Below are 84,332 nucleotides of genomic sequence, written 5' to 3'. Positions count from 1 at the left end.
GGGGGGGGGGGGGGGGGGGGGGCGGGCGGGGGGGGGGGGCGGCGGGCCGGCGGGGGGGGGGGGGGGGGGGGGGGGGCGGGGGGGCCCCCCCCCCCCCGCCCCCTGGTCTTTCACCTGAGGGTCACTCAGGAACCGGTGGGGGTCACGAGTTGACCTGCGTCGTGACCAGGTTGGAGAAGGTGGTCAGGCGGGTGTAGACACCCGGGTAACCGGCCTGGGCGCAGCCTTCGCCCCAGGAAGTGATGCCTGCCAGGACGCCCCCGACGAGCAGGGGGCCGCCGCTGTCGCCCTGGCAGGTGTCCACGCCGCCGGAGGTGTAGCCGGCGCACACCATGTCGCTCTGCACGAAGTCGGAGCCGTAGGCGCTGCCGCAACTCGCGTCGGACACGGTCGGAACGGTCGCGGTGCGCAGCTGGTTGGAGGAGCTGCCGCCGGAGGAGGTGGTGCCCCAGCCGAGGATCCGGGCGGTGGTGCCGGCCGCGTACACCGAGGTCTGGCTGGCGGAGACGTACTTGGCCGGGGTGTACGGCATCGACGTCGACAGCGTCAGCACGGCCACGTCGTCGCCGTTGGTGGCGTCGCTGTAGCTCGGGTGGATCCATATTTTGCTGACTCTGCTGACCGTGCCGTTGGTGCCGTTGCGGTACGTGCGGCCGCCGACGACACGGACGCTGCTGGTGGTCTCGCCGACCATGCAGTGCGCGGCGGTGACGACCTTCGTCGGCGAGACCAGCGTGCCGCCGCAGAACTGGCTCTGCGAGGCGTCCGTGATCTGCATGACGAACGGGTACGCGGTCGTCGTGGTCGTGGTGCCGCCGACGATCGGCTGGGGCGCGGCCACGGCCGTGGGGGCGGCGAGCAGCGCGGTGGTGGCGGCGGCAGCGGTCGCCGCGGCGACGGCGGCGGCCTTCTTGGCGGCGTTGAGCCCGAACATGCGTCTCCTTGGGGAGTTGCCGGTGGGGGGTCGCGCGGGTGGGTGGAGCACGGGGACCCTGACGCCGTTGTTCGGATCTCCGTGTGCCCGGCGAGCGGCACGCCCCCAAGCTAGGGCTCGGCGAGGAGGGCTCCCAATGAGGGAACCCCCTAAGGGAGTTGGGCAGGGAAAACCCTCGGTGCGGCGCGGTAAACCCTGGTCGGGTCAGGTGCTGCGGCGGCCCGCGGCCAGCCGGACGATGTCCACCCGCGAGCGGATGCCCAGCTTGCGGTAGACCCGGGTCAGCGTCGCCTCGACGGTCTTGACGCTGATGAACAGGCGGCCGGCGATCTCCCGGTTGGTCGCGCCCTCCATCACGAGCGAGGCGACCTGACGCTCCATCGAGGCGAGCCCCTCCAGCGCGTCGAGCGCCACCGGCGGCGCGGTTGAGGCCGGTTCCACCGCAGCGGGCCCGGCCGTGACGGCCGCGTCGACCTGCCGCAGCCAGGGCAGTGCCCGGCAGCGCCGGAACAGCCGGGCGGCCTCGTCGTACGAGGCCGCGCCGGGCAGGGCGGGGCCGCCCGGGCGCGGGTGGGCGGCGGCCTGGGCGCGCAGCCGGGCCAGCGCGAACGCGGCGCGGGCCTCCTCCAGGCCGTAGCCGAGCCGGCCCAGCCGGTCCTGCACGGACGCCAGCCGCACCACGGCCGCCTCGTGCTCGCCGCGCGCGGCCCGGACCAGCGCCTCGGCCCGGTCGAGCACGGCCAGCACGCTCTGCCGGCCCAGCCGCAGCGCGTGCACCCGGGCCGTGTCGATGACGTCCTGCGCCTCGCCCGGCTCGCCGATGCGGACCAGGGCCTCGGCGAGGTCGCCGTGCCAGCGGCCGCGCGCCGGGTCGTTGATGCCGAGGCCCTGCTCCAGCTCCCGCACCCGGCGCAGCGAACGGACCGCGCCCGCCGGGTCCCCGGCCACCGACTGGGCGTAGCCCAGAGCCGCCAGGGCCCGGGAGAGATACATCTGGTCGCCGTCGACCTCGGCGTGGTCGGCCGCCTCGCGGGCCAGGGCCAGCGCCCGGTCGACGTCCCCTGCGGACGCCTCCGCCAGGGAGGTCAGCATCGCGGAGGCGCCCTCGCCGATCCCGGAGTCCCGGGCCAGCCGCAGGCTCTCGCGGGCGAGGTCCAGGGCCCGGCCGCAGTGCCCGGAGCGCAGCTCGGTGTCGGCCAGGAAGCGCAGGAAGTGCACCTCGCTCTCGACCATGCCGCGCCGCCGCACCTCGCGCAGCAGCGCCGTGATCGTCGTGCGCGCCTCGGGCAGCTGGTCGCTCATGATCAGCCAGCGGAACCGCGCCGAGCCGGCGCCGTTGTGATGGCAGGCCACGTACGGGTCCTGGGGCTCCTTCAGGGCCCGCTTGACCGTCGCGGGGGCGTCCGGGTGGCCCATCAGCGTCTCGGTGGAGGCCTGGAAGGACAGCGCCATCAGCTCCGTGCGCCGGTCCGCGCCGCGTGCGGCCAGGTCCGCCGCGTGCGCCGCCTCCTGCCGGGCCTCGGCGAAGTCGCCCTCGACGACCAGGCCGCGCCAGGCGAGCTGGTAGTGGACCAGGGCGAGCAGCCGCGGGTCGTCGCCCGCGTCGGCCAGCGCCTGCGGGAAGACCGCGTCGACCTCGCCGAGCGCCTGCCCGGCCGCCTCGATCACGACCATCCACGCCCGCACCCGCTCGGCCGGCACGGTGGCCCGGGTCAGCACGTCCCGGGCGATGTCCCGGGCCAGATCGGCCTCCCCGGCCGTGATCGCGTCCTCCGCGGCCTGCAGCCGCCGCTCGTCCGGCCCGGGGACGCTGTCCGGCGGGGTGTGGCGGGCCGCGAGCAGCCCGAGCGAGGCGGCCACGGACGGGGCCCCGCGGTCCCGGGCGAGCGCTCCGGCCTCGGCGAGCCGGGCCGCCACCTCCGGGTCGGTGCCGGTGCTCGCCAGGGCCAGGTGCCGGGCCCGCTCGATCGGGTCCGAGGCCGCCGTGGACAGTGCCGCGTGCACGGCCCTGCGCTCCTGCGCGGGGGCCTCCGCGTACAGCGCCGCCGAGATCAGCGGGTGCGCGAACCGCAGGGCCGGGGCCTCCGGGTCCGTGACCAGCAGACCCAGCGCCGCCGCCTGGGCCGTCTCGGCCTCGGCGTGCTCCCGCCCGGCCGCGTGCAGCAGCGCCAGGGTGGGACGGGCACCCGCGCTGGCCACCAGCAGGGTGCGGCGGGCCTCGGCCGACAGCATCTCCAGGCGGCTCAGCACCAGCGCCCGCAGCGAGGTGGGCACCGGCAGCGGCTCGCCGGGCCGGGGCCGGGCCGGGCTCTCGGCCAGGGCGCGGCCGAGCTCCAGCGCGAAGAGGGGGTTGCCGCCGCTGGTGCGGTGGATGTCGCGGACCGTGGAGCGGGACAGGGGCGTGTAGCCGCGGTGGTCCAGCAGCGCGGAGACCTGCGCGCGGGTGAGCGGGCCCAGCCGGACGGCGAGGGTGTCGGGCGGGGACGCGCGTAGATGGCGGTCGTACTCCTCGCCCTCGGTCCGCACCGCGGACAGCATCTGCACGGGCGTGTCGCCGAGCCGGCGGGCGGCGAAGCCGAGCAGTTCGGCGCTGGCCGCGTCCAGCCACTGCAGGTCGTCGGCGACGACCAGCACCGGGCCCTTGAGGGCCAGGGCCCGCAGCGCCGACAGCACGGCGAGACGCAGCGCGAGCCCGTCGCGCTGCAGGGTGGACTCGCCGCGGCCGGTGAGCGCCGACTCCAGGGCCGTGCGCTGGGCGGCGGGCAGGTGCCCGGAGACCTCGTCGAGGACCAGGCCGAACAGATCGGCCAGGGCCAGGAAGGGCAGGTGGGATTCGGACTCCGTGGCCGAGCAGCGCAACACGGTCCGGTCCGGACCGCCGTAATCCGCCGCCAGCGCGCGCAGGACCGTCGACTTTCCTATTCCGGCCGGGCCGTGCAGCAGCACACTGCCCCCTCGGCCGAGCTGGTCGCGGGCCGAGGCGAACAGCTCCTCCCGGCCGATGACCAGGTCGGGGCGGCTCCTGGGAGGCTCCTGGAAGTCCCGTCGAGCGGTCACCTCTGTCCTCCCTGTGTCGTGTCCTGGCCAATATTAGGCAACAGCTCTTTGAATTTCGGACGGACGGTGTGGTGAGGGAAATAACAACCCGTGTCGACGGACGAATTCACCGGCCTGCCGAATGCGCCGGAACACCGCACCCGGCGCTCCGTCGGCGCGCCGTCGGCCCGTCGAACGGCCGGGCCGGTGGAAAACACCACAAACCTACGGCAACCAGCCGGCCCGGCGGGCGGCGACCACGGCCTCGCCCCGGGTCCGGGCCCGCAGCTTGCGCATGGCCGATCTGAGATACCCCTTGACGGTCTCGGCCGTCACCCCCAGCCGCTCCGCGGCGACCGCGTTCGTGGCCCCCGCGGCGACACACGCCAGCACGTCCACCTCCCGGGGCGCGAGCCGCACCCGCGGAGCGTCCCCGGACGCCCCGGAGTCGGCCGCCAGCAGCGCGCACGCGCCGAGCAACTCGGCCCGCAGCTGCGGATCCGCGATCCGCGGCGCCAGCGCCCGCAGGGCCGCGTGCGCCTCGCGCACCTGCTCCCAGCCCGCGCCCGCCCCGCCGCCGGCGGCGAGCGTGCGTGCCTCGTCCCGCACGACCAGCGCCCGCTCCACGTCCCGCGCCGCCTCCACGGCCGCGTCCAGCATCCGCCCGCCCAGCGGCCGGGCCGTGCGCAGCGCCCCGTACAGCACCCCGCGCACCCGGTGCCGCACCACCACCGGCACGGCCAGCACCGAACGCAGGCCCTCCGCGGCCACCGGCGCGTCGTACTCGTGGCTGATCTGCCGCGAGGCGGAGTAGTCCGTCACCACGCACGGCCGTGACAGCGCCACCGTCTTGCCGCCCAGGCCCGTCCCGGACGTCACCACCAGCGACCGCAGGGCGTGCGTCGCCGTGCCGCTGAGTTCGCTGATGCGCATCTGCCCGCCGGCCTCCAGCAGGCCGCCGAAGGCCACCGGGAGACCGGTGGCGCGCCGCAGGCGCAGCAGCGCGTCCCGTACCTCGACCGCGTCGGACGCGTCTGCCGTCACCTGTTCGCCCCTTCACCACGACGCCCGAGCGGGCGCTCCCCCCGTTCGGGGGTAGTGAGACCTGCATCACGGATTACACGATGGCTCAGAGCCGCCCGGCAATGGTCCGGCACCGAGGAGGACGCATGACATCGGCGACGGAGCTGTTCCGCAGCGCGCGGGATTTCCTGCTGGAACACCGCGAGGACTACGCCACCGCCTACGAGGGCTTCCGCTGGCCCCGTCCGGAGTCCTTCAACTGGGCCCTGGACTGGTTCGACGAGATCGCCGACGGCAACGCCCGCACCGCCCTGCACATCGTCGAGGAGGACGGCCGCGAGACGCAGCTGTCCTTCGGCGAGCTGTCCGTGCGCTCGGCCCGGTTCGCCACCTGGCTGCGCGCCCGGGGCGTGCGCGCCGAGGACCGCGTCCTCGTCATGCTCGGCAACCAGGCCGAACTGTGGATCACCGCCCTCGCGGCGATGAAGCTGCGCGCGGTCGTCATCCCGGCCACCCCGCTGCTCGGCCCCGCCGACCTGCGCGACCGCGTCGAGCGCGGCCGGGTCCGGCACGTCGTCGCCCGTCCCGAGGACACCGCGAAGTTCGCCGAGGTCCCCGGCTCCTACACCCGCATCGCCGCCGGGGCGGCCGGTGCCGTGCCGGCCGGCTGGCTGCCGCTGGACGACGCCTACGGCGCCTCCGCCGACTTCACGCCCGACGGCCCCACCCGGTCCGACGACCCGCTGATGCTCTACTTCACCTCCGGCACCACCGCACGGCCCAAGCTGGTCGAGCACACCCACACCTCGTACCCGATCGGCCACCTGGCGACCATGTACTGGATCGGCCTGAAGCCGGGCGACGTGCACCTGAACATCTCCTCCCCGGGCTGGGCCAAGCACGCCTGGTCCAACCTGTTCGCCCCCTGGAACGCCGAGGCGACCGTCTTCCTGCACAACTACACGCGCTTCGACGCCGCCCGGCTCATGGCCGAGATGGACCGGGCCGGCGTCACCACGTTCTGCGCCCCGCCGACCGTGTGGCGCATGCTCATCCAGGCCGACCTCACCCAGCTGCGCACCCCGCCCCGCGAGGTCGTCGCCGCCGGCGAACCGCTCAACCCGGAGGTCATCGAGCAGGTCCGCCGCTCCTGGGGCGTCACCATCCGGGACGGCTTCGGCCAGACCGAGACGGCCGTCCAGGTCGCCAACAGCCCCGGCCAGCCGCTCAAGACGGGCTCGATGGGCCGGCCGAGCCCCGGCTACCGCGTCGAGCTCCTCGACCCGGTCTCGGGCGCGCCCGGCGCCACCGAGGGCGAGATCGCGCTCGACCTGTCGGAGCGCCCGGTCGGCCTGATGACCGGCTACCACGGCGACGCGGACCGCACGGCGGAGGCGATGGCCGGGGGTTACTACCGCACGGGCGACATCGCCTCGCGAGACGCGGAGGGCTACCTGACCTACATCGGCCGCAGCGACGACGTCTTCAAGGCCTCCGACTACAAGATCAGCCCCTTCGAGCTGGAGAGCGCGCTGCTGGAGCACGAGGCGGTGGCCGAGGCGGCGGTGGTGCCCGCGCCGGACGAGGTGCGGCTGTCGGTGCCGAAGGCGTACGTGGTCCTGGCGGACGGCTGGGAGCCCGGACCCGACACGGCGAAGGTGCTGTTCGAGCACTCCCGCGAGACCCTCGCCCCCTACAAGCGCATCCGGCGCCTGGAGTTCGCCGACCTGCCCAAGACCGTCTCCGGCAAGATCCGCCGGATCGCACTGCGCGAGGCCACGGCGGCCGGCTCGGACGCCGAGTACCGCGAGGAGGACTTCCGGTGAACTCCTACAGCCACGGCACCGGCGGCACGGCGCTGCTCGGCGACACCATCGGGGCGAACCTGGACCGGGCCGTGGCCGCCTGGCCGGACCGCGAGGCCCTGGTGGACGTGCCGTCCGGCCGGCGCTGGACCTACGCGCGCTTCGGCGCGGACGTCGACCGCCTCGCCTCGGCGCTGCTGGCGTCCGGGGTCGCCGAGGGCGACCGGGTCGGCATCTGGGCGGTCAACTGCCCCGAGTGGGTGCTCGTCCAGTACGCCACCGCCCGCATCGGCGCGATCATGGTGAACATCAACCCGGCCTACCGCACCCACGAGGTCGAGTACGTCCTGAAGCAGGCCGGGGTGTCCGTGCTGTTCGCCTCGCAGAGCCACAAGACGAGCGACTACCGGGCGATGGTCGACCAGGTGCGGGGCCGCTGCCCCGGGCTGCGCGAGGTCGTGTACTTCGGCGACCCGGGCTGGGAGAGCCTGCTGGCCCGGGCGACAGCCGACCCGGCGTTCCCGGAGCTGTCCTGCGACGACCCCATCAACATCCAGTACACCTCGGGCACCACGGGTTTCCCCAAGGGCGCCACCCTCTCCCACCACAACATCCTCAACAACGGTTACTTCGTGGGGGAGTTGATCGCCTACTCCGAGCAGGACCGGATCTGCGTCCCGGTGCCCTTCTACCACTGCTTCGGCATGGTCATGGGCAACCTCGCCGCCACCTCGCACGGCGCCTGCATCGTCATCCCGGCCCCCTCCTTCGACCCCGCGGCGACCCTGGACGCGGTCCAGCAGGAGCGCTGCACCTCCCTCTACGGCGTCCCGACCATGTTCATCGCCGAGCTGAACCTCCCCGGCTTCGCCTCCTGGGACCTCTCCTCCCTGCGCACCGGCATCATGGCGGGCTCGCCCTGCCCGGTGGAGGTGATGAAGCGGGTCGTGGCCGAGATGCACATGGCGGAGGTCGCCATCTGCTACGGCATGACCGAGACCTCCCCGGTCTCCCTGCAGACCCGGCGCGAGGACGACCTGGAGCACCGCACGGGCACGGTCGGCCGGGTCCTGCCGCATCTGGAGGTCAAGGTCGTCGACCCGGCGACCGGCGTGACACAACCCCGGGGCACGGCGGGCGAGTTGTGCACGCGCGGCTACAGCGTGATGCTTGGCTACTGGGACGAGCCGGAGAAGACCGCGGAGGCGATCGACGCCGGGCGCTGGATGCACACCGGCGACCTCGCCGTGATGCGCGAGGACGGCTACGTCGAGATCGTCGGCCGCATCAAGGACATGATCATCCGCGGCGGGGAGAACATCTACCCCCGCGAGATCGAGGAGTTCCTCTACGCCCACCCCAAGGTCCAGGACGTCCAGGTCGTGGGCGTCCCGCACGAGCACTACGGCGAGGAGGTGCTGGCCTGCGTCATCGCCCGCGACCCGGACGACCCGCCGACCCTGGAGGAACTGCGGGACTTCTGCGCGGGACGGCTCGCGCACTACAAGGTCCCGAGCCGGCTGCAGGTGCTGGACTCCTTCCCGATGACGGTGTCCGGGAAGGTGCGGAAGGTGGAACTGCGCGAGCGCTACACCGGCTGAACGGCCGCCGGGGCGTTCGGTCCTGCGGGCGCGGGCCCGTAAGATCGGCGCCCTTGGGGGGTGACACATGGTCAAGCGGCGGCCCGGTACGACGCCCACGCTGGAACAGGTGGCCGCGCTCGCCGGCGTCGGACGGGGCACGGTCTCGCGCGTCATCAACAACGAGGCGGGCGTCCGCGAGTCCACCCGCCGCGCCGTGCAGCAGGCCATCGCCGAACTCGGCTACGTGCCGAACCTGGCGGCGCGGTCGCTGGCCGGCCGGCGGGCCGACGCCGTGGCGCTGGTGATGACGGAACGCGACTGGCGGCTGTTCGGCGAGCCGTTCTTCTCGGAGACGGTCACGGCCGTCGGCGACGCGCTCGCCGAGACGTCCGTGCAACTGCTGCTCACCCTGGTCCGCACCGACGCGGAACGACAGCGGTTCGTCGAGTACGCGCGCGGCGGCCGGGTCGACGGCGTGCTGCTGATGTCGGTACGCGCCGAGGACCGGCTGCCGGACATGCTCGCCGACGCGGGCCTGCCCACGGTCCTGCTGGGCCGCCGCTCCGGTGACGAGCAGATCACCTACGTCGACGCCGACAACGTCGGCGGCGCCCGCGAGGCGGTGGCCCACCTGCTGAACGGCGGCCGGCGGGCGATCGCGGCGATCACCGGGCCGCTGGACATGTACGTGGCCCGCTGCCGGCTGCGCGGCTACCGGCAGGCCCTGGAGCAGGCGGGCCTGCCCGCGCCCGCCTCCTTCACCGTCGAGGGCGACTTCACCGAGGCGAGCGGACGCCGGGCCATGGCCGAACTCCTGGAGCGCCACCCGGAGGTGGACGCGGTCCTCGCCGCCTCCGACACCATGGCCTCGGGAGCCCTGGCCGTGCTGCGCGCGGCGGGGCGCCGGGTGCCCGACGACGTGGCGGTCGTCGGGTTCGACGACTTCGAGCTCGCCCGGCACACCGATCCGCCGCTGACCACCGTCCGCCAGCCGCTGGAGCAGATCGGGCGGACCATGGTGAGGCTGCTGCTGGAGGAGATGGAGCAGCCGGAAGTGGCGTGGCGGCACGTGATTCTGCGGACCCAGCTGGTGGTGCGCGAGTCGGCGTGAGGCCGCCGCGGCCACCCGGGAGCGCTCCCAACTCCAGCGCCCCGCTGGGCTGTTGAACCGGATCACCGCTCCACCGCGCTGACCTGCGACTTCGAAATACATTCGACGGATTCCCGTCTAACGGGTTGTCAGGGACATGGACGGGCTCCTACAGTCGCGACCGAAACCGGTGAGGTGGGAGCGCTCCCATCAGTGGGGAGGTGGGAGCGCTCCCGAACCCCGAGCCGCAGCACCTCCGTCGAATCCGGTTCTCACGGAGAGAGGCCCCCCGCATGCGATCGTCACCGCACCGCCTCCGCACCGTCCGCGCCCTGTGGGGCGCGTTGCTCACCGCGCTCGCCACCGTGGCGGCGCTCCTCGCCGCCACCGCGCCCGCCCAGGCGGACACGGTCGTCTGCGAGCCCTTCGGATCGACCGTGATCCAGGGCCGCTACGTCGTCCAGAACAACCGCTGGGGCTCCAGCGCCCCGCAGTGCGTCACCGCGACCGACACCGGCTTCCGGGTCACCCAGGCCGACGGCTCCGTGCCCACCAACGGCGCGCCGAAGTCGTATCCCTCGGTCTTCAACGGCTGCCACTACACCAACTGTTCGCCGGGCACCAACCTGCCCGCGCAGATCAGCACCGTCTCCAGCGCGCCCAGCAGCATCTCCTACGGCTACGTCTCCGGCGCCGTGTACAACGCCTCGTACGACATCTGGCTGGACCCGACGCCCCGCACCGACGGCGTCAACCGCACCGAGATCATGATCTGGTTCAACCGGGTCGGCCCGATCCAGCCGATCGGCTCCCAGGTCGGCACGGCGTTCGTCGGGGGACGCAGCTGGGAGGTGTGGACCGGCAGCAACGGGTCCAACGACGTGATCTCCTTCGTCGCCCCGTCGGCGATCTCCAGCTGGAGCTTCGACGTCATGGACTTCGTCGACCAGGCCGTGGCCCGGGGCATGGCGCAGAGCAACTGGTACCTGACCAGCATCCAGGCCGGCTTCGAGCCGTGGCAGAACGGCGCCGGGCTCGCCGTGAACTCCTTCTCGTCCACCGTCAACACCGGCGGCCAGGACCCGGGCGGCCCCGGCCAGCCCGCGACCGCCTGCCAGGTGGCGTACGACGCCAATGTCTGGCAGGGCGGCTTCACGGCCGACGTCACCGTGAAGAACACCGGCTCGGCCCCGGTCGACGGCTGGAAGCTCGGCTTCACGCTGCCGTCCGGGCAGCGGGTTTCGAGCGCCTGGAACGCGACCCTGTCCGGGACCAGCGGGGCCGTCACGGCGAGCCCCGTCGCGCACAACGCGCGGATCGCGGCCGGCGGCACCCAGTCCTTCGGCTTCCAGGGCACCCACAGCGGCTCCTTCGCCGAGCCGTCCGGCTTCACCCTGAACGGCACCGCCTGCTCCGTCGCCTGACCCGCGGCGCACCGACCCGCTCCGGGCTCCGTCCTGCGCCGAACGGGCGGACCCCGGAGCGTTCCACCCGCCGTCGTCGACGGCACGCCGCGTGATACGGCGCCCCCGGGGCCGTACCGCGCACGTGCCGGGACGAGGCCGCGGCCGGGGCCGGGGCCGGGGCCGGGGGACGGACCGCGGCCGGCACCGCCCCCGCCCTTGCGACCCGCGCCCCGGCCCCTTCCCCGCGACCCGTCTCACCCCCGCACCCCGGCCCCTTCCCCGCGACCCGTCTCACCGCCGCCCCTCCGGCCCGCATCCGGAAAGGCTCCGCCATGACCCCGCCGCTCCCCGAAGCCCCCACCCGCCGGCCCGACCGCCGCTCCACCCGCCGTCCGGCGCTCGTCGCCGCCCTGTGTGCCGCGGCGCTCGCCGTGACCGGGCTCACCGCCGCCGCGCCGCCCGAGCGGGACACCGAGGGGGCCGCCGCCGCGCTGCCGTACCAGGACCCGGCCCTGCCCGTGCCGCAGCGGGTCGAGGACCTGCTGGGCCGGATGACGCTGGACGACAAGCTCGGCCAGATGACCCAGATCGAGAAGGACGCGCTCGTCCCGCAGTCCGACCTCGCCACCTACCGCATCGGCTCGGTGCTCTCCGGCGGCGACTCCACGGTCAGCCCCAACAACGCGCAGACCTGGGCCGACGCGTACGACTCCCTTCAGCGCACGGCGCTGACCACCCCGCTCGGCATCCCGATGATCTACGGCATCGACGCGGTGCACGGCCACAACGCGGTGCGCGGCGCCACGCTCTTCCCGCACAACATCGGCCTCGGCGCCACCCGCGACCCGGCCCTCGTGCAGCGCGTCGGGCGCGCGGTCGCCGAGGAGGTCGCCGGCACCGGCATCGACTGGTCCTTCGCGCCCTGTCTGTGCGTGGCCCGCAACGACCGATGGGGCCGCACCTACGAGTCGTTCGGCGAGACACCCGAACTGCCCACCGCCATGACGTCGTTCATCACCGGCCTCCAGGGCGACACCCTGGGCGGCGACCCGGCCTCCGTGCTCGCCACCGCCAAGCACTACCTGGGCGACGGCGGCACCACCGGGGGAGTCGACCAGGGCAACACCCAGCTCACGGAGGCCGAGCTGCGGGCCGTGCACCTGCCGCCGTTCAAGGAGGCGGTCAAGCGCGGCGTGGGCTCGGTGATGCTCTCCTACAGCAGCTGGAACGGGGTGCGCTCGCACGCCCACAAGTACCTGGTCACCGACGTGCTCAAGGGTGAACTGGGCTTCACCGGCTTCGTGGTGTCCGACTGGGCCGCCGTCGACCAGCTCGACGGGCAGAGCGGGTTCACCGGCGCGGAGATCGCCACCGCCGTGAACGCGGGCGTCGACATGGTGATGGTTCCGCACGACTACAAGAAGTTCCTGAGCCTGCTGCGCGGCGAGGTCACCGCGGGCCGGATCTCCCAGGCCCGGATCGACGACGCCAACCGGCGCATCCTGACGAAGAAGTTCCAGCTCGGGCTGTTCGAGCGGCCGTTGACCGACCGCTCGTACACCTCCACGGTCGGCTCGGCCGCCCACCGCACCCTCGCCCGGCAGGCGGTGCGCGCCTCACAGGTGCTGCTGAAGAACGACGGCGGGATCCTGCCGCTGCCGAAGACCGGCAAGCTGTTCGTCGCCGGGAAGTCCGCCGACGACATCGGCAACCAGAGCGGCGGCTGGACCCTGGGCTGGCAGGGCCGCAGCGGTCCCGTCACCGAGGGCACCACCGTCCTCCAGGGCATCCGCGCGGCCGTCACCGACCCGTCCCGGGTCACCTACGACCGCTACGGCAACGGCATCGACGGCGGCTACACGGCAGCAGTGGCCGTCGTCGGCGAGACCCCGTACGCCGAGATGCGCGGCGACCGGCCGGACGGCATGGGTCTCGACCAAGAGGACCTCCAGACCCTGGCCCGGCTGAAGGCGAGCGGGGTGCCGGTGGTGGTGGTGCTGGTCTCCGGCCGTCCGCTGGACATCGCCGCGCAACTGCCGGACTGGAAGGCCCTGCTGGCGGCCTGGCTGCCCGGCACCGAGGGCGGCGGGGTGGCGGACGTGCTGTTCGGCGACCACGCGCCGACCGGCAAGCTGCCCATGACCTGGATGCGCAGCGCCTCCCAGCAGCCCGTCAACGACGGCGACGGCAAGAGCCCGCTCTTCCCCTACGGGCACGGCCTGACCTACGGCACGAACCCCGGCCCCGACCCGGATCCCGACCCCACCCCGGCCAAGGCCTGCACCGCCACCCACAAGCTGGTCAACTCCTGGCCGGGCGGCCACCAGGCGGAGGTCACCGTCAAGAACACCGGCACCGGACCGATCACGGGCTGGACGGTCGACTGGGAGCTGGGCGGCGCGACCGTCACCAGCCTCTGGAACGGCACCCACACGATCGCGAACGGCCGGATCACGGTCCGCGGCACCGGCTCGGGCGGCGCCCTCGCCGCAGGCGCCACCACCTCGTTCGGTTACACGGCGAACGGCACCGCGGGCACCCCCGCCCCGCGTTGCACTCCCGCCTGACCCGACCCACGGTTCTCCCCACCGGTTGATCCCGCGGACGTCCCCACACCCCCTCACCCGCACCCCCGCACCGAGGAGAGCACATGACAGACCGGAACAGACGCGACGCGGACACCCGCCCGCTCCGGCCGCGCCGCAGGCGCGCGGCGGCGCTCGCCACCGCCCTGGCCACCCTGCTGCTGGGGGCGGCGGCGCAGGTGTCGGCACCGGAGGCGGCCGCAGCGGAGGCCCATGTCGACAACCCGTTCGCGGGCGCCTCGTTCTACGTCAACCCGGACTACGCCCGCCTGGTCGACGGTTCCATCGCCCAGACCACCGACGCGACGCTCAAGGCCAGGATGGAGAAGGTCAAGAGCTATCCGACGGCCGTCTGGCTGGACCGGATCGCCGCCATCCACGGCGGTGAGGCCAACGCGGGCCGCAAGAGCCTCGCCGACCACCTGGACCTGGCGCTCGCCCAGAAGAAGCCCGGCCAGCCGCTCGTCGCCACCTTCGTCGTGTACGACCTGCCGGGCCGCGACTGCTCCGCCCTCGCCTCCAACGGCGAACTGCCGCTCACCGCGGCCGGGCTGGCCCGCTACAAGAGCGAGTACATCGACGAGATCGCCGAGGTCTTCGCCGATCCCAAGTACCAGGACATCCGCATCACCACCGTGATCGAGCCGGACGGCCTGCCGAACCTGGTCACCAACCTCAACGACCCCGAGTGCGCCCAGGCCAAGAGCAGCGGCATCCAGGTCGAGGCGATCCGCTACGCCCTGAACAAGCTGCACGCCGTACCGAACGTGTACACCTACCTGGACTTCGCGCACTCCGGGTGGCTCGGCTGGGACAACAACCTCGCCCAGACCACCCAGCTGTACACGGACGTCGTCAAGGGCACCACGGCGGGTCTCGGCAGCGTCGACGGCCTCATCACCAACGTCGCCAACTACACGCCGCTCGCCGAACCGTTCCTGACCGACCCGAACAAGACGGTCGGCGGCAACCAGATCCGGTCCGGCAAGTACTACGAGTGGAACCCGAACTTCGACGAGTCGGACTTCACCAAGGCCGTGCACGCCGCGCTGGTGGCACAGGGCTGGCCCGCCTCCACCGGCATGGTCGTCGACACCTCCCGCAACGGCTGGGGAGGCGCGGCGCGGCCGACCGCCGAGTCCACCAGCACGGTCCTCGACACCTACATCAGCCAGTCCAAGGTGGACCGGCGGACCCACCGCGGCCTGTGGTGCAACGTCAACGGTGCCGGTCTCGGCCAGCCCCCGCAGGCCTCGCCCGCCGGGTACCCGGACTCGCACCTCGACGCCTTCCTGTGGATCAAGCCGCCGGGGGAGTCGGACGGGGCCAGCAAGGACATCCCGAACGACGAGGGCAAGCGTCCGGACCCGATGTGCAACCCGGACTACACGGCGCCCAACGCGGGCGGCAACCCGACCGGCGCCATGCCGGACGCGCCGCTCGCCGGCCACTGGTTCCACAACCAGTTCTCGATGCTGGTGCGCAACGCGTACCCGGCCGTGCCGACGGACGGCGGCGGTGAGCCCGACCCGGCCGACACCACCGCTCCCACCGCGCCGGCCGGTCTGAGGTCGACCGCGAAGACCGCGACCAGTGTCTCCCTCGCGTGGACGGCGGCCACCGACAACGTGGGCGTCACCGGTTACGACGTGTACCGCGACGGCACCAGGGTCAACGCCTCGACGGTCACCGGCACCACGTTCACCGACAGCGGGCTGACCGCGGCCACGGCGTACAGCTACACCGTCCGGGCCCGCGACGCCGCCGGGAACGTCTCCGCCGCCTCCACCGCGCTGAGCGTCACCACGGAGACGGGCGGCGGCGGGCCCGACCCGGCCGGCGGTCTCAAGGTCACCTACAAGAACAACGACGCCTCGGCCACGGACAACGGCATCCGCCCCGGCCTGAGGATCGCCAACACCGGCAGCGCCTCCGTGGACCTGACCAAGGTCTCCGCCCGCTACTACTTCACCCGTGACGGCGGCTCGTCCACCGTGAACGCGTTCTGCGACTACGCCGCCGTCGGCTGCTCCAACCTCAGCCTGCGGGTGGTGGCCTTGAGCACCCCGGTCGCGGGCGCCGACGCCTACCTGGAGATCGGCTTCAAGAGCGGCACCCTGGCCGCCGGCAAGGACACCGGCGATCTCCAGCTGCGCCTGGCCAAGTCCGACTGGTCCGCGTTCGACGAGTCCGACGACCACAGCCGGGCCACCGCCGCTTCCTACACCGACGCCCCGAGGATCCCCGCCTACCTGAACGGCGCCCTGGCCTGGGGCGCCCCGCCGGCCTGACCCGCCCCGAACCCCCGGGGAGACAACCGAACCCACCATCCCCACAGGAGAGAACATGGCTCGAAGCACCAGACGCCCCCTGTCCTTACTGGCGGTCCTGGTCACCCTGCTCAGCGGGCTCGGTCTGGCCCTGATCGGCCAGAACAGCGCGCAGGCGCACGGCGTGACGATGACGCCCGGCTCGCGGACCTACCTCTGCTGGCTGGACGCCAAGACCAGCACCGGCTCACTGGACCCGACGAACCCCGCGTGCAAGGCCGCGCTCGCCGAGAGCGGCGCGTCGTCGCTGTACAACTGGTTCGCCGTGCTCGACTCCAACGCGGGCGGACGCGGCGCGGGCTACGTCCCGGACGGCAAGCTGTGCAGCGCCGGCGACCGTTCCCCGTACAACTTCACCGGCTACAACGCCGCCCGCGCCGACTGGCCCCGCACGCACCTGACCTCCGGGGCGACGATCCGCATCAAGCACAGCAACTGGGCGGCGCACCCCGGTGACTTCCGGGTGTACGTCTCCAAGCCCGGCTATTCGCCCACCAAGCCGCTGGGCTGGGGCGACCTGGAGCTGATCCAGACCGTCACCAACCCGCCGCAGTCCGGCTCGGTGGGCAGCGAGTCCGGCCACTACTACTGGGACCTGAAGCTGCCCTCGGGCCGCTCGGGTGACGCGATGATGTTCATCCAGTGGGTGCGCTCGGACAGCCAGGAGAACTTCTTCTCCTGCTCCGACATCGTCTTCGACGGCGGCAACGGAGAGGTGACCGGCATCCGCGGCTCGGGCGGCACCCCGGACCCGACGCCCACGCCGACCCCGACGCCCACCGACCCGCACACCGGGTGCATGGCCATCTACAAGGTGACCAACTCCTGGGGCGGCGGCTTCCAGGGGTCCGTCGAGGTGATGAACCACAACACCGCCGCGCGTGACGGCTGGGCGGTGCGCTGGCAACCCGGTGACGGGACCAGGATCAGCCAGGTCTGGAACGGCAGCCTGAGCACGGGCACCGACGGCACGGTCACGGTCCGGCACGTGGACCACAACCGCACCATCCCGCCGGACGGCACCGTGACGTTCGGCTTCACCGCCACGTCGACCGGGAACAACCTGCCGGTCGGCTCGATCACCTGCGTCAACCCGTAACACCGCGCACACCGGCGCCGGCTCCCGCACCGTGGGGGGCCGGCGCCGCTCTTTGTCCTCGTGCTCAGGCGGCGAACGCCTCGGCGGGTTCGTTCACCGGCTGCGGGGTGCCGGTCAGATCGAGCACGAACAGCGGCACGCCCAGCGCGTCGGCGCGGGCGCGGGCCTCGTCGCCGTACCCGGCGAGGGAGAAGTAGACGCAGGCCGCGGACTCCGTCATCGCGGTCAGCCACAGGCACTCCACGTCCCGCGCGTCCGCCGGGCGCACGGTCGGATCCACCTGCGCCAGCACCCCCGGGGCGGCGAGCCCTATGCCGGAGGGCGGGCGCCGGTCGGCACGCCGCACCTCCCGGTGGCCGAGCCAGCGCAGATAGAGGGCGGCGGCGGTGACGGCGTCCCGGGCGGTGCGGATGGTCACCGGCTGGAAGGCGGGACGCACCGGCGGCGGGGCGCCGGAGGGGGACGCGCCCGGAGACTCGCCCGGGGCGCTGCGCGCGTCCGAAACCGGCAGCCGCAGCACGGTGCCGCAGGGGCACCCCAGTTCCGGGCGGGGCCATGCGGAGGGACGGTCGCAGGCGGCGCAGCGCACGGTCACCCACTCCTCGTCCCAGGACCGGTGGGTGACGGCGGCCGGCCGCGCACGCCGGTCGAGCGGTGGCGCGACGGGCGCTCCGCAGGCGCACGGATAGGACGGCACGGCGAACAGCTGGGCGCGCCCACAGGCCGGACAGCGCACCGACACGCTCTCGGACATGCCCCCATCGTCCCCCCGCGGGCCCCCGCTTGTCCGTCGGTCCGCCCATCGCCCCGGACGTCTCTTGACGGCTTCTCCGCACCCCCCTACATTGCTTCCAGATAGTAGAAGTTAGTTTCCACAATACGGAAGGTGCTCGCGGCGGGGCGCGACGGGAGTGCATGTCCGACAGCGAACCAGGAGTAGTCCCATGGCTCGTATGACCGCTGCCCGCGCGGCAGTCGAGATCCTCAGGCGCGAGGGCGTCACCGACGCGTTCGGTGTCCCGGGCGCGGCGATCAACCCCTTCTACGCGGCGCTCAAGGCCTCCGGCGGCATCGCCCACACCCTCGCCCGGCACGTCGAGGGCGCCTCCCACATGGCCGAGGGCTACACCCGCACCCACCCGGGCAACATCGGCGTCTGCATCGGCACCTCAGGACCGGCCGGCACCGACATGATCACGGGCCTGTACTCCGCGATCGGCGACTCCATTCCGATCCTGTGCATCACGGGCCAGGCCCCGACCGCCGTGATCCACAAAGAGGACTTCCAGGCCGTCGACATCGCCTCCATCGCCAGGCCGGTCACCAAGATGGCCGTGACCGTGCTGGAGGCCGCGCAGGTCCCGGGCGTCTTCCAGCAGGCGTTCCACCTGATGCGCTCCGGCCGCCCCGGCCCGGTCCTCATCGACCTGCCGATCGACGTGCAGCTGACGGAGATCGAGTTCGACCCGGAGACGTACGAGCCGCTGCCGGTCTACAAGCCCGCGGCCACCCGCGCCCAGGTCGAGAAGGCCCTCGGGATGCTGAACGCCGCCGAGCGGCCGCTGATCGTCGCCGGCGGCGGTGTCGTCAACGCCGACGCCTGTGAACTGCTCGTCGAGTTCGCCGAGTTGACCGGCACACCCGTCGTGCCCACGCTGATGGGCTGGGGCGTCCTGCCCGACGACCACGAGCTGAACGCCGGCATGGTCGGCCTGCAGACCTCGCACCGCTACGGCAACGCGACCTTCCTCCAGTCCGACTTCGTCCTCGGCATCGGCAACCGCTGGGCCAACCGCCACACCGGCAGGCTGGACGTCTACACGGCCGGGCGCACCTTCGTCCACGTCGACGTCGAGCCGACCCAGATCGGCCGGATCTTCGCCCCGGACTACGGCATCGCCTCCGACGCCCGGGCGGCCCTGGAGCTGTTCGTCGAGGTGGCCGGGGAGCTGAAGGCGGCGGGCGGACTGCCCGACCGCTCGGACTGGGCCGCGTCCGCGCAGGAGAGGAAGGCGACCCTGCAGCGCCGTACGCACTTCGACGACATCCCGATCAAGCCGCAGCGCGTCTACGAGGAGATGAACAAGGCCTTCGGCCCGGAGACGCGGTACGTGTCCACCATCGGCCTCTCGCAGATCGCCGGCGCGCAGATGCTCCACGTCTACCGGCCCCGGCACTGGATCAACTGCGGTCAGGCGGGCCCGCTCGGGTGGACCATCCCGGCCGCGCTCGGTGTCGCCAAGGCCGACCCGGAGGCGACCGTCGTCGCGCTCTCCGGCGACTACGACTTCCAGTTCATGATCGAGGAACTGGCCGTCGGCGCGCAGCACCGCATCCCGTACGTCCACGTCCTCGTGAACAACTCCTACTTGGGGCTGATCCGCCAGGCGCAGCGGGCCTTCGACATCGACTTCCAGGTCAAGCTGGAGTTCGAGAACATCAACGCGCCCGAGCTGGGCGTCTACGGCGTCGACCACGTCAAGGTGGCCGAGGGCCTCGGCTGCAAGGCGATCCGGGTGACCGACCCGGCCGAGCTGGGCGCCGCCTTCGAGCAGGCCAGGAAGCTCGCCGCGCAGTACCGGGTCCCGGTCGTCGTCGAGGCGATCCTGGAGCGCGTCACCAACATCTCCATGTCCACGACCAACGACATCGGCAACGTCGTGGAGTTCGAGGAGATCGCCACCGAGCCGGGCCACGCCCCGACCTCGATCAGGACGCTGAAGGTCTGACCCCGGCGGGGCAGGGGCGGTCCGTCCGGCAGGGCGGGCCGCCCCTCACGCATGCCCGGAACCCGAGGATCACTCCCCGCCTCCGCCTCCGCCGCCCCCGCCGCAGGAGGAGTAGCCCCCGTAGCCGCCGCCCGTGCCGCGCGGTGAGCGCTTCAGGAGCGGGTCGCCGCCCACCTCGACGCGGTGGACGAGGCCCGCCCGCAGCGCGAACCGGGGCACCAGCAGGCGCAGGGCCGGCTCGCCGTGCAGGGCGACGGCCAGCAGCCGGTCACGGTGGGTCGGACCGCGCCTGCCCGCCGGCAGCGGGTGGGTGCGCCGCAGCTCCCGGACGTGGCGCCGGGCGGCGCGCGTCGGGCCGAGCAGCGGGTAGCGCAGCAGGCCCGCCTCCGCGAGCGGGCCCCGTGTGCCGTGAATGTGCCCGGCCCCGGGGGCCGTCGAAGCCCCCGGGGCCGGGTTCAGAGGTTCATTTGAGGGTGTCGTACGCGGGTACGGCCGGTGCCGTACCCGCTCAGGTGCCGGGGTGCTCGGAGAGTCCCGGCCAGTCGTCCGGACCGCCGCCCTGCCACTCGACGAGGTCGTTCTCCTCGACGTCGGTCACGTAGAGGTCGGCCAGCCGCAGGATCTCCGCCACGTCGTCCACGTGCGTGGCGATCCCCAAGGGCTCGTCGCCCAGCGTGACTCGCCGTGAGCCGTCCAGGGCGGGGGCGTGGACCACGACGTGCGGATGCTCGGTCGGATGTGCCATGTCTTCAGGCTGCTGCCCCGAGGGCGGTCGCGCACCCCGGGGCGGTCTGGCCGTCCGACGGCGCGAGGCTGGGCGCGACAGGACGTTCGCGCCGCCGGACGGGGCCTGGAGGGGAGAGGAGGAGCGGATACCGGGACCGCGGCGGGTGCGACGGAGCGCGGAGCGGACTTCCCTCAGGTCGAGAAGCCGCACCGGCCCCTTCACCACCGCACTGGCTCGCAACCGCCGCGGTCCGCACCCTGACCGTGTCCGTGCCCGGGGCGGCCACCCCTCATCCGGGCCACCGCGGGCGGCCGGACACGGTCAGGGAGTTCAGTCCTCGCGCAGGGCGCGGACCGCCTCCTCCACGCGCCTGCCGTACTCGGGGTCGGCGGCGTGGAAGTGCGCGAGGTTCTCGTCGATCACGTCGTCGCGGGAGACCCGGGACAGGCCGCCGGCGATGTTCGCGACCAGGCGGGACCGCTCCTCGGCGGACATCAGCCGGTACAGCTCGCCCGCCTGGAGGAAGTCGTCGTCCTTGGTGTGCCGGGGCGCCGCGTGGGTGCCCGTGTGGCCGTTCACCGCGAGCGGGGCCGACAGCGGCCGGCCGGTCTCGACCGGGCCGTCGTAGGAGTTCGGCTCGTAGTTCTTCGCGTAGCGGCCCTGGGGGTTGGCGGCCATCAGGCCGTCCCGGCCGTAGTTCTGCGCGGTCGTGGCGCGGGGCGCGTTGACGGCCAGCTGCGTGTGGTTGACGCCCAGGCGGTAGCGGTGGGCGTCCGCGTAGGCGAACAGCCGGCCCTGGAGCATCTTGTCGGGCGAGGGGCCGATGCCCGGCACGAAGTTGTTCGGGGAGAACGCGGCCTGCTCGACCTCGGCGAAGACGTTGTCCGGGTTGCGGTCCAGCACCAGCCGGCCCACGCGCCGCAGCGGGTGGTCGGCGTGCGGCCAGACCTTGGTCAGGTCGAACGGGTTGAAGCGGTACTCCGCCGCCTCGGCCGCCGGCATGATCTGGACGTAGAGCGTCCAGGACGGGTGCACACCCCGCTCGATGGCCTGGAGCAGGTCGGTCTGGTGCGAGTTCGGGTCCCTGCCCGCGAGCTCGGCGGCCTGCTCGCTGCTCAGGCAGCGGATGCCCTGGTTCGTCTTGAAGTGGTACTTGACGAAGAAGGCCTCACCGCGGGCGTTGGTCCACTGGTAGGTGTGCGAGCCGTAGCCGTTCATGTGCCGGTACGAGGCCGGGATGCCGCGGTCGCCCATCAGCCAGGTCACCTGGTGCGTGGCCTCGGGGGAGTGGGCCCAGAAGTCCCAGACGTTGTCCGGCTCCTGACGGCCCGTGAAGGGGTCGCGCTTCTGCGAGTGGATGAAGTCCGGGAACTTGATCGGGTCCTTGATGAAGAAGACCGGTGTGTTGTTCCCGACGAGGTCGTAGTTGCCCTCGCGCGTGTAGAACTTGACGGCGAATCCGCGCGGGTCGCGCACGGCGTCCGCGCCGCCGAGGCTGTCGGCCACGGTCGAGAAGCGCAGGAACACCTCGGTGCGCCGGCCCACCTCACCGAGGAAGTCGGCGTGGGTGAAGTCCGTGACGTCGTCGGTCACTTCGAAGTGCCCGTAGGCGCCCGAGCCGCGGGCGTGCACCACGCGCTCCGGGATGCGCTCGCGGTTGAAGCGCGCGAGCTTCTCCAGCAGGTGCTGGTCCTGGAGCAGGAGCGGTCCGCCGGCGCCGGCGGTGGCGGAGTTCTGGTTGTCGGCGACGGGGGCGCCGGACTCGGTGGTGAGCACGCGCTGCGACATCGTGACCTTCCGTACGAGAGGGCAGCGGAAAAGTGTTTCCGCTTTGTGGAGCCTAGGGTCGGGTGATCGGAGCGTCAACAGTTTGTTGAAGCGGTGGGCATGGCTGGTTCCGGGCGGCGCCGCCCCTCTGGGCGCGACAGGACAGGTGTCAGGGGCGGCGCCGCCCGGGATCGTGGGGCCCCCGGGTGCGCGAGGGCCGGCGGGAGGTCAGATCCGGGCGCCGGAGAGCCGCTCCACGGCCCGCAGCAGCGCCGAGTGGTCCAGGCCGCCGTCGCCCTGCGCGCGCAGGGACGCGACCAGCTGGGCGACCACCGCGCCGACGGGCAGGGCCGCGCCGACGGTGCGGGCGGCGTCCGTGACGATGCCCATGTCCTTGTGGTGCAGGTCGATCCGGAAGCCCGGCTTGAAGTCCCGGTCGAGGAAGTTGTCCTTCTTGCGGGTCAGCACGGTCGAGCCGGCGAGGCCGCCGCCCAGGACGTCGAGGGCGGCCTTCAGGTCCACGCCGGACTTCTCCAGGAAGACCACGGCCTCGGCGCACGCCTGGATGTTCACGGCGACGATCAGCTGGTTGGCGGCCTTCACGGTCTGGCCGGAGCCGTGCGGACCGCACAGCACGATGGTCTTGCCGAGCGCCTCGAGGATCGGCTTCGCGGCGTCGAAGTCGGCCTGCTCGCCGCCGACCATGATGGACAGCACGGCCTCGATCGCACCGGCCTCACCGCCGGACACCGGGGCGTCCAGCACGCGGATGCCCTTGTCCCGCGCCGCCTTCGCCAGGTCGACCGAGGTCTGCGGCGTGATCGAGGACATGTCGATCAGCAGCGCCCCGGACCTCGCGTTCTCCAGGATGCCGGCGGGGCCGTAGGCGATGGCCTCGACCTGCGGGGAGGCGGGCACCATCGTGATGACGACGTCGGCGTCCCGTACGGCCTCGGCGATCGAGCCGGCGGCCGTGCCCCCGGCGGCGGACAGGCGGTCCAGCTTGTCCTGCTCCAGCGTGTAGCCGGTGACCCGGTAACCCGCCTTGATCAGGTTCTCGGACATCGGGGAGCCCATGATGCCGAGGCCGATCCAGGCGATCGTGGGAAGGGTGTTGCTCATGATGGTGGGTGCCTTTCGGTACGGGGGTCAGCGGGGCAGCCAGTCGAAGGCCTCGGCGCTCGGGCGGTCGCCCGGCTTGTACTCCAGGCCCACCCAGCCGTCGTAGCCCGCCTTCCTCAGCTGGTCGAGGAGGTCCTCGAGGGGCAGCGAGCCGGTGCCCGGCGCGCCCCGGCCCGGGTTGTCGGCGATCTGCACGTGGCCGGTCCGCGACGCGTACCGCTCGATCACCGACGGGAGGTCCTCGCCGTTCATGGACAGGTGGTAGAGGTCCATCAGGAACCGGGCGTTGCCCAGTCCCGTCGCCTCGTTGACCCGGTCCACGACGGCCACGGCGGCCGGGGCGGACACCAGCGGGTACCGCGGGGACTCCGGCGCGTTCAGTGCCTCGACCAGCAGGACCGCGCCGATCCGGTCGGCGGCCCGGGCCGCGAGGACCAGGTTCTCCAGCGCGAGCGCGTCCTGTTCGGCCGGGTCCGCGCCCTCGACGCGGTTGCCGTACAGGGCGTTGAGGGCCGTGCATCCGAGCGAGGCGGCGAAGCCGGCGGCCACGTCGATGTTGGCGCGGAACCGCTCCGACTCCGCGCCGGGGACCGACAGGGCGCCGCGGTCGGGGCCCGGCAGCTGCCCGGCGTAGAAGTTCAGCCCGGTGAGCCGGACGCCCGCGTCCTCGATCGCCCGCTTCAGGGCGTCGAGCTCGGACTGCCCGGGGGTGGGCGTGTCGGTCCAGGGCCACCACAGCTCGACCGCCGTGAAGCCGGCCGCGGCGGCGGCCGCGGGGCGCTCCAGGAGCGGGAGTTCCGTGAAGAGGATCGACAGGTTGACGTTGAAGCGCTGGTCTGCGAATCCCATCGGGCCGCGCTCCCTTCCGCTGTATTTCGTATTGTGGAAGTTGCTTTCTGCTTAACGGAAGAGTGCCGTCGGGTCTCCCCGCTTGTCAAGGGGGAGGGGGCGGGGCCGCCGCCCGACCGCCCCCGCCCCTGTCGTCCGGCCCGGCGCGACATGCCCCGCCCGTCCCCGCGTCGGCTAGGGTCGCCTCGTGGCGGGCCCGGCGTGCCCGCCGGTCGCCGCCGCGCCGGGTCCGGCGCGGGCGAGCCGGCCACGGCGCGGGACACGAAGGCCAGGGGGCACTATGCGTTTGAGGGTGGAGTTCACGACCGAGCCCTTCGACCTGGACGAGGCGCCCGCGCACGCGCTGGTCGCCCGCGAGGTCGTCGAGGCCGCCGAACTGGACGCCGTGGACGTCGGCCCGTTCGGCAACACCGCGCAGGGCGGTGCCGACGCGGTGCTCACCGCCGTGGACGCCCTGCTGCGCAGGACCCTGGAGGCCGGCGCCACCCGCATCTCCCTCCAGATCAACGTGGTCGAGGAGGGCGAGGCATGACCGGCACGGGGGGCGAGCCGTTCATTGCGGCCGTCAAGCCCCTGGTCGACGCCATGGGCGGCGAGATGCTGCCCCCCGACGAGGCCGGTCCCGACGACGTCGTGCTGTCCTGGGAGGGCCGGGACGCCGTCGCCGTACGGCTGCCGCAGCTGGCCGACTCCCTCGATCACATCCTGGCCGCCATGGAGCGCCGCAAGGGCATGCCGCTGGCCGATCTGGACCGCAAGGCCAAGCAGGAGGTCGTGCGCGTACTGGAGGCGCGCGGCGCCTTCTCCGTGCGGCACGGCGTGGAGACGGTGGCCAGCGCCCTGGGGGTCAGCCGCTTCACCGTCTACAACTACCTCAACCGCGAGAAGGGGGCCTGACCGGCCCGTTCCGGGCGCATCGCCCGTCCTTCGGTTTCCGCGCCGTTTCCCCGCCGCGAATTTTCAACAAACTGTTGACGCGCTGTCGCGGGAGGGCGTTAGCTAACGGCACGCCCGTTCAGCACGACGGCCGCATCCGGCCACGGAGGCTCCCGTGACTTCCACTTCCACGCCGCCGGGCCTGGCCCGGTTCAACACCCTGGAGGAGCACGCGGCCCGCGCCGCGCTCCACGAGGCGTGCGCCTCCACCACGTGGGCGGAGCGTCTGCTCGCCGCCCGCCCCTACGCCGGCTGCGAGGACCTGTACGCCGCGAGCGACGCCGCCACGGCGGACCTGACGGCCGCGGACCTCGACGAGGCGATGGCCGGCCACCCGCCCATCGGCCGGCCCAAGCCCGGCGACCCGACCTCGGCCCGTGAACAGCGCGGCATGGCCGGCGCCTCCGACGAGCTCAAGGCGGAGATGCTGGAACTGAACCTCGCCTACCAGGAGAAGTTCGGCCATGTCTTCCTGATCTGCGCCACCGGCCGCACCGGCGAGCAGATGCGCGACGCGGTCAGGGAACGGATCGGCAACACACCGGAGCGGGAGCGGGAGATCGTCCGCACCGAACTGGGGAAGATCAACCGCATCCGGCTCGCCCGACTCGTCGAAGAGGACTGACCGCACCATGAGCACCCCCGCCACCGCGTCCGTGTCCACGCACATCCTGGACACCAGCGTCGGCCGCCCGGCCGAGGGCGTCGCCGTCCACCTCTCCGCCCGCCCGGGGCGCACGGCCCCCTGGCAGGCGCTCGGTGGCTCCGCGACCGACGCGGACGGCCGGTGCAAGGACCTGCCGGCCCTGCCGGAGGGAACGACCCACGTACGGCTCGACTTCGCGGTGGAGCCGTACTTCGAACAATCCGCGAAGAAGCAAGCCGATGCGCAGCAGGACGCCCCCGCGAATCGGGACAGCGGCGCCGGTGTGTTCTTCCCGGAGGTGGCGATCACGTTCGCCGTCGTCCCGGGCGAGCACTACCACGTACCGCTGCTGCTCACCCCGTTCGGCTACTCCGTATACCGAGGGAGCTAGCTAAATGACCGTCAATTCCCGCCCCGGCCGCCCTGTCCTGCTCGGACAGAACCAGTACGGCAAGGCCGAGAACCGAGTCGTGAAGATCACGCGGGACGGCGCCACCCACCACATCAAGGACCTGAACGTGTCCGTGGCGCTGAGCGGCGACATGGACGAGGTCCACTACTCGGGCTCGAACGCCAACGTCCTGCCGACCGACACCACCAAGAACACGGTGTTCGCCTTCGCCAAGGAACACGGCATCGAGTCCGCCGAGCAGTTCGGCATCCACCTCGCCCGGCACTTCGTCACCAGCCAGGAGCCGATCCACCGGGCGCGGATCCGCATCGAGGAGTACGCCTGGGAGCGGATCGAGGCCTCCGACGCCAACTCGCAGTTCATCGGCGCCGACGAGGTCAAGCACTCCTTCGTCCGCAAGGGCCAGGAGACCCGGCTCACCCAGATCACCTACGACGGTGAGCGGTGGGAGGTCATCTCGGGCCTGAAGGACCTGGTCGTGATGAACTCGACCAACTCCGAGTTCTGGGGTTACGTCAAGGACAAGTACACGACCCTGAAGGAGGCCTACGACCGCATCCTGGCCACCGAGGTCTCCGGTCGCTGGCGCTTCAACTGGACCGACGACGAAGAGCGCATGCCGAACTGGGAGAAGTCCTACGAGCAGGTGAAGAAGCACATGCTCCAGGCCTTCGCCGAGACCTACTCGCTCTCGCTGCAGCAGACGCTGTACCAGATGGGCGCGCGGATCATCAACCACCGCAGCGAGATCGACGAGGTCCGCTTCTCGCTGCCGAACAAGCACCACTTCCTGGTCGACCTGGAGCCGTTCGGACTGAAGAACGACAACGAGGTCTACTACGCCGCCGACCGGCCCTACGGCCTGATCGAGGCGACGATCCTCCGCGAGGGCTGCGAACCGCGCATCCCGGTGGATCTCACCAACCTCTGACGTTCCCTTTTTCGGCACCCGTGGCCGGGGGAACCCGTCTCCCGGCCACGGCACTCAAACTCCCGGGGTCCTGCCGTGCCCTCTCCACATCAGCGCAAAGGACGAACCATGGCAGCAGACCGGCGCATCGTCATCGAGAACTGTGCGATCGCGACCGTCGACGGACACGACACCGAGTACGCCTCCGGACACGTCGTCATCGCCGGCAACCGCATCGAATCCCTCGGCGCGGGCCCCGCCCCCGAGGGCCTCCGGGACGTGGCCCGCCGCATCGACGCCTCCGGCCACCTCGTGACCCCCGGCCTGGTCAACACCCACCACCACTTCTACCAGTGGATCACCCGCGGCCTGGCCACCGACCACAACCTCTTCGACTGGCTCGTCGCGCTCTACCCCACCTGGGCGCGCATCGACGAGCCGATGGTCCGCGCGGCCGCCCAGGGCTCGCTGGCGATGATGGCCCGCGGCGGCGTCACCACCGCCATGGACCACCACTACGTCTTCCCGCGGGGCTCGGGGGACCTCTCCGGCGCGATCATCGGCGCCGCCCGCGACATGGGCGTCCGCTTCACCCTCGCCCGCGGCTCCATGGACCGCAGCGAGAAGGACGGCGGCCTGCCCCCGGACTTCGCCGTGGAGACCCTCGACGGCGCCCTGGCCGCGACCGAGGAGACCGTACGGCAGCACCACGACGCCTCCTTCGACGCCATGACCCAGGTCGCGGTCGCGCCCTGCTCGCCCTTCTCCGTCTCCACCGAACTGCTGCGCGACGGCGCTCAGCTGGCCCGCCGCCTGGGCGTCCGGCTGCACACCCACGGCTCGGAGACCGTGGAGGAGGAGAAGTTCTGCCACGAGCTGTTCGGCATGGGCCCGACCGACTACTTCGAGTCCACCGGCTGGCTCGGGGAGGACGTGTGGATGGCGCACTGCGTCCACATGAACGACGCCGACATCGCCGCCTTCGCCCGCACCCGGACCGGCGTCGCGCACTGCCCCTCCTCCAACGCCCGCCTCGCGGCCGGCATCGCCCGCGTCCCCGACCTGCTCGCCGCCGGCGTCCCGGTCGGGCTCGGTGTCGACGGCACCGCCTCCAACGAGTCCGGCGAACTCCACACCGAGCTGCGCAACGCCCTGCTCGTCAACCGTCTCGGCGGCCACAAGGAGGCCGCCCTCAACGCCCGCCAGGCGCTGCGCCTGGGCACCTTCGGCGGAGCCCAGGTCCTCGGCCGGGCGGCGGAGATCGGCTCCCTGGAGCCCGGCAAGCTCGCCGACCTGGTCCTGTGGCGCATGGACACCCTCGCCCACGCCTCCATCGCCGACCCGGTGACCGCGCTGGTCCTCGGCGCGGCGGCCCCGGTCACCGCCTCCTTCGTGAACGGCCGGCAGATCGTCGAGGACGGCCGCCTGCTCACGGCCGACGAGGACGCCATCGCCCGCGCCACGCGCGACGAGGCCCGGCGCCTGGCGAGGATCGCCGCCGGCGCCTGACCACCCGGATACTCCGGCCGGGAGGGACGGCTCCCGGCCGGTGGCCGCGGACCCGAGCGGGGCTCGCGGCGGCTGTCTCCGGAGGCGTGCGCCCACGCGAGCGCCTCCGGAGACGGCATTACCGTCCGCCGGTCCCTCCCCCAAGCTCTCGGCTTCGCTCGAGCAGGGAGGTACCCCCATGACCACCCGCACCACCTCCCTGACACCCACGGCGGCCTTCGCGCCGCCGTGTAACCGACCGGAGGGACGCCGCCGTGGCCGACCACCCCGTTGACGAAAAACTCCCCGCGCTCAAGATGGCGACGACCGGCCTGCAGCACGTGGCCGCCATGTACGCCGGAGTCGTCGCCCCGCCCCTGATCGTCGGCGCGGCCATCGGCCTCTCCGCCACCGACCTGACCTTCCTCACCGGCGCCTGCCTGTTCACCGCGGGCCTCGCCACCTTCCTGCAGACCCTCGGCATCTGGAAGATCGGCGCCCGGCTGCCGTTCGTCAACGGCGTCACCTTCGCCGGTGTCGCCCCGATGACCGCGATCGCCGCCTCCACCGAGGACAGGTCCGACGCCCTGCCGATCATCTTCGGCGCGGTCATCGTCGCCGGACTCCTGGGCTTCCTCGCCGCCCCCGTCTTCTGCAAGGCGATCCGCTTCTTCCCGCCGGTCGTCACCGGCACCGTGATCACCCTCATCGGCATATCGCTGCTGCCCGTCGCCTTCGGCTGGGCGCAGGGACCGAACCCGGCCGCCGGCGACTTCGGCTCCGCGACGAACCTCGGCCTCGCGGGCGTGACCCTGCTGATCGTGCTGCTGCTGCGCCGCTTCACCCGCGGCTTCGTCAAGCAGATCGCCGTTCTGCTGGGCCTGGTCGCCGGCACGCTGATCGCCATCCCGTTCGGCGTCACGGACTTCGGCCCGGTCGCGGACGCGGACATCGTCGGCTTCCCGACCCCGTTCCACTTCGGCGCCCCGCAGTTCCAGCTCGCCGCGATCATCTCGATGTGCGTGGTGATGGTGGTGTCGATGACCGAGTCGACCGCGGACATGCTGGCCCTCGGCGAGATCGTCGACCGCCCCGCCGACGAGCGGACCATCGCCGCCGGCCTGCGCGCCGACACCCTCGGCTCGGCGATCAGCCCTCTGTTCAACGGCTTCATGTGCAGCGCCTTCGCGCAGAACATCGGCCTGGTCGCGATGACGAGGATCCGCAGCCGGTACGTCGTCGCCGCGGGCGGCGGTTTCCTGGTGCTGATGGGCCTGTGCCCGATGGCCGCCTCACTGATCGCCGTCGTACCGCGCCCGGTGCTCGGCGGGGCGGGCGTGGTCCTGTTCGGCTCGGTCGCCGCCAGCGGCATCCAGACCCTGGTGCGGGCCGGCCTGGACAAGGACAACAACGTCCTGATCGTGGCCGTCTCCCTGGCCGTCGGCATCATCCCCATCACGGCGCCCGAGTTCTACCACGCCTTCCCCGAGACGGCCCGGATCGTCCTGGACTCGGGCATCTCCACCGGCTGCGTGGCGGCGGTGCTGCTGAACCTGGTCTTCAACCACCTGGGCAGGAGCGGCCGGGACGCCCACGACGTGACCCACCCGATGGAGGCGGGGGAGGAGCTCACGGGCGCGCCCAAGGCGGCGACCGCCTCCTGAGCCCCTGACCCTCGTGCCGGCTTCCGGCCCCGGTCGGCTCACCGCCGACCGGGGCGGGCCGCCGGGCGCGGCCGGCTCAGAGCCCGAACAGGCCCGGGTCCGACGCCAGCTCGCGGAAGACCCCGGCGGGATCGGCGACCAGCCTGCGCTCGGCGAGGTCGAGGATCCCGCCGACCGCGGAGATCTCGGCGGCCACCGTGCCGTCGGCCTTCACCACGGTCTGCTCGATCCGGAACGTCTTGCCGTCGCCCCAGATGAAGGCGCAGGTCACCTCCGCCTCGTCGCCGGCGAGCAGCTCCCGCTTGTAGCGGATCGTCGTCTCCAGGGCGACCGGGCCGACGCCGCTGCCGATGAGGGCGGACTGGCTGATCCCGGCCGCCCGGAGCAGCGACCAGCGGGCGTGCTCCGCGTAGTTCAGGTAGACGGCCTGGTTGAGGTGTCCCTGCACGTCCGTCTCGTATCCACGGACGGTCACAGGGACGGAAAACGGCTCGCTCACGGCTTTCCCTTCTCGCGCCGGACGTCCCGCACGGGAGTCTCGTGCACTGCGCAACGATCCGTCGATCTTGGCATGTCCCTCACGCCCGGCGCGGTGAAGCCAGCAGATACCGGCCGCCGGTGCGCGGCTCGCGGTGCTCGCTCACCTGCCAGCCTGCCCCTTCCAGGGTGGCCGCACAGGTCCGCAGCGCCTCGCCGTCCGGCTCGTACACGGCGACCGCCTCCGGCTGCGGTGTCTCGCGCACCCGGTAGCCCACGGCGTCCGGGCCGGCCGGGTGGTGGCCCGCCGCCTCCAGCGCGAGCGCGGCGGCCCGCACCAGATGCGTGCGCTCCCAGCCGCACGGCCGGTCCACCGATCCGTCCGGGTTGGTCATCCGGCGCAGCTCCAGCAGCCCCTGCCAGGCGCTGTGCACCTCACGGCGCCGGTCGGGCCCGGGCGGCGGGGGGTCCGGCTCGCCGCCGGTGCGTGCCGCGAACACCCCGGTCGGGGCGGGGCCCGGGGCCTGCGCGGACCCGGCGGGCTCGGGCGGCCGGGTGATGCCCTGGCGTATCCGGTGGCCCTCCGGCGTCAGGAAGCAGTCGTGCGGCGGGCGGGGGTGGCGGAAGGCGAGGCCCCGTCCGACCAGCGCGGCGAGCTGGGCCGGCGTGCCCCGCAGCCGTCCGGTCACGGGGTCGGCGGCGTCGATGACACGCCGCTGCGCCGGGGTCGGAGGTCGGGTCACGGCATGCTCCTCTCGGGCCGGTGCGGCACGGTCCACCTGCTCGAAGGCTACGACCCGCCACCGACAACCGCCGCTACTGGCGATAGCCGCCGAGGAACCGCCCGATCCGCCCGATCGCCGCCTCCAGGTCGTCGGCGTGGGGCAGCGTGAGGATGCGGAAGTGGTCCGGCGTCGGCCAGTTGAAACCGGTGCCCTGAACCACCTGGATCTTCTCCCGCAGCAGCAGGTCGAGGACGAACTTCTCGTCGTCGTGGATCCGGTGCACCTTGGGGTCCAGGCGCGGGAAGGCGTACAGGGCGCCCTTGGGCTTCACGCAGCTCACGCCGGGAATCTCGTTGAGCTTCCGCCAGGCCGTGTCCCGCTGCTCCAGCAGCCGCCCGCCCGGCCGGGTCAGCTCGCCGATCGACTGCCGGCCGCCGAGGGCGGCCTGGATGGCGTACTGGGCGGGGGCGTTGGCGCACAGCCGCATGGAGGCCAGCATGGTCAGGCCCTCCAGGTAGTCCCGGGCGTGCTGCCTGGGGCCCGTGACCACCAGCCAGCCGGAGCGGAAGCCGGCCACGCGGTAGGTCTTGGACAGGCCGCAGAAGGTGAGGACCACCAGGTCCGGGGCGAGCGCGGCGGCCGGGTGGTGCACCGCGTCGTCGTAGAGGATCCGGTCGTAGATCTCGTCGGCGAAGACCATCAGGCGGTGGCGGCGGGCGAGGTCGAGGATGCCCTCGACGATCTCCCTCGGGTAGACCGCCCCGGTGGGGTTGTTCGGGTTGATGATCACGACCGCCTTCGTCCGGTCGGTGATCTTCGCGGCCATGTCGTCGAGGTCCGGGTACCAGTCGGCCTGCTCGTCGCAGAGGTAGTGGACCGCCTTGCCGCCGGCGAGGGTCGTCACGGCCGTCCAGAGGGGGAAGTCCGGCGCGGGGATGAGGACTTCGTCGCCGTCCTCGACGAGGGCCTGGACGGCCATCGACACCAGCTCGGACACGCCGTTGCCCAGGAAGACGTCGTCGACGCCGACCTCCAGGCCGAGCGTCTGGTAGCGCTGGGCGACCGCGCGGCGGGCGGAGAGGATGCCGCGCGAGTCGGTGTAGCCGTGCGCCTGCGGCAGCATCCGGATCATGTCCTGGAGGATCTCCTCCGGCGCCTCGAACCCGAAGAGCGCGGGGTTGCCGGTGTTCAGGCGCAGCACGCTGTGGCCCGCCTCCTCCAGCGCGTCGGCCTGCTCGATCACCGGGCCGCGGATCTCGTAACAGACCTCGCTGAGCTTGCTCGACTGCCGGAACTCCATGCGCCGCTTCCCCTCTGCCGAACCGTGTTGCTTGGTTTTACCAAGTGGGAGCTTGGAAAGTCCAACAACTTGTCTAGACTGCGTCGCATGCCACCTCGCCGAAGCTACGACCAGTACTGCTCCGCCGCCCGCGCGCTCGACGTCGTCGGCGACCGCTGGACCCTGCTGATCGTCCGCGAACTGCTCGCCGGTCCCCGCCGCTACACGGACCTGCACGCGGACCTGCCCGGCGTCAGCACGGACGTACTCGCCTCCCGGCTGAGGGACATGGAGCGCGACGGCCTCGCGACCCGGCGCCGGCTCCCGCCGCCCGGCGCGGCCAGCGTCTACGAACTCACCGCGCGCGGACGGGAGTTGCTGCCCGTGCTGCAGGCGCTGGGGGAGTGGGGGCAGGACGAGCTCGGCGAGCGCCGCCCGACGGACGCCGTGCGGGCGCACTGGTTCGCGCTCCCCCTGCTGCGCCTGCTGGACGGGGAGGGACTCGTCGAAGTCCGCCTGGAGGAAGGGCGGTTCCATCTGCACGCCGGCGCCGGGGAGGGGCCCGTGTACGGCGACGGACCCGCCCCCGGGGAGCCCGACGCCCTGCTGGTCCTGGACACCGCCACGTGCACGGCGCTGAGCCGCGGGGAGCTGGACCTGGCCCGGGCGGTGCGGGAGGGCCGGATCGAGGTGACCGGCGCGGGCGCCCTGGCGAAGGCCCTCCGCGAGGCGGGTCAGGAGGCCCGCGCGCAGCGGGCCTCCTGAGGGGCCGTCAGACGCTCGGCGGCACCCGGGACGGACGTCCCGGACCCCGGGTGAGCGCGTACCCGGCGACTCCCGCCAGCGCGGCCAGGACACCGCCCAGCGCGGTCCACACCCACCGGTCCGACCACCAGCCGGACGTCCAGCCGTCCTCGGGTTCGAGCCCGGCCAGCACCGCGGCGTCCCCGCTCCCGCCGCTGTCGTCCCCGGGCCTCGTCGCGATCCCCGGCACCAGCGGCTCGGCCAGCCGGCCGTCCACGGCGGCCGCGCCGCCGACGTCCTCGGAGTCCACCCGGACCCGGGTGCCGACCGGCTGGCCGAGGTCGGCGGTGGCGACACCGGTGGCGGTCAGCCGCACGTAGTACGTGCCGGGCAGCGGGTCGTTCGCCCACGGCTCCGACCAGCCGCGGACCGTGCGCAGCGCGCAGGCCAGTTCGACGGAGGCCGCGTCGGCCGCCACGGTGCGCGTCTGCGCCCCGTACCGGCAGGCCTGGCGGCGGCGCAGACCGTCGTAGACGTCGACCTGCCAGGTCTGGGAGGCGTGCGCCTCCGGCAGCTTCACCGTGGCCCTGACCGTGGGGCGCTGCCCGGTGTCCGCCGGGAACGACCAGTACAGGTAGTCCCCGGTGGAGCCGCTCGCGGTGGCCTCCTGCCCCTGCTCGATCTCCGTCGCCGTACGGAACGCCGTACCGGCTCGCGTGGGGGCCGCCGAGCCGTCCTGCGCAGGGCTCGGCGAGGCGTCCGCCGCGGCCGGCGCGGCCACGGCCCCCAGGATCAGCAACGCGGCGCTCAAGGCGCCCACCATGCGCATCAGTTGGTCCTCCAGACCGCGACCCGCCAGCGCGACAGCCAGCCCCAGACGAGACCGGCCAGGAAGCCGGTCAGGATCAGCACACCCAGCAGCCACCAGCCGCGGCCGAGCCCGAAGGCGGCCACGTCGGCCGCCTGCGCCGGACCGTCCACCACGTCGACGGTCAGCTCCAGCGGCAGACCGGGCGTTCGCCGCACGTTGGAGGCCGCCGAGAAGGAGTGCGAGACCGTCAGGCAGACGGTCTCGGCGGGAGCGTCCTCCCCCTCGCCCGCGGCCTTCGGATGGCGCAGACCCGTCGAGATCACGTCCGTCCGGCCGGTGCCCGCCGCCTCGCCGCGCACGATCTCGCGGCCCGTGACCGTGACGGCCCGCAGCAGCACGCCGTAGCCGGGGTCCACGGCCCGGTCGGCCGCCACGCTCACCGAGGCGCGCAGCTCCTTGCCCGGCGGGAGGTCCACCCGGTACCAGCGCTGCTGCCCGAACCCCACGCGGTCCGTGTACAGGCCCGACGTCAGCGACGGAGCCCCGGCACACCGGTCCGCGCCCCGCACCGCCACCGGCGTCACCACCGGCTCGGCCGCCCGGTCCACCAACTCGTTGACCCGATCGGTCAGTTCGTCCTGGTGCTCGACGGAGGTGTAGGTGCCGCCGGTGGCCTCGGCGATACAGCTCAGCTGCCGGCTCATCTTGGCGGTCGGCACCAGGCCCAGGGTGTCGATGGTCAGGCCGATGCCCTCGGCGGCGATCTCGCGGGCGACCTCGCACGGGTCGAGCGGGGCGCAGGTGTCCTCGCCGTCGCTGATCAGCACGATGCGCTTGGAGCCGTCGCCGCCGTCCAGGTCGTCGGCCGCCTTCAGCAGGGCCGGTCCGATCGGCGTCCAGCCGGTCGGGGTGAGCGTGGCGACGGCCGTCTTCGCCTCGGTGCGGTCGAGCGGCCCGACCGGATAGAGCTGCGCGGTGTCCTTGCAGCCCGTCCTGCGGTCGTCCCCGGGGTAGTTCGCGCCGAGGGTGCGGATGCCCAGCTCGACCTCCTCGGGCGTCGCGTCCAGCACCTCGTTGAACGCCTGCTTCGCGGCGGCCATCCGCGACCGGCCGTCGATGTCCCGCGCCCGCATCGAGCCGCTCACGTCGAGGACGAGGTCGACCTTGGGCGCGTCCCGGCCCGTGGGTTCACCGGCGGCCGCCCCGGCCGGGAGGGCGATCCCGGCGGTCAGGGCGGCGAGCAGGGCGCAGGCGCCCGCCGCCAGCCGTGTACGTGTGATCATCGGCGGATCCTATTGATCACCGCGGCCGAGCTCCAAAACGGCCCTCAGCGCAGCGGGTTGGGCAGCTCCGCCCACTGGTCCCCGGGCGTCTGCGGCGAGAGCCGCATCAGCGTCAGCGCCTTGGCGGGCAGGGGCTCCGCCCGCAGGGCCGTGAGGTCCGCCCCGTCGGGAAGGTCCCGCAGGGCCGTCTCCAGCGCCGCCGCGAGCGCCTCGCCCGACCCGGCCGTCCCGGCCAGCGCGCCCGCCACCAGGGAACCGAACAGCTTGCGGCGGAGCGTGCGTTCGTCGTCCGTGACCATGCGGGCGGGCAGCTCGGGCACCGCGATGCCGTGCCGGGCCAGGCGGGCCGGGCTGACCCGGATGTCGGCCAGGTCGCGGTAGACCAGCCGCAGCGGATCGCCGTCCGGACCCAGGACCACCAGGAGGTTCTGGCCGTGCGCCTCCAGGGCCACGCCCAGCTCCAGCAGCCGCAGGCCGGCCGTGAGGGCGAGCCGGGCGAACCCGGCCAGCCAGGCGGCGGAGCGGGGCAGTTCGGTGGTGGCGAGGGCCGCCACCGGCAGCACCCGCTCGCCGCCGCCCGCGTACGTCTGCGGCGACTGGCGCAGCAGGGCCGCGAAGTCCGGCGAGCCGGCCGCCGCCGCGCCCAGCGTGCGGGTGACGTGCAGCAGTCCGTCGGTGCGCGCGGCCGGGAGCTCGGCGAAGTCCGACAGCAGCGCGGAGGCGGCCACCGAGGGCAGCGAGATGTCCCGCACCGAGGACGTCAGCCGGGCGCTCAGCGAGGTCTTGACGTGCGGTCCGCCCGGCAGTGCGAGGGTCCGCAGGGACATCAGCGGATGCCCGGCACGCCGCTCCTCGCAGGACCGCTTCAGCACGTGCGCCGCCTGCCACGGATGCACCGGCAGCACCACGTGCCCCCCGTCGCGCAGCTCGTCGGGCCACGCCCCCGTCACCAGGCACTCCGCCGCCCGCACCGGCACCAGGCCCAGCTCCACCACCGGCCGGTGCTCGGGCCCGTAGGCCAGCTGCTCGGCGACCGAGAAGCCGGGCCGGGAGCGGCAGGTCGGGTGGAACGGATGCCCGTCGACGATCCGCTGCTCCCACTCCCAGTCGCGCTCCGGCCACCCCCGGGTACCCTCCTCCTGCCCCGCGCGCGACAGCGCCAACGAGGCCACGCTGTGCCCGAGTTCGGCCGCGAAGGACCCGGAGTGCGGCACGCCGAGGTCCGTCATCAGCCGCGCCGGATCGCCGTACTCCGTCCCGCCGAGCCGCACGGCGGTGACGTACGCCCCGGTCGCGTACGGATCCGGGAGCGGACCGTGCAGCCGGCGGCCGTCGGACAGGGTCAGGACCAGCCCGTCCCGGCCCCGCCGCACACCGCTCACCCAGGGCAGTGGATCATGGGTCAGACCGCGCCACAGGCGGGACAGCACGGCCGCCCGGGCGCCGGGCAGTTCGGCCTCGTAGCGCGGCAGGAGACCGGGCCGCACGACGGACAGCTCGTCGGCGACCTCGGTCTCGGCGCTGGGGGGACGGTGCACGGGCGGACTCCTCGGGTACGAATAGGGCGTCACAGCGGAACGGCGACGACCGGCATACTGATCATCTCCGCCCGGAACGCCGGAAGGACCACAGGGACGAGTGGAACGCGTGGACCTCATGCCCCCGCCCGCCGACGACGACTCGGCCCACGGTGACGACCCGGCCACCGGCGCCCTCGCCGACGCCGTCGCCGCCGTTCCCCTGCTCAACTGCCTGCTGCGCGAGATCGCCCGGCCGGTGCGCGAGGAGGGCGGACACCGTGTGTACCGCCTGCCGGGCCAGGACCGCCTGTTGCGCGTGCGCGGTACCCGGCGGCCCGCCGAGCCGGAGGTCGAGGTGGCGGGCGCCTGGCAGCGCCTCGGCCACACCGGCCTGGTCGATCTGGTCGCCGAGGAGCTGCGCCGGCACACCGGCCTGGCCAACGCCGAGCTGCCCGCCGAGATGATCCGCAGCCGGGACACCGTGGCCGCGCTGCTCACCGCCCGCGCCGCGGCCACCCCGCCCGAGGACCTCCACCAGCGGTCCGAGCAGTGCCTGCTCACCGGTCACACCCACCACCCGGCCCCCAAGACCCGTGGCACCGGCCCCGCCGCCGCCTGGCTGCCGTACGCGCCCGAGGCGTACACCCGCTTCCCCCTGGTCCTGCTCGGGGTGCGGGAGGACACCGTCGTCGAGGACGGCGACACCGCGGCCCTCGACGCCCTCGGCACCGCCCCGCCCGGCTACCGGCTGCTCCCCGCCCACCCCTGGCAACTCGACCTGGCCGCCCGGGAGCTGGCCCCCGCCTTCGCGGACGGCAGACTCCTCCGGCTCGGCACGACGTCCTTCACCACCTGGCCGACGGCCGCCGTCCGCACCGTGTACGCCCCGGAGCGCGACCTGTTCCTGAAGTTCAGCCTGGACGTGCGCATCACCAACGACATCCGCCGGCTGTGGCGCCACGACCTGCTCGCCCTGCGCCGGACCGACAGCGCCGCGGGCGCGGCCTTCGCGGCGTACGACGGCCCGCCCGGCTGGCTCGGCGACCGCGGGTACCGCACCGCCGGCTTCGCCTTCGAGGCCCTGGCCGTCCTGGTCCGCGACGGCTTCGCCGGCCGACTCGTGCCCGGAGCGACCCCGCTGCTCGCGGCCGGTCTGGTGGAGGGCTTCGACGGCAACCCGCTCGACCGCGTCACCGACCCGGGCACCTGGTGGGAGGCCTACCTGTCGCACGCGGTGCCCCCGGCCCTGGCCGCCTTCGCCGGGCACGGCGTCGTCGTCGAGGCCCATCTGCAGAACACGCTGGTCGCCGTGGACGCCGACGGCATGCCCGTGCAGGTGCTGTACCGGGACGCCGAGGGCGTGAAGCTGCTGGCGGACGTGGCGCGCGCGGCCGGCTGGGAGCGGCTGGTGTACTGCCTGGTCGTCAACCACCTCACCGAGATCGCCGGTGCCCTCACCGAACGATGGCCCGGTTTCGACCCCTGGCCCGCCGCCCGCCGCGAGCTCGCCCGGCACGACCTGCCGGAGATCCCCGCCCTGCTCGCCTCCCCGACGCTGCCCGCCAAGACGAACCTGCTGCTGCGCTGGACAGGCGCGGACGGCGCCGACGCCCGCTACCTGCCGCTGCCCCACCCGCTCGGGCGGCCCGCCGGCCGCCCCGGCGCCATGGAATGATGACCGGCGACAAAGGCGACGGCGGACGAGGAAGCCGGTGTGAATCCGGCGCGGTCCCGCCACTGTGATCGGCGAGCCGGTCCCGACAGGCCACTGCCCGCAGCCGGGTGGGAAGGCCGGGACCGGCGGCGACCCGAGAGCCAGGAGACTCACGCGGTCGCCTCCTCGACGGACCACCGGGGCGGATCTCCCCGGAGAGAGGGCAGGTGCGGCATGCCCGCGACGCCGGCCGGCGACCCCCAGGACGAGACCCGCGGCGGCGGCCCTGCGCCGTGCCGCGTCGTGGTGTGCCGCGACTGCTGCTGCGGCAGCCCCAAGGTGACCGGCGTCGACCACGCCGCCCAGACCGAGCGTCTGCGCGCGGCGGCGCCGGTGCGGATCTCCGACTGCCTGGACGTCTGCGACCAGGCCAACGTCGTCGTCGTGCAGCCGTCCGCCGCGGGCCGGGCCGCCGGCGCCCGCCCGGTCTGGCTCGGCCTGGTCAACGACCCGGCCGCCACCGAGGACGTCGTCTCCTGGGTGCGGGCCGGCGGCCCGGGCGTCGCCCCGCTGCCCGACATCCTCGGCCTGTACGTCTTCAGCCCGCGGGCGCGACGGGACGGGGACCGCCCCTGACACGGCCTCAGGCCGCCCGCCGGCTCCGGACCAGCAGCCACAGGAAGTACGGCGTGCCGATCACGGCCGTCATCAGGCCGGCGCCCAGCTGGGCCGGGGCGATCACGGTCCGGCCCAGCAGGTCGGCCGCCCCGACGAGCGCGGCGCCGAGCAGCACGGCGACCGGCACCACCCGGACGTGCCGTCGGCCCACCAGGGCCCGGGCCGCGTGCGGGGCGACCAGGCCCACGAAGCCGATGGTGCCGGCCGAGGCCACGGCGGTCGCCGCGAGCAGCACGCCCACCACCAGGAAGCCGAGCCGGGCCCGGGGCAGCCCGAGGCCCAGCAGACGCGGGGTGTCCCCGTCCAGCGAGACGAGGTCCAGCTCGGTGCGCCGGGCGACCGCGACGGCCAGTCCCAGGACCAGCACGAGCGCCACGGGCACCACGTCCGCCGTGGTGCGCCCGTACGTCGAACCGGACAGCCAGGTCAGCGCCTTCGTGGCGTTGAACGGGTCGGTGAGCACGATGAGCAGGCTGATCAGCGCCGTCGACCCGGCGGCCACGCCGATGCCGACCAGGACCAGCCGGTTCTGCTGGTAGCCGCCCCGGGCGGCGAGCCCGAAGACGAGGGCGGAGGCCAGCGCCGCCCCGGCGAACGCGGCCCCGGCGACGCCCCAGGAACCGGCGGCGGGCACCGTGGTCACGAGCAGCACGGCCCCGAGCGCGGCGCCGCCCGACACGCCCAGCACCCCGGGCTCGGCCAGCGGATTGCGGGTCACGGCCTGCACCAGCGTGCCGGCCAGGGCGAGCGCGGCGCCCGCGCACAACGCCGCGAGCACGCGCGGCACTCGGGTGTCCAGGACGAAGGAGACGGTCCGCCCGGCCCGGCCCTGCGCCCAGTTGGCGACGTCGCCGAGCAGGAGTTTGCTGTCGCCCAGCAGGACGCCGGCGAGGGCGACCGCGACGGTCACGGCGGCCAGGGCGGCCACCGTGGCAAGGAACGCCGTCCGGCCGGGGATGCGCATCCGGTCGGGAGCCTCCACCCCGGCGGTGTCCCGCAGCCGCAGGGCCGTCACCACGAGGAACACGGCCCCGACCAGGCTGGTGACGATGCCGGTGGGTACGCCGACCGCCGTGTCCGCGGGGATCAGGGCCCGCAGCAGCACGTCTGAGCCGAGCACCAGCGCGGCCCCGGCCAGTCCGGCCGCGGGCAGTACCGCCCGGGCGCGGACGAAGCCGCGGAACCGGCGCGAGAGCGGCCGGACCAGGGCGGGCGCGCAGAGCCCGACGTAGCCGAGCGGGCCGGTGAGGGTGACGGCCGCCGCGGACAGCAGCGCCGCCAGCACCACCACCGTGACGCGGGTGGCGTGCACCGGCACGCCCAGTCCGCGCGCCGCGTCGTCGCCGAGGGCGAGCGCGTCGACCCGCCGGGCGACCAGCAGCAGCCCGGCGAGCCCCACCAGGGCGACGGGCAGCATCTGCACGACGCCGTCGAAGCCGTTCTGGCCGATGCTGCCCTGGTTCCACTGGTAGAGGCCCTCCGTCTGCTGCGGGAACAGCAGCAGCAACCCCTCCGTGAGGGAGTTCAGGCCCAGCGCGAGCGCGGTGCCGGCCAGGACCAGGCGTACGGTGCCCGTGCCGAGGCCGGACAGGGCGAGGACCACGGCCGCGGCCACCAGCCCGCCCGCGAAGGCCACGCCCGAGGAGGCGAGCAGCGGCAGGGACACTCCGGTCGCGCCGACCAGCCCGAGCGCCAGGTACGAACCGGCGTTCACCGCGAGGGTGTCGGGCGAGGCGAGCACGTTGCGGCTGACGGCCTGCAGGACGGCGCCCGCGATACCGAGGACGACACCGACCAGGATCCCGGCGGCCATGCGCGGCAGCCGGGAGGCGATCACCACGGACGCGTCGGCCGGATCGGCCTGCCCGGTCAGGGCCTTGAACACCTGCGCCGGTCCGACGGCGGCGGTGCCCTGGGTGATGTCGACGACCGCGAGGGCGGCGACGAGGAGGACGAGCCCGGCCGTCACCGCGGCCGCGCCCGTCCGGGTCGCGGCCGCCGGGAGACGGACGGCGGGGGGCGCTTCGGTGACGGCCATGGGGCGTTACTTCGTCAGCGCGCCGACGAGGGCGTCGATGTACGCCTCCATCGAGCCGGGACCGCCGAACATCCAGATGCCGTCGGGCAGCCGGTGCACGTCGCCCGCCTTCACGAACGGCAGGGAGGTCCACACGGCGTTCTTCTTCAGCTGTCCGGCGAACGGGTTGCTGGCCTTGTCGCCGTCGTTGCCGATGTAGGCGAAGGCGGTGTCCTTCGGCAGGCCGGTCAGGCCCTCCACGTCGGTGGTGCCCAGACCGTAGGCCGGGTCGCCCTTGACCTTCCAGGCGTTCTTCAGGCCGAGTTCCTCGTTGACGGAACCGATGAGGGAGCTGCTCGTGTACGGGCGGATGGAGACCTGGTTGGACGTCACGTACCCGTCGGCGAAGGCGACAGGGCTGCCGTCGAGCTGGGCGTCGGCGAGGGTCTTGCGGCCCGCGGCGACCTTGGCGTCGAAGCTCTTGCGGGCGGCCTCGGCCTTGTCGGTGGTGCCGGTGGCCTTCGCGATCAGGTCGAGGTTCTTGAACATCTGCCCGATCTGGTCGGCGGCGTCGGCCGGCTTGATCTCCAGCACCGGGGCGATCTTCCGCAGCTGCTTCACGGCCGCGTCCGGCAGGTCGGAGCTGGCCACGATCAGGTCGGGGGAGAGCGAGGCGATGGTGTCCATGCTCGGCTCGCCGCGGGTGCCGATGTCCTTGGGCTCGTTCTTCAGCGGGACGGCAGTGTCCCAGGTCTTGTAGCCCTTGACGTCGGCGACGCCCACCGGGTCGACGCCGAGGGTGAGGAGGCTCTCGACCTCGTTCCACTCGGTGGCGACGACCTTCTTCGCCGGGCCGTCCAGCTGCACCTTCGCGCCGGTGGCGTCGGTGAGGCTGATGGCCTCGGACTTCTTGTCCGTGCTGTCCGCGGCCGGCTCGGTGGTGCCGCAGGCGGCGAGGGTGAGCGCCGCGGCGGTGGTGGTGGCCGCGGTGAGAAGGAGGCGTCTCATGAGGTGGTGCCGAGCCTTTCGCTTCGGGTGGTGCGGGTGTGGTGGCGGCCGATCGGACGGGTCCGCAGCCGGCCGGTGAGGGGGTCGGTGTCGACGTCGATCCGGATGCCGTAGACGGCGGTGAGGCGCTCCGGTGTCAGGACGTCCTCGGGTGTGCCGTCGGCGACGATCCGGCCCGCTTCGAGCAGCGTGATCCGGTCGGCGATCGCCGCCGCCTGGTCGAGGTCGTGCAGGACGACGCCCACGGCGATGCCGTGGTCGTCCGCCAGGTCGCGGACGAGGTCGAGGAGTTCGATCTGGTACCGCAGGTCGAGGTAGGTCGTGGGCTCGTCCAGCAGGAGCACGCCTGTCTCCTGCGCGAGGCAGCTCGCGAGCCAGACGCGCTGCAGCTGCCCGCCGGAGAGGTGGTCAGCGCCGCGCCCGGCGAGGTCCGTGACCCCGGTCAGGGCCAGCGCCCGCTCGACCGCGGCCGAGGCGTCCGCGTCCGGACGGCCGAAGCGGCCCCGGTAGGGGTAGCGGCCGAACTCCACGAGGTCGCGCACGGTCAGACCGCTGGGTGTGGGCCTGCCCTGGGTCAGCAGGGCCACGTGCCGGGCGAACTCCCGGGCGGTCAGGGCCAGTCCGTCGATGTCGCCGTCGATGCGCAGCCCGGCCCGGCGGGCCCGCTGCAACCGGGCGATCGTCCGCAGCAGCGTCGACTTCCCGCTGCCGTTGGGGCCGACCAGGACGGTGACCTCCCCGGGCCGCAGCGCGATCGCCGCGTCGTGCACGACGTCCACGCCGTCGTACGACACGGTCACGTCCGTGGCCGACAGTTCATGCCCGCGCAGACGCTGTCTGCCGGCGGGTGCTTCACCAGATCTCACGAGGCGAAGGTTAGCCTAACCTAAGTGTAGGTCGGGAGGGGGGTACCCGGCTCAGCCCGCGGCCGGCCAGGAGGCGGGGTCCCACAGGCCCGAGCGGCGCAGCGACGCGGGGCAGTGCAGGTAGATCTCGTCGATGTCGACGACCAGGGCGAGGGAGGGGCGCCGGCCCTCGTGGGCCATGGCGTCGAAGAACGGGGCGTCCGTGAGGATCCGGGCCCGGCCGTTGACGCGCAGGACCTCCTTGCCGCCGGGTATCAGGTACAGCAGGCCGGCGTGCGGATTGTCGAGGATGTTGTGCAGGCTGTCGCCGCGCCGGTTGCCGGGCCGGTCCGGCAGGGCGATCGTGCCGGAGTCGACGACATGGGTGAACCCGGGCGCGTCACCGCGCGGCGAGACGTCGCAGTCGCCCCGCGCGTCGGCGGTGGCCAGCAGGCAGAAGGGGGAGCGGGCCAGGATGTCCCGGTCCGGGTCGGTGAGCCGGTCGTGCACCTTCTCGATCACCACGGGCCAGGGTTCGCCCAGCAGGTCCCGCAGCTCGGCGCGGGAGGACAGCTCGGCCCAGCCGTCCTCGGACGTGGTGCCCGGCCCGTTCCCGGCGGTGTCGGTCGTGTGCGGCATGGCCGGCTCCCGTGCTCGGATCTGATAGAAGTTAGGCTTGGCTAACCTTAATCGACTCTCGGGTCGGATGATCACTCCGGCGGCCGCGTCGCCCCGGTACGGTGGGGGGATGCTGTCCGAGGTCACCGCCACCCGCTACATCGAGCCCCTGCGCTCCGGCGGTTCCGTCCCCGGGATCGTCGAGGCGGACGACCTGGGCACGTACGTCGTGAAGTTCACCGGCTCCGCGCAGGGCCGCAAGGCGCTGGTCGCCGAGGTGATCGTGGGCGAACTGGCCCGGGCCCTCGGGCTGCGGTTCCCGGAACTGGTCCTGGTGCACTTCGACCCGGCCATCGCCGGCGACGAGCCCCACCAGGAGGTGCGGGGCCTGCACGCGGCCAGTGCCGGAGTGAACCTCGGCATGGACTACCTGCCGGGCGCCCGGGACTTCACCCCCGACATCGCCCGGGTCTTCCCCGTCGATCCGCTGGAGGCCGGCCGGATCGTCTGGCTGGACGCCCTGACCGTGAACGTCGACCGCACGGTCCACAGCTCCAACCTGATGGTCTGGCCCACCCTGGGCGTGGCGCCGCCGCGCCTGTGGCTGATCGACCACGGCGCCGCCCTCGTCTTCCACCACCGCTGGGACGGCACCGACCCCGCCAAGTCCTACGACTTCCGGCACCACGCCCTCGGCCACTACGCGCCCGACGTCCGGGCCGCCGACGCCGAACTCGCCCCCCGGGTCACCGGGGAACTGCTGCGCCGCATCCTCGCCGAGGTCCCGGACGCCTGGCTCGCCGACGACCCGGCCTTCGCGAGCCCGGACGCGGCGCGCGAGGCGTACGTGGCGTACCTCCACGCGCGCGTGCAGGCCTCCGGGGCGTGGCTGCCCACCGACTTCCCCAGCCGGGAGGAACTCGCCGCCGAGGAGGCCCTGCGGGCGGCGCGCAACCAGCAAGGACGTCCCGCGTGGCTGAAGCAGGTCCCCGACCTGCACGGCAAGCCCGCGGCCCGACAGGATTGGTCGGTGCACCTCGGATGAGTGGCCGTGTCGAGATCGAGTACTGCACCCAGTGCCGCTGGCTGCCCCGGGCGGCCTGGCTGGCGCAGGAACTGCTCACCACCTTCGAGGCGGAGCTGACGGAGCTGGCCCTGAAGCCGGGCACCGGCGGGGTGTTCGTGGTCCGCGTCGGCGACGAGGTCGTCTGGGACCGCCGCGCGCAGGGCTTCCCGGAGCCGACGGCGGTGAAGAAGGCCGTACGCGACCGAGTGGCCCCGGGCAAGACCCTGGGCCACTCGGAGCGGCAGCGGCCGGTCAGCCCCTGAGCCGCTCGTACGCCGGCAGCGTGAGGAAGTCGGCGTAGTCCTCGTCGAGGGAGACCTGCAGCAGCAGGTCGTGCGCCTCCTGCCAGGTGCCGGCCGCGAAGGCCTCCTCGCCGATCTCGGCCCGGATCGCGGCGAGTTCCTCGGCGGCGACCTCGCGCGCCAGTTCGGCGGTGACCCGCTCGCCGTTGTCGAGGACGACGCCCGCGTTGATCCACTGCCAGATCTGCGAGCGGGAGATCTCGGCGGTGGCCGCGTCCTCCATCAGGTTGAAGATGGCCACGGCGCCCAGGCCCCGCAGCCAGGCCTCGATGTAACGGATGCCCACCTGCACGGCGTTGACCAGGCCCGCGTACGTCGGCTTGGCGTCGAGCGAGTCGACGGCGATGAGATCGGCCGCCTTGACGTCGACGTCCTCGCGCAGCCTGTCCTTCTGGTGGGGCTTGTCGCCGAGGACCCTGTCGAAGGACTCCATGGCGATCGGCACCAGGTCCGGGTGGGCGACCCAGGAGCCGTCGAAACCGTCGTTCGCCTCGCGGTCCTTGTCGGCGCGGACCTTCTCGAAGGCGACCTTGTTGACCTCGGCGTCCCGGCGTGAGGGGATGAAGGCCGCCATGCCGCCGATGGCGTGCGCCCCGCGCTTGTGGCAGGTGCGGACGAGGAGTTCGGTGTAGGCGCGCATGAACGGGGCGGTCATCGTCACCGAGTTGCGGTCCGGCAGCACGAACCGGGCGCCGCCGTCACGGAAGTTCTTGACGATGGAGAACAGGTAGTCCCAGCGGCCCGCGTTCAGCCCGGAGGCGTGGTCGCGCAGCTCGTAGAGGATCTCCTCCATCTCGTACGCGGCCGTGATGGTCTCGATGAGGACCGTGGCGCGGACGGTGCCGTGGGGGATGCCGCAGTACTCCTGAGCGAAGACGAAGACGTCGTTCCAGAGGCGGGCCTCCAGGTGCGACTCCGTCTTGGGCAGGTAGAAGTACGGGCCCTTGCCCAGGTCGAGCAGGCGCTGGGCGTTGTGGAAGAAGTACAGGCCGAAGTCGACGAGCGCGCCGGGCACGGGCCTGCCGTCGGCGTCGGCGAGGTGGCGCTCGTCCAGGTGCCAGCCGCGCGGGCGCATGACGACCGTGGCGAGTTCCTCGTTCGCCTTCAGGGCATAGGACTTGCCCGACTTCGGGTCCGTGAAGTCGATGTTCCGGGTGTAGGCGTCGATCAGGCTGAGCTGGCCCGTGACGACGTTCTCCCAGGTGGGCGCGGAGGCATCCTCGAAGTCCGCGAGCCACACCTTCGCGCCCGAGTTGAGGGCGTTGACGGTCATCTTGCGGTCGGTGGGGCCGGTGATCTCGACCCGGCGGTCGTTCAGGGCGTCCGGGGCCGGGGCGACCTTCCAGGAGTCGTCGGCGCGGATCCCGGCGGTCTCCGGGAGGAAGTCCAGGGTGGAGGTGCGGGCGATCTCGGCGCGGCGCTCGGCGCGGCGGGCGAGGAGTTCGTCACGCCGGGGCGTGAACCGCCGGTGCAGCTCGGCCACGAAGGCGAGCGCCGCTTCGGTGAGGACCTCCTCCTGCCGGGGCAGGGGCTCGGCGTCGACGATGGCCAGCGGGGACGGCGCTGGAGCGGACATGAACGGTCACTTCCTTCAGCGAGCTGTGAAGACGAGCCGGCGGTGGCACCCGGTGCCAGTCTTCCCGGATACGGCGTCAGGCGCCCGGGGAGCCGCCGGGCGCTTCTGAACAGTGGATAGTAGTTTCCTCATAGTGGAAGTTCAATCGTCTGTTGATGTCGAGATTCTCTGGGTCGAGGCAAGGTGGCGCTCCGTGCCACCCCCTTCACTCCAGGTGGACCAGATCGGCCTCGGTGTCGATGTCGAAGGGCCGGGCCACGTCCGCGCACTCCACGAGCGCGAGCTCCGGCGCGTGTTCCTTCAGGTAGGCGCGTGCCCCCCGGTCCCCGGTGGCAGTCGCGGCCACACCCGCCCAGTGGGCGGCCCCGAACAGCACCGGATGGCCGCGCACCCCGTCGTAGGCGGCCGACACCAGGGACTCCTCGCCCGTGCCGGCCCCGAGCACCCGGGCCACCGCCCGCGGGCCGATGCCGGGCTGGTCGACGAGCGAGACCAGGGCGGCCCGTGCGTCCGTACCGGCGAGCGACTCCAGTCCGGCCCGCAGGGACGTCCCCATGCCCTGCTCCCACGCCGGGTTGTCGACGAGGACGCAGTCCGCCAGATCGGCCCGGGCGCGCACCTCCTCGGACCGCGCGCCCAGCACCACGTGCACACGGGAGCACCCGCCCTCGCGCAGGACCCGCACCGCGTGCTCCACCAGCGGGCGCCCCCGGTGGCTGAGCAGTGCCTTGGGGCGGCCCCCCAGCCGCCGCCCGCCCCCCGCGGCGAGCAGCAGGGCAACCACACCCGCCCCGTCCGTCGTCTTCCCAGTCGTCATGGATCCTGCTTACCGCACCTTCCCGGGCCCGGTGGTCACTCAGCGAGACAAGTCGATGACGCAATGGACTGGCGCCCGGTGGTCCGCGTCGTTTACTGTCGCCCGCACCGACCGGCCGGGCGCACGGGCGCTGCCCGGTGCGCAGGCATGCGGGCCGGTGCGGCACACGCACGACGAGGTGCGAGGGGGAGGACTGTGTTGCGGAGCGTGCAGCAGAAGCGGCAGGGGCCTGTGACCGGCAGCGACGAGGATCCGCGGGTGACGGAGCTGCGCTCCGCCGTGGCCCGGCTGCGCCGTCGTCTCGCCGCCCACCCCGGCGAGTTCGCCGACCGGACCATCGCCGAGGAGGAACTGGCCGCCCTCGCGGCCATGGCCGCCGCGGGCACCCCCGAGATCCCGCGGCTGCGCCGCTCCCTGCTGCTCGTCGCGGGCGCGATCGGCTCGGTCAGCGCGCTGTCCCCCGGCCTCACGGAGCTCCGCCGGGCGGTGGACCTCTTCGGCGGACCGGTGCGCGGGCAGGGCTAGCCGGGCAGCGCCGGCCGGGGCGCGTTACGGGAAGGTGCCCCGGTAACCCCCGTGCGCGCCGCGGGCCTCGAACTCCCCGCACAGATGCGTCTCCTGCACGTATTCCGTGCGCGCCGGCCAGAGCGCGAAGACGCCCCGCGGGCCGTGTTTGCCCTCGACCCGGCGGTAGCGGTCCTTGACGTCCCGGAAGCAGGCCAGGCCGGTCATCATCCCGTGGCCCGCCGGGCTGAAGTCCGACCAGGCGCACGCGATGCACGCCCGGATCCGGAATCCGGCCGGGAGGCGGTGCTGGATGTCGTACAGGGCCGTCTCGAAGTCGAGGTGGTCCTCCGCGCCGTAGGCGTGCCCGCCGAGGCGCAGGGTGACGGTCAGGCGCTCCTCGCTCAGTCCGCCGTGGGGAGCCGGCACGGGGTCGCCCAGCCGCAGGCCGCAGTGCAGCACGCCCGTCAGGCGGCCCTGTCCGGCGACGTCGAGCGGCAGCGGCACGTCCCACTCCAGCAGGCACGAGCAGAGGTGGCCGTCGAGGAAGCGGAACATCCGCTCCGGCGGCGTGCCGGCCAGGGCGCCCAGGCAGTCCATCGTCTCGCCCTCGAAGGGGACGCCCCTGATCGTCGTGCGGATCAGCTCCCGGCCGTCGGACTCGAGGACGATCTCCTGCGAGCCGTGCCGGTCGGTGTAGCGGCCCGGCAGCCGCTGTAAGCCGCTCACGCCGGATTCTGGCTGGCCAGCGCCCGCGACAGCTCGTCGGCGATCTGCTGGAGCACCGGCACGATCTTCTCCGTCGCCGCCTCCGTGACCCGGCCGGCCGGGCCGGAGATGGAGATGGCCGCCGCGGTGGGGGAGTCGGGCACCGGCACCGCGAGGCACCGCACCCCGATCTCCTGTTCGTTGTCGTCGACGGCGTAGCCCCGGCGGCGTACGTCCTCCAGTGCCGCGAGGAAGCCGTCGGCGGTCGTGATGGTCTTCTCCGTGGCCGCGGGCATGCCCGTTCGGGCCAGCAGCGCCCGCACCTCCTCCGGCGGGAAACCGGCCAGCAGGGCCTTGCCCACGCCCGTGGAGTGCGGCAGCACGCGCCGGCCGACCTCGGTGAACATGCGCATCGAGTGCTTCGAGGGCACCTGCGCCACGTAGACGATCTCGTCCCCGTCCAGCAGCGCCATGTTCGCCGTCTCGCCGGTCTCCTCCACCAGCCGCGCCAGGTACGGCCGCGCCCAGGTGCCCAGCAGCCGGGAGGCCGACTCGCCGAGGCGGATCAGGCGGGGGCCGAGGGCGTACCGCCGGTTGGGCTGCTGGCGTACGTACCCGCAGGCCACCAGCGTGCGCATCAGGCGGTGGATGGTCGGCAGCGGCAGCCCGCTGCTCGCGGACAGCTCGCTCAGGCCGACCTCGCCGCCCGCGTCCGCCATCCGTTCGAGCAGGTCGAAGGCGCGCTCCAGGGACTGGACCCCGCCGTTCGACGAGGACCGGGCGGAGTCGGTGGTGCTGGCGCTGGACGTCGGCACGGGGCGTTCCTTTCGGGTAACATTTCGCTTCCCGGTATGTTAATTCCGCTTTGCGGAAAAGTCCAGGGGGTGGTCGCCGGTGCCGTCCTGTAGCAGTGTGCCCTTGACGGGGCCGGAGCGGGAGTGAAGACTCCTTCAACAGAATGTTGAAGAAAGGGGTTCGGGTGTCCGACGCTGAACTGGTGCTCCGCTCGACGCGTGTCATCACTCCCGAGGGGACCCGCGCCGCCTCGGTCGCGGTCTCCGGCGGCACGATCACCGCCGTCCTTCCCCACGACGCCCCCGTGCCCGGCGGGGCCCGCCTGGAGGACCTGGGCGACCACGTCCTGCTGCCGGGCCTGGTCGACACCCACGTGCACGTCAACGACCCCGGCCGCACCGAGTGGGAGGGCTTCTGGACCGCCACCCGCGCCGCCGCGGCCGGCGGCATCACGACCCTCGTCGACATGCCCCTGAACTCCCTGCCGCCCACCACCACCGTCGCGCACCTGCGCACCAAGCAGCGGGTGGCCGCCGACAAGGCGCACATCGACGTCGGCTTCTGGGGCGGCGCCCTGCCCGACAACGCCGAGGACCTGCGCCCGCTGCACGAGGCCGGGGTGTTCGGCTTCAAGGCGTTCCTGTCGCCGTCCGGGGTGGACGAGTTCCCGCACCTGGAACGCGAACCGCTGGCCCGCGCGATGGCCGAGATCGCCGCCTTCGACGGCCTGCTCATCGTGCACGCCGAGGACCCCCACCTGCTGGCCACCGCCCCGCAGCACCCCGGCCCCCGGTACGCCGACTTCCTCGCCTCCCGCCCCCGGGACGCCGAGGACAGCGCCATCGCCCAGCTCATCCGCGAGGCCAAGGCGCTGAACGCGCGCGTGCACGTGCTCCACCTGTCCTCCAGCGACGCCCTGCCGATGATCGCGAAGGCGCGGGCCGAGGGCGTGCGCGTCACGGTGGAGACCTGTCCCCACTACCTGACCCTCACCGCCGAGGAAGTCCCCGACGGCGCCAGCGAGTTCAAGTGCTGCCCGCCGATCCGCGAGGCCGCCAACCAGGACCTGCTCTGGCAGGCGCTGGCCGACGGCACCATCGACTGCGTCGTCACCGACCACTCGCCGTCCACCGCCGACCTCAAGACCGACGACTTCGCGACGGCCTGGGGCGGCATCTCCGGGCTCCAGCTGAGCCTCGCCGCGGTGTGGACCGAGGCCCGCAGGCGCGGGCACGGCCTGGAGGACGTGGTCCGCTGGATGTCGGCGCGGACCGCCGAACTCGTCGGGCTCGACGACCGCAAGGGCGCCATCGCCGCAGGCCGCGACGCCGACTTCGCCGTCCTGGCCCCCGACGAGACCTTCACCGTCGACCCGGCCTCCCTGCAGCACCGCAACCGCGTCACGGCGTATGCCGGCAAGACCCTGTACGGCGTCGTGAAGTCCACCTGGCTGCGCGGGCAGCGCATCGTCGCGAACGGCGAGTTCACCGAACCGAAGGGGCGGCTCCTCACCCGGACCCACTGAATCCCATCCCGGACACCCGAAAGGAAGACCTGATCATCGTGACGGCGATTCCCCGTTTCACCGGCGACGCGAGCCCCTACGGAGGCGGCGACCCCTACGCGGACTACCGCACCGCCGACTTCCCCTTCACCCCGTACGCCGATCTCGCCGACCGGCGCCTCGGGGCCGGAGTCATCGCCGCCAACGACGAGTTCTTCGCCCAGCGCGAGAACCTGCTGGTGCCCGAGCGCGCCGAGTTCGACCCGGAGCACTTCGGGCACAAGGGCAAGATCATGGACGGCTGGGAGACGCGCCGGCGCCGTGGCGCCTCCGCCGAGCACCCGTGGCCGACCGCCGAGGACCACGACTGGGCGCTCGTCCGCCTCGGTGCCCCCGGAGTGATCCGCGGGATCGTCGTCGACACCGCCCACTTCCGGGGCAACTACCCGCAGGCCGTCTCCGTCGAGGGCGCCTGCGTGCCGGGCTCCCCGTCGCCGGAGGAACTGCTCGGGGACGACGTGAAGTGGACGACCCTGGTGCCGCGCACCGCGGTCGGCGGCCACGCGGCGAACGGTTTCGACGTCGCCGTCGAGCAGCGCTTCACGCACCTGCGGGTCAACCAGCACCCCGACGGTGGCATCGCCCGCCTGCGCGTCCACGGCGAGGTCGTCCCCGACCCGGCGTGGCTCGCGGCGCTCGGCACCTTCGACGTCGTCGCCCTGGAGAACGGCGGCCGGGTCGAGGACGCCTCCGACCTCTTCTACTCGCCCGCCACCAACACCATCCAGCCGGGCCGCTCCCGCAAGATGGACGACGGCTGGGAGACGCGCCGCCGCCGCGACACGGGCCACGACTGGATCCGCTACCGGCTCGCCGCCCAGGCGGAGATCCGCGCCCTGGAGATCGACACCGCCTACCTCAAGGGCAACAGCGCCGGCTGGGCGTCGGTGTCGGTGAGGGACGGCGAGGACGGCGACTGGCGGGAGATCCTGCCCCGCACCCGTCTCCAGCCCGACACCGACCACCGCTTCGTCCTGCCGGAGCCGGCCGTGGGCACGCACGCGCGCGTGGACATCTTCCCGGACGGCGGCATCTCCCGCCTGCGCCTGTTCGGCTCCCTCACCCAGGAGGGCACGAGCCGCCTGGTGGCCCGCCACCAGGAGCTGGGCGGCTGAGCCGACCCCGACCCATGGGGCACACCGGCCGGCACCGGTGTGCCCCACGGCTGCTGCGCGAGCCCCACACCGGGAGTGGTTGCACGTGCCCGGGCTTGTCTCACGTCCCGGCGTGCCGTACGGGTGCGTCTCCCGTCGGGAGCGGCTGGAGGCGTCCGGCCTGTCCCACGTGCCGACGTGCCGACGTGCCGCACGGGTGTGCCTCACTTCCGGAGCCACTGCACGCGTTCCGGCGTGCCGCACGCGTGTGCCTCACCTCGGGAGTCGCAGCGCGCGTCCCGGCGTGCTTCAAGGGTGCGCCCCACGCCGGGAGCCGCTGCACGCGGCCCGGGCTGGCTGGCTCACGCCCCGCCGTGCCGCAGGCGCGTCACGCCGCGTGGCCGCCGTCCACGGCGAACTCCGCTCCCGTCACGAACGTCGCCCCCGCGAGGTACGCGACCGTCGACGCCACCTCGCCGGCCGTCCCGAAGCGGCCCAGCGCGGTCAGTGCCGCCTGCCCGGCCGCCCAGGGGCCGTCCGCGGGGTTCATGTCCGTGTCGATCGGGCCGGGGTGCACGAGGTTCGCCGTGATGCCCCGTCCCCCCAGCTCCCGGGCCAGCGCCCGGGTCAGGCCGGTCAGCGCGGACTTGCTCATCGTGTAGAGCGTCCCGCCCGGCCCCGGTACCCGCTGGGCCATGCAACTGCCGACCGTGATGATCCGCCCGCCTTCGCGCATCAGCGCCGCGGCCGCCTGGGAGGCCAGGAAGACGGCGCGGACGTTCACCGCGAGGACTCGGTCCACCTGCGCGAGGGACAGGGTCTCCAGCGGCCCGAGCACCCCTACGCCCGCGTTGTTCACCAGGACGTCGAGACCGCCCAGCGCCTCGGCCGCCGCGTCCACCACACCGGCCGCCTCGGCCGGATCCGCCGCGTCCGCGCGCAGCGCCACCGCCCGCCGCCCCAGCCCCTCCACGGCCCGGACGACCTCCTCGGCGGCCTCCTTGCCGTTCACGTAGCTCACCGCCACGTCCGCGCCCTCCAGGGCCAGCCGCAGAGCCGCCGCGGCACCGATGCCCCGGCTCCCGCCGGTCACGAGAGCCACCTTGCCGTCAAGAGTTCCCTGTGAAGTCATGCCTCCATCCCACCCGCCACCCCGGGGCCGTGCTGGCGGCGAACGGACGTCGAGTTCCCGCCCGGCCGGCCGGGCGGGGCACGCCGGACGGCCCAGCGACGGGTTGCGGGGCCCGGCGGGGTCTGAACCGATGGCACCAAGACCTCGCACCCACCGGCTCCGGAAGGAAGACACCCGCCATGGGCAAGCTCGTCTCCACGCTCTTCATCACCCTCGACGGCGTCTACCAGGCGCCGGGCGGCCCGCGGGAGGACACCCGGGGCGGTTTCACCCACGGCGGCTGGAGCTTCCCGTACGCCGACGAGGACTTCGGCCGGTTCATCAACGAGGTCTTCGCCCGCCCGGGCGCCTTCCTGCTGGGCCGCCGGACCTACGACATCTTCGCCACCTACTGGCCGAAGGTGACCGACCCCGCCGACCCGGTCGCCTCCAAACTCAACTCCCTGCCGAAGTACGTGCCTTCGGCGACCCTGACGGACCCCGGCTGGGCGGGCACCACCGTGCTCTCCGGCGATCTCGCCGAGGAGGTCACCGCCCTGAAGGAGCGCACCGACGGCGAGGTCCAGGTGCACGGCAGCGGGGCCCTGGTCCGCTCCCTGGTGCAGCTCGGCCTCGTCGACACCCTCCACCTGCTGACCTTCCCCGTGGTGCTCGGCTCCGGCTTCCGGCTGTTCCCCGAGGGCGCCGCGCCGACCGCCTTCGAGCACGCCGGGGGCAGTGTCACCGGCGCGGGCGTCTCGGTGCAGACGTACGACGTGGCGGGCCGCCCGCAGTATGGCGAGTTCGGACTGCCGGAGGGCGCCTAGAGCCCGTCCGGCGGCGGCACGCGGCAGGTTAACTTCCCGCGAACTCACGGGACGAGACGGGAAAATCTCTCGACTTGTCATTGACATGCCACTGTCTACGCGCGTCATCATGTGCGCATGAATTTCCCCCCACGCGCCTCGCGGCTCGGCGCAGCAGCCGCCCTCCTGTCCGCCCTGCTCGTCGGCGGTTCGGTCACCGCCACCACCGCCACCGCGGCCCCCACAGCCGTCGGCGACATCTGCTACAGCGCCCTGCCCTCGCAGGCCCACGACACGCTCGACCTGATCGAGCAGGGCGGCCCCTACCCCTTCGACCAGGACGGCACCGTCTTCCAGAACCGGGAGGGCATCCTGCCGAGCCAGTCGTCCGGCTACTACCACGAGTACACGGTCATCACCCCGGGCTCCTCCACCCGCGGCGCCCGGCGCATCGTCACCGGTGAGCGGAGCCAGGAGGACTACTACACGGCCGACCACTACGCGTCGTTCGACCTGATCGACCACGGCTGCTGAACCGGGCCCCTCCTCGGCGCACACCGGCCGGAAGTCCGTCGCGTCCGGCGGACCTCACACGGACTTCCGGCTCCCGGCCGCCGCGAACAGGGCGACGCCCAGCACCAGCAGGGCGACGCTCGCGTAGACCTCGTGGCCGTCGAGGAACCCCAGACGCTGCACGAGGCCCCAGTCCCAGTCGGTGAACTCGTGCACCAGCCCCGCCACGCCCTGCACCACGGCGAGGAAGCCGAGCATCTCCAGTAGCTGCTTCATGCCTCCCGACCCTCGCCCCGCGGACCCCCCTCGCACATCGGCCGCGGGGCGAGCTCCCGGGGACGGAAGTCCACGCTCCGGCGGGCCGGCCGCGCCGAAAGTCGGCACCGGTGCGACTTCGGTCGACGATCCGGGCAGCGGGGCGGCCGAACAGGCCCCGGGCTGCGTAGATTCGTCGACCGTGAACGGTGAGAACGCGGCGCGGACCTCCACGGTGCCGGCGGAGCAGACGCTGGCGCTCTTCACCGGGCCCCGGTGGTTCATCCCCTCCGCCCTGCTGCACGAACTCGACCCCGGCGCGGCGCGGCCCCGGCGCACCGCCCGCGACTGGGCGGTGGACTTCTCCTGCTTCCTGCTCGCGGTCGTCGTGGGCGCGACGGCCCTCGACGCGCTCCTGCGCAACCCGCACATCCCGCAGGGACTCGCCGTCGTCGACCAGGTCGTCGGCGCGCTGGCCTGCGCGGCGGTGTGGCTGCGCCGCCGCTGGCCGCTGGGGCTGGCCGTGGCGATGGTCCCCGTCACCTTCGTCTCGGACACCGCGGGCGGCGCCGGCATGATCGCGCTGTTCACGCTGGCCGTGCACCGCCCCTTCCGCTACGCGGCCTGGGTGGGCGGCGTCAACACGGCCCTGGTTCCCCTCTACTTCTGGCTGCGCCCCGACACGGACGTCCCCTACGTGGTGAGCGTGCCGTTCGTCGTGCTGCTCACCGCGGCGGTCGTCGGCTGGGGCATGTTCGTGCGGGCCAAGCGGCAGCTCATGGTCAGCCTCAGGGACCGCGCCCGGCGGGCCGAGACGGAGGCGCGGCTACGGGCCGAGCAGGCCCAGCGGCTCGCCCGCGAGGCCATCGCGCGCGAGATGCACGACGTGCTCGCGCACCGGCTGACCCTGCTCAGCGTGCACGCGGGCGCCCTGGAGTTCCGGCCGGACGCGCCGCCGGCGGAGACGGCCCGGGCGGCGGGCGTGATCCGGGAGAGCGCGCACGAGGCGCTGCAGGACCTGCGGGAGATCATCGGCGTGCTGCGGGCCGGCGAGCCGGACGACACCGGCCGTCCGCAGCCGACGCTCGCGGCGCTGGACACCCTGGTCGCCGAGTCCCGGGAGGCGGGCATGAAGGTCGCCCTCGACCTGCGCGTCGACGACCCGGCCGCCGTCCCGTCGTCCGTCGGCCGCACCGCCTACCGGATCGCCCAGGAGGGCCTGACCAACGCCCGCAAGCACGCCCCCGGCACGGAGGTCACGGTCTCGGTGACGGGAGCGCCGGGCGACGGACTCACCGTCTCGCTGCGCAACCCGGCCCCGGCGGGGGAGGTGCCTCCCGTCCCCGGCTCCGGGCAGGGGCTGATCGGCCTGACGGAACGGGCGACCCTCGCGGGCGGCCGGCTGGAGCACGGCGCCACGCCGCAGGGCGGGTTCGAGGTCCGGGCGTGGCTGCCGTGGGGGTGAGGGGCGGGGGCCGCGCGGCCGGCGCCCCGTCGCCGTGCCGGTGCCGCCCGGCCGGCGCCCCGTCGCCGTGCCGGTGCCGCCGCCGTTCCCGCCCTGCCCGCGCGGCAGCCGTGGTTACGTAAGCGCCATGACTGCGATCAGACTCCTCCTCGTCGACGACGATCCGCTGGTGCGGGCCGGGCTGTCCCTCATGCTGGGCGGGGCCGGCGACATCGAGATCGTCGGCGAGGCGGCCGACGGGGGCGAGGTGGAGTCCCTCGTCGACCGCGTCCGCCCCGACGTCGTGCTCATGGACATCCGGATGCCGGGCGTGGACGGCCTCACCGCCACCGAGCGGCTCCGCGGCCGCGAGAAGGCACCGCAGGTGATCGTCCTCACCACGTTCCACGCCGACGAACAGGTGCTGCGGGCGCTGCGCGCGGGTGCCGCCGGGTTCGTCCTCAAGGACACCCCGCCCGCCGAGATCCTCACGGCGGTGCGCCGCGTCGCGGCCGGCGACCCGGTCCTGTCGCCCGCCGTCACCCGCCAGCTGATGCGGCACGCCGCGGGCACGGCCGCCGACACCCGCCGCACGCGCGCCCGCGCGCGCATGGCCGGCCTCAACGACCGCGAGCGCGAGGTCGCCGTCGCCGTCGGCCGCGGCCTGTCCAACGCCGACATCGCCGCCGGCCTCTACATGAGCGTCGCCACCGTCAAGACGCACGTCTCCCGCGTCCTGGCCAAGCTCGGACTGGACAACCGCGTGCAGATCGCGCTGCTCGCCTACGACGCGGGCCTCCTCGACGACGAGGACGAGGGCCGCCGGGAGCACCCCGAGCGGCAGCAGCCCCAGGGGCGCTGAGCGGCGGGGCCTCAGGCGAACGCGGCGGCGGCCCCGCCGGGGATCTCCGCGAGCCGCACCGGCCTGCGCTCCCGGCGCGACACCTCGCACGCCTCGGCGACCCGCAGCGCCTGCAGGGCCTCCCGCCCGTCGCAGGGGTTGGCCCGCTCCCCCCGGACGACCTCCACGAACGCGTTGAGCTCCGCCTCGTAGGCCGGTCCGAAGCGCTCCAGGAAGCCCGTCCAGGGCTTGTCCGCGGCCGGCGGCCCGGTCGGCTCGGTGGACGCGATCGGCGTACGGTCGTCCAGCCCCACCACGATCTGGTCGCGCTCCCCGGCCAGCTCCATGCGCACGTCGTAGCCCGCCCCGTTCAGCCGGGCTCCGGTGACCGTGGCGAGCGTGCCGTCGTCGAGGGTGAGCAGCGCCGCCCCGGTGTCGACGTCCCCGGCCTCACGGAACATCGCCGGCCCGGCGTCCGACCCGGTGGCGTACACGTCGGCCACCTCCCGGCCCGTCACCCAGCGCAGCACGTCGAAGTCGTGGATCAGCGTGTCCCGGTAGAGCCCGCCGGACACCGGCAGCCACGCGGCCGGCGGCGGCACCTGGTCGCTGGTCAGCGCCCGCACGGTGTGCAGCCGGCCCAGCCGGCCCGCGCGCACCGCCTCGCGCGCCCCCGCGTAGCCCGTGTCGAAGCGGCGCTGGAAACCCATCTGCAGCACCGTCCCGGCCGTCTCCACCTCGGCGATCGCGCTCAGCGTCCCCGGCAGGTCCAGCGCGATGGGCTTCTCGCAGAACACCGGCAGCCCCGAGCGTGCTGCCCGACCGATCAGTTCGGCGTGGGCCGACGTGGCCGTCGTGATCACCACGGCGTCGACCCCCCAGCGGAAGATCTCCTCCACACCGGGCGCGGCCGTCTCACCCAGCCGGTGCGCCAGGTCCTGGGCCCGCGCGGGGTCCGCGTCCGTGAGGATCAAGGACCCCACGTCGCGGTGCCTGCTGAGGGTGTTCGCGTGGATCGTGCCGATGCGGCCCGTACCGATGACGCCGATGCGCATGGGAACAAAGTGCGGGTACAGCCCGCCGCTGTCAATCTGTATGTCCGGACAATCTGACTACACAACTTCCCGTCAACAACGCACGGAGCTACGCTCAGCGCGTGCCGAAACCAGAAGTGGACCCGACCGTGCAGCTGGACCTCAGCGTGGACCGCAGCTCACCCGTGCCGTTGTACTTCCAGCTGTCCCAGCAGCTGGAGGCGGCGATCGAGCACGGCACACTGACGCCCGGCAGCCTGCTGGGCAACGAGATCGAGCTCGCCGCCCGGCTCGGCCTGTCCCGGCCGACCGTGCGCCAGGCCATCCAGTCGCTCGTCGACAAGGGCCTCCTGGTGCGCCGCCGCGGCGTCGGCACCCAGGTCGTGCACAGCCAGGTCAAGCGCCCACTGGAGCTGAGCAGCCTCTACGACGACCTGGAGGCGGCGGGCCAGCGCCCCGCCACCAAGGTCCTCGTCAACACGGTCGTGCCCGCCTCCGCCGAGGTCGCCGCCGCCCTCGGCGTCGCCGAGGACAGCGACGTCCACCGCGTGGAGCGCCTCCGCCTCGCCCACGGCGAGCCCATGGCCCACCTGTGCAACTTCCTGCCCCCCGGCCTGATCGACCTCGACACCGGCCAGCTGGAGACGACGGGCCTGTACCGCCTGATGCGCGCGGCGGGCATCACCCTCCACAGCGCGCGGCAGTCGATCGGCGCCCGGGCGGCGACCCAGGCCGAGGCCGAGCGGCTGGCCGAGGACGCGGGCGCGCCGCTGCTCACCATGCAACGCGTCACGTTCGACGACACGGGCCGCGCCGTCGAGTACGGCACCCACACCTACCGCCCGACGCGCTATTCCTTCGAGTTCCAGTTGCTCGTGCGTTCCTGAGAGGCTCGCACGACCGCGCGGCGGGCCCCCACGCACCGGCACCCGGCGACGATCCGCACCACCCCTGTGCACCGCACCCCGCCGTCCCGTGAGGCAGAATCGGGCGCGATGAGCACCTACCGCGACTTCACCGCCCCCATCGGCTCCCGCCGTGCCACCGTGCTCCGCACGGTCGGCACCCGGGAGCGCCGCTCGCACCTGACGGCCCCCCGGGTGCCCACGGTCGGCATCGACATCGGCGGTACGAAGGTGATGGCGGGCGTCGTCGACGCCGACGGCAACATCCTGGAGAAGCTCCGCACGGAGACCCCGGACAAGTCCAAGAGCCCCAAGGTCGTCGAGGACACCATCGCCGAGCTGGTCCTGGACCTCTCCGACCGGCACGACGTGCACGCCGTCGGCATCGGCGCGGCCGGCTGGGTCGACGCCGACCGCAACCGCGTGCTGTTCGCCCCCCATCTGTCCTGGCGCAACGAACCCCTCAGGGACCGCCTCGCCAGCCGCCTGTCGGTCCCCGTGCTGGTCGACAACGACGCCAACACCGCCGCCTGGGCCGAGTGGCGCTTCGGCGCCGGCCGTGGCGAGGACCACCTGGTCATGATCACCCTCGGCACCGGCATCGGCGGCGCCATCCTGGAGGACGGCCAGGTCAAGCGCGGCAAGTACGGCGTCGCCGGCGAGTTCGGCCACATGCAGGTCGTGCCCGGCGGCCACCGCTGCCCGTGCGGCAACCGCGGCTGCTGGGAGCAGTACAGCTCCGGCAACGCCCTGGTCCGCGAGGCCCGCGAACTGGCCGCCGCCGACTCCCCGGTCGCCTACGGGATCATCGAGCACGTCAAGGGCAGCATCGGCGACATCACCGGCCCGATGATCACCGAGCTGGCCCGCGACGGCGACGCCATGTGCATCGAGCTGCTCCAGGACATCGGCCAGTGGCTCGGCGTCGGCATCGCCAACCTCGCCGCCGCCCTCGACCCGTCCTGCTTCGTCATCGGCGGCGGCGTCTCGGCCGCCGACGACCTGCTGATCGGCCCGGCCCGGGACGCCTTCAAGCGGCACCTCACCGGCCGCGGCTACCGCCCCGAGGCGCGTATCGTCCGCGCCCAGCTCGGCCCCGAGGCCGGCATGGTCGGCGCCGCCGACCTCGCCCGGCTGGTCGCCCGCCGCTTCCGCCGCGCCAAGCGCCGCCGCGTGGAGCGCTTCGAGCGCTACGAGCGGTACACGCAGTCGCTGCGCAGCAGCCAGGAGACGCTGTGACCGCATCCCTGCCCCACCAGGGCCCTTGGCCCGGCGGGCCGGACCGCCCGGTCGAGGACCGCCGCCACATGATCCGCCGCAGGGCGCTCACCCTGCTGATCATCGTCCTGCTCATCGGCATCCCGGCCGGCTACCTGGTGATCTCCGCGAACCAGAGCCGCGACAGCGGCAAGGACAAGGAGGCCAAGTACTCGGCGACCGGCCTCACCGAGGGCTGGCCCTCCAAGCTCCAGCGCCGCATCTACCAGGTGCCCGTCCCGCACCCCGCCTGGCACGTGGCGTACTACGAGACCAACAACTGGAAGACCAGCCGCCTGTACGCCCAGTTCGAGACCAACGCGGCCGGCCTGGACGCCTACCTCACCGGCCTGGGCGTGACCCGCGCGGACCTGAAGAAGGGCGACATCAGCATCGGCGCCCGCGACCGCAGGATCACCGGCTGGAAGTTCCCCGAGGGCGACGCGTGGTACGGCTTCGTCCACAAGCAGAAGAACCCGGCCCCCACGCACGACGTCGTGGTGGACCTGTCCAACCCGGCGTACCCCTGGGTGTACGTCGTGGCCAGGACGGTGCCCTGACCTCGTCACCGGGACCGGTTGTCAGACCCCGCCCGTAGAGTCGGAGACGATCGATCCGACAGACGGACGGGAGGTGGCAGGACGTATGGGCGACACGGTGGCGCGGACCGAGCGGGCGCGGGACGCCTCGGTCCCGGTGCGGCTCCCGGCCGTCTTCCTGCCCGCGCCCCTCCCACGCGAGGGACGCATCGCCTTCTGGGACCCCGACGGCACCTCGCTGCCCGCCCACGGCACCTCGCTCCCCACCGACGGCACCTCCCGGCCCGCCGACGCCACGGAGCCGACCGGCGACGACACGCAGCCGACCGTAGACGACACGCAGCTGACCGTCGTACGACGGCACGGCGCGACGGTCCGCCGGCGCACCGCCCCGGCGCTGACCCTCCCGCTGGAGACCGCCCTGCCGCTGCTGGTGCGCGCCCGGCACGACCCGGCGGCCCACCCCGCCACCGCATGCTGGGGCGCGGCCGCCCTGCACGCCCTGCGGCTCACCGCGCGGGGCCGGCTGCTGCCGGGCCTCACCGCCACGGGACACGACGCCTGGCGTGCGGGCCCCCTCGACCCGGACGACATCGCGCACCTGCGTGCCGTGGCCGCCGCCCTGCCCCACGAAGGGCACGCCGTCCCGCTGCCCGGCCCGGGCCCGATCCGCCTGCCCGAGCCGGAAGCGCTGGTACGCGCCTTCCTGGACGCGGTCGCCGACACGCTGCCGCGCACCCCGGCCGCGCCCCACACCACCGGCCGGCCCTTCGCCGCCCGCGAGGCGACGCGGCTGCCCGGCGCCCACGACTGGGCCGCCGAGGTCGCCGCCGGCATGGACGCCGGCGTGCGGATCTCGCTCCGCCTGGACCTCTCGGCCTACGACCTGTTCGACGGCACCCCCGACGGCGGCGCGCGCGGCGCGGGCGCGGCCGTCGTCCAGGTGCACAGCCTCGCCGACCCCACCCTCGTGACCGACGCGGCGGCCCTGTGGGCGGGGGAGGCCGGCGACGCCTTCGGTCCCCGCGCGCGGGTCGACGCGGCCCTCGCCGTCCGCCGCGCGGCCCGGGTCTGGCCGCCGCTCGACCGGCTCACCGACCAGGACGTGCCCGATGTGCTGGCCCTGACCGAGGAGGAGCTCGGCGACCTGCTCGGCGTCGCCGCCACCCGGCTCGCCGCGGCCGGCGTCGCCGTGCACTGGCCGAGGGACCTGGCGCAGGACCTGTCCGCCGCCGCGGTGGTCCGCCCGGCGCCCGGCTCCGCGACCGACGGCACCGGCTTCTTCGAGAGCGAGGACCTGCTCGGCTTCCGCTGGCAGCTCGCCCTCGGCGGCGACCCGCTCACCGAGGCCGAGATGGACGCCCTCGCCGAGGCGCACCGGCCGGTCGTCCGGCTGCGCGACCGCTGGGTGCTGGTCGACCCGGCCCTCGTCCGCAAGGCCCGCAAGCGGGACCTCGGCCTGCTCGACCCGGTGGACGCCCTGTCCGTAGCCCTCACCGGCACGGCCGAGGTGGACGGCGAGACGGTCGAGGCCGTCCCGGCCGGCGCCCTGGCCGCCCTGCGCGACCGCCTGACCGCCGGGATCCGCCCGGCCGACCCGCCGCCCGGCCTGCACGCCACCCTGCGTGACTACCAGCTGCGCGGCCTGGCCTGGCTCGACCTGATGACCTCCCTCGGCCTCGGCGGCTGCCTCGCCGACGACATGGGCCTCGGCAAGACCGTCACGCTCATCGCGCTCCACCTCAAGAGGGCCCGCCGCGAGCCGACGCTGGTCGTCTGCCCGGCCTCGCTGCTCGGCAACTGGCAGCGCGAGATCAACCGCTTCGCCCCCGGCGTCCCCGTCCGCCGCTTCCACGGCCCCGAGCGCAGCCTGTCCGGCCTGGACGGCGGTTTCGTCCTCACCACGTACGGGACGATGCGCTCGGCGGCGCCCGCCCTGGCCGAGCAGGCCTGGGGCATGGTCGTCGCCGACGAGGCACAGCACGTCAAGAACCCCTACTCCGCCACGGCCAAGGCGCTGCGCACCATCCCCGCCCCCGCCCGGGTCGCCCTCACGGGCACGCCCGTCGAGAACAACCTCTCGGAGCTGTGGGCCCTGCTCGACTGGACCACCCCGGGCCTGCTCGGCCCGCTGAAGTCCTTCCGCGCCCGGCACGCCCGGGCCGTGGAGACCGGTGAGGACGAGGAGGCGGTGCGGCGCCTGGCCCGTCTGGTCCGGCCCTTCCTGCTGCGCCGCAAGAAGTCCGACCCGGGCATCGTCCCCGAACTGCCGCCCAAGACCGAGACCGACCACCCGGTCCCGCTCACCCGCGAACAGGCCGCGCTGTACGAGGCGGTGGTGCGCGAGTCGATGCTCGCCATCGAGACGGCCGAGGGCATGGCGCGCCGGGGCCTGGTGCTGAAGCTGCTGACGTCGCTCAAGCAGATCTGCAACCACCCCGCGCTGTACCTGAAGGAGGAGCCCGTCCCGGCCGGCGACCGGCAGGCCGCCCGATCCGGCAAGCTCGCCCTGCTGGACGAGTTGCTGGACACGCTGCTCGCCGAGGACGGCTCCGCCCTGGTCTTCACGCAGTACGTCGGCATGGCCCGTCTGATCACCTCCCACCTGGCCGGCCGCGCGGTCCCGGTCGACCTCCTGCACGGCGGCACGCCGGTCCCGGAGCGGGAGCGCATGGTCGACCGCTTCCAGGCCGGCTCGACCCCGGTGCTGGTGCTGTCCCTGAAGGCGGCCGGCACCGGCCTGAACCTCACCCGCGCGGGCCACGTCGTGCACTTCGACCGCTGGTGGAACCCGGCCGTCGAGGAGCAGGCCACCGACCGCGCCTACCGCATCGGCCAGACCCAGCCCGTGCAGGTCCACCGCCTCATCACGGAAGGCACGGTCGAGGACCGCATCGCCGAGATGCTGCACGCCAAGCGGGCTCTCGCCGACGCGATCCTCGGCTCCGGCGAGTCGGCCCTCACCGAGCTGACGGACCGCGAGCTGTCCGACCTGGTGTCCCTGCGGAGGTCGTCATGACGTGCCGTCAGGAGCTCAGCGGCGTTCCGGGGACCTTCCGCCTCGTGGGGACCCTCCGCCTCGTGGGGACCCTCCGTGTCGTGGGGACCCTCCGTGTCCCGGGGAGCAGGCTGTGAACGCCCGCCCGGCCGACGAGGCCCGCCGGGCCCTGCGCGAGGCCAGGTCCCGGGCGGCGGCCCAGGACCAGGAGACTTCACCGGGCCCGGGCGAAGAGCCCGCTGCCCAGGAGGCCCCACGCCCCGGGGACGTGGCCCGCGAGGCGCTGCGCAAGGCGGTGTCCGAGCAGCGGGGCGGCGTCCGCGCGGGCGAGGACCGGCCGGAGGGGGAGGGCACGGAGGAGGACACCGTCGGCTCCCCGGCTCCGGCCACGCCTCCAGGGCAGGTTCCCCCCGGTGCTGCCGAGCGGACGCGTTCCGGGAGCCGGGCCGGCGCGGTGGAGCCGCAGGGCGGTGACCAACTGCCAGACGCCGGTGGGCAGTACGGCGCAGCGGTGCGCCGGGACCCCGCCGGTCCGGTCGGCCCTGCGCGTCACGAGGACCCCGCCGGATCCACCCCGGCCGGGACACCCGACGGCGTGCAGGAACACCAGCCCGCTCCTGCCCCTCCCCGGGGTGGCGAGGGCGCCGACCGGCCCGGGTCGCGTGCGGCGGACGTCGCGCGCGAGGCGCTGCGCGCGTCGCGGGACGAGGCCCGGCGGGCCCGGGAAGCGACCGAGCGGGAAGGCGCCCGCCGCAGGCGCCGGGCCAGGCAGAAGGACGTGGACGAACGGGCGGCGGCCGCGCGGCGCGCGGCCGACCACGGCACCGGCGGGGGAGTCCCCGCCGTTCAGCGGCTGCTGTCGGACGCGTTCCGGATGCCCGACCTGCCGGACCTGCCGGACGACCCGTATGACCCGTATGGCCCGGACGACCAGAGCGACCCGAGCGACACCGGTGAGTCGGCGCAGCCCGAGCGGACGCCCTCCGGCCGTGAGGGCGCTTCGGAGACCGCCGAGGCGCCCCCGGCCACCGCCGAGGCGCCCCCGGCCACCGCTCCCTCCATGTCCTCCGGGAGGTCCGGGCATTCCGCAGGCTCCGAGAGCCCCGAAAGTTTTGAGAACAACACCTCGGCGTCCTGGGACACCGCCCGGGCTCCTGCCCCCGAGCCCTCCGCCCCGCACCCGCCGGCACCGGCCCGGTCGCCCCGCACCCCGGTATCCGCCCGCCCCGCCACCCGCTCGGCCCCGCGCACGATGGCCGCCCCCGGCCGGGACAACGACCTGCGCCGCACGTTCCCGGCCTTCCCGCCCCGCGAGGGTGACCGGTTCGCCGAGAGCTGGTGGGGCAACGCCTGGGTGTCCGCGCTGGAGCAGGGCGCGCTGGACGTCAAGCGGCTGGAGCGCGGGCGCGGATACGCCGAGCAGGGGCATGTGGACGCCATCACGGTGACGCCCGGCCTCGTGCTGGCCTACGTGCAGGGCAGCCGCCCCCGGCCCTACCGCGTCCAGGTGCGCCTGCGCACGCTCGGCGACTCCGACTGGGACCGCTTCCTGGACGCCGCGGCCGACCGGCCCGGGCACATCGCGGCGCTGCTCGACAAGGAGATGCCCCAGTCACTGGCGCAGGGCGGCGTCCCCCTGCTGCCCGGCCCCGGCGACCTGGAGCCCCGGTGCAGCTGCCCCGACCGCGGTCACCCCTGCAAGCACGCGGCCGCCCTCTGCTACCAGACCGCCCGGCTGCTCGACGCCGACCCGTTCGTGCTGCTCCTGCTGCGCGGCCGGGGCGAGCGGCAACTGCTCGACGCGCTGTCCCGGCTGAGCGCCACCCGCGCGGCGCGCGCCGCGCAGGACAGGGAACCGGCGCCGCTGCCCGGCGTGCGCGCCAAGGAGGCGCTCCAGCCGCGCACCCTGCCGCCCCTTCCCGCGCCGCTGCCCCCGCCCGCGCACCCGGAACAACCCCCGGCCTACCCGGCGTCCCCCGGCGGCCCGGACCCCTTCGACCTGGACCAGCTGGCCACGGACGCCGCGGCCCGGGCCCACGCCCTGCTCACCACCGGCCGTGACCCGGTCGGGGAGCTGACCCTCTGGCAGGACGCGGTCCGTCTGGCCGCGGCCCGTCCCGGCTCGGGACTCACCGCCGGCACCCGGGCGTTGTACTCCTCGCTCGCCGCCGCGGCCGGCCGCACCCCGGCCGACCTGGCCCGCGCGGTCGCCGCCTGGCGGCAGGGCGGGCTGGAGGGCCTCGCCGTGCTGGAGGAGCCCTGGGATCCGCCGGCCGGCCGGTTCGACCGGGCCCGTCCGCTGCTCCTCGCCGCCGACCTGCCCGCCTTCCGGCCCTGGCGCAATCACCTCACGCACCCCCACGGCCACCTCCAGCTCCGCCTGGGCCGCGACGGCCTGTGGTACGCCTACGAGTCCGAGCCGGGCCGCGAGGACTGGTGGCCGCGCGGCACCCCCGACCTGGACCCGGTCGGCGCGCTGACGGGGCTCGGCCTCTCCCACGACCTCTGACGTGGGTGGGGCCGCGATCCCCGCCCTCCGGCACCGCTTCGACGGGACGGCGGCCCAGGCTCAGGTCAAGGCCAAGCCAAGGCCAAGGCTCAGACCTGGTCTGGGCCTTGGCCTTGGTCTGGGCCTTGGCCTTAACGCCCAGGTCCAGGCCCCCGCTTACGCCGCCGGGTGCCCGCCGGGCTCCTCGGCGGTCTCGCGGGCGGCGATGAGCGCGCTCACCTCGGCCGCGGTGGGGTGCACGTACAGTTCGCGCAGGGACACCGGGGGCAGCCCGGCCCTGCGCAGCGCGCCGGACAGCCGCACCGCGAGCAGCGAGTTGCCGCCGTAGGCGAAGAAGTCGTCGTCCGGGCCGACCTGCTTGCCGAGGACCTCGCGCCACACCCGCAGCACCGGGTCGTCCGTCGCCTCTCCCGCCGTGGCGGCCGGGGCGGGTTCGGCCGCCGGTTCCAGCCTGCTCACGTCGACCTTGCCGTTGACGGTCAGCGGCAGTTCGGGCAGCAACGTGAACGTGGCGGGCACCATGTAGTCCGGCAGATAGCGGGCCGCCCGCTGCCGGATGTCCTCCACGGACACGTCCTCGCGCCTCGCCACCATGTACGCGTCCAGACGGACGTCGGCCGCGTCGTCCGTGCCGCCGCCCAGCACGACCGCCGCGGCGCCGACGTTCTGGTCCTCCAGCAGGACCGAGCGGATCTCGCCGAGTTCGATGCGGAAACCGCGCACCTTGACCTGGCCGTCGATCCGGCCGAGGTGGTCCAGGCGTCCGTCCGGGCGCAGCCGGCCCAGGTCACCGCTGCGGTAGACGCGCTCCCCGGTGACCGGGTCGGACACGAACCGGGCGGCCGTCAGCTCCTCCTGGTTGAGGTAGTGACTCGCCACGCCCGCGCCGCCGACGTAGATCTCGCCGGGTACGCCGAACGGCTGGACCCGGCCGGCCGCATCCCGCACGGACACCGACCAGCCGGGCAGCGCCCGGCCCACCGAACGGGATCCGGTGCCGGTGTCCTGCGGGGTGAGCGTCTGGCTGGTGACGTGGACGGTGGTCTCGGTGATGCCGAACATGTTGACCATCCGGCACCGGGTGTGCGGGTGCCGGCGGAACCAGTCCGGCAGCATCCGCACGTCCAGCGGCTCGCCCCCGAAGACCACCAGACGCACCGCGAGGTCGGCCGAGCGCCGCAGGTCGACCTCCTTGAGCATGGCGAACGCGGACGGGGTCTGGTTCAGCACGGTGACCCGGTGCCGTACCAGGAGGTCGTGGAAGTCCTCCGGGCTGCGGGAGACGAAGTACGGCACCACGACCAGGTGCCCGCCGGTCAGCAGCGCGCCCCAGATCTCCCACACGGAGAAGTCGAACGCGCTGGAGTGGAACAGCGTCCAGGTGTCCGCCGGGCCGAGCCGGAAGTCCTTGGTGGTCGCCGCGAGCAGCGCGCCGACATTGCGGTGGGGCACCGCGACGCCCTTGGGCCGGCCGGTGGAGCCGGAGGTGTAGATCACGTAGGCGATGTCGTCCGGGCCGGTGCCCGGGTCCGCGACCGGCTCACCGCCGGCGCCGGACAGCCCGTCCGGGTGCAGGACGGTCACCCCGTCGACCGCGGGGAAGTCCGGTGCCGAGGAGAGCACCGTCCGGGCGCCGGAGTCGGCCACCGTGTGGGCCAGCCGCTCCGCCGGGTACGCGACATCCATCGGGACGTAGGCCGCACCGGCCTTGAGCACCCCGAGCAGAGAGACCACCAGTCCGGCGTCACGGTCGAGGCACACACCGACCCGGTCTCCGGGCGCCACCCCGTGTGCGCGCAGCGCGCCGGCGACCGTGTCGGACCGGGCGTCCAGTTCGGCGTAGCTCAGCGTGTGGTCCGCGTCGGTCAGCGCGGGGGCGTCCGGATGGGCGGCGGCCACCTTGCGGAACAGTTCGTGGACGGGCGCGGCCACCGTGTCGCGCCCGGCCGGGGTGCGCCCGGCGGCGACGATCGCGGCGGCCTCCCCGGTGTCCACCAGCTCGATGTCACCCACCCGGGTCCCGGCCGGAGCCTGGGCCAGCGCGCCCACGAGGCGGTCGACGTGTCCGGCGAACTGCCGGGCGACGACCGGGTCCAGGACCCCCTCGTCGTAGTGCAGGACCCCGCTCAGGGTGCCGTCCGTGCCGTACTGCCAGGCCAGGGTCACCGGGAAGACGGGGGCGAGCGCGGGGCGGTAGTCGTCACCGGCGCGGCCCTCGGTCAGCAGGACCCCGACCGCCGGCACACCGGACAGCGGCTCGCCGCCGGTGGTGCCGGCGTGTGCCGCGGCGTCGAGCAGGTCGCTCACGGGTGTCGCCGCACCGGCCGGGAGCGTGACCGACCGCTGCGCGTCCGGTGCCTCCGGCCTTCCGGTGATCAGCGCGAACTCGGCGTGCTCCGTCCCGCCGTAACGGGCCAGGACGGCCGCGGTGGCCGCCACCGGCAGCGCCGCCGCGTCCTGTGTGACGGTCGTGGGGGTCAGGGCGACGGTGCCGGTCCGGCCGGCCCCGGCCGGGTCGCCGAGACCCCAGGGCAGCTCGGGCGGGCCCTCCTGCGCGGAGTCCGTGCCGGCCGCCGGTTCGGGGAGGTCCACGGGACAAGCCGGGTCGGCCAGGGCGGTGGCCAGCCCGTCCAGGGCACACCGGTCCACGGCACGGCGGTGTGCCACCAGCACCAGGTCGGCCGCGCCGTCCGCGTAGTCCAGCACGACGGCCCGTGCGATGACCGGGGCGCCGTTGACCGCGCGGCCGGCCTCCCGGGTGCGGCGCCGGTGCGCGACGGTGTCGCCCGCGGTGACGTCCAGCGTCTCGTCGAACACCTGCAGATCGCGCAGGGCCGGGTGACGCTCCGTCAGCACGGCCAGGTTCGCGCGCACCGCCACCGCGCCGGTCCCGGCGGGCAGCCGTCTGATGAGGCTGTGGCAGGCCCGGGAGGGGTCGGCGCCGAACTCGGCGCGGGCGAAGAGCCGACCGCCCGGGTGACCGGCCGCGGGGACCTCCGCGGCCGCTTCGCTGGTGACGGACACACGCACTCCTTCAGGTGAGGCCGTAAGAAGAGTCAGCGGGCGGTGAAGCCGGCGTCCACGGGGACGACCGAGCCGGTGACCTTGCGGGAGTCGTCGCCGGCGAGCCAGATCGCGGCTCCGGCGACGTCGGACGGGTCGACCAGCGAGTCGGTCGCCACCGACTCCAGGTAGACGGCTTCCTGTTCCTCGTAGCTGATGCCGAGGGCGTCGGCGACGACCGCGGTCATCTGGCCGTCCATGGCCGGGTCGTCCCGCACCGGGCCCGGACACAGCGCGTTGACCCGGACGTTCATCGGTGCGTAGTCCAGGGCGGCGGCCTTCGTCAGGCCGACCAGCCCGTGCTTGGAGGCGACGTATCCGGCGAAGTGGCGGTAGCCGACGAGGCCGGCCGTCGACGCGACGTTGACGATGCTGCCCGACCTCTGGGCGACCATGACCGGCGCGACCGCGGTGATCAGGTGCCACGGCCCGGAGAGGTTCACGTCCAGCACGGCCCGCCACTCCTCCTCGGTGAACTCGTGCGTGGCCTTCCCCGACGGTGCCCCCACCCCCGCGTTGTTGATCAGGGCGTCGATCCGTCCGAACCGGTCCACCGCGGCCGTGACGGCCGCCGACACGGCGGAGCCCGAACGCACGTCCGCCGTGGCGACGAACACGGCCGCGCCGTTCTTGCGGCACAGCCGCGCCGTCTGCTCCAACTGGTCGGCGGAGCCCAGCGCGTAGGGGATCTCCGGGAGGTCCTCGCCGATGTCGATGAGCACGACGTCCGCGCCCTCCTCGGCGGCCCGCACGGCGCAGGCCCGGCCGATTCCCCTGGCCGCGCCGGTGATCACGACGGTCTTGTCACGCAGTCCCATGGGTGAGCCTCCTGTCGGCCCCGACGCGGCCGGCGGCGATGGTCTCGGAGATCAGTGCGAGCAACGGCCCGGGGTCGTCGGCCGGGTACATGTGCTCTCCCGGCAGCTCGGCCAGGGTGAAGGGCGCGGTGGTCACGGTCTGCCACTCGGCCACGTCGGCACGGGAGACGAACGTGTCGTCCGTGGCGTACACCCCGGTCATCGGGACGTCGAGCGGGTCCGCGCCGGCCGGCCGGTAGCTCTCGTCCATCGCGTAGTCGGCGCGCAGGGTCGGGATCAGCAGCTCGCGTATCTCCGGTACGTCGAAGGCGTCGTACCGGCGCCCGGTGGTCTTCTCGACGTGCTGGAGGAACGCGTCGTCGGTCAGCGCGGACACATCGCTGACCGGCCCGGCGGACGGCGGGCGTGCCGCGCTGACGAACAGGTGCGTCACCTCGACGTGTCCCAGCGCGCTGAGGCGCCGGGTGAGTTCGTAGGCGAGGACCGCGCCGAGGAAGCAGTGCCCGAACAGGGCGACGGGGCCCTCGCCCGCGGCTTCGAGGGCGGCCGGGAGCAGCCCGTCCGCGGCGGCGTGCACGTCCCGGTACGGTTCCTCGTCCAACCGGCGTTCACGACCGGGCAGTTGGAGTGGTGTGGCCACCACCCCGCGCAGACCCGCACTGTTCCACGGGCGGAAGAAGTTCGCTCCGCCTCCGGCGAACGGAAGACACAGCAACGGAACCCTGTCGCGCTCCGAAGTCGGCGGTCTGGTCACGGCATTGCCTCCAGGCGGGGAACTCCCGGAGGGCTGGTTGTGCCGTCCGGGGCGGATGGATGGTGGATGAAGAACGCCGGGGTCCTCAGGGGTAGGCGTAGAAGCCGCGGCCGGACTTCTTGCCCAGCAGCCCGGCCTCCACCATCCGCAGCAGGCGGGTGGGCGGTGCGTACTGCGCCTCGCGGAACTCCCGGTGCAGGGACTCGGCTATCGCGGTGACCACGTCCAGGCCGATCAGGTCGGCCAGCCGCAGCGGCCCCAGGGGGTGCGAGCAGCCCAGCGTCATGCCCTGGTCGATCACCTCGACCGTGGCGACGTTGGACTCCACCATCCTGACGGCGCTCAACAGGTAGGGGATGAGCAGGGCGTTGACCACGAAGCCGGACCGGTCCGGCGTGCGGATCGGCGTCTTGCCGAGGGTGACCTCGACGAACTCGGTCATGCGGCGCAGGGTGTCTTCCCCGGTGAGCAGCGAACCCGTCAGTTCCACCAGCGGCAGCGCGGACACCGGGTTGAAGAAGTGCGTGCCGACCACCTGCTCCGGCCGGCCGGTGACCGAGGCGAGACGGGTGATCGGGATGGACGAGGTGTTCGACGCGAGGACGGCCCGTGGGGACCGGACCACCTTGTCCAGCGCCACGAACAGCTCGGACTTCAGCTCCTCGTCCTCGCGGATCGACTCCACCACGAGGTCGCGGTCGGCCAGGTCGTCGAGGTCGGCGGTGAACGTGGTGCGCGCCAGCGTGGCCTCCCGGTCGGCCTCGGACACCTTGCCGCGGGAGACGGCACGGTCCAGTGAGGCGACCAGCCGAGCCCGGCCGGCGGGCAGGGCGGCGGGCCCGGAGACCACGACCACGACGTCCAGTCCGGCCCGGCCGCACAGGTCGGCGATACCGGTGCCCATGGTGCCGCAGCCGACGACTCCCACCCGGTGGATGCCACCCGGCAGGCCGGCGGTCCCGGTCATGCGGGCACCCCCCACCGCGGCGCGCGGGCGGCGGACAGCCCGCCGCCGGGAGCGGCCGGCGGCACCGGGCCGCCGTGGGACGGCGCGTCGCTCCGCGCGGGCGGGGTGAGCGCGGGCACGCCGGGTCCGGGTGCCGTACCGGCCGCGGACGCGCCGGGGGGCACCGGATCGGAGGTCGTCTGGGTCACGGCCGGGTCCTTCCTGGTCAACGGGTGGGCCCGGTGACGGCCGGGGCCGGGCGGGAGGCCGGGGCGGGCCCGTTCGGCTCCCACAGCGGGGTGAGCCGGTCCGTGCCGATCCGGGCGCGCAGCGCGGGGTCGGTGACCCCGAGCCCGGTGGTCGGGGCCAGGCACAGCACACCGACCTTGCCGGTGTGCCGGTTCCGCTGCACCAGCCGGGCGGCCTCGCCGATCTCGTCGAGCGGGTACGCCGTCGACAGCGCGGGCACGAGCATCCCCCGCTGCACCAGTCGGTTGCACTCCTGCAGCTCCTGCCAGTTGGCCGCGTGGCTGCCGATGATCCGCTTGAGGTTCATCCACAGGTAGCGGTTGTCGTACTGGTGCTGGTAACCGGTGCTGGAGCCGCAGGTGACGACCGTGCCGCCCTTGCGGACCACGAACACCGACACACCGAAGGTGGCGGCGCCGACGTAGTCGAACACCACGTGCGGGTCCTCGCCCACCTCGGCCCTGATCCGCCTGCCGAGTCGCTTGCCCAGCGCGATGGCCTCGTCGGGGCTCGGGACGCGGTCGCCCAGTCCGATGTCATGGCGGTTGACGACCACGTCACAGCCGAGCCGGCGCAGCATGCGGGCCTTCTCCTCCGAGCCGACCACGCCGATCGGGATGCCGCCGCCCGCCTTCACCAGCTGCACCGCGTAGGCGCCCAGGCCGCCGGCCGCCCCCCAGATCAGCACGATGTCGCCCTGCTTGATGCGGGCGCCCCGGTCGCTGACCAGCATCCGGTAGGCCGTGCTGCCGCACAGCGGCACGGACGCGGCCTCCTCCCAGGTCAGGTGCGTGGGCTTGGGCACGAGCTGGTTGACCCGTACCACCGCGTAGTGGGCCAGGCCCCCGAAGTTGGTCTCGAAGCCCCACACCCGCTGTTCCGCGCCGAGCATCCCGTCGGCGTGCGTCGCGGGTTCCTGGTCGTCCACGTAGGACGGCGAGACGACCACGTGGTCGCCGACGCGCCAGTGCCGTACGCCCGTGCCGACGCGCACGACGACCCCGGCGCCGTCCGACCCGAGCACGTGGTGCGGGCGGTCGTGGCGGGCGGCGTATCCGCCCTGACGGGCGAAGCGGCGCAGGAAATCGAAGGTGGGCAGCGGTTCGAAGGTCGCCGACCAGACGGTGTTGTAGTTGACGGAACTGGCCATGACCGCGACCAGTGCCTCGTCCGGCGCAAGTTCCGGCATCGGCACCCGGCCGACCCGCAGGGAGCGGCGTACGTCCTTGTCCGGGATGTCGCCGAACAGGCCGACATCCTCCGCGTGCAGATATGCCGCACGGTATTCGCCCGGCACGTCCTCTCGGATCAGTTCGTCAGGCGAAGCACCCGCGAGCACGGCTTCGGCTAATGCGTCCATCAGGAATTCCTTTGACCTCGGTACGGGGCGGGCGCGGTCACCGCCGCGTTAAGGAGTTCGGCTGGAACGAGGGCTCTTTCGACCGCACGGGCCGTGATCGGCCGCGCTCTCGCGATCGCCCCGGTCGAAAAGGGACGGGGCGAACCCGGAATACGACGAGGCCCGTTCGCGGGGCCGCTGCCCGGTCATCGTGGCACAGAACCCCAGTGGGATACAGGCCCGGGCGACGGGCCGGCCCTCCGGAAATTGCGCTGTCCTTGCGGCGTCGGCAGCAGGGTCCTAGCGTGGCGTCAGCATTCCAGGGTGGCTCCGGATGCCGGGTGTCCTGTCGACAGGACGACGCCGATCTGCGAACCGGGCCCCGGTCCTGGTGATTTCCCTTTTCCGAGCACCCCCGTGACGTCTGAGGATGGTGGCCGTGAGCACGAACCCTTTCGATGACGAGGACGCCCGTTTCTTTGTCCTGGTCAACGACGAGGACCAGCACTCCCTGTGGCCGGTGTTCGCCGAAGTGCCCGCCGGCTGGCGGACGGTCTTCGGCGAGGCGGCCAGGAGCGAGTGCCTGGAGTACGTCGAGCGCAACTGGACCGACCTGCGGCCGAAGAGCCTGCGGGAGGCCATGGCGGCGGACTGAACCCCGACGCGCGGCGGATCGTCGAGCGATCCGTACGCGCCCGGACCAACACATCGGTGGGAGAGGAAGGCTGTGGGGGTGGCTCCAGTGAGAACCGCGAACAGGCACCGACCGGCGCCGGTGGGCGCCGGCGGAGAACTCGTGCAACGCGATGTGGTGCTGCCCTTCGTCGGGAAACAGGCGCAGGTGCGGAAGACCGGGATGATCTTCTCGCAGCACCTGTCGGAGCGGTCCTGGGAGCGCATCGGGGCCAATCTGCGCGATCTCACCAACTCCTCGGCCTGGTGGCTCGGCGACTGGCTGATCTTCGGGGAGACCGCCTTCGGATGGCGGCGCTACCGGGAGGCGATCGAGCGGACGGGCCTCGACTACCAGACCCTGCGCAACTACGCGTGGGTGGCGCGGCGGTTCGAGCTCCACCGCAGACGGGACAGCCTCAGCTTCGCCCACCACGCCGAGGTGACTCGCCTGTCGCCGGCGGAGCAGGACTACTGGCTGCTCAAGGCCGAGCAGCAGAAGTGGTCGCGCAACGAACTGCGCAGGGCGGTCCGCACCAGTCTCGCCGAACAGAGCGAGGACGGCGGCGAGGAGCACAACGCTCCCGCTGCGGCCGGGGCCGCCGGCACCGACGAGCACCGGCGGGAGGCCACCACGCTCACCATCGAGCTGTCCGCCGGCCAGCTGGACTACTACTCCAAGGTGGCCGCCGCGCAGGGTCTGCCCGTCGACAAGTGGGTGACCCAGGTGCTCGAAGCCGCCGATCGCCGTACCGCCTGAGCGCCGGACCACGTTCCTTCCCCGTGGCGCGCCCGGCGGCCCGCCCGACCGGACACCTCCGCATCGGAGACACTTGATGATCCTTCAGGGAAAGCGGGTCGCCCTGCCCTCGGCGCCCGTCGTCCACCGCCGGTTCGAGGCACACGCGGCGGCCACCCCCGACACCGTGGCCGTCCGCTGTGCGGACCAGCAGGTGACGTACGCCGAACTGAACGCGCGGGCCAACCGGTTCGCGCACTACCTGACCGGGCGCGGACTGGGCCCGGGGGCGCGCGTCGGGCTCTGCCTCGACTACTCGATAGACCTGGTCGTCGCCCTGCTCGGCACGCTGAAGGCGGGCGCGGCCTACGTACCGTTCGACCCGTCCTACCCGGCCGCGAGGCTGGAACTGCTGCTGGGGCAGGTTCCCGGTCTCGCCCTCGTCGTGACCTCCCCGGCGACCGCCGGCCTGGTCCGGCCGGCGGCCGTCGAGTCCGTCGGCCTGGAGCAGCTCTCCGAGCAGCTGGCGGGCCTGCCGGCGACCGATCCGGACGTCACGGTCACCGGGGACGACCTGTGCTACGCGGTCTTCACCTCCGGATCGACCGGTACGCCGAAGATCACCGCCGTGCGGCACGAAGGCTGGTTCAACCTGCTGAACTGGCTGACGCTGGAATACGGCCTGGACCACCGCTCCCACCACCTGGTCGTCAGCGCGTTCGGGTTCGACCTCTCCCAACGGGCCCTGCTGACGCCGCTGTTCTGCGGCGCCACCCAACACCTGATGCCCAGCAGGAACTTCGACCCCGCGATGGCCTACCGCCTGCTGGGCCGGCACGGCATACGCGTGGTGCACTGCGCCTCCAGCACCCTGTACCTGCTGGTCGACTGGGAGACCGCACGCGGCGGTGACGCGCTCTCCCGTCTCGACTACGTGCTCTTCGGCGGGGAGCCGCTGCGCGTCGAGCGGATCGCGGACTGGGCCCGGCGCGAGGGCAACACCTGCACCCTCCTGCACCAGTACGGTGTGGCCGAGTGCACGGATGTCGCGACCTCGTACGACCTCACCGGCCACCGGCCCGGTGACCACGACATCGCACCCGTCGGCACGCCGGCCCACAACACCGACATCCACATCCTCGACGAGCGGATGCGCGGGGTCGCGGCGGGGGAGTACGGGGAGATCTGCATCTCCGGGGCCGGTGTCGGCGCGGGCTACCTGGGCGGCACGGGCCCCGAGTCGCAGCGGTTCACGACGATCGAGGTCGACGGCGCACCCCGCAGGCTGTACCGCACGGGAGACCGCGGCCGTGTGAACGAGGCGGGGGAACTCGTCGTCGCCGGCCGGATGGACGCGCAGGTGAAGGTGCGGGGCATGCGCATCGATCCCGCCGACGTCGAGCGCGCGCTCGGCAGGCTGGCCGGGGTCCGGGAGGCCGCCGTGGTGGTCGGGTACACCGACTCGGGCGAGGCCGAGCTGGTCGCGTTCGTCGTGCCGGCGGGCGACGGATTCGCCGAGAGCGACCTGCGCGCCCGGCTCCTGGAAACGCTGCCGCGGAACATGGTTCCCGCACGGTTCCTCGGCATCGCGCGACTTCCGCTGAGCCCGCACGGGAAAGTGGACCGCGCGGCCCTGGCGGATGAATTGAAGCGTCACTACGCGGACAGCGGGGTCGTGTGATGGTATCCGACCGGGTGCTCGCCATTTGGTGCCGTGAACTCAAGCGCGATGACATCGCGATCGACGACGATTTCTTCGCCCTGGGCGGCCAGTCCGTGATCATGGCCAGAATTCAAATGGCTTACATCGAGGAGATGGGCGTCGAGGTTCCGGTGGACCAGATGTTCCTCCGTCCGACGGTGGCGTCGATTTCCGAGTACATCGAATCCACCTGACCAGAGAGGCGTCATGTACGACGTCATTGTCATAGGCGCCCGCTGCGCGGGTTCGCCGGCGGCCATGCTGTTCGCCCGGCAGGGATATCGGGTCCTGCTCCTGGAGAAAGCGCGCTTCCCGCAGGACACGCTGTCCTCGCACTACATCCACCAGCCGGGCGTGGCACTGCTCGGCCGGTGGGGGCTGCTCGACGAGCTGCGCGGCGCGGGCTGCCGGCCGATCGACCACCAGAGCTACGAGGCACCCGGCGTCCGGCTGGACGGCTTCTCCCTGCCCGTCGACGGCCACCGGACCACGTACGCGCCGAGGCGGTTCGTGCTCGACCCGATCCTCGCGGGCGGGGCCGTGGCGGCCGGCGTGGAGTTCCGGGAGGGCTGCGCGGTCAACGACCTGGTCCTCGAGGACGGCCGGGTGGCCGGGGTGCGGTACACGACGCCCGGCGGCGCCGAGGCGACGGACCGGGCGCGGCTGGTGGTCGGCGCGGACGGCATGAGGTCGCTGGTGGCCCGCAAGACCGGTGCCCCCAACGTCATCGAGCACCCGCGCATGACCTGCACCTACTACAGCTACTGGGCCGACGTTCCCGCGCACTTCGAGCTGTACGAGCGGCAGGGGCGCTGGGTCGGGGTCATCCCCACCAACGACGACCTCACGCTGATCATGACGTACTTCCCGCAGGACGAGTTCTCCACGGTCCGCACGGCGGTGGAGTCCTCCTACCTCGACGCCGTCCGCACGACGGCGCCCGAGCTGTACGAGCGGATGTCGGCGGGCAGCCGGGTGGAGCAGCTCTACGGCACGGGGCACCAGGACAACTACTTCCGCCAGGCCTTCGGTCCCGGGTGGGTGCTCCTCGGTGACGCGGTGCACCACAAGGACTCCATCACCGCCCGCGGGATCACCGACGCCTTCCTCCAGGCCCAGTCGCTGACCGAGCACATCGGGACGGGGCTGCACGACGACGCGCGACTGGAGGCGGCGCTGAGGGGTTACGAGGACGACCTGGAGGACACCTTCTCCGACGTCTACCAGGGCGCGCTCAACGTGGCCGAACTCAAGCCCGGGGGACGGGTCGAGCTGCTGCGCCACCTGGTCGGGCACCAGGACCTGATCGACCGGTACTTCTCGACGCTGTCGGGCGCCTGTTCCCTCGACGACTTCTACAACACCGAACTTCTGACGCTGCTCGACCAGAGCTGAGCGACGGCTCACTCCCCGGTGGTCCTGCCGATTTGGAGAAACAATGATCCCGTTGTCGTTTGCGCAGCGCCGGCTGTGGTTCGTGGACCGGTTCGAAGGCCCCTCGCCGACCTACAACGGCGCCTTCGCCCTGCGGCTGACCGGTGAGCTGAGCGTGGAGGCGCTGCACAGCGCCCTTCGCGACGTCATCGACCGGCACGAGATCCTCCGCACGGTGATCGGCGAGGACGACGACGGCGTCCCGCACCAGCGGGTGCTGCCCTCCGGCGAGAGGCCCTTCGGGCTGCCGGTCGTCGAGGTCGCCCCCCAGGAGGAGCCCGCGGCGGTCGACGAGGTGGCCACCCGCACCTTCGACCTGGCCGTCGACGCGCCGATCCGCGCCACCCTGGTGCGGTGCGGACCGCTCCGGCACACCCTCGTCCTGGTGATGCACCACATCGCCGTGGACGGCGAGTCCTTCGGGCCGCTGTTCCGCGACCTCATCACGGCCTACATGGCCCGCCGGGAGGGCCGGGCCCCCGAGTGGGAGCCGCTCCCCGTGCAGTACGCGGACTACACGCTCTGGCAGCGGGACGTGCTCGGCGACGAGTCCGACCCGCACAGCCTGGCGGCCCGCCAACTCGACTACTGGCGCCAGACGCTGGCGGACCTGCCGCAGCCGCTCGCGGTCCCCACCGATCGCCCGCGCCCGAAGACGATGAGCCGCCGCGGCGACATGGTCCCGTTCTCGATCGAACCCGAGCTGCTCCGGTCCGTGGAGAAGCTGGCCGCGCAGGCGGACACCACGGTGTCGATGGTCATGCACTCCGCGCTGGCGGTCCTCCTGCACCACCTCGGCTGCGGCGACGACGTGCCCATCGGCGCGCCGATCGCCGGCCGCACCGACGAGGAACTGCGCGACCTCGTGGGGTTCTTCGTCAACACCTGGGTGCTGCGCGTCGACCTCTCCGGCAACCCGGCCTTCCGCCAGGTCCTCGAACGGGTCCGGGAGCGGGCGCTCGCCGCGTACGACAACCAGGACATCCCCTTCGAGCGGCTGGTGGAACTGCTCAACCCCGACCGGTCCACCGCCTACAACCCGTTGTTCCAGGTGATGCTCGCCTGGCAGCCGCCGGTGCCGGAGATGGAGTTCCCCGGCCTCGACGCCCGGGCCGAGCGCCTGGAGACCCGGACGGCCAAGTTCGACCTCTTCTTCGACCTGATCCCGCAGGGCTCGGGCGGGGCGCGCTGCCGTCTGGAGTACGCCACCGACCTGTTCGACCGGGAGACGATCGAGGGTCTCGCCGCCCGGTTCGTCCGCCTGCTGGACCGCCTCACGGCCGACCCCGGACAGCCGATCGGCGGCATCGACGCGCTCGACGCGGCCGAACGGAACCGGCTGCTCGTCGAGTACAACGACACCGCCACGGCGGTGCCCGAGCTGACGGTCCCGGAACTGTTCGCACAGCAGGCGGCCAGGACACCGGACGCCCCGGCCGTCGTGTGCGACGACCGGACCCTCAGCTACCGGGACCTCGACGCGCGGGCGAACGCCGTCGCGGCGGAGCTGGTCCGGCGCGGTGCCGGCCCGGAAGACCTGGTGGTGCTGGCCCTGCCGCGCACGGAGGACCTGGTGGTCGGCCTGCTCGGCATCCTCAAGTCCGGTGCCGGATACCTGCCGATGGACCCGCAGTACCTCGCCGGACGCGCGCAGACCGTGCTCGCCGAGGCGGCCCCGCGGTTCGCGCTCACCGACAGCGAGACCTGGCGGGACCTGCCGCGGGACGGGATCACGACCGTCGACCTCGACGACCGCGCGCACTGGGCCGCCCCGCCCGAGGGAACGCCGTACCCGGCCCCCGCCCCGGACAACCTGGCGTACGTCATGTACACCTCCGGTTCGACGGGCAAGCCGAAGGGCGCGGCGATCACCCACCGCGGTGTCGTCAACGGCATACGGGAGCTGGTGCGCGTCCTCGACACGCCGCCCGGGTGGCGGATGCTGGCCGGCACCTCGGTGAACTTCGACGTCTCCGTCTTCGAGCTGCTGACCGCCCTGTCCACCGGCGGCACCGCCGAGCTGGTGCCCAACGCCCTGGCACTGGCCGAACGCGGCTCCTGGAACGGCCAGGTGATCAGCGCCGTCCCCTCGGTGCTCGGCGAACTGGTCGGCCACCTCGACAAGGCCACCGACGTGCGCACGGTCGTCCTCGCGGGCGACGTGCTCCCCGCCCGGCTGGTGCGGCAGGTGCGCGAGGCCCTGCCCGGCGCGCGGGTGGTGAACTCGTACGGGCAGAGCGAGAGCTTCTACGCCACCACCTTCTCCCTCGCACCGTCCGAGGAGTGGACGGACGGTGACGTCGTCCCCATCGGCACCCCGCTCGGGAACATGCGCGCCTACGTGCTGGGCCCGGGACTCGCCCCCGTGCCGCAGGGCGTGATCGGCGAGCTGTACGTGGCCGGGACCTGCCTGGGCCGCGGCTACCACGGCCGCCCGGGCATGACCAGCGAACGCTGGGTGGCGAACCCGTTCGGCCCCGACGGCGAACGGATGTACCGCACCGGCGACCTGGCCCGCTGGAACGCCCACGGCAGCCTCGAATGCCTCGGCAGGAGCGACGGCCAGGTGAAGGTACGCGGCTTCCGCATCGAGACGGCCGAGGTCGAAGCGGTGTGCCTGCAGCACCCCGGCATCAGCCAGGCGGTCGTGATCAGCCGGGAAGTGCCCTCCGGCGGACGGCGGCTCGTCGCCTACGTCGTCCACACCGGCGGGGGAGCCGTCGGTGACGACGGCGCCGGCGGCATCGGTGACGTGGCCGGCCTGGCCGGAGCCTCGGCCGGTGACCTGCGCAGGTTCGTCGCGGCACGGCTGCCCGACTACATGGTGCCGTCGGCCTTCGTCACCCTCGGCAGCCTGCCGCTCGGGCCGACCGGCAAACTGGACCGCTCGGCGCTGCCCGAACCGGAGTTCACGGGGGAGACCTACCGTGAGCCGCGCACCGAGGCCGAGGCGATCATCACCGCGGCGTACGCGGACGTGCTCGGTGTGGACCGGGTCGGCGCCGACGACGACTTCTTCACCGTGGGCGGGGACAGCCTGCGCTCCCTCCAGGTGGTCGCCCGCGCCCGGGCCAGGGGCCTGGAACTCACCACGCGGGAGGTCTTCGAGTGCCGCACGGCGGCCCGGCTCGCCGAGGTGGCCACCGCCCGCCGCGACCGCGTGCCCGCCCTCGCCGAGGAGGAGGGCGGTGGTGTCGGCCCGATGCCGCTGCCGCCGGTCGCACGGCACGTGTTCGGGCAGGGCGGCGGGACGAACCGGTTCGCCATGGCGATGGCACTGGAACTCCCCGCGGGCATCGACGCGAACGGCCTGACCGCGACACTCGACGCCGTCCTCGACCGGCACGACCTGCTGCGCGCGGAACTCGTCCCCGGTGACGAGCCCTCCCTCGTCGTGCGTCCGGCCGGCTCCGTACGGGCGGCGGACCTCCTCCACCGGGTCCCCTGCGACGGCCGGTGGGCGGAGCCGTCCCTGCTCGGCCTGGCCAAGAGGGAGCTGGACGAGGCGACCGGGCGGCTCGCCCCGGAGGCCGGGATCATGGCGGACTTCGTCTGGTTCGCCGCGGAGCCCGGTGCCGGCCGGCTGCTCGTGGTACTGCACCACCTGGTGGTGGACGGAGTCTCCTGGCGGATCCTCATGTCGGACCTCGCCGAGGCATGGCAGCAGGTCCGCTCCGGCCGGACCCCCGAACTGCCCCCGGTCGGGACCTCGGCCCGCCGCTGGGCGTCGGCGCTGGCGACCGACGCCCTCACCCCGGAGCGGGAAGCGGAACTGGCGTACTGGCGCGATCTGCTGGAGGCGCCGAACCCGCCGCTGGGCACCCGGGCGTTCGATCCGGCGGTGGACGTGATGTCCACGGTCGACACCGTCCGGGTGCACCTGCCCGCCGAGGTCACCGAGGCGGTACTGACCAGGCTCCCCGCGGCCTTCCGGGGCACCGGGACCGACGTGCTGCTCACCGCGCTCGCCCTGGCGGTGAACCGGTGGCGCGGCACCGACCGCTCCCTCCTGGTCCGGCTGGAGGGACACGGCCGCGAGGAGGACGTCGCCCCCGGAGCCGACCTCTCCCGCACCGTCGGCTGGTTCACCAGCATGTACCCGGCGCGGGTCGACGTCGGCGGGATCGACCCGGCCGAGGTGCTGACCGGCGGCCGGGCGGCCGGCGACGCGATCAAGCTGGTCAAGGAGCAGTTGCGCGGGGTCCCCGACAAGGGCGTCGGCTACCAGCTGCTGCGCCACCTCAACCCGGAGACCGCCCCGCTGCTCGCCGAGTACCCGGCGCCGCAGATCGGCTTCAACTACCTCGGCCGGATCTCCGGCGCCGATGTGCCCGAGCACCTGCGCGCCCACGGGTGGGGACCGGCCGCCTGGTCCGACGAACTGGTCCCGGCACCCGACCCGGACCTGCCCGCCCTGTCCGCCCTGGAGGTCAACTCGGTCGCCACGGACACCGCCGACGGCACCTGCCTGCAGGCCGCGTTCATGTTCCCCACCGGGGTGCTGACCCGGGAACAGGTCGCCGAACTGGCCGAGTCGTGGGTCGAGGTGCTGCACGGCATGGCCGCGCACGCCGCCCGCACGGGGATCGGCGGGCTGACGCCCTCGGACGCCCCGCTGGTCTCGGTGCGCCAGGACGAGATCGAGACCTGGGAACAGCGCTACGGGCGGCTGGTCGAGGTGTGGCCGCAGGCACCGGGTCAGTCCGGGATCCAGTTCCAGGCCGCGCTGGCCGACGGTTCCTTCGACGTCTACCACATGCAGTTCGTCCTGCACCTGACCGGACACGTGGACCCGGCGCGGATGCGGGCGGCCGGAGAGGCCCTCCTCGACCGCTATCCCAACCTGCGTTCCGCCTTCCTCACCGCGGCCGGCGGTGACCCGGTGCAGGTCGTCGCGGCACACGTGACCCTGCCGTGGCGGCACCTCGACCTGACCGGCCGCACCGAGGCCGAACAGGAAGCGGCGCTCGACCAGGCACTCGCCGACGACCGGGCCGACCGGCTCGACCCGGCCCGGCCGCCGCTCGTCCGCATGGCGCTGCTCACCTGCGGACCGCAGCGGGCGAAACTCCTCATCACCGCCCACCACACCGTGTTCGACGGCTGGTCGTCGCCGCTGGTGTTCAAGACGCTGGTCCAGCTCTACTCCGGGACCCGGGACCTCCCCCCGGTCCGCAGCTACGGCGACTACCTGGCCTGGCTGTCCACACGCGACCGGGAGGAGTCGGCCGCCAAGTGGGCCGCCGAACTGGCCGGGTTCGACCAGCCGACGCTGGTGGTCCCCAACGCCCCCCTCCAGGAGGACGCGGCCGCACTCGGACGGGTGGAGGTACCCCTGTCCGTCGACAAGGGCCGCGAACTCGCCCGGCGGGCCGCGGAACTCGGGGTCACGCTCAACACGCTCCTTCAGGGGGCGTGGGCGATCCTGCTCGCCAAGCTGACGGGCCGTCAGGACGTGGTGTTCGGCGCCGCCGTCAACGGGCGCCCGGCGGACCTCCTCGGCTCGGAGGAGATGGTCGGCCTCTTCATCAACACCCTGCCGACCAGGGCCCACTGCCGGCCGGACGACCGCGTCGGCCATGTCATCACCGAGCTGCAGGACCGGCAGACCGCGCTGCTCGACCACCACTACTACGGCCTGGCCGACATCCAGCGCGGCGTCGGACTGCCCGCCCTGTTCGACACCATCGTCGTCTTCGAGAACTACCCCGTCGACCGTGAGGGCATCGTCGACGCCAACCTCGAAGCGGGCTTCACGATCGACGCCATCCGGCCGTTCGCGGGCTCCCACTACGCCCTCACGCTCAACGCCTCGGACCCCTACCTGCGCCTCTCCCTGGACTACCGCAAGAACCTCTACGGACGCGAAGCGGCCGAGGAGATCGCCGCCCGGCTCGTCCGGGTCCTGGACCAGGTGCTCGAGGACCCGGCGGTACCCGTCGCCGCCGTCGACGTGTTGTCGGTGGTGGAGCGGGAGTGGTTGGTGCGTGGGGTCAATGACACGGTGCGTCCGGTGGTCGTGGGGACGTTGCCGGGTGCGTTCGAGGCGCAGGTGGTGCGTGATCCGGGTCGGTTGGCGGTGGTCGGTGAGGGCGAGCGGTTGTCGTACGGGGAGTTGAACCGGCGGGCGAATCGGTTGGCGCATTGGCTGGTGGAGCGGGGTGCGGGTCCGGAGCGG

The 84,332-nt window shown here is 73.4% G+C and carries 69 protein-coding genes and 1 riboswitch; of the genes, 38 read left to right on the top strand and 31 right to left on the bottom strand.

Annotated elements, in window-relative coordinates; all coding sequences use genetic code 11:
- Positions 1-142 precede the first annotated feature (142 nt).
- The 3 genes from ACPXCS_RS36465 to ACPXCS_RS36455 all read right to left on the bottom strand — a co-directional run bounded on the left by ACPXCS_RS36465 (position 143) and on the right by ACPXCS_RS36455 (position 5,014).
- Positions 143-934 carry a S1 family peptidase gene (locus tag ACPXCS_RS36465; protein ID WP_425944605.1) on the bottom strand — a complete coding sequence of 264 codons (792 nt, stop codon included), beginning with the start codon at positions 932-934 and terminating at the stop codon, positions 143-145.
- A gap of 204 nt (positions 935-1,138) precedes the next feature.
- The gene (locus ACPXCS_RS36460; RefSeq protein WP_425944604.1) at positions 1,139-3,991 is read right to left on the bottom strand and encodes an AAA family ATPase; all 2,853 of its coding nucleotides are present in this window, start codon (positions 3,989-3,991) and stop codon (positions 1,139-1,141) included.
- Positions 3,992-4,195: 204 nt separating this feature from the next.
- Positions 4,196-5,014 (bottom strand): response regulator transcription factor, encoded by an 819-nt coding sequence (locus tag ACPXCS_RS36455; protein WP_425944603.1) that lies wholly within the window; start codon positions 5,012-5,014, stop codon positions 4,196-4,198.
- Between the two features lie 125 nt (positions 5,015-5,139).
- On the opposite strand from ACPXCS_RS36455, the gene ACPXCS_RS36450 reads away from it, so the two are divergent.
- The 7 genes from ACPXCS_RS36450 to ACPXCS_RS36420 all read left to right on the top strand — a co-directional run bounded on the left by ACPXCS_RS36450 (position 5,140) and on the right by ACPXCS_RS36420 (position 16,891).
- Positions 5,140-6,819, top strand: a complete 1,680-nt coding sequence (locus ACPXCS_RS36450) for an AMP-binding protein (protein ID WP_425944602.1) — start codon at positions 5,140-5,142, stop codon at positions 6,817-6,819.
- Positions 6,816-8,399 carry an AMP-binding protein gene (locus tag ACPXCS_RS36445; protein WP_425944601.1) on the top strand — a complete coding sequence of 528 codons (1,584 nt, stop codon included), beginning with the start codon at positions 6,816-6,818 and terminating at the stop codon, positions 8,397-8,399. The genes ACPXCS_RS36450 and ACPXCS_RS36445 overlap by 4 nt, the downstream gene beginning before the upstream one ends.
- A 67-nt stretch (positions 8,400-8,466) precedes the next feature.
- The gene (locus tag ACPXCS_RS36440; RefSeq protein ID WP_425944600.1) at positions 8,467-9,492 is read left to right on the top strand and encodes a LacI family DNA-binding transcriptional regulator; all 1,026 of its coding nucleotides are present in this window, start codon (positions 8,467-8,469) and stop codon (positions 9,490-9,492) included.
- Between the two features lie 272 nt (positions 9,493-9,764).
- Positions 9,765-10,895, top strand: coding sequence for a GH12 family glycosyl hydrolase domain-containing protein (locus ACPXCS_RS36435; RefSeq protein ID WP_425944599.1), 1,131 nt, complete (start codon positions 9,765-9,767; stop codon positions 10,893-10,895).
- A gap of 314 nt (positions 10,896-11,209) precedes the next feature.
- Positions 11,210-13,444: a glycoside hydrolase family 3 N-terminal domain-containing protein gene (locus ACPXCS_RS36430; RefSeq protein WP_425944598.1), complete on the top strand. Its 2,235-nt coding sequence runs from the start codon at positions 11,210-11,212 to the stop codon at positions 13,442-13,444.
- An 83-nt stretch (positions 13,445-13,527) separates the two neighbouring features.
- The gene (locus tag ACPXCS_RS36425) at positions 13,528-15,753 is read left to right on the top strand and encodes a glycoside hydrolase family 6 protein (protein WP_425944597.1); all 2,226 of its coding nucleotides are present in this window, start codon (positions 13,528-13,530) and stop codon (positions 15,751-15,753) included.
- A 55-nt stretch (positions 15,754-15,808) separates the two neighbouring features.
- Positions 15,809-16,891, top strand: a complete 1,083-nt coding sequence (locus tag ACPXCS_RS36420) for a lytic polysaccharide monooxygenase (protein ID WP_425944596.1) — start codon at positions 15,809-15,811, stop codon at positions 16,889-16,891.
- A gap of 64 nt (positions 16,892-16,955) precedes the next feature.
- On the opposite strand, the gene ACPXCS_RS36415 is transcribed toward ACPXCS_RS36420, so the two are convergent.
- Complete coding sequence (locus ACPXCS_RS36415; protein ID WP_425944595.1) at positions 16,956-17,645, bottom strand: hypothetical protein; 690 nt, start codon at positions 17,643-17,645, stop codon at positions 16,956-16,958.
- 190 nt (positions 17,646-17,835) lie between these two features.
- Between ACPXCS_RS36415 and gcl the strand changes: the two genes are divergently transcribed.
- The gene (gcl, locus tag ACPXCS_RS36410; RefSeq protein ID WP_425944594.1) at positions 17,836-19,620 is read left to right on the top strand and encodes a glyoxylate carboligase; all 1,785 of its coding nucleotides are present in this window, start codon (positions 17,836-17,838) and stop codon (positions 19,618-19,620) included.
- A gap of 508 nt (positions 19,621-20,128) precedes the next feature.
- Here the strand turns inward: gcl and ACPXCS_RS36405 are convergent.
- The 4 genes from ACPXCS_RS36405 to ACPXCS_RS36390 all read right to left on the bottom strand — a co-directional run bounded on the left by ACPXCS_RS36405 (position 20,129) and on the right by ACPXCS_RS36390 (position 24,085).
- Complete coding sequence (locus ACPXCS_RS36405) at positions 20,129-20,365, bottom strand: hypothetical protein (RefSeq protein WP_402611151.1); 237 nt, start codon at positions 20,363-20,365, stop codon at positions 20,129-20,131.
- Between the two features lie 312 nt (positions 20,366-20,677).
- On the bottom strand, positions 20,678-22,135 hold the full coding sequence (locus ACPXCS_RS36400) for a catalase (RefSeq protein ID WP_425944593.1): 1,458 nt from the start codon (positions 22,133-22,135) through the stop codon (positions 20,678-20,680).
- A gap of 207 nt (positions 22,136-22,342) precedes the next feature.
- Complete coding sequence (locus ACPXCS_RS36395) at positions 22,343-23,236, bottom strand: 2-hydroxy-3-oxopropionate reductase (RefSeq protein WP_425944592.1); 894 nt, start codon at positions 23,234-23,236, stop codon at positions 22,343-22,345.
- Between the two features lie 27 nt (positions 23,237-23,263).
- Positions 23,264-24,085: a TIM barrel protein gene (locus ACPXCS_RS36390; RefSeq protein WP_425944591.1), complete on the bottom strand. Its 822-nt coding sequence runs from the start codon at positions 24,083-24,085 to the stop codon at positions 23,264-23,266.
- A 280-nt stretch (positions 24,086-24,365) separates the two neighbouring features.
- Between ACPXCS_RS36390 and ACPXCS_RS36385 the strand changes: the two genes are divergently transcribed.
- The 7 genes from ACPXCS_RS36385 (at position 24,366) to ACPXCS_RS36355 (ending at position 30,141) form a co-directional block, all read left to right on the top strand.
- Positions 24,366-24,617 carry a hypothetical protein gene (locus ACPXCS_RS36385; protein WP_425944590.1) on the top strand — a complete coding sequence of 84 codons (252 nt, stop codon included), beginning with the start codon at positions 24,366-24,368 and terminating at the stop codon, positions 24,615-24,617.
- Positions 24,614-24,982, top strand: coding sequence for a helix-turn-helix domain-containing protein (locus tag ACPXCS_RS36380; protein WP_425944589.1), 369 nt, complete (start codon positions 24,614-24,616; stop codon positions 24,980-24,982). Before ACPXCS_RS36385 ends, ACPXCS_RS36380 begins: the two co-directional genes overlap by 4 nt.
- Before the next feature lie 154 nt (positions 24,983-25,136).
- Positions 25,137-25,646 carry a 2-oxo-4-hydroxy-4-carboxy-5-ureidoimidazoline decarboxylase gene (gene uraD, locus ACPXCS_RS36375; protein WP_425944588.1) on the top strand — a complete coding sequence of 170 codons (510 nt, stop codon included), beginning with the start codon at positions 25,137-25,139 and terminating at the stop codon, positions 25,644-25,646.
- A 7-nt stretch (positions 25,647-25,653) separates the two neighbouring features.
- Positions 25,654-26,058 (top strand): hydroxyisourate hydrolase, encoded by a 405-nt coding sequence (uraH, locus tag ACPXCS_RS36370; protein ID WP_425944587.1) that lies wholly within the window; start codon positions 25,654-25,656, stop codon positions 26,056-26,058.
- A 4-nt stretch (positions 26,059-26,062) separates the two neighbouring features.
- Positions 26,063-27,010, top strand: coding sequence for a factor-independent urate hydroxylase (pucL, locus tag ACPXCS_RS36365; RefSeq protein WP_425944586.1), 948 nt, complete (start codon positions 26,063-26,065; stop codon positions 27,008-27,010).
- Between the two features lie 108 nt (positions 27,011-27,118).
- Positions 27,119-28,498, top strand: coding sequence for an 8-oxoguanine deaminase (locus tag ACPXCS_RS36360; RefSeq protein ID WP_425944585.1), 1,380 nt, complete (start codon positions 27,119-27,121; stop codon positions 28,496-28,498).
- Between the two features lie 254 nt (positions 28,499-28,752).
- Positions 28,753-30,141, top strand: a complete 1,389-nt coding sequence (locus ACPXCS_RS36355) for a nucleobase:cation symporter-2 family protein (RefSeq protein ID WP_425944584.1) — start codon at positions 28,753-28,755, stop codon at positions 30,139-30,141.
- 76 nt (positions 30,142-30,217) lie between these two features.
- Here ACPXCS_RS36355 and ACPXCS_RS36350 read toward each other — a convergent pair whose 3' ends face one another.
- The 3 genes from ACPXCS_RS36350 to ACPXCS_RS36340 form a co-directional block, all read right to left on the bottom strand.
- Complete coding sequence (locus tag ACPXCS_RS36350; protein ID WP_425944583.1) at positions 30,218-30,640, bottom strand: acyl-CoA thioesterase; 423 nt, start codon at positions 30,638-30,640, stop codon at positions 30,218-30,220.
- Positions 30,641-30,719: 79 nt separating this feature from the next.
- Positions 30,720-31,361 (bottom strand): hypothetical protein, encoded by a 642-nt coding sequence (locus ACPXCS_RS36345; RefSeq protein WP_425944582.1) that lies wholly within the window; start codon positions 31,359-31,361, stop codon positions 30,720-30,722.
- Between the two features lie 73 nt (positions 31,362-31,434).
- Complete coding sequence (locus ACPXCS_RS36340) at positions 31,435-32,643, bottom strand: pyridoxal phosphate-dependent aminotransferase (protein ID WP_425944581.1); 1,209 nt, start codon at positions 32,641-32,643, stop codon at positions 31,435-31,437.
- An 87-nt stretch (positions 32,644-32,730) separates the two neighbouring features.
- Here ACPXCS_RS36340 and ACPXCS_RS36335 point away from each other — a divergent pair, with 87 nt between their 5' ends.
- Positions 32,731-33,387 (top strand): winged helix-turn-helix transcriptional regulator, encoded by a 657-nt coding sequence (locus ACPXCS_RS36335; protein WP_425944580.1) that lies wholly within the window; start codon positions 32,731-32,733, stop codon positions 33,385-33,387.
- A gap of 7 nt (positions 33,388-33,394) precedes the next feature.
- Here the strand turns inward: ACPXCS_RS36335 and ACPXCS_RS36330 are convergent, their stop codons facing one another.
- The 3 genes from ACPXCS_RS36330 to ACPXCS_RS36320 are packed head-to-tail and all read right to left on the bottom strand — an operon-like array spanning position 33,395 to position 36,998.
- On the bottom strand, positions 33,395-34,195 hold the full coding sequence (locus ACPXCS_RS36330) for a hypothetical protein (protein ID WP_425944579.1): 801 nt from the start codon (positions 34,193-34,195) through the stop codon (positions 33,395-33,397).
- Positions 34,195-35,460: a VWA domain-containing protein gene (locus ACPXCS_RS36325; protein ID WP_425944578.1), complete on the bottom strand. Its 1,266-nt coding sequence runs from the start codon at positions 35,458-35,460 to the stop codon at positions 34,195-34,197. The genes ACPXCS_RS36330 and ACPXCS_RS36325 overlap by 1 nt, the downstream gene beginning before the upstream one ends.
- Positions 35,461-35,504: 44 nt before the next feature.
- A complete protein-coding gene (locus ACPXCS_RS36320; protein WP_425944577.1) occupies positions 35,505-36,998 on the bottom strand; it encodes an IucA/IucC family protein in 1,494 nt (497 codons plus the stop codon).
- 100 nt (positions 36,999-37,098) lie between these two features.
- Between ACPXCS_RS36320 and ACPXCS_RS36315 the strand changes: the two genes are divergently transcribed.
- Entirely contained in the window at positions 37,099-38,655 is a 1,557-nt protein-coding gene (locus ACPXCS_RS36315; RefSeq protein ID WP_425944576.1) for an IucA/IucC family protein, read from the top strand.
- A gap of 28 nt (positions 38,656-38,683) precedes the next feature.
- Positions 38,684-38,805: riboswitch (cobalamin riboswitch) on the top strand.
- A 63-nt stretch (positions 38,806-38,868) separates the two neighbouring features.
- Positions 38,869-39,270, top strand: coding sequence for a (2Fe-2S) ferredoxin domain-containing protein (locus ACPXCS_RS36310; protein WP_425944575.1), 402 nt, complete (start codon positions 38,869-38,871; stop codon positions 39,268-39,270).
- 7 nt (positions 39,271-39,277) lie between these two features.
- Here the strand turns inward: ACPXCS_RS36310 and ACPXCS_RS36305 are convergent, their stop codons facing one another.
- Genes ACPXCS_RS36305 through ACPXCS_RS36290 form a run of 4 tightly spaced genes read right to left on the bottom strand, consistent with a single transcriptional unit; the run spans position 39,278 to position 43,821 of the window.
- Positions 39,278-41,350, bottom strand: a complete 2,073-nt coding sequence (locus ACPXCS_RS36305) for an iron ABC transporter permease (protein ID WP_425944574.1) — start codon at positions 41,348-41,350, stop codon at positions 39,278-39,280.
- A gap of 6 nt (positions 41,351-41,356) precedes the next feature.
- Entirely contained in the window at positions 41,357-42,337 is a 981-nt protein-coding gene (locus tag ACPXCS_RS36300; protein WP_425944573.1) for an ABC transporter substrate-binding protein, read from the bottom strand.
- Positions 42,334-43,203: an ABC transporter ATP-binding protein gene (locus tag ACPXCS_RS36295; RefSeq protein ID WP_425944572.1), complete on the bottom strand. Its 870-nt coding sequence runs from the start codon at positions 43,201-43,203 to the stop codon at positions 42,334-42,336. Before ACPXCS_RS36295 ends, ACPXCS_RS36300 begins: the two co-directional genes overlap by 4 nt.
- 51 nt (positions 43,204-43,254) lie before the next feature.
- Entirely contained in the window at positions 43,255-43,821 is a 567-nt protein-coding gene (locus ACPXCS_RS36290) for an MSMEG_1061 family FMN-dependent PPOX-type flavoprotein (protein WP_425944571.1), read from the bottom strand.
- Positions 43,822-43,930: 109 nt separating this feature from the next.
- Between ACPXCS_RS36290 and ACPXCS_RS36285 the strand changes: the two genes are divergently transcribed.
- Together ACPXCS_RS36285 and ACPXCS_RS36280 are read left to right on the top strand one after the other, a co-directional pair.
- Positions 43,931-44,845: a HipA family kinase gene (locus ACPXCS_RS36285; protein ID WP_425944570.1), complete on the top strand. Its 915-nt coding sequence runs from the start codon at positions 43,931-43,933 to the stop codon at positions 44,843-44,845.
- Positions 44,842-45,129 (top strand): SelT/SelW/SelH family protein, encoded by a 288-nt coding sequence (locus ACPXCS_RS36280; protein ID WP_425944569.1) that lies wholly within the window; start codon positions 44,842-44,844, stop codon positions 45,127-45,129. Before ACPXCS_RS36285 ends, ACPXCS_RS36280 begins: the two co-directional genes overlap by 4 nt.
- Here the strand turns inward: ACPXCS_RS36280 and aceB are convergent.
- Positions 45,119-46,744 (bottom strand): malate synthase A, encoded by a 1,626-nt coding sequence (aceB, locus tag ACPXCS_RS36275; RefSeq protein ID WP_425944568.1) that lies wholly within the window; start codon positions 46,742-46,744, stop codon positions 45,119-45,121. The two genes, ACPXCS_RS36280 and aceB, sit on opposite strands and share 11 nt — an antisense overlap.
- 205 nt (positions 46,745-46,949) lie before the next feature.
- Positions 46,950-47,561, bottom strand: coding sequence for a nucleotidyltransferase family protein (locus ACPXCS_RS36270; RefSeq protein WP_425944567.1), 612 nt, complete (start codon positions 47,559-47,561; stop codon positions 46,950-46,952).
- Positions 47,562-47,792: 231 nt separating this feature from the next.
- Between ACPXCS_RS36270 and ACPXCS_RS36265 the strand changes: the two genes are divergently transcribed.
- Positions 47,793-48,086, top strand: a complete 294-nt coding sequence (locus ACPXCS_RS36265; RefSeq protein ID WP_425944957.1) for a DUF5955 family protein — start codon at positions 47,793-47,795, stop codon at positions 48,084-48,086.
- 24 nt (positions 48,087-48,110) lie between these two features.
- Here the strand turns inward: ACPXCS_RS36265 and ACPXCS_RS36260 are convergent, their stop codons facing one another.
- Together ACPXCS_RS36260 and ACPXCS_RS36255 are read right to left on the bottom strand one after the other, a co-directional pair.
- Entirely contained in the window at positions 48,111-48,794 is a 684-nt protein-coding gene (locus ACPXCS_RS36260) for a DUF6304 family protein (protein WP_425944566.1), read from the bottom strand.
- The gene (locus ACPXCS_RS36255) at positions 48,791-49,588 is read right to left on the bottom strand and encodes an IclR family transcriptional regulator (protein WP_425944565.1); all 798 of its coding nucleotides are present in this window, start codon (positions 49,586-49,588) and stop codon (positions 48,791-48,793) included. Before ACPXCS_RS36255 ends, ACPXCS_RS36260 begins: the two co-directional genes overlap by 4 nt.
- Positions 49,589-49,752: 164 nt before the next feature.
- Here ACPXCS_RS36255 and allB point away from each other — a divergent pair, with 164 nt between their 5' ends.
- Both allB and alc read left to right on the top strand, forming a co-directional pair.
- Positions 49,753-51,093 (top strand): allantoinase AllB, encoded by a 1,341-nt coding sequence (gene allB / locus ACPXCS_RS36250; protein ID WP_425944564.1) that lies wholly within the window; start codon positions 49,753-49,755, stop codon positions 51,091-51,093.
- Between the two features lie 38 nt (positions 51,094-51,131).
- On the top strand, positions 51,132-52,247 hold the full coding sequence (gene alc / locus ACPXCS_RS36245) for an allantoicase (protein WP_425944563.1): 1,116 nt from the start codon (positions 51,132-51,134) through the stop codon (positions 52,245-52,247).
- Positions 52,248-52,614: 367 nt separating this feature from the next.
- Here the strand turns inward: alc and ACPXCS_RS36240 are convergent, their stop codons facing one another.
- Positions 52,615-53,358: an SDR family NAD(P)-dependent oxidoreductase gene (locus ACPXCS_RS36240; RefSeq protein WP_425944562.1), complete on the bottom strand. Its 744-nt coding sequence runs from the start codon at positions 53,356-53,358 to the stop codon at positions 52,615-52,617.
- Between the two features lie 179 nt (positions 53,359-53,537).
- Here ACPXCS_RS36240 and ACPXCS_RS36235 point away from each other — a divergent pair, with 179 nt between their 5' ends.
- Entirely contained in the window at positions 53,538-54,164 is a 627-nt protein-coding gene (locus ACPXCS_RS36235; RefSeq protein ID WP_425944561.1) for a dihydrofolate reductase family protein, read from the top strand.
- 117 nt (positions 54,165-54,281) lie between these two features.
- Complete coding sequence (locus ACPXCS_RS36230; RefSeq protein ID WP_425944560.1) at positions 54,282-54,677, top strand: ribonuclease; 396 nt, start codon at positions 54,282-54,284, stop codon at positions 54,675-54,677.
- Between the two features lie 54 nt (positions 54,678-54,731).
- Here ACPXCS_RS36230 and ACPXCS_RS36225 read toward each other — a convergent pair whose 3' ends face one another.
- Positions 54,732-54,932, bottom strand: coding sequence for a hypothetical protein (locus tag ACPXCS_RS36225; RefSeq protein ID WP_425944559.1), 201 nt, complete (start codon positions 54,930-54,932; stop codon positions 54,732-54,734).
- 181 nt (positions 54,933-55,113) lie between these two features.
- Here ACPXCS_RS36225 and ACPXCS_RS36220 point away from each other — a divergent pair, with 181 nt between their 5' ends.
- Together ACPXCS_RS36220 and ACPXCS_RS36215 are read left to right on the top strand one after the other, a co-directional pair.
- Positions 55,114-56,376, top strand: coding sequence for a sensor histidine kinase (locus ACPXCS_RS36220; RefSeq protein WP_425944558.1), 1,263 nt, complete (start codon positions 55,114-55,116; stop codon positions 56,374-56,376).
- A 127-nt stretch (positions 56,377-56,503) separates the two neighbouring features.
- Positions 56,504-57,217 carry a response regulator transcription factor gene (locus ACPXCS_RS36215; protein ID WP_425944557.1) on the top strand — a complete coding sequence of 238 codons (714 nt, stop codon included), beginning with the start codon at positions 56,504-56,506 and terminating at the stop codon, positions 57,215-57,217.
- Positions 57,218-57,228: 11 nt separating this feature from the next.
- Here ACPXCS_RS36215 and ACPXCS_RS36210 read toward each other — a convergent pair whose 3' ends face one another.
- Complete coding sequence (locus tag ACPXCS_RS36210; RefSeq protein WP_425944556.1) at positions 57,229-58,251, bottom strand: Gfo/Idh/MocA family protein; 1,023 nt, start codon at positions 58,249-58,251, stop codon at positions 57,229-57,231.
- Positions 58,252-58,379: 128 nt separating this feature from the next.
- Here ACPXCS_RS36210 and ACPXCS_RS36205 point away from each other — a divergent pair, with 128 nt between their 5' ends.
- The 5 genes from ACPXCS_RS36205 to ACPXCS_RS36185 all read left to right on the top strand — a co-directional run bounded on the left by ACPXCS_RS36205 (position 58,380) and on the right by ACPXCS_RS36185 (position 66,438).
- Entirely contained in the window at positions 58,380-59,117 is a 738-nt protein-coding gene (locus tag ACPXCS_RS36205; RefSeq protein WP_425944956.1) for a GntR family transcriptional regulator, read from the top strand.
- A 108-nt stretch (positions 59,118-59,225) separates the two neighbouring features.
- Entirely contained in the window at positions 59,226-60,374 is a 1,149-nt protein-coding gene (locus ACPXCS_RS36200) for an ROK family glucokinase (protein ID WP_309094958.1), read from the top strand.
- Positions 60,371-60,952, top strand: a complete 582-nt coding sequence (locus ACPXCS_RS36195) for a sugar kinase (RefSeq protein WP_425944555.1) — start codon at positions 60,371-60,373, stop codon at positions 60,950-60,952. The genes ACPXCS_RS36200 and ACPXCS_RS36195 overlap by 4 nt, the downstream gene beginning before the upstream one ends.
- Positions 60,953-61,037: 85 nt before the next feature.
- On the top strand, positions 61,038-63,950 hold the full coding sequence (locus tag ACPXCS_RS36190) for a DEAD/DEAH box helicase (RefSeq protein ID WP_425944554.1): 2,913 nt from the start codon (positions 61,038-61,040) through the stop codon (positions 63,948-63,950).
- 112 nt (positions 63,951-64,062) lie between these two features.
- The gene (locus tag ACPXCS_RS36185) at positions 64,063-66,438 is read left to right on the top strand and encodes an SWIM zinc finger family protein (protein ID WP_425944553.1); all 2,376 of its coding nucleotides are present in this window, start codon (positions 64,063-64,065) and stop codon (positions 66,436-66,438) included.
- Positions 66,439-66,594: 156 nt separating this feature from the next.
- Here ACPXCS_RS36185 and ACPXCS_RS36180 read toward each other — a convergent pair whose 3' ends face one another.
- The 6 genes from ACPXCS_RS36180 to ccrA all read right to left on the bottom strand — a co-directional run bounded on the left by ACPXCS_RS36180 (position 66,595) and on the right by ccrA (position 73,628).
- Complete coding sequence (locus ACPXCS_RS36180; RefSeq protein ID WP_425944552.1) at positions 66,595-69,462, bottom strand: amino acid adenylation domain-containing protein; 2,868 nt, start codon at positions 69,460-69,462, stop codon at positions 66,595-66,597.
- Between the two features lie 32 nt (positions 69,463-69,494).
- The gene (locus tag ACPXCS_RS36175; protein ID WP_425944551.1) at positions 69,495-70,319 is read right to left on the bottom strand and encodes an SDR family NAD(P)-dependent oxidoreductase; all 825 of its coding nucleotides are present in this window, start codon (positions 70,317-70,319) and stop codon (positions 69,495-69,497) included.
- A complete protein-coding gene (locus tag ACPXCS_RS36170; protein ID WP_425944550.1) occupies positions 70,306-71,073 on the bottom strand; it encodes a thioesterase II family protein in 768 nt (255 codons plus the stop codon). Before ACPXCS_RS36170 ends, ACPXCS_RS36175 begins: the two co-directional genes overlap by 14 nt.
- Before the next feature lie 85 nt (positions 71,074-71,158).
- Positions 71,159-72,040, bottom strand: coding sequence for a 3-hydroxybutyryl-CoA dehydrogenase (locus ACPXCS_RS36165; protein WP_425944549.1), 882 nt, complete (start codon positions 72,038-72,040; stop codon positions 71,159-71,161).
- Entirely contained in the window at positions 72,037-72,228 is a 192-nt protein-coding gene (locus ACPXCS_RS36160; RefSeq protein WP_425944548.1) for a hypothetical protein, read from the bottom strand. The genes ACPXCS_RS36165 and ACPXCS_RS36160 overlap by 4 nt, the downstream gene beginning before the upstream one ends.
- 17 nt (positions 72,229-72,245) lie before the next feature.
- On the bottom strand, positions 72,246-73,628 hold the full coding sequence (gene ccrA, locus ACPXCS_RS36155; protein WP_425944547.1) for a crotonyl-CoA carboxylase/reductase: 1,383 nt from the start codon (positions 73,626-73,628) through the stop codon (positions 72,246-72,248).
- 409 nt (positions 73,629-74,037) lie between these two features.
- Here ccrA and ACPXCS_RS36150 point away from each other — a divergent pair, with 409 nt between their 5' ends.
- From ACPXCS_RS36150 to ACPXCS_RS36125, 6 genes are all read left to right on the top strand, one after another.
- Positions 74,038-74,262, top strand: coding sequence for an MbtH family protein (locus ACPXCS_RS36150; protein WP_425944546.1), 225 nt, complete (start codon positions 74,038-74,040; stop codon positions 74,260-74,262).
- 141 nt (positions 74,263-74,403) lie between these two features.
- On the top strand, positions 74,404-75,039 hold the full coding sequence (locus tag ACPXCS_RS36145; RefSeq protein WP_425944545.1) for an LmbU family transcriptional regulator: 636 nt from the start codon (positions 74,404-74,406) through the stop codon (positions 75,037-75,039).
- A gap of 76 nt (positions 75,040-75,115) precedes the next feature.
- On the top strand, positions 75,116-76,699 hold the full coding sequence (locus ACPXCS_RS36140; protein ID WP_425944544.1) for an amino acid adenylation domain-containing protein: 1,584 nt from the start codon (positions 75,116-75,118) through the stop codon (positions 76,697-76,699).
- Positions 76,699-76,914 (top strand): phosphopantetheine-binding protein, encoded by a 216-nt coding sequence (locus tag ACPXCS_RS36135; protein ID WP_425944955.1) that lies wholly within the window; start codon positions 76,699-76,701, stop codon positions 76,912-76,914. The genes ACPXCS_RS36140 and ACPXCS_RS36135 overlap by 1 nt, the downstream gene beginning before the upstream one ends.
- Before the next feature lie 13 nt (positions 76,915-76,927).
- Positions 76,928-78,115, top strand: coding sequence for an NAD(P)/FAD-dependent oxidoreductase (locus ACPXCS_RS36130; protein ID WP_425944543.1), 1,188 nt, complete (start codon positions 76,928-76,930; stop codon positions 78,113-78,115).
- Positions 78,116-78,158: 43 nt separating this feature from the next.
- Positions 78,159-84,332, top strand: a 6,174-nt coding sequence (locus tag ACPXCS_RS36125) for an amino acid adenylation domain-containing protein (protein ID WP_425944542.1), incomplete at its 3' end; no start/stop codon positions are given.

This window comes from Streptomyces sp. DT190 (genome assembly GCF_049846985.1).
Taxonomy (GTDB): domain Bacteria; phylum Actinomycetota; class Actinomycetes; order Streptomycetales; family Streptomycetaceae; genus Streptomyces.
Note: the sequence above shows the minus strand (reverse complement) of the source record. Positions and strands in the feature narration are given on the sequence as shown.

Bases quoted from the DNA above. Each gene is read 5' to 3' on its own strand.
- ACPXCS_RS36280 (WP_425944569.1), top strand. From the start codon at position 44,842: ATGAGTGGCCGTGTCGAGATCGAGTACTGCACCCAGTGCCGCTGGCTG.
- ACPXCS_RS36340 (WP_425944581.1), bottom strand. From the start codon at position 32,643: ATGGAGTTCCGGCAGTCGAGCAAGCTCAGCGAGGTCTGTTACGAGATC.
- ACPXCS_RS36240 (WP_425944562.1), bottom strand. From the start codon at position 53,358: ATGACTTCACAGGGAACTCTTGACGGCAAGGTGGCTCTCGTGACCGGC.
- ACPXCS_RS36300 (WP_425944573.1), bottom strand. From the start codon at position 42,337: ATGAGACGCCTCCTTCTCACCGCGGCCACCACCACCGCCGCGGCGCTC.
- ccrA (WP_425944547.1), bottom strand. From the start codon at position 73,628: ATGGACGCATTAGCCGAAGCCGTGCTCGCGGGTGCTTCGCCTGACGAA.
- ACPXCS_RS36215 (WP_425944557.1), top strand. From the start codon at position 56,504: ATGACTGCGATCAGACTCCTCCTCGTCGACGACGATCCGCTGGTGCGG.
- ACPXCS_RS36310 (WP_425944575.1), top strand. From the start codon at position 38,869: ATGCCCGCGACGCCGGCCGGCGACCCCCAGGACGAGACCCGCGGCGGC.
- ACPXCS_RS36150 (WP_425944546.1), top strand. From the start codon at position 74,038: ATGGTGGCCGTGAGCACGAACCCTTTCGATGACGAGGACGCCCGTTTC.
- gcl (WP_425944594.1), top strand. From the start codon at position 17,836: ATGGCTCGTATGACCGCTGCCCGCGCGGCAGTCGAGATCCTCAGGCGC.
- ACPXCS_RS36450 (WP_425944602.1), top strand. From the start codon at position 5,140: ATGACATCGGCGACGGAGCTGTTCCGCAGCGCGCGGGATTTCCTGCTG.
- ACPXCS_RS36165 (WP_425944549.1), bottom strand. From the start codon at position 72,040: ATGACCGGGACCGCCGGCCTGCCGGGTGGCATCCACCGGGTGGGAGTC.
- ACPXCS_RS36395 (WP_425944592.1), bottom strand. From the start codon at position 23,236: ATGAGCAACACCCTTCCCACGATCGCCTGGATCGGCCTCGGCATCATG.
- ACPXCS_RS36290 (WP_425944571.1), bottom strand. From the start codon at position 43,821: ATGCCGCACACGACCGACACCGCCGGGAACGGGCCGGGCACCACGTCC.
- ACPXCS_RS36435 (WP_425944599.1), top strand. From the start codon at position 9,765: ATGCGATCGTCACCGCACCGCCTCCGCACCGTCCGCGCCCTGTGGGGC.
- pucL (WP_425944586.1), top strand. From the start codon at position 26,063: ATGACCGTCAATTCCCGCCCCGGCCGCCCTGTCCTGCTCGGACAGAAC.
- ACPXCS_RS36335 (WP_425944580.1), top strand. From the start codon at position 32,731: ATGCCACCTCGCCGAAGCTACGACCAGTACTGCTCCGCCGCCCGCGCG.
- ACPXCS_RS36390 (WP_425944591.1), bottom strand. From the start codon at position 24,085: ATGGGATTCGCAGACCAGCGCTTCAACGTCAACCTGTCGATCCTCTTC.
- ACPXCS_RS36330 (WP_425944579.1), bottom strand. From the start codon at position 34,195: ATGCGCATGGTGGGCGCCTTGAGCGCCGCGTTGCTGATCCTGGGGGCC.
- ACPXCS_RS36380 (WP_425944589.1), top strand. From the start codon at position 24,614: ATGACCGGCACGGGGGGCGAGCCGTTCATTGCGGCCGTCAAGCCCCTG.
- ACPXCS_RS36230 (WP_425944560.1), top strand. From the start codon at position 54,282: ATGAATTTCCCCCCACGCGCCTCGCGGCTCGGCGCAGCAGCCGCCCTC.
- ACPXCS_RS36235 (WP_425944561.1), top strand. From the start codon at position 53,538: ATGGGCAAGCTCGTCTCCACGCTCTTCATCACCCTCGACGGCGTCTAC.
- aceB (WP_425944568.1), bottom strand. From the start codon at position 46,744: ATGTCCGCTCCAGCGCCGTCCCCGCTGGCCATCGTCGACGCCGAGCCC.
- ACPXCS_RS36430 (WP_425944598.1), top strand. From the start codon at position 11,210: ATGACCCCGCCGCTCCCCGAAGCCCCCACCCGCCGGCCCGACCGCCGC.
- ACPXCS_RS36325 (WP_425944578.1), bottom strand. From the start codon at position 35,460: ATGATCACACGTACACGGCTGGCGGCGGGCGCCTGCGCCCTGCTCGCC.
- ACPXCS_RS36270 (WP_425944567.1), bottom strand. From the start codon at position 47,561: ATGACGACTGGGAAGACGACGGACGGGGCGGGTGTGGTTGCCCTGCTG.
- ACPXCS_RS36135 (WP_425944955.1), top strand. From the start codon at position 76,699: ATGGTATCCGACCGGGTGCTCGCCATTTGGTGCCGTGAACTCAAGCGC.
- ACPXCS_RS36360 (WP_425944585.1), top strand. From the start codon at position 27,119: ATGGCAGCAGACCGGCGCATCGTCATCGAGAACTGTGCGATCGCGACC.
- ACPXCS_RS36385 (WP_425944590.1), top strand. From the start codon at position 24,366: ATGCGTTTGAGGGTGGAGTTCACGACCGAGCCCTTCGACCTGGACGAG.
- ACPXCS_RS36405 (WP_402611151.1), bottom strand. From the start codon at position 20,365: ATGGCACATCCGACCGAGCATCCGCACGTCGTGGTCCACGCCCCCGCC.
- ACPXCS_RS36400 (WP_425944593.1), bottom strand. From the start codon at position 22,135: ATGTCGCAGCGCGTGCTCACCACCGAGTCCGGCGCCCCCGTCGCCGAC.
- ACPXCS_RS36190 (WP_425944554.1), top strand. From the start codon at position 61,038: ATGGGCGACACGGTGGCGCGGACCGAGCGGGCGCGGGACGCCTCGGTC.
- ACPXCS_RS36305 (WP_425944574.1), bottom strand. From the start codon at position 41,350: ATGGCCGTCACCGAAGCGCCCCCCGCCGTCCGTCTCCCGGCGGCCGCG.
- ACPXCS_RS36425 (WP_425944597.1), top strand. From the start codon at position 13,528: ATGACAGACCGGAACAGACGCGACGCGGACACCCGCCCGCTCCGGCCG.
- ACPXCS_RS36200 (WP_309094958.1), top strand. From the start codon at position 59,226: ATGAGCACCTACCGCGACTTCACCGCCCCCATCGGCTCCCGCCGTGCC.
- uraH (WP_425944587.1), top strand. From the start codon at position 25,654: ATGAGCACCCCCGCCACCGCGTCCGTGTCCACGCACATCCTGGACACC.
- ACPXCS_RS36285 (WP_425944570.1), top strand. From the start codon at position 43,931: ATGCTGTCCGAGGTCACCGCCACCCGCTACATCGAGCCCCTGCGCTCC.
- ACPXCS_RS36175 (WP_425944551.1), bottom strand. From the start codon at position 70,319: ATGGGACTGCGTGACAAGACCGTCGTGATCACCGGCGCGGCCAGGGGA.
- ACPXCS_RS36440 (WP_425944600.1), top strand. From the start codon at position 8,467: ATGGTCAAGCGGCGGCCCGGTACGACGCCCACGCTGGAACAGGTGGCC.
- ACPXCS_RS36210 (WP_425944556.1), bottom strand. From the start codon at position 58,251: ATGCGCATCGGCGTCATCGGTACGGGCCGCATCGGCACGATCCACGCG.
- ACPXCS_RS36465 (WP_425944605.1), bottom strand. From the start codon at position 934: ATGTTCGGGCTCAACGCCGCCAAGAAGGCCGCCGCCGTCGCCGCGGCG.
- ACPXCS_RS36225 (WP_425944559.1), bottom strand. From the start codon at position 54,932: ATGAAGCAGCTACTGGAGATGCTCGGCTTCCTCGCCGTGGTGCAGGGC.
- ACPXCS_RS36415 (WP_425944595.1), bottom strand. From the start codon at position 17,645: ATGTCCGAGAGCGTGTCGGTGCGCTGTCCGGCCTGTGGGCGCGCCCAG.
- ACPXCS_RS36130 (WP_425944543.1), top strand. From the start codon at position 76,928: ATGTACGACGTCATTGTCATAGGCGCCCGCTGCGCGGGTTCGCCGGCG.
- ACPXCS_RS36420 (WP_425944596.1), top strand. From the start codon at position 15,809: ATGGCTCGAAGCACCAGACGCCCCCTGTCCTTACTGGCGGTCCTGGTC.
- ACPXCS_RS36140 (WP_425944544.1), top strand. From the start codon at position 75,116: ATGATCCTTCAGGGAAAGCGGGTCGCCCTGCCCTCGGCGCCCGTCGTC.